Here is a 115,343-nt window from a genome sequence, read left to right on the forward strand (position 1 = left end):
CACGAAAACCAAGATCCAATATAGTCGCTTGCAAGATACAAGGCTGGGTTAGCAAGGCGTAACCCAGCTTTCAGTCGCGTTATAACGTGAGAGAAAGCTGGGACTTGTCCCAGCCTACGTTACTAGCCTCTAGTCCCTAGTCTCTCGACCCCACGCGTCACATCGCGCCTTCGTCGCGGTTGCTCCACCAGGGGAGGGAGACGCCGCCGTCGATGGTGAGGGTGCTGCCGGTCATGTATTCGGCGTCGGGGCTGAGCACGTAAGCGACGGCTTTGGCGATTTCTTCGGGCTGGCCGAGGCGTCCCCAGGGGAGTCCTTTCGCGCCTTGTTGGATCTGTTCTTCGCTGAAGAACTTGCGTTCGCCGGGGGTGTCGATCCAACCGGGATGCACGACATTGACATTGATTTTATACCGCGTGAGTTCGATCGCCGCCGTGCGAGCCATATGATCGATTGCGGCTTTGGCCATGTTGTAGGCCATCGCGGTGGGAATTGGGATGACTGCGTGCGGGGAACTGACGACGCAAATCGCCCCGCCACCGCCCTGCTTGACCATCTGCTGAGAGGCTGCCCGCACTCCGTAAAACGCGCCCCACATGGTCACGTCGATCGTGCGACGAAAGCCTTCCATGTCGGCTTTGATCATGCGTTCGCGGTCAGAATATACCGCGTTCGAGACGAAACGGTCTAATGAGCCGAACTCGGAAACCGTTTGGGCCACCATGTCTTCGACGGCCGCTTGATCGGAGACATCCGCTTGGAGCAGCAGGGCTTTCCGGCCGAGTCTTCGAACTTCCTCAGCGACGGCGTTTGCTCCCTCCGTGTCGGAGCGGTAGTTGATTGCAACGTTCGCCCCTCGCCGGGCCAATTCAATGGCAACGGCCCCACCGATTCCTTTGGACGCCCCGGTGATTAACGCGTTCTTGCCTTCCAACTGCATCTGCTGTTTCCTTCGTTCAGGCGATGGCCAAATTCTCCGCCCGATGATAAAGAGATTCCAGGCCCCCGAACAGGGACCGACCAACTCACGTTGACAGCATTTCCCGTTCCGCCTAGCTTTCGCATTGATTCCCGGTTCGGCATAAGCCTTCACGACCGCAAGAACGAGGAAATCGACCGATGCTGTTGCCAAAGTTCGTCAAAGCCGGTTTGAGTTTGAGTGTCGCTCTGTTGTGTTCCATGTCATTCGATGCGTTTGCGGAACCAGCGGAAACGTCGACCGCGGATGTGGAAGTGCGTGTTGAGGTTGCGCCTGAAACACGGCTGATGGGGTTCTTCTCGTACGAAATCCGTAAGGTGTCGTTGACTGGCGAGGAGTCAGTTAGCCGAAAAGCGACGGATAGCGGTTGGATCGCATTTACTGCCGATCCCGAAGACATGAAGAGCGGTCAGCACGTTCGCTTGGACCAACTGACGGGTCTGACCGTCCCGACTGGCCAGAGTATCCCTTTTGAAGTTCGACTGAAGCTCGAACCACGAAAACATAAGGGCATAGCCTTCAACGTCGAATTGAACGGCATGTCAGCGAACGGCACGTTAGTTGGTGTGGCCGTCGTCGATTCCCCGAATGAAGTCACTCTGAAGCTTCACGGCAACGAGGACGATGCCACCGTGATTAAACTGACCCGAGTCAGCGGACGGCAACCGACGCAGACCGGTAAACAATCCGTGGCCCGACCAGTGATTGAAGCCGTGTATCCCGCCAAGAAACCCAGTCCATCCAAGTCTGGGACTTTCGATCAAAATTCCACGCCGTTCTATCCCGAAGGTTAAGCGACTTCGGTGACGATGCTTCCGCTGCCAAATTCGAGATAAGTTTTGCGACCGTAGGATGACGGTCATTTATTGCAGGTAAGGATTCCCCGTATGTCGCTCCGTTTGGTTACGCCGCTCCGTCTGCACTCCGAGAAAGCGGCGGCGCGTTGGAAGACCGTTGTCATCACTCTCGGCTTGATCGCGTTTGCGGTGCAGTGGGTGCGAGTGGGTAGCAAGGAAGTCGGGGACTTCAAACTCCACTGGGAGTTCGGTCGACGATTGGTCGCGGGCGAATTTCTCTACGGCGACCACGGAACCGATTTGCCTTATTTGCCGTTTTGGGCATTGGCTCATGCGCCGCTTACAATTCTGCCGACCAGGGCCGCTCAGGTGGTGTTGGTACCGTTGTTTCTGCTCGCTTTTTGGGGATTGGCACGCACACTTGGCAAGTTCGCGGATCGTCATTGGCCGATGGACGAACAGCGATCGTTTTGGGTCATGACATTGGCCACGTTGATGGCGTCCAGATTTTTGATTCGAGACGTGCTGGAGTGTGGCATTAATCTCACGCTCGTCACACTCGCATGGTTGTCGTTCTATCTATGGACCAAGAAACGCGACGTGCTTGGTGGTGGATGTCTTGGGTTGGCGGTCGCATTGAAGATGACGCCGGCGTTGTTCATTGTGTGGTTCGCCTGGAAACGTCAGTGGAAGATCGTGGCTAGTTCGATCGGTGTAACAGCGGCGCTGATGCTTTCACCGGCATTGATCATGGGGTGGGACAATTTCGCGTTGGTGCATCAGGTGTGGTATCAAAATGCATCCCGTGGGTTAGCGAATACGGACCCGGCTCAAGGTGTGCTGGGCGAGGAACCGTTGCAGAACATGTCGCTTCAACCGGCATTGGGACGTTACCTGTTCGCGTTGCCGCCCGGTCATGATGCCCGCATCGATCACCCCGCGTACGTGGATTTTTTGAACCTGCCACCCCAACAAGCGGCATGGGCGATCAAGCTCATTATGTTGTCGTTGGCAGGTGGGGTGTTCTGGCAATTCCGACGAGCGGCGACCGACCGGAATGATCCGCGGTTGCTCTGGGAAGCGGCGGCGATCTCGGTGATGATTCTGTTGTATTCCCCGTTGACATGGGGACAACATTGCGTGGGTGTTCTGCCGATTCTGTATTTGCTATTGCGGGGGCAACTTGCGAACCGCTCGTTACCACGTATCAGTGGAGTGTTGTTGGCAGCGTATGTGTTCACCGTACTGATTCTTAACCGCACGTTTGTCGGCAAAATGGGGACATACCTGCTCGACAGCTATCATCTGCCGACGTTCTGTTTGCTCGGTCTGTTATTGACCGCCGTGGTCGGGCATGCTCGTGCGTATGTTGGCAACGATGAAACAGTCACCAGTGCGGACCGGCAGTTGGATATCGATAACCGACTATGCGGCGTGAATCCGTGATGTCCGGTGGTGATGTTGCATCAACTCACGAGACCGCCCGCTTCACAGCCTGGACCGAGTCGCGGGCGAACTGTCGTTGCTTGTACCTGGTATAAGGAAAGCCGATCTTCGTGAGAATATGCGACGGTCGCGAGTACGCCAAGATATCGTAGTAGACGTCGTTGGTGGCCGGATCCCAGTCGACTTGGAAGCGTTCTTCGCCGCATTCGACATGCTGAGGGAGCGTGCCATAGGCATAGCCGAAACGTTTGATCGGCGTTTCTTCCTCGACTAAATACACCACTCGCGTGGCATTGAGAATCCACATTCCCAGCGAGTGAGCTAACACGGCAACCGTGCGACCTGGTTCTGGTGGAAATTCCGTATGGTACAGCGACACCCACCCCAGTTCGAACTGTTTCCATCTCTGAAGTGCTTGACATCCCCGTTGGAAAGTCGCTAAGCCTTCGCCGATTTTGACTCGCGTATGATCGACGATGTAGCCCGCCGGCGGATCGTGATCACGAGTCGCACCGACCTGCGGATAATTCCACGTGGTCGGTGCTTGACTGGTGATGAACTGAGCAATATCGGCGTCGCTCGGCTTTCGCCATCGAAACATAAGACTAGTTCTTCGGGGTTTGCGAAAGTCGAATGGCGCGGACATCTTCTTGGGTGATTTCTCCCCGTGGTCGCTGACCGGTTCCCGATTGGTCGACATCGCCGAGTTCCCGTCGGGCGTTCTCTGCGTACTTCTGAAGCTTGGCGACAATTTCCGGATGTTCGTCTGCGACATTCCGCTTACACGCGACATCGGTGGTGACGTTGAACAACAGCGGTTTCGCCGGCTGTTTCTTCGTGAAATGCGGATGGCTTCGCCATGTTTCGAGTGGCAGAAACAACTTCCATGGGCCGGACCGTACCGCTTGCAGTTGCTCTTCTTGATAGTAGTAAAACGCTTCATACGGGGATTCCGCGTTGTCCTCGCCGGTAATCAGGTCCGTGATGTCATGGCCATCGATCTTTCGGTTTTGTGGTGGCGCGGTGCCGGCGAGAGTTGCGAACGTGGGGAGGAGATCCATCGTGGTGGCGAGTTCATCACAGACGGTGCCCGCTGGAACGACGCCGGGTTGCCACACGAGAGTCGGCACGCGGAAGGCGCCTTCACTTGTTGTGTAACCTCGGCCATGTAACGGTCGATTCGAACCGCGACTGATGTCCTCCAAATTGCGGTTGATCGGCGCTCCGTTGTCGGACGTCCAGATCACAAGTGTGTCTTCCGCGATACCCAGTTCGACGAGCCCGTCAAGCATTTGACCGATTGACCAGTCGAGTTCCTCGATCGCATCACCCCAAGGCCCATTGTTGCTCTTTCCACGAAATGCATCACTTGAAAACGGTGTGCTCGTGCTGCCGGGCATTGCTTGGGGAAAGTACAGAAAGAACGGTTGATATTTGTGTTCGGCGATCCATTCCATCGCGCGTTCGGTATAGCGTTTGGTGAGGCCATTGCGATCGCAGGGCGCTTCGATGACGGTCTCATTTTCCATCAACGGTAACGGCGGCCAACGGGAACCGTCTTTCTCCCACACGCGTTCGGTCATGTCGTCGGAGTAAGGCACACCAAAAAACCAATCGAACCCTTGTCGTGTGGGCAGAAATGGTGGTTGATCTCCGAGATGCCATTTCCCGACAATGGCCGTTGCGTATCCTTGCGGTTTGAGCACCTCGGCAATGGTGTTTTCGTCGGGGTTCAATCCGTAACGCGAGACTGGTCGCAGGACCCAACCGTCTCGTGGATTCGTATGCAAGCCGATCCGCTGCGAGTAGCAACCCGTCATCAGACTGGCCCGTGATGGTGTGCAAACACCGGCAGTCACACAGAAGTGTGTGAACTTTCGACCCTCCCGAGCCATGCGGTTCAGGTTTGGCGTGCGGTGAATCGTGGAACCGAACGGTTCGATATCGCCGTAACCGAGATTATCGCAAAACACCACAATAAAGTTTGGCGGTTTCGCATTCGCGGTGTGAGGACAACAAATTGCCAAGACGGTCAATGTCATCACTCCAAGCCACATCGGTCGACGGTGTGCTGGCGTGGACTCGCTCATAGGAATAGTTCCTGATTTTCACAAAGAGTATGGGCGGTGTTTTTTCTACTCTCGCCCTTGTCGATTGAGCGCGTCGAATTCGGTTTCGTGGCCGGCGTCGCCTTGTTGCTTCATCCAACGTTCGAGTTCGCGACGCAAGCGGTTTTGTTCGGTTTGATATTCCTTGGACCCAGCCAAGTTCTTCAGTTCATACGGATCCGCCGACAGATCGTAAAACTCGTATTCCGGCCGATCTTGATAAGCTTTGACATATTCCAACGCGAGTTTGTTGTTGTTTGCAGCTTGTGTTTTCCAGTCTTGAAAAACAGGGTGTCGAGCCGTCACCACGTTCTGGAACTCGGTTTCGTGATTGATGTTCCAAATCAGTTTGTAACGTTCGCTGCGGACCGAGCGAATGCCGTAGGCATCGGGACCGGCGATGATGCCTTTCGACGTTTGCACTCCATAAACGAATTCCCGATGTGTCTCGGTTTCGTCTTTGAGAACGGGTAGGAAACTTATGCCATCGAAGTCGTACTCCGAAGGATCGCCACCTGCGGCGGCAATGAAAGTCGGCGGGACATCGACATACTGCACCATCGCGGCCGACTCGGAATTCGGTTTCACAATGCCCGGCCAACGCACGATTCCCGCCGCTTGTAAGCCGGTGTCGTAACAAGTCCATTTGCAATGGGGGAAACTCGATCCTTGTTCGGTGAACACACTGACCAACGTATTCTCGGCCTTCTTGGTTTGATCGAGAAGTTTGAGCACTCGGCCAACTTGTTGATCGAATGCTGTGACCTCAGCATAGTATTTCGTCATTGCCTGACGAGTCACGCGGGTGTCGACGAGATACGGCGGGACGGTGAGTTTCGCAGCGTCGTATTGTCTTGCGTCGCCGTTCGACCATGGTTCATGGGGGTGATTCGATGTCACCACCAGACAGAACGGCTGCGAAGAGTCGCGGTTGATGAACTCTCGGATGGCAGGGAAATCGAGTTGCTTTCCTTTCCCGAGATATTCGAACGGAAACGATGCCTGCGGTTTGATGTGTCGTTTGCCGGCGAGGGCAACACGATAACCCAACGGCTTCAAAAAATGAGGCAAACTGCGAACACTATCATGCACGCGGCTGTGATTAGGATGAGCACCATTTCGCACCGGGAACAATCCGGTGTAAAGGGCGGACCGAGTTGGGGCACACATCGGAGCCGGAGAGAAACACCGCGTCAGTTTCATCCCTTGCGACGCCAACCGATCGAGGTTCGGCGTTTGCACATCGGAGTTGCCGAAGCAGCCGAGATCGGTGTAGGTCATGTCATCAGCCAACACGATGACAAAGTTCGGCCGAGCCTTGTGGTCGTCGCCACGAGCAGGGTTCAGGCCATCGAAGATCGACAGCACACCAAGCAACCAACAGAATGAGCGCATCGAAAATCCACCTTCAGTTCGCGGCAACGAAAAACCCGGAGCGTCTATCATGACGTTCCGGGTGTCGATTTTCAAAAGGCTCGGGGGAGCGTTTGTTATTCAGCCGTTTCGATGAGCTTGGTGGATGTGTTCTGCTCTTGTGAAAGGTCGGTCGCGATTGTCTGGTTGTTGATGTCGGTATTGAGTTTGCCATCCAGCGTGAATTTCAAGTCTGAAGACGTGATTCGACCGGTATCCAAGTCGAGGTAATATTTCGCATCGGAATCAGTGATTTCAAATTTCCCGGTGACTTTCGCGGGACCTTGCTTGATATCGATATCTCCTTCTAACTCCATTTCCATCGAAATCGTAGCAACTTGGTGACCGTCTTTTTCGGCGACTTCGTCGAGCGTGTAGGTTCGCTTACCTTTGAAGGTCCCAAGACCTTTCATGTTGAGGTCGTATGGAATGGTCCAAGAATCACCCACTTTGACGGCATCTTTGGGAAGCTCTGGAAGCGTATCGGATACGCTCGATTTGAACGCTTCGTCGGTGCCGCCTCCGGTGAACGCAGCAGCCGCGGGGCCTTGTAGGACTCCTTGCATGGCTTCGGCGTATCCCGAGACTTCCCCGACTTCACCCCGATCAGAGACGGTGAAAGTCACTTCGATACTGGCAAGACTACCGAATACCGGATTCAGCGTCTCGGACAATACCGAACCACCATCCTGCTCGATCGCTTCGGAATCGTACTTGTATTTCCCGGCAGGACCAAAATCGCCCTGAACTTTGATTCCCTTGTTCGTGGATTTCACTCGGTACTTGCCATCATCGGTTTGACCTTCGACTCCGCGAGTGGCGGTGATCGTCATGTCGATGGTGTTACTCAGCTCCTGGCCGGACACGGAAATGTCTTGTTTGGTCTTGTTGACCGTTTGATAGGTGTCAACTTTCCCAGGCGTAAACTTGTACCGAAGTTGCACCGGATCCGCTGCGTGAGCAAACTGCGTGGCCCCGAGAAAACAGGTGAGCAGTCCGCCGAGAATCAGTCGCTTCATAATGTGACTCGCTTTCCGAGATGCGATGGGAAGGGAATTGCCTTTTGAAGGGAGTTCGTTGAACATTTGTGATTATTGACGAATCTCGTCGAAATTTCACTGAAAATATTCGACTGCGTTCTGGAAGATTTTCGCTCCAGCACCAAACTCCTCGTCGGTTGCACGATTCGGTTGACGGGTCCAATTCGGATGTTGAGTCTTGTGAATGAATCGCTCCGGGTGGGGCATCAGTCCTAAGACTCGTCCGGTGGCATCACTCAGACCGGCGATGTTAGCCAGCGAACCGTTTGGATTCTGAGGGAACGGCAAAACCTCGGTCGCGGATCTCGAAATTTCTAAGTTTTTGATTGGCGGGTTGGTGTAGGTCAATGCGGTGTGTTGTTCCAACCAGCCAGTGTCGGAGTCGTTGCGGGTCACGAAGCGACCTTCCGCGTGGGCGATGGGGAGTTCAATGTCGTCGATGTTCCGCAAGAAAACATTCGACTTCGCTGCGACTTGCAGATGGACCCACAAGGCGGTGTAACGACCGTTTTCATTCCAGGTCAGAGTGGCGGGTGCGGTGGTGGATGGTGGCCACGTTTCGGTGCCCGTTGGGAGTATCCCGCTTTTGAGCAAGACTTGGAATCCGTTGCAAATTCCAAGCACCAAACGGTCTTCGGAGAGAAATCGACCTAACACATCCGACAATGGCGTTCGCAGTTTTCGGGAGAAAACGACGCCGGCTCCCACGTCATCACCGTAACTGAATCCGCCGGGCAGACACAGAATCTGGTAATCCATCAATGTTTCCGGTTGTTCCAAGACACGGAACAGATGGACCCGTTCGGCCTTTGCTCCCCACATTTCGAATGCGTAAGCCGTTTCCAAGTCGCAGTTAGTGCCAGGGGCGCGGAGAACACAAACGGTGGGAGTGGGCATGACAAATCGCAAGTTGACAGAGAAATCGGTTTCAGTTTCGACAATCGTGGACATCTACGAAACGACATCGTAGAAGGCGGCCCGACAGACTTCCAGCCTGACCCATCTCGCGAAAATTCCTGGTTCCGTCGGAGTGGCAATTTCGGCCAAGGAATGTTAGTTCTGTGAGCGATACACCTCTTAAACACACGCAAGACAAGGAAAACTCAATGCGAAAAGTATCTTGGCTTCTGGCTTTGGGATTGATGACATGTCTGGGCGGTCTCCTGACGAATTTGGAATCGGCCGAACCGAACGCTCCCGCGGACTCGTCGAATCTCGCACCGGTTGAGCCGAACATGCACGAGTTTATGGAGTACTACTTCGAACCAGCGTACAAAGCCTTGCACACCAGCATGGCCGAAGAACCCGAGAACAACACCGGCTGGAAGTCGATCAAAGCGAATTCGCTGGTCTTGGCCGAGGGGGGCAACTTGCTCCTCTTGCATAAACCATATAAGAGTGATGACGTCGAAAGTTGGCAGAAGTACTCGACAGCTGTTCGCAAGCACGGTGGGGAATTGTTCGCTGCTGCTCGCAAGAAAGACTTCGCCACCGCTCGCAAAGCGTACGAAGCGATGATCGGGCAGTGCAATCACTGTCACGATGGTTTCCACCACGGCAAGCCGATGTTGAAACCTTAACAGGTTGTCCGAATTGAACAAATGATGTCCCGCTGTGGCCAGACACGCGTCCCGACCGGGAAACCGAAGCCGCGCTCATGAACTCGTCTTCTGCGAAGATATCGATCGGTGAGGCCATCCCTCGAGCCGTCCGGCTGCGTTGCCCGCGTTGCGGCGTGGGAAAATTGTTCGCCGGTTGGTTTCGGATGAACACTGCGTGTCCCAACTGCAACTTACGGTATGAACGAGCGCCCGGGTACTTTCTCGGATCCACGTACGTCAATTACGCGTTCACCGCTTTAATCACCACGATTACCTTCGTCGCCCTGCGTTTTGGATGGGGCATTCCGGGCGGTCAGCTTCTCTGGCCGCTTCTGATCTTTTGCTTCGGTTTCCCTGTTCTGTTTTTCCGGCATGCCCGTGCGCTCTGGCTCGGCATGGACATCGTGTTCGATCCCAGTGATCCCGAGACACCAGACTCGTCGGACTCCCCGACACCTCTCACCGAAACCCACGAACGGTAACCGAACCAAACAAAGTTCGAGATACCGGCTCTCGCATCGTCATCGTCTTTTGACGTGTATTTCACGCGAATTCCGCATCAACGGCCCGACGTAAGTAGGGATCCGTAGTTGGTGCTTTAGCGGAAAGAGTGAATATAGGGATTTTTTCGTTTCTAGGGATTATTTGGTGGTCGACAGTTTACCCAACCGGTAGACTGCGAATTCTGAACTGCCGACCAAATCGAATTTCAATGTTCCTGGCAAGCAGACGAGATCAACAAATTTCCAATTTGTCATGACTCACAACGGACACGTCTCTTGTCGTCGTTCCCCACACCTCTCGCCAATCGGCGAGTGAATGTTTTGACTGAAGGAATCACCATGCTCACGTTCGACTGGCTCACGGACCTTCGCAATCACGCTCGTTTACCTTGGAACAAGCGGACACGTCACACACGACGACATTTAGCCCGACGCACCTCCGTTTTACCGGCAACAACGGAAACGCTCGAAGATCGAACCCTGCTCACACAGTTCGTAGTCACCACGCTCGACGATGAAGACGACTTCGGCATGGGAGCGGCCACCGATGTCGACGGTGCCGGCGGTGAAAATGATCTCTCGCTGCGTGAAGCCATCCGACTCGCCAACGAAACGGTCGGCGGTGCAGGTGGTGCCGGTGTTGGTGACGATCAGGGCGAGGCCGACGGTGATACCATCGTGTTTGCGCCTGGTCTGGCGGGTGGTACGATTGTCTTGTCGCTCGGTGTGATGGAAATCACCGACGACGTTACGATCGACGGTGAGATGAACAACATCACCATCGACGGTAATGACACGTCCGGCATCTTTGACGTCAATGTCGTTGCAGCCGGCACGGTAAACGATGTGGGAATCTCTAATCTCACGTTGACCGGTGGGAACGCGGCGACTGGCGGTGCCATTCTCATTCAAACCGGCGCGATAATTGAAAGTACAGTCACTGTCGATACGGTCACTTTCACCGACAACACCGCGACCGATTCCGGTGGCGCAATTGCCAACTCTAGCACGAACGCTGCAGCTAACACGCTGGTTGTTTTGGACAGTATGTTCATGGGTAACGTCGCCCAAGGCAATATGGCCGCTCATGGTGGTGGAGCCATCTTGTTGGACGGTTCGTTCGGCGGGACTGTCATTTCTGCCAGCACATTTGACTCGAACGTTGCAGTCGGGGGTGTCGCCGGTTCCGGTGGTGGGGCAATTCTGAACAACAATGTTGTCGGCGGAGTGACGATCACAAACTCCACGTTCACCAACAACCTCGCGGGCGATTCCAACGATGACGGCACGGTCGATCAGTTGGCCGATGGGGGGGCGATTCTCAACCAAGGTACGATGATTATCGATGACTCGATGGGTGGCGGCACGACCACCTTCACCGGGAACTCCGCGGGGCGAGCCGGTGGTGCGATCGAGAACAGCGGCAGTGCGGCCGTTCTCACACTAAATGATGTCGACTTCGGTGGCACGACGCCCGCCGATGGCAACAATGCCGACGTCAACGGGGGTGCAATTCACCAAAGCGGTGCGGCTTTTGTGACCATCGACGGCGGGACCTTCCAAAACAACACGGCCGGTGAAGAAGGTGGTGCCTTGTGGAATTCCGGCGCCGGCACGATGACGCTTAATGACACGCTGGCGGCCATTCTGATCGACAGCAACACCGCCAGCGGTGATGACGCTGATCAAGGTGGTGGCGGGATCTTTCAACAAGCCGGCACTGCGACACTCACGATCGCTCCAACCACGAATGGCATTACGATCTCCAACAACGCCGCCGATGGAACATCCGGGAGTGGTGGTGGGATCTTCGTCGACGACGGTGCGACTTTAGTCATCGATGGAACCGCGGCGGCAGTAATGATCACCGGCAACGTCGCCAACCGAGCCGGTGGTGGGATCGAAGACAACTCCGGTGCCACGACCACGACCTTGCTGACGAACGTCACAGTCGATGGCAACAGCGCCGGCGTCGACATTTCGGCTCCGGTCGGAACCACACCGGTCGCGAATCCCGGCAACGGCGGTGGCTTGCACATCACCGGCCCCGGAGACATTACCATTGACGGCGGATCGTTCAGTAATAACGTGGCCGCATCCGAGGGGGGTGGTCTCTGGAACGGCACCGGCACGATGACCATTCAGAACGGAACCGTCATTGATAGTAACACCGCCAGCGGCGCAGATGCCGACAACGGCGGTGGTGGGATCTTCAACGCCGGTGGCACGCTGAACATCGATGGCACGATGGCGGCCGTCGAGATCACCAACAACACCGCCGATGGTAATGCCGGGAGCGGGGGCGGGATTCTCAACGATGCGATGGGGATTGTCGATATCGACACCGCCACCATCAGTGGCAACACCGCGAACCGTGCCGGCGGCGGGATCGAAACCACTGGCGGTACGGACGTCACACTGACCAACGTCACACTGGGTGGCGCGACGGCCTCTGATGGGAACATGGCTCTCGGCATCGGTGGCGACGCTGCAACCAACGGAGCCGGCAACGGCGGTGGTTTGCACATCACCGGCGACGGCCTGGTGACTATTAGCGGAGGCACAATCCAAAACAACTCCGCCGCGGAAGGTGGTGGTTTGTGGAACTCCGCAACCGGTACACTCTCGCTCGATGACACCCTCAGTTCGATCCTGATCGATTCCAATACCGCCTTCGGCAACGCCGATCCCTCAGCCTCTTCGGCCGCCGATCTGCAAGGCGGCGGCGGGATCTTCAGTGACGGCGGCGACTTGATCCTCGACGGCAGTACGAACGGGATCACGATCTCCAACAATATGGCGACTGGAGCCGACTTCGGTTCCGGCGGTGGGATTCTGGCGATCGGCGGTAGCATGGCCACGATCGACATCACCAGCGTGACCATCAGCGACAACACCGCGACCCGTGCCGGTGGTGGGATCGAAATTGTCGAAGCGGACACGGTCACTCTGACTTCGATCATGTTGACCGGTAACTCGGCAACCGGGACTGGTGCCGGTCCGGGGAACGGAGGCGGTCTGCACACCACCGGTGACATCGCCAACCTGACGGTTGACGACTCCCTCGTGCAGGATAACGCGGCCGCTTCCGAAGGGGGCGGGTTGTGGTTCTCCGCCGGCACGGTAGCCACCATTCAAAACAACACTGGCATTACCGCCAATACCGCGAGCGGTGACGACGCGACCAACGGTGGGGGCGGGATCTTTAACGCCGGTGGAACATTGACCATCGACGGTTCGATGGCGACGGTGACGATCTCCAACAACTCCGCCGACGGAACCAGCGGCAGCGGTGGCGGGATCTTCAATGACGCGATGGGAACCCTCAGTATCAACGACGCGACCATCATGAGTAACGTCGCGAACCGTGCTGGTGGCGGGATCGAAGCGACGGCCGGCACGATGACAATGCTCACCAGCGTGACTCTCGATGGCAATAGTGCAGGCGTGGACATCATGTCAATGGTCGGCAGCACGCCCGTCGCCAACCCTGGCAACGGTGGCGGTTTGCACGTCACTGGTGATGGCGATGTCACCATCGACGGTGGAACCGTCTCCAATAACGTTGCCGCTTCCGAAGGCGGTGGCCTCTGGAACGGCACTGGCACGATGACCATCCAAAACGGAACTGTCATCGATAGCAACGTTGCGAGCGGTAACGACGCCGACAACGGTGGGGGTGGGATCTTCAACGCCGGCGGTACCGTGATCATCACCGGTGCCACCACGACGATCTCCAACAACGCCGCCGACGGAACCAGTGGCAGCGGCGGTGGGATCTTGAACGATGCCATGGGAACCATAACGATCACTGATGCGGAGATTAGCAGCAACGTCGCCAACCGCGCTGGTGGTGGGATCGAGAGCACTGCCGGAACGACGACGACTTTGACTGACGTCTCCCTGCTAAACAACAGTGCTGGTGTGGACATCATGGCTCCGGTCGGTACCACGCCCGTCGCCGCTCCCGGAAACGGTGGCGGTTTGCACGTGACCGGTGATGGAGATGTCAACATCGCTGGTGGCCTCGTGGATGGCAACGTCGCCGCTCTTGAAGGTGGCGGGTTGTGGAACGGTTCCGGCACCATGACCATTGACGGCACGTCGATTTCCAACAATCTCGCCAGTGGCGATGCCGCCGATGACGGCGGTGGTGGGATCTTCAACAACGGCGGTACGCTCGATATCGACAATGCGACGATCTCGTTCAACGAAGCCGATGGAACCTCCGGTAGTGGGGGTGGGATTCTCAGTCTCGGTGGAACTGTAACGGTCGACACAACGACTATCAGTTTGAACAGTGCCAACCGCGCCGGTGGTGGAATCGAACAAAGCGGCGGGACAGCGACCCTGACCGACGTTAACTTGATCAACAATGACGTCAATGGGTTGGGCTTAACCGCAACGACTCCAAATCCCGGTAACGGGGGCGGCTTGCACATCACTGGTGCGGCGACTGTCACAATTGACGGTGGCTCGGTCACCGGGAACGAAGCCGCCGCCGAAGGCGGTGGGCTGTGGAATTCCAGCACAGGAACTCTGATCATCCAAAACGGCACGATCATTGATGGCAACCTCGCCGAAGGTGCAGCCGACGGATCGACTGACCCGACACTCTTCCAAGGGGGAGGCGGGATCTTCAATGACGGCGGAACGCTGACGATCGATGGCACGATGACGGCCGTTGAAATCACCGGTAACGATGCGACCGGTGCCAATGGGAGTGGTGGTGGGATCATGAGCATTGGTGGCGAAGTCACCATCGATAATGCCCTGATTTCAGGCAACAACGCGAATCGCGCTGGTGGTGGGATTGAAATCATCGCGGGCGACGTTGCAATCTTTGACACCACAATCGAAATGAACGATGTCGCCGGAAACGCTGGCACACCAGCTCCCGGCAACGGTGGTGGTCTGCATGTCACCGCGGATGCACTCGTGGTGATCGATGGCGGTTCCATGGCCAACAATAATGCGGCCGCCGAGGGTGGCGGTCTGTGGAACTCTGCAACCGGAACAATGATCGTCCAAAACGGCACGATCATCGACGGCAACACCGCCAGCGGGAATGCTGATGCCTCGGGTGACACTTCGATCCTCCAAGGGGGCGGTGGTATTTTCAACAACGGTGGAACGTTGATCGTCAACGGCACCACCGCGACGGTGGAGATCACAAACAACATCGCGGACGGTGCGTCCGGGATGGGTCTAACGGCCGGTAGTGGTGGTGGGATTCTCTCGGTCGGTGGTTCGGTGACCATTGCGAACGCCACGATCGACGGCAACGAAGCCGTCCGAGCCGGTGGCGGAATCGAAGTCGTCTCGGGTCTGGTGAACATCTCCAATACCGGCTTGTCGAACAACGACGTCTCGGTCGCAGGTGGATCCATCGCCGTCGCCGCTCCCGGCAACGGTGGCGGTTTGCACGTCACCGCAGACGCGACCGTCAATGTGATCGGCGGGACAGTCACTGGGAACACCGCGGAATCCGAAGGTGGTGGTCTGTGGAACTCTGCAACCGGCACGCTGACCGTGGGTGGCAACGTCGTCACCGGTGCCGTCTCGACGATTCGCGAAGCAACCGGTGCCGATGCTGCAAGTATCACCGCGACCGTCGATCAATTCCGAACCGACTTGGGAACGCTGAATTCCAACACACCGGGGTCACAAAATCCCGGTCGACGGCAAATCAACTGGGACGCCGCCCCGGATGGTGTCTCAGCACCCAACTCCTTCCCGGGTGACTTCTTCAACGCGAACTTCTCCCCAAGAGCCCGCGGTGTCGAATTCACCACGCCGGGTACCGGGTTCCAACTCAGTGCGACCAACGCCAGTGGAACCGAGGTTGAGTTCGGCAATATCAACACCAACTACACGACCGACTTCTCCGCATTCTCTGCTGAGCGTCTGTTTACGCCGATTGGCAGTAATGTTGTCACGATCAACTTCTTCATTCCCGGAACCGACATTCCAGCCGCAGTAACTGGCTTCGGAGCGGTCTTCTCGGATGTCGATCTCGCTGATTCCACGATGATCGAGTATCTCGATGTCGATGGCAATGTGCTGGACACTCGAATGGTGTTGGCGACCGCAGGTGATGGAAGTCTATCGTTCACCGGCCTCACCTTCGATGCACCCGTCGTGGCTTCGGTCCGAATTACTTCGGGCAACGGAAACCTGGCGATGGGCAACGATGACATCACCCAGGGCGGCACCGAAGACTTGGTCGTCATGGACGATTTCATCTTCGGCGAACCGGTTCCGATCGCCGCAATGAGCATGGCGACGACCATCTCGAGTAACGTCGCCAGCGGTGACGACGCGACCAATGGTGGTGGCGGGATCTTCAACGATGGTGGTACGTTGACGATCACCGGAGGGACGATCTCCGGAAACATCGCCGATGGTGCAGCCGGCAGCGGTGGTGGGATCTTCTCTGTCGACGGCACGGTGACAATTTCGAATACCGAGATCAGCGGTAACGAAGCTGTCCGAGCCGGTGGCGGGATCGAAATCGTCACTGGGACGGTCACGCTGACCGACGTCACGCTGGACGGCAATGATGTTTCCGACGATGACTTGACCGGCAACGGATTGCTGTCGAATCCTGGCAACGGGGGCGGCTTGCATATTACCGGCGACGGTAACATGGGCATGACCACGCCAACGACAGTGACCATCTCCGGTGGTTCGGTCTCCGGCAACACCGCCGGGTCTGAAGGTGGCGGTCTGTGGAACAACATCGGGGCGACTCTGATCGTCCAGAACGGAACCATGATCGCTAACAACATCGCAAGTGGCGATGCTGCCGACGAGGGCGGTGGAGGGATCTTCAATAACGGCGGAACTTTGGATATCGATGACGCGACAATCCAGTTCAACGACGCTGATGGCACCGCCGGCAGTGGTGGTGGGATTCTCTCGACGGATGGTACCGTCACGATCGACAACACGATGATCACTTTCAACACGGCCAACCGTGCTGGGGGTGGGATCGAAGTCATCGCTGGAACCGTCACCCTGACCGGCGTTCAACTGATCAACAACGATCTTACTTCCGGGACACCGAATCCCGGTAGTGGGGGCGGCTTGCACGCAGCGTCCGCCAATGTGACGCTCCGCGAAAGCACGGTCTTCGGCAACGATGCTGCGGCCGATGGTGGTGGTTTGTGGATCGGCACCGGAACATTGACGGTCGAAACAACCACCGTCGAAAGCAACTCCGCCGATGACGAAGGCGGCGGGATCTACAACCAGAACGGAACGCTCATCGTCAACTGTAGCACGCTGAGTGGGAACACAGGGTTTACGTCCGGTGGGGCGATTCACAACGGGGGGGCCGCACTCGCTGCCACAACTACGATCGGCAACAGCACGATCTCCGGGAACGACACCGATGGCAGCGGCGGGGGTATCTTCAACAATGCCAACGGCACAGTGACGATCACCAACGCCACCATCGTGCTCAACATCGCCGACTTTGACGACAATGCGATGGGCACCGGCGGTGGTATCTTCACCGAGGCCACCGCAACGACAACGTTGAATAATACGATTGTCGCAGGCAACACAATCGGTAGCGGAGCGGATGACGATCTCGATGGGGCCGTCAACGCCGCTAGTGCCAATAACTTGATTGGGGATGCAGGGACTTCCGGCATCACGAACGGCAACAACAATAACATCGTCGGAATCACTGGCGGGTTGGCGACAGTGCTCGACACGACTCTGGCCAACAACGGCGGACCAACCTTCACGCACGCATTGGTGATGAATAGCCCCGCGGTCAATACCGGTAGCAATTCCTTCGTGAATTCCGCGACCGACCAACGCGGAATCGGCTTCCCACGAGTGCTGGGCGGAAGTGTCGACATCGGTGCATTGGAAAGCCTTTTCGGCGATCCCGGTGACCTGCTCGACGCATTCGATGAACCGTTTATTGATCCTCTTGCAATCAACGGCCCATACACGCGGGTGGTCGAAGGTGATTTCGATGGCGTGCAATTGGTGACCGGTGGTGACGGCAACGATGACTTGTTCTTCTGGGACCCAATCTCCGGCGAGAACCGAATCGTTCTTAGCGATGGCACAATCATCACGAATCCCATCACGCCAGCCGCCATCAACGGCAACGACTTCTCGCAACTCGTTTCCGGTGATTTCGATGGCGATCCGAATGACGATTTGTTCTTCTGGGATCCCGTCTCAGGCAAGAACCGGCTGGTTCACTTTGACGTTGACAACGTGACAACGCCGTTAACGATCACCGGTGTCATCGAAGACAACGTGGTTCCGCAGACCGCGATCAACGGTAACGATTTCTCAGAAGTTGTCGCCGGTGACTTGGACGACGGCGGCGCCGATGACTTGTTCTTCTGGAATCCGACGACCGGACGCAACCGCCTCGTGCATCTCACCCCAGTGACACCAGCGGCCGATACGGAAGTTGGCGAAGTTCAGACGAATGTGATCAACGTCACGGCGATTAACGGCAACGATTTCGAAGACGTCAAACTTGGGGACTTCGATAACAACGGCGTCATGGATTTGTTCTTCGTCAATCTCAATAGCGGGAGGAACCGACTGGTCACCTTCAGCGTGGTCACTTCCGGGGTGGAATCGGCTCAAGACATGGTCTTCACCAATGTCATCGCTCAAAACGCCCTTAACGGCAACGACTTCTCGCAAATCGTGATTGCCGATGTCGACGGCGATACCTTGATCGATGTCTTTGCACGCGATTTCACGAGTGGTCGGAACCGACTGTTTGTCAACGACGGAGATGGGTCCAGTTACACTCTGAACGATTCCCCGGTAGCCACCGGACTGATCAACGGCGACTTCCCGCAGTTGAGTCCTGTGACGATCGAAACCCCAAGCACTGCCATCACCGATGGCCTGTTCTTCTGGGATCCGATCACCGGCAAGAATCGCCTCGTCTTTACCGACTTCGTCGTCTAACACGAATGACGATTGAACATCGTGGTTTCTAGTTCATGGGGGTCGCATCGGGTAACTCCTTCGCGGCCACCATGAATGCAGAAAATCACAACTCAGTCTCTTCGAAACCTATTGATCGATTTTTCATTGACATGCGTGGAGAGTTTGCAAGACTTTTCACGCATTTTTTCGTGCGTGCTCACGGCATTTCTTGAGAACCTCGAATTCATTCGGCATCATCCGGTCGATTTCGGTATACTCAGCCTATACCGAGTGGGCGACGTTTGGTTCCGTGGGTCGAGTGAAATTGGAAAGATGCGCAATGGCATGAAACTTTCCTACTTTGTAGTCGATCGGGCAGGGCAATTGCGTCGCGGTAGTCGGCGATTGGTCGAAGCACTTTGGCACGGAGACTGCACCGCTGCCGAATTGGGAATACCGATCGGGGAAACGCTCCGATTGATCACGGTTTTGTCCGATCCCGATCTGTTGCCGATCGTGGTGTATTTCATACGACTCGACATCGAAGACGGGGCGATCACGGAAGATTCTCGCGTGAATGCGTTCGAAGCCATGACGTCGCATCGACGACGGCGATACGATCATTCCGCAGCGCAACGCCAGTTCATTGGTTGGCCTTCGGATTGGCAAACGCAGTTGGCGATTGCACTCGATGTACCAGCGAACATTCTGAACAAACTTGGTGTCGGCGGCCCGTTGCTCTTGGCAGATTTGTGGGGCGTGCCGTTGGAGAAGGTGCTCAGCTATTTTGAAGACGCAACCGACCGATGAACTCGGCAATTTCTCTCGTACGGGTTTGTGTTTGGCCGCCGGTCGTGCTTAGAATCAAAAGCCGCTGTTGTGTTGCGCTTTCCTCCTAAACTGTCATCTGCCGAATCTATTGGCTGTTCTTTTCCAATGAAATGACAACAGGTCAATTCGACTTGGCCGGTTTAGGGAACAATTTTTCGCTCGGTTTCGATAATCGGGCACCTTGAAAGGATGGTTTTCCACATGTCAGAATCTACGTCTCCTTCGGCCGGGCACTCACCGTCTCGTCGAACCTTCGTCAAGACGGCTGCCGCTGTGGGTGCTGTAGCGGCTTTCGACTCGGTCACTTTGCGTTCCGCTCACGCGGCAGGCTCGGATCAGATTAAAGTGGGTCTTGTCGGTTGTGGCGGACGCGGAACTGGCGCCGCCGTCCAAACACTTCGCGCGGACGGCTACACCAAGCTGGTCGCGATGGCAGACGTTTTCCAAGACCAATTGGACCGCAGCCTGAAAGCGATCAAGTCCACGAACGTCGCAGATCGCGTCGATGTGCCGAAGGAACAACAATTTGTCGGCTTCGATGCTTACAAGCAGTTGTTGGAAGCCGACGTCGACTTGGTGTGCCTAGCGACTCCGCCGCACTTCCGCCCTGCTCATTTCAAAGCCGGGATTGAAGCTGGCAAGCACATGTTCGTCGAGAAGCCCGTCGCCGTGGATGCCCCGGGCGTTCGCAGCGTGCTCGAAACCACAGAACTCGCGAAGAAGAAGAATCTGACCGTCCTTTCCGGGTTATGTTGGCGATACGACACCAACATGATTGAAATGGTCAAGATGCTTCAAGAAGGGGCTCTCGGAGACATCTCCAGCGTCGTTACCCAGCGGTTCAACGGTGGTGTTAAGAATACACCGCGACAAGAAGGCTGGACCGACATGGAGTACCAACTTCGCAACTGGTACTACTTCACGTGGCTCAGCAGCGACTTCATGGCCGAACAATTTGTGCATGAATTGGACAACGTCGCGTGGTTATTAGGGGATGAGTATCCCACAAAAATCTCCGCGACCGGCGGTCGGCAATCTCGCACCGGGAAAGAGTTCGGTCATATTTTCGATCACTTCGCTGTGACTTTCGAATACGGCGATGGAAAACGAGTTTACGCTCAAACTCGCCAAGCTCCCGGATGCAGCAACGAAAACAGCGTCATCGCGTTGGGCTCGAAAGGCGTTTGCGACGTTCGTGCTTACCGGATTACCGGCGAGAACAGTTTCCAAATGAAACCGAAACGTACCGTGATGCATCAACTCGAGCATGACGCCATGTACGCCGCTCTTCGTCGCGGGGAAATCCTCAACAACGGCGAATACATGGCGAAAAGTTCGCTGATGGGTATCGCCGGACGTATGGCTGCCTATACCGGCAAAACATTGACTTGGGAACAGTGTCTCAATTCCAAAGAGAAACTCGGCCCCGACACCTACGATTGGGACGCACCGCTGCCCGAGCCACCCGTGGCAATCCCCGGAGTAACACCGTTCATCTGACCGATCATCGGTTGATCGAGAGCAGTTTCATTTTGCGCGTACCGGCTTCCGGCTCACGGAGGTCGGTAATCAAAGAAGACTGTAAATCGGTCTGATCCATCGCCAATCTGCCGCCGCACTGTTCGCGGAGAGTTCACTTTTCAAGGTGAACTTTCACGAATCGTTCGGCGGCTGTTTTTATGCATGACGGCGTTTATCCAAGTCCCAGAGTGACTCCAACCGCCTGACCCCCTCCCGCTTCACGCTTTTGATCAGCGGTCATACACCTCGCGGGTGTTTGTTGCTCGTCGCCGCTCCGAAAAGTCACAGGTCATCGCCGCTAGCGTCGGGCATAAAGTACCGTCAGTGCCATCGTCGAAAGCGTGACACCGTTCCACGTTGCAGCTGCGTGTGCTGGTACGCAATCGACGTCTCGACAATGGCGAATCCACCATCGTTTTCCACGCCGTGTTTGTCCAATGACAGCAAGAAAGAATCGATCCCGTGCTGTTACGCACTCGACGAAATCACCTGAATGGGCGTGATCGCCAAACAACCGGCTTGGTCACATCGGTTCCAAATTGCCAAAGGCACACCGTGATTTATCAGCGAATTTCTGCGTTAAACGTAAGGCAGAATCACCATCACGGCTTTATCAGCGAAGTGGCACACCATCTGCATTAGCGGGATTCACGAAAACAACTCAGCATCCGCAAACATTTCGTGTCGGTCGATGTCGCAGCGACTTTGACGTCACCGGACGATCTTGTAACGGACGCTTTTATATACCCACTTCCGTGAATCAAACATGGCACATGATCACTCTCGCATAAATGCACGCGGCCAGGCAACCGACGGTATTCTCGACGCTATCGGCAATACGCCACTCGTTCAATTTCGTCGTTATCTTGACCGGAGCGATATCGAGCTTTTCGCGAAACTGGAATACGGCAATCCTGGTGGCAGCGCGAAGGACCGGCCTGCGCGACAGATGCTCGAAGCGGCAATCGAATGCGGTGAGGTCCGTGCGGGAACGACGATTGTGGAATCGTCTTCCGGCAATATGGGAATTGGTTTGGCTCAGGCGTGTCGTTATCACGGATTGCGATTGATCTGTGTCGTCGATCCCAACGCACAATCGCAGAATGTCGCAATCATGCGAGCACTCGGGGCCGAAATCGAACTAGTGACCGAGCCGGTCGAAGGCGATTTTCTGACTGCACGCTTAGCTCGTGTTTGGGAGTTGTTGGAAACAACACCGAACAGCTTTTGGCCGAACCAGTACGCGAACTCGCAGAACCCGATTTCCCACGAGTTGGGAACAATCCGCGAGATCGACGAAGCGCTCGATGGCGACATCGATTACCTCTTCGTCGCGACGAGTAGCACTGGGACGGCTCAGGGTTGTCGAAACTATCTACAGTCACGTGGCCGTAAGACACAGGTTGTCGCAGTGGATGCGGTTGGTAGCGTGTTGTTCGGTGGCAAACCCGGACGACGGAAGATTCCCGGGCTTGGTGCCGGACGTGAGCCGTCTTTGGCACGCAATCAAACTTTCGATCGCATTATTCGTGTGACCGATCTCGACTGCGTCGTCGGTTGTCGGCGAGCAGCTCAACGTGAAGCCGTCTTGGTCGGTGGGTCGGCCGGTGGTGTACTCGAGACGGTCCGATCGCTACAGGACCGGCTAGCCGGGTCGCGATGTGCAGCAATCTTGCACGACTCCGGAACCCGTTACCTCGACACGGTTTTCGATGATCAATGGGTCGCAACAGTCGTGGGCGCATCACCGCACGAAATTGAGGAACGGGTTACTTCGGTTGACTGCACCGTCGGGCCGGTTGAGGTTAATACACTCGCGAACGCTCGTTCCGAACCCGCGGGAAGACAACATTCGACGGTGGCATCGTGAATGGGCTGAACTCTGTCATGACGGTTGGCGTTGACGATTCGCGGCTTGATTCACTTCGTCGAGAATCTTACCGCATTGCCATTGTAGGATGCGGTCCGCGTGGACTGTATTGCCTCGATTCTCTCAGTCAAGAATTGGTGAGACGCCAAAGCGGTCGATACGGCACGCACTTTGTGGAAGAGCAGCGGTTTCGCGATGAGGGCGATCTACCGAACTCCGAAATGCCCAGACGGTTGGAGATTGTTATCTTCGAACCCAGCCCGCATCCTGGTGCTGGAGTTGTGTACGCGCTCGATCAGCCGCGACACTTGCGAATGAACTTCGCCACGCAGTTTATCGATGCCTGGATCGACGACCCTCATCGCTCACCCGAGCAACTCAACCTGACGAACTGGTTAGCGCTTCGCTATCCCGAATACGGTTCGCCCCAGGGGTATGCACCGCGGTCGATTGTGGGTGAATACCTTCATGATTGTTTTCAACATGTCTTGCGGAGAACCACTCAGTTTGCAGATGTCGTGCATCGTCAGGAACAAGTTACCGACATCACACGTGTTGGCCAAGGTTGGCGTGTACGCACCGCGAATGAGGTGATGGACGTCGACGAAGTCGTGCTGGCGATTGGGCATGAGGGCTGGCACTGTAGTCAATCCGCGATCAAACCTCTTGCAAATCAACAGTACATCGCAAGTGTTTTTCCTGTCCGGGAAAAACTTTCACCAGAACGTGTGCCGCGTGGCTGTTCCGTCGCTGTGCGAGGATTCGGACTAACTTGGATCGATGCCGCTTTGTCATTGACCGAAGGTCGAGGCGGTCGGTTTGAAGCGTCAGGGAATGGGTTCATTTATCACGCCTCTGGCGATGAACCACGGGTCCTCTGTCCGTTCTCGCGGACAGGCCGGCCGATGTTAGCAAAGCCAATCCGTTCACGACTGGATATTCCCCGGCAGGTCGACGAAATCTGGGAAACAGGTCGCAAATTACTCGGGACCTTGCCAAAACCAGTCTGCAAAACGAGATTTCACGCCGACATTTTGCGGCCAATCTTAAACGCAGCAGAACGGGTTCTTGATACGATGGAATCAGAAGGAAATGTGCAAGTTTGGTGGGATGATTGGCGAACGAATGCCTTCACACCGCGTCGTGCCCTCGATGAAATACAACGGTCTATCGCGGTCGCGCATGGCGAAAGTCCTCCCACGCCTGCATGGGCACTAGCGGAAGCTTGGCGTCACCTTTATCCCGCTCTTATCGAGCTGGTTAGTCACGGAGGACTGACAGAGGATGCATGGGAGGAGTTCCAGCCTGTTGCCACAGAGATGGAGCGAATTGCCTACGGACCGCCCGCTGAAAACTTAGCCCGGATTGTCGCTTTGATCGAGGCTGGCATTGTTGATCTGCAGTATGTCGCTTCCCCAAATGGCATGCAGAATCAGGATGACTTTGATGTCATCATTAACGCCGTCATTCCGGCTGCAAACGCCCCTGCTCCGAACGGACCCTTATCAAAACTTCTCGATAACAGTGAAATTCGGCCGCTGAATCGGTTTACTGGGATCGAGATTGATTCGGCCGGGTGTCCTCAGTCGAAGACGGGTGAAACACCGCCACGCCTAGCCATTTTTGGTCGCACTACCGAGGGGTGTGTCTTAGGCAATGACACCCTCAGCCGACGGATGCATCCACATATCGAAAACTGGGCCGCGAAAACGGTCGCAACGTTGACTTCAGACTTATGAATGACATCTTAGTTAGTTCAGAGAAAGACCAAGTTCGTAGCCTCCGCACAAACTGTCGCGGAGTTGTTCCATTAGATGCACGGCTCGAACCTTGGATGGAGGAAATCCTGATCGATAGTCGCCTTCACGATTGGGTCAAGGAATATGGATCGCCTTTAAATATCATTCATCCCCCCCCACTCGTTAGGAACATCGAGCAGCTGAACACCGTTGCTAGTGAACGGAACCTCGACTTTCGAGTCTACTTTGCACGGAAGGCTAACAAATGTCTTGCCTTTGTTGATGCAGCTAGTCGTTGTGGAGCGGGTATTGATGTCGCCAGTCTTCAAGAGTTGCAGCAAGTTACGGAAAGCGGAGTTCATGGCTCGGATGTGATTTGCACCGCAGCGATTAAAACCGAGGAACTGCTGGCGGAGTGTGTTCGCCAGCGAACGACAATTGCGATCGACAATTGCGATGAGTTCCGTCAACTGAGTCGTGTGATCGAAAACCATGAGAGCAACGTGTCGATTGCGCTTCGTGTTAGCGGATTTCAACACGGACAACACTCACTTCACTCTCGGTTCGGGATTGATGTTTCCGAGGTACTCGAGTTTCTTCAAAGTCACGAGGAGCAGTTCGCGGACGGTCGTGTGTCCCTCGATGGTCTTCATTTTCATCTTGATGGCTACTCAGCTGACGAACGTGTATCCGCAATTCAACAGTGTCTTCCGTTGATTGATCAGCTTCGATCACACGGTCACGAAATTCAGTTCCTCGACATCGGCGGCGGTGTCCCGATGTCTTATCTGAATGATGAGTTGCAGTGGACGAATTTTCATAATGCCCACCAGGAGGCATTGCTGGGTGAACGAATTCCGCTCACCTACCGTAACCATGGACTTGGCTTTTCGGTCATAGAGAATGAAGTCCATGGGCGGCGAAACACCTATCCGTTTTTTCAAAAGCTGATACAAAGTCGATGGCTCGCGAAAATCCTTGATGCTCCCTGCGAAGATTCCAGTGTTGCCAAGTCGATTGCCGACCGTTCATTGCAGCTTCGCTGTGAACCTGGCCGCAGTGTGCTTGATGGTTGTGGCATGACGATCGCCGAGGTCGTTTTTCGGAAACGACATACCGCTGGTGACTGGTTCATTGGTCTTGCGATGAACCGTACGCAGTGTCGAACAAGCAGTGATGACTTCTTGGTCGATCCGCTTCTCGTACCAGATCCGACCGCGGATCGGACTAACAGAATCGACGGATACTTAGTCGGTGCGTATTGCACAGAATCAGAACTTTTGTCTCTCCGCCGCTTGCAGTTCGAACAGGGAGTTGCAGTGGGTGATTTGGTGGTCTTCCCGAACACAGCGGGTTACTTCATGCACTTTCTCGAGAGTCGCTCGCATCAGTTCCCACTGGCAAAGAACATCGTGTTCAACAGCGACCACTCGATTCAGATGGATCGCATCGATCAGCAAGTCTGATTAAGACAGAACATGCATCTTAGGCACGACGACGGATATCGCGCTCTGTCCTTGCGCCCAATAGAAACTCGTGGCATTGGGTTGTCTTTGTCGATCGTTAATGCGCTCTCAAATTCTTTCGTGGGCGTGCTCTTAATAGGCTTCGAGTCCAAAGCCTAGTATCTGCGAGTAGCGGGTGATAGCCGGTGGCGATGGGTGCTCAGAAACCAACCTGGCCGTCATATACCCAGCGAGTCGTCCGAGCGAAAAAAGGATTCACTGCAAAATTGAGCTATATCGTACCTTTTCTTAAAGTCCTGCCCATAAACGGTCTAACGGGCACAATGATTGCACGTCGCTGCGAGACATCCACGGATTTCAGAGTTGGACAGGGTAAGCCGGCTCATTTTGTTCAAACGTAGCGAAGGATAGAGAACATGACACGACCCCTCACAACACTAGCATTAGCAATCGCTTTGCTGTGCCCCACAGCAAGTTTCGCACAGAAGGATGGAAAGTCGTCTCAGGAAAAAACTAAGAAGCAGAAATCTGAAACGAACAGCTCGAATCAACTGAAGACCATCGATGTTTCACTCGATGAGGGCAAGACAATCGCGATCCCGGCTGGGGGCGAGTTGCTTGAACTAACGGTGGCTGTACCCAAGGCAGTTCGGTCTGGTCAAAAGTATGTCTACCGTGCTCGGCTTAAGAATGTCTCTGAGAACGTCACGCTGACTAATGTTCGACTAGTTCAAGTGAATGGCAAATCAGTCGACGTAGAAAGCACCGAACCAAAAGACGTTAGTAGCTCCAATAATGATGGTGAGAACCGTGTCTGGAACATCGGCAAACTCGCTCCCGGTAAATCGAGCGAGCTGGCGGTCACTGCTGTGGCCACAAAAACCGGCTCTGTCGAACACTGCTTTGCAGTTCGCTATGAAGAGACGTTCTGCTTGGCCGTCAATGTGACTAATCCTAAAGTGAAAATCGCGAAGTCCGGACCTGAAACCGTCGGTGTCTGCGAGCTGTTCGAGTACCGTTACAAACTGACTAATACTGGTTCGGGGACCGCACGCGATTTCGTGATTACCGATGAGTTGCCCGAAGGCATTCTGACCGAGAGTGGTAAGAAATCTCTTGAATTCCGCGTTGAAGAATTAGAAGCTGGCAAATCGCAGACGTATGTGGCATCCGTCCATACGATGAAGGCTGGCGAATATAGTGGTCGCGCGACTGTTAAACAACGGAATGGTGAAACAAATCAGTCGGAAACAGTGACGACCAAGGTCATTGCTCCAGAACTTGATGTCGACGTTGCCGGGCCTCGAATGATTAAAGCCGGTGAAGGTGGCGAGTTCAATGTCACTGTTAAGAATACTTCTGATACTAAAGCACTCAACACCTATCTAACTATTGCTGCGAATGATGAAGCTAAGTTCACGAGCGCTGGAAATGGCGACGCACGTGAGGGTGGCAAGTCTTATCGTTATCGTCTTGGTGATCTTGATGCAGGTGCGGAAGAAACGGTAACTGTTACCCTCGATTCCGAATCAAAGGGTGAGATCACAGTGGATGCCAAGGCTGTCTCCTACTGTGCACAAGACAAGGAAATGGCTGTTGCCGAAGCGTCTAGCAAGTTGTCTAGCCGCGTGGTGAAGATTACGAGTCTTCGGTTGTCTATTGTCGATACAAGTGACGTTATCGCTGTCGGTAATCCTGTGACCTATCGCATTCGTGTTAAAAACCAAGGTGAGTATGCCGACGAGAATGTTCAAGTCAAACTCGAACTACCTGAAGGTTTGACCTACAAGTCTTCTGATGGTCCGACTAAGGTCAAATCGGAAGGCCAGAACTTGGCTCTTGGTGCCGTCAAAGAATTAGAAGCTGGCGATACTGCCGAGTGGATGATCACTGTCGATACCGAGGATAGTGGTGAGCACATTGTGAAAGCACAACTCGATAGTGAAGGGCTTGATAACTCTGTCAGTGCCGAAGAAGTAACGACGACATACGACGCTAGTCGAAAGAAGTCTGCTGAGTAACACGAGAGAACTTCGTGAACATGCCATCGTTCCATACTATGTGTCTCTGAAATAGAGAACCGAGTGGGACGATGGCTTTTCTCAATGAGTAATACCAAAGTCGTATCTGTGGATAATTCGCGTTTCATGTTCTGCTCAAAAGCTAACATGGTCCCAAGTTGAATAGTCGAATACAAAAGTTGCACGGAGTGTTTCCTGCACAAAGTCACACAATAGGAGGTTGATGCGATGTTCCGTAGTCTTTTAGCTGCTCTGTTTGTAGTTTCGCTCATCGGGTTCTCAGGATGCGGGGACTCCAAAGAAGATACGCGTCCGGCTGAAACGGAGAGTCAGCCGGATGATGCTTCGGCAAATAATGGGACAAACCCAGACGGTAGTGCGAAAGATAACGAAGATGCCAAGTCCAATGAAGAAACCAAAACCGTTGACGAGAATCCGGATGTGAAGCCGGCCGACTGATCCGAGTTGTTGACAGTCTTGTTGTAGTAATCGTTCTGCTGGCACTTGGCCATCCAACGCCGCTAACGGAGTTGGGTGGCTTTCCCATTTGATCGATGCTACACGCCGAACCCGATGATTCCCTGGGATGTTCCTGCCGCCCCTTGTGCCCTGAAATGGAGTCGTTCGGCCAGGTTCATGGGATCGGTGACCCGGTGGAGGCCGTTCCCTGCTCATCACTCTTCATCATTTACCGTCCTAGGCTCTTTCGTTATCCTGAGTTGAAGCGGCGGAGTTGGTTGCGGTCACTCGGCGGCAGATAGTTCTCGAAAGGGTTCGCCCTGATTTATTGCCGTGCGCGACGGCTTGTCGAATGCGGCCCTATTCAAGGATCGAAGAGTGGAACACCGAGTTGATGGCGAGCGACACCGAGTCACGACCGGGATTCGAGCACTCGATAGTATTCTGCACGGCGGTCTCACAGCGGATCGGCTGTACCTGATTGAAGGAACTCCCGGCACGGGAAAAACCACGTTGGGTCTGCAATTCTTGCTCGCTGGCCGCGACGCAGGTGAACGCGGCATCTATGTGACGCTTTCGGAAACCAAGCAAGAGTTGGTCGAGGTGGCTCGATCTCACGGTTGGTCGCTCGATGGCATCGAAATCCACGAGTTGCTTGACCACGATGACGAGATTGGACGTGTTCAGTACACGATGTTCGAGCCTGCGGAAGTCGAACTCGGGGACACCGTGGGAAGTATCCAAAAGCGAATCGAGGTGCTCAAGCCGAATCGCATCGTGTTCGATTCTCTATCGGAAATGCGGTTGCTTTCGCAAGGTGCGTTACGGTATCGACGGCAAATCCTGGCCATTAAACAGTTTCTGGTCGGACGCAAATGCACGACGCTGCTGTTGGATGATCAATCTGGGGGGGAAGACCAGCAACTCCAAAGCCTGGCCCATGGCGTCATCCGATTGGAACAGCGGTTGATGGACTACGGGAACGAGCGACGGTATCTGCGTGTCGTCAAGCATCGGGGATCCGACTTTGTCGGTGGAGCCCATGATGTCCTGCTTGCCCGTGGTGGGATTCAGGTGTTTCCGCGATCGTTTGCGTCACCAAAATCATCGACCTTGGAAGGACGAAAGATCGGTAGCGGTCTTCCAGAACTCGATACCCTGCTCGGAGGTGGTCTGATGGAAGGGGCGAGCACATTGTTGCTTGGCCCTGCCGGTGTGGGTAAATCGTCGATGGGGGTTCAGTTTGCGGTGGAAGCTGCCAAACGTGGTGAACGTGCGGTGCTATTCGAGTTCGAAGAAAGCGAGCAAATTCTTCTAACACGATCACACGGAATGGGTTTTCCGCTTCAGGAAATGATCGATGAAGGTCTGATCGAAATTCGTCATCTACGAGCCGGTGAGATCACACCGAACGAGTTCGCGACGCTTGTTCGAGAAGCCACCGCAGTGGATAGCCAGGGGCGACGCACGTCGGTGGTGCTGATAGACAGCCTCAATGGCTACCTAAATTCCATGCCCCACGAGAAATTCCTGCCCATCCAAATCCACGATATTCTGCATTATCTCGGCAGTCAGGGGATCGTGACGTTCTTGGTTGTCGCTCAGCATGGTATGATCGGGCGTTCGATGATTACACCCGTCGACACCAGTTATCTAGCCGATGCAGTCATCCTCTTCCGCTATTTCGAGGCCGATGGCGAGATTCATCGAGCGATTTCTGTGGTCAAAAATCGGACCGGCAACCATGAGCGAACAATTCGCGAGTTCGGTTTAAGCGATCGTGGTCTGATCATCGGCGAACCCCTGAAGAAGTTCCGTGGTGTATTGGCAGGGACGCCCGAATTCGTTGGCTCCCACGAAACGCTGATCAATCCGAAGGAGACGCCGACGGAATGAACTTCTTGTCCCCAGATGACCGCGGCATCCAATGCGTGACGATTCTTGCTCCGACACCGCACGACGCGCAAATCTGTGAGAAGATTCTTCGTGAAGCTCGCATCGACGCAATCTTTAGCTCTGATTTCGACCAGTTCTGTAAGACCATTCAGGACGGCGTCGGTGTGGGTCTCGTCCCGGAATCGCGGCTCGATGAGCCCAGCTTCCAAAGGCTACGCAAGGTGCTACAAGAGCAACCGGAGTGGTCGGATTTTCCCTTGCTCGTGTTGGTTTCCGATGTTGCATTGTCGGTTCAACGCGTGGAGCAACTGCTCTCCCTAGGCAATGTGACCCTTATTCCATGTCCGATTCGAATCGCGGTGTTCGTCAGTAAACTTCGAGCACGACTTCGAGATCGGCAACGCCAAGTGATCGTACGCGATTTACTCGCCGAACGTCAAAGAGCAACCGCGGCTGCCGAAGTGGACGCTCGTCGGTTGCGTCTCGCATTGCAGGCCGGCCAGATGGGGGTTTGGGAATGGAGTCTGAAAGAACTGTATTGGTCACCGCGATTCTTTGAATTGTTTGGATTCGACAAGTCCGTAAAGCCTGACCCAGAGCGTTGTTTCGACTGCGTACACCTCGACGATCGAGAAGAACTTGTTGACCTGTGGAATCGTACGTTGACGGACGGCGTTGATTTTGAAATCGAGTTCCGCATTCACCATCCGCAACTCGGTCTGCGATGGTTGTCAGCAACTGGTGAACCGCTACGTGGAAAGTCTGGACAGGTCGTTCGTCATGCGGGGATTCTGTGGGACGTCACGCAGCAGCGAGAGGCTGCAGCCACGTTGCAAATTGCCCGTGAGCAAGCCGAAGCCGCGAATCGTTCGAAGAGCGAATTTCTGGCCAATATGAGTCATGAGATTCGTACGCCAATGACGGCGATTCTCGGCTACGTTGAACTACTCGGTCAAGATCTCGACGAGGATGAAGAACGCGAATACATCGCCACCATCCGGCGAAACGGGTTGTACCTACTCGACATCATCAACGACATTTTAGATCTGTCGAAGATCGAGGCCGAGAAAATCGAACTGAAAATCGAACCGTTCTCTCCGATCAGTTTGATTGAAGATATTCGTAGTATCATGGAAGTGCGAGCGGCGGAGCGTGCGATCGAGTTCGAAGTCGACTATATCAGTGACGTGCCGGAGGCGATTGTCACCGACCCAAAACGTCTCAAACAGATCTTGGTGAACCTCGTCGGCAATGCCATCAAGTTCACCGAACGTGGTTCGGTCAAGCTTTCTGTCGGCTATGACGAACAGAATCATCGCATTCGATTTCAGGTCGTTGATACCGGCATCGGGATGACGGAAAAACAGATCGAGCGACTTTTCGAGCCATTCACGCAAATTGACTCATCTGTGTCACGAAAGTACGAAGGCACCGGGCTGGGGTTAGCAATCTCGCTACGATTAGCACAAATGATGGGTGGAGAGATAACCGTCGAAAGCGAAGAAGGAGTCGGGAGTTGCTTTACAGCAATTATCGACCCTGGCAACCTTGCAGATGCACAACTTCCATTAGAACTCAACGGTCACGCACGCGATCATCATTCCACAAAGACTTCCGAGGTTCGATTAACTTGCCGCGTCTTAGTTGTTGACGACCGTCGTGATATTCGTTTCCTGGCAACTCGCATCCTGAGGAAGGCCGGTGCGTTTGTTGTGGAGGCTTCCGATGGACAACAAGCGGTTGACCTCGTTCGTGGTATGCTACAAAACGATGACGCAGTCGATGTCATCTTGCTTGATATGCAAATGCCGAAGTTAGACGGCTATCAAACGGCCGGGCAACTTCGACGAGACGGATTCCAAGGGCCGATTATTGCGTTAACGGCGGACGCCATGCAGGGCGATATGGATCGCTGTATCGAATGTGGTTGTGATGACTATCTCAGCAAACCGATCGACAGTGAAATGCTAATCGAACGCATTCAACGGTTCACAGAGATACGCCGAGGCGCATAGAATGTTGCCGGTCGGCCGAGGACTCAATTCCTAGTCTCGTTTGACTTGGTAATAGAGATCCGGGTATGACGGACTATAGGACTAGTCCGTCTAAGCACTCCACGAAATGGAATCGTCATGCTACGTTTTCGCACGCTGACAGGTTGGGTCGTCATTGTGATAAGCTTTTTGACGAACTTTCCACCCTCACAGCGATTGCAAGCCGATGACTCGAGCCGAGAGCCCGCCGTCAATGGACTAGCATTTGCAGAAAAACCGCGTCCTCGATTACCGGCACGTGCAATGCGGCGTTTAGGAAGCAGTGCGTTTCGGACGCCGGGTTCTTTGCTTCGATTCTCACCCAACAGTGGGGTGCTAGCAATCGGGCAGAATAACGTCATTCGCCTGGTAGATTCTCGGTCGGGTGTCCTGCTCACAAGTTTTCAGACCGAACCACCGAACCGCGGGTTCGAGCGTCTCGATTCGATTGCATTTTCATCGGACGGTCGCACACTCATTGGCTGTGGAGAGAATACGTACTTGTGGGATATCGCGGAGCATAAACTTATCGAACGAATCAAACTGAAAGATAGACGGTACTCTCGGCCGAATATCGTCGACTTCGCTCTTTCCCCCAACGCACAATGGCGTGTGACATCCGAGTCTCAACAACGCCCGTTGAAGATCAAAGTCGCTCCAATAGATGCCACGGAAACGACGTATTCTGCGGAAATTCCGTATCCGACATCTGCGCTAGCAGTTTCTAACGACGGGAAACTCACGGCGGCTTCGACTCAATTCGGGGCAGCGTCATTGATCAATGTTTGGGAAGCTGCAGACATGAAGCGACGCTACCAATTGGAGCCACATCAGACTTCGCCAAGTGATCTTGTTTTTACTCAAGATGCTACGAAGCTTTATGGTGTCTGTGGTGGTGCGATTCGGCACTGGAAGTTGGAAGACGGAAGTGAACTACCGGCGTTGTATCGGCCGGCTCCAAGTTATAACAACACGGGAACCGTTCTCAAAAAACTAGCATTGTCTGATGATGGCCAGGTCCTAGTTGCCTACGGCGAACGGATTGCAATGGTGTTTGATCTGTCCTCAGGTGAAGAGCCTTTCACCCTACAGCCTGACGGTGATGTTGTTCGCGGGCTGGCTCTCTCCCCAGACGGCAAAATACTAGCGATGCAGGACATGCACAACCGCACGTGGTTATGGAGTTTGCCCGAAGGACGAGTGATTCATCGACCTCAACCGCCGATTGACCAAAGTTTCGTTTCTGGAGACAACAAGTATTTAGTCGCACCGCCAAGGATTTTGAACAAGCATCTCGACCCTCAGGTCAACTTTTGGAATATCTCGAACGGGAATATCGAGAAGCAATTTCGCGCGATGGGGCGTCAGAAAGCGAGTGTGTACGATCAAGCCATTTATCAAGGCAGTGGGCAACTCGTCTTTCATAACCGAGAACGATTACTCTACCGTGACTTAAACGAAGAGAATCAATTTCAAGCCATTCTCGATCTCAAAGAAGTTGGCCGTCCGAATATGCAGTTGGGTGATAATGGTCTCTTTGCTTATCAGCCGGCTCCGGATCGTATTCATGTGCAGCCATTCGATTTTTCAGAAACACATCAGAGCTCGATCGAAGCCCACAAAATTTCGCTGCCGATTGGCCATCAGTTTGTATGGGTCGATTTGTCTCAAGACGGCAAAACTCTTGCCGGTGTAATTCGCGGACCGAAGTCTTCACGAGTTTGGTTAGACCTTTGGGAAGCTGAAACCGGCAAAAAACTAAGACAACTGGGTTTAGATCAAATTTCCGTTCGTGGAATCGCCGTTTCACCAGGGCAAAAGTGGGTTTCTGCGGTTTTTGGCAACGAGATACAGGTTTGGAATATCGAGACCGGAGCCAGAAAATACGTCCTGCGACCGCCGGGCGGGGCAACGAATATGTTCTTCACATCGCATTGTCTTCAAGAAGATTGGGTGGCGGTGGTTGCCTCACAAAGGCATATTCATTTGTGGAATTTGCAGACCGGAGAATACAAAAAACTAGAGTTTTCACCGTCCACGCGTGCTATCTCCGCCTTGCAGATTTCACAAGATGGCAAACGACTAGCCGTCGCACGCTTTGATGTCGAAAACAGTGTGGTTGTCCGTGAACTTCCTAGCGGTAAGGTGATTGCCACCTATGATAAAGGAGATTTTCAAGTCACGAACATCCGGTTCCTACCGAATGCTGATCACCTCGTGTTGGGCGGTCGACAGCGCCGCCCCGCCGTCGGGATTAGTCCCAATGGCCAACTGATTTGGAACTATAAAGCGAATGAGACGACTGAGATTCTCCCGACACCTAGCTTAGAAAGTGCAAGAAGTTCGATTGCAGTTTCCTCGGACGGTCGCTTCATCGGCATGGAGGACCAGGACGGTGTCATTCACTTTGCGCAAGCCGCTCCGTTTCAGTATGTAGGCAAGGATTCACCGGCGATTCGAAGTCTCCGTGCCGCGCACGGGCACGTCTATCTTCATCAAGCGAAAATTCTCGCCTATCAATCGGGACCAGAGATTCGCCTGATCGATCTGCAAGCCGAACGCGAGTTATCACCACTAACGGTCGAGCATTTTCGCAGAATGTCGGCGGTTGAAGATGGAAAGTCTTTGCTAGTTGAAGGGGACGAGATTTTCCTCTGGGATGGCAGCCGACGCGAGGAGCGGTATCGACATCCCCAGACAAGACTGGAACCAGCCCGAGAGAATGACACGCCGGCTGAACGACTTTTGTTGAAAGCCAATGTACCGATCCGCGACATTCGCACTGGCGAACAGATTCAACAGTTTCCGATCCGTGATGTCACGCCGCATGCCGCTTTGATACTTTCGCCGGATAAACGATTGGTGTTTTCTCCCGAAAGTGGTGGCATCAGCGTGTTCGAAGCCGCTAGCGGGTTGCAATTCGATCAACTCTCAAGCCATGGACAGAAACCCCGACGAGTGATGCCGGTCGATCATCAAACCTTGATTACCGAGATGGAGGATCACACTGCTCTTGTGTGGAGTTTGATGCCGCCGGATGTTGCCTTGGAGGAGACGCCCAACTCCGCGAAGGAAAAGGCTTTAATTATCGAGCGTGAATGGAATGCGTTGCGTTCGGAATCGGGTGAACGCGTCTATCGTGCAGTTTGGAGATTAGTTTCGCTTGGCGATACCACCGTCGATTACTTCCGGGCTCAACTCGAGGCTGCGGACGACCATGAGGGAAACCGGGAAAAGATCGCGCAGCTGATTCAGCAGCTCGGCGATTCGTCAGCAGCGGAGAGAGCTAAGGCTTCGACCAAGTTGAAGGCTTTGGGATCTGTTGCTGCGAATCAAATGCGAACTGCCCTCGATAGTAACGTCTCATTGGCTGTGAAAGCCCGGCTTCGAATCCTACTCGCAGCCGCTACGAACGAGCGGAGCAGCGACTTGTTATCGACTCGGCAAGTCATGATCCTCGAATGGATTCAAACGCCAGCAGCTATCAAGCTCTTAAAGAAGCTAGCCGATGAACCCGGTGATAGTTGGCGAGCAATCGAGGCTCGTCAAGCATTGCAGCGACAACAATCTCGTGATTAAGTCGACTCGATTATTACATAGTCTTAGGGCTCTGTTATTGGGCACCTTGAAACTTGAATCGTTGCAGACTGGCTTTCGTTTCTTGTAAGACGCGAGTGTCGGGGTTTTGTTTCGCTATCTGTTCGAGTAAGTCGACCGCTTCGGTCGTCCCGATCGTTTCTAAGACTGCGACAAGTCGCACTAAACACAATGTATTGCCGTTGAGTCCCCAGAGGGAGTCCGGAATCAAGGCCAAAAGACGTTCCAGTCGGCGTGCGGTTTCGGGATCGGGGTTTCGTGCGAGTGCTCGTTGCATGACTGGCCCGGCTAAAGGACCCATCTGCTGAAGCGATCGCATCGCTTTCGCCCGGACCGTGTACCGCTCATGCCCTAGGGCTTGGATGAGTTGATTGACGCGGATAGAAAATTTGCTGGTAAATGAAGGGGCTTCTAATTTTGCCCTGATCCAATCAACGCCACGGTCTTCGGCTTCAACAAGCGTCGTCATGATGGTCGTACCGGCTGTTGCATCACGACTTCCGAGCATCTGCCAAGCGACCTCAGTATTTTCGATTTGCAATAGGTCCGGTTGCGACGGAATCTCCGGGCGATCAATGGTTTGAACGACTAATCCGTGTTCCAATAGGATGGCTGCTGTCAACTCACGGTCCCGAAAGCACAACGCATGCAATCCTCGCGACTGCGAATGCGCGGTAAACATCCGGTGGGCAACTTCGCCGGTCGCTATCTCGATCCAAACGATTTCCGGCTTCTCATCTCTTGTCGTTAGATAGATGAGTTGGCGACCGTCCGGTGTAAAGATCAATGAGCCCGGGCGATTACATTGTTCGACATTGCGAGGCATGCTATTCGACAGGTCATAGAGTGTGAGGCCGAGTTGGTCGCTCATGCTCGCTAGATATCGATCATCCGGCGAGAATCGAAGTTCCTGATAAAGGCTTCTCGGGGTCGACGAATGCGGGGCTAAGTTCTTCAGCTTTTGAGATGGTTCACCAGTGCTAAGGTCCCAAAACCGAATGCCATTCGATGGAAAACCAGTCGCTGTTAGAAAAGTCTTTTGAGACGAGAACGCGGTCGCAGTGATCGCACCGAGACCGACCGCATTGATTGACCTATGGTTCTTTCCTGTCGCAACTTCGACGAACTCAAGTTTCCCGAGTTTTGTACCAATGACGAGTTGATCAAAGTCCGGTGTGAAGCGGTAAGAGAAGCCGTCGGGGTGTTGAGGCGTATATGCAACAAGTTCATCTGCAGTCGCTGCTTCCCAAACGCGATAGCGACCATCTTGTCCGACGGCGGCGAACATCCAACCGTCAGCCGAGAATGCTAGGTGTTTGGTGCCATCAGCAGACAGTTTCGCAAGCGACTGACCGGTGGTAGTGTCCCATAGGGTGATCGTGGAGTCATTCCTGGCGACGAGCAATTGTCGGCCGTCTGGCGAGAATATCATTGTCGCCACGTTGTCCGCACGATCGGACAACAAAAGATTCGAATCGGCTGCGGTGCTCGTTTGAAACGCCCCGAGCCAACAACTGATCAACCCCAAGGAAATGATCGTCGAAAAGTTCAATTGGGGTTGCTCATCCGATACATTCGTTGAGTAGTCCATTAATACAGTCTACGGATTTTTCTTCAGTTCACAAAGCCATTTCGATCTTTCCGCCAATCATGGGTATCGACAAATTTTTTGCTTGACAGGCGGGTGGGCTTTAATTGTCGTTCGACTGCTTGACGTCCGGTAAAACGTCGGTGCCAAAGCGTACCTGTGCCCTTCAAAAAAACAGTTGAAGTCTCCCCCTGCGTTGCCGCGTATAATGTATTCATACCGTTCTGGTCTGAGCGACGTACTTCGAACATCAATTCGAAAATTCCAATTGAACAAGCAGTGTTAGCCACGGCGTCGACTTTTGGCAACGTGCCCTAAGTGGGATTCTGTCTTACGGTTCGCACACGCGTGATTGGCCACTCAAATGAATGTTTTTCTGAAACGGGGGGAAACATGTCAGCTCGAGAAGTCACCCTAGCATTGGGAGGTGGAGGCGCTCGCGGATTGGCGCACTTGGGAGCAATCGAGGAAATTCTCCGGGCTCGTTTTACGATCGACCACGTCGTCGGAATTAGCATCGGTAGTTTAGTGGGAGCTATGTTTGCTTTCGATCCGGAAATCGACGTTGTGCAGCGTCGTGCGTTGGATTATCTGCAATCGACTGAGTTCACACGAAAGCAACAGGAATTGTTTACGGCCCAACCCGCGACTACGGAAGCGTCCTCGGGCGGATTATTTGCATGGTATCACGGCCTGTTAAACTATCTTCAAACCCACCATAAGTTGTCTCGGGCAACCACGAGACGTGCTCTTTTGCCGGGGGGCTTTCTCGAAGAGGTGGTTACTCATTTGTTGCCTGATGCGGATATTTCCGATGCCCGGATTCGTCTGGGAGTTGCGGCGGCTGATCTCCAGACTGGAGCGCCGGTTGTTCTAAAGCGTGGTTCCGTTCGCCAAGCTGTTCGCGCGTCCGCTTCGTTGCCAGGAATATTTCCGCCAATCGAGATGGACGGTCGGTTGTTGTGTGATCTTGGTGTGGTTGCCGCCCTGCCCTCGCGTTTAGCGCGTGGACTGTCAGGTTCCCCGGTCATCGCCATTGATGTCGCCGGTGGACTTGCTGATTTAGATGAATGTCCGACGGCGTTGGATGTCTTAACTCGGATGATGGATATTGGGGAAGTTATGTTCCGCGAAGATCTCCGTGAAGACGCGGATCTCGTGATTGTGCCTGATGTTAGCGGCATTCATTGGGCGGATTTTTCGCAATCCGCGGAGCTAATCGAACGTGGCCGAATCGCCGCTCGTGACGCCCTGTCAGCAACCCATTTGAAAAGCCATTGGCTGCATCGAATGTGGGAATCGATCCGCGGAGGTTTGTCTCCCCAAAGTTCCGTCGATCGCGAACTTTCCCAAATCCCATAAGGTGCGGCCCGGCGAAGTGTTCGGTGAATTCGGAGAAATCAGATCCAGAAAATCAATTGACTGGGGTACAAGGCAGAGGAATCATTTAAGTAGGGTGGAAACAAATTTAATCCCATCTTCCAACTTGACGGGTCTAGCGTTCGCAGGGCCGCAAAAACTATTCACGGAGTTTCTTCCACTCAACTGCTGACTCAAGTTACCACGACCCGTCCTATCACTAGGTGACGCCATGGTGTTGCTGAATGATCATCAGGCGGACAATGAAAGTCGCCTTCCTACAAGTGGGCTTTGGGAACGAGGGTTGAATCGCGTCGGTTCCTGGTGGGGGAGTTCCAAGGAACAACCTTGGTTAGCTCATTACCCGGAAGGTGTGCCGCATCAGCTTGCTTATCCGCAGCAGCACCTGGGGTGGTTACTTCGACAAGCCGCCGAGCGGTTTCCGACTCGGGTTGCCTGTCACTATTATCATGAAACTCTGACATACCAAGAGTTGCTCTCCCAAGCCCAATGTCTCGCGAAGGTTTTTGTTCGAGAAGGACTCAAACCAGGTGATCGAGTCGGTGTTCTTTTGCCGAACTTGCCGGAGACAGTGATTGCTTTGTTCGCAACTTGGATGGCTGGCGGCGTTGTCGTTTCACTCAGTCCGTTAATGGTTGTCGATGAAGTCGATAGTCTTATTCAAGCCACGAACTGTCGCATTGTGGTAACCCTTGATGTGCTGTCACCATTAGTTTGTCATCAAGAACATCCACCGGAAGTTGCAGTCATTACCAGTCTGTCCGGGCGGCTTAGTCGTCTTGAACAACTTGGCTATGCGTGGGTTCGCTTTCAAAAAATCGGCTTCCGCTCGGTATGTCCAAGGACACGTGTCTTGCAGTTTGAAGACGCGACGAAAGGATCAGGGAGCGAGGTTGACGTCACACGAGGAACGACCGATGAACTTGCCTTCGTCTTGCCTACAGGCGGAACGACGGGACACCCCAAGGCAGTGATGCTGTCGCATCGGAACCTCGTTTCTCAGGCTTGGCAACTCGCACATTGGTCACGTGGGCATCACGGAGAAGAAACGATTCTTGCGGTGTTACCGTTCTTCCATAGTTATGGCTTGTCGACATCGGTGATGATGGGCTTGGCGCTTGGTGCGACACTTGTGATTCACCATCGGTTCCGTCCGTTGTCTGCTGTGCGGTTAATCGAGAAACATCGTCCGTCGATGTTCCTCGCAGTGCCCGCGATGTTGTCTGCAATCAATACTAAGGTCCTGAAATCGGGCTCCTATGATTTATCGTCTCTTCGTTCTGTGATTTCCGGTGGCGCAGCGTTATCACCAGCGATTGCGGAAGAGTTTCAAAGTCGTAGCGGTGCGGTAGTGGTAGAAGGCTATGGACTTTCTGAAGCTAGCCCAGTGACTCACGTCGGAGCTTTGGACGGAACTGCAATTCCAGGAACGATTGGTTTTCCGCTTCCCGATACCGATGCGCGGATTGTCAATTCTGTATCTGGTACCGAGATCATGCCAGCCGGCACGGTTGGGGAGCTTGTCGTTCGCGGTCCACAAGTGATGCTTGGTTATTGGAACGACCCGGAGGCAACGAGCAAGGTCATCCAAGATGGCTGGCTGCATACCGGCGACCTGGCAAGTTGCGACGAGAATGGTGTTTTCAAGATCGTCGACCGCATGAAAGACCTGATTATCACTTCCGGTTTCAATGTGTACCCCGGTGATGTCGAGTCGGTTCTGCGGGGGTATCCCGGTGTTCGCGATGCCGCTGTGGTTGGCGTGCCCGATAACGCACGCGGTGAGGTCGTCAAAGCCGTTCTTGTTGTGGAGTCGAGCCAAAAGTTCGATCGGCGTGAATTCGACGAGTTTACACAAAAGCACTTGGCTGCACACAAGCGGCCACGCGTTGTCGAAACTCGCGAACAGGATCTACCACGGAACTTCTTAGGCAAAGTCCTCAGGCGAGCGTTGCGGCCCGATCAAGCACCAGCTCACGCCAATGAACAGTCGGATGAGGTGACAACGGAGGATGTATAGACAGCGTTGCTGAACGTCTCGCAATGAAACCATCGGGCTGGGGAGACCTACCATGGGCTTATCAGGACAACAAAATCAATTGCCACCGTTAGCCATTGTAAGTGGCACTCGGACGCCATTCGTCAAAGCGTTTACGGAGTTCGCGGATATCCCTGCAGATGAACTTGGTCGCGTTGTTCTTGAAGACGCCTTGGCTCAGTGTGGCTTGAAGCCACAAGACGTGGACGAGGTGGTCTTTGGCAATGTTGCAGGGCCGGCGGAAACGGCCAACATTGCCCGAGTCATCGCGTTGCGAGCAGGTGTTCCTCATGATCGACCCGCGCACACGGTCAATCGAAACTGTGCTTCCGGGATGGAGTCGGTGTTTTCCGCCTGGCAAGTCATTCGCGAAGGTCGAGCCAATACTGTCGTCGCCGGCGGAACGGAAGCGATGTCTCAAGTACCGTTGCTTTGGAACCGTGAGATGCAGCAGTGGCTTCTATCACTTCGCAAAGCTTCGCTTGCCAAACGTCTTAAACTGATAACGCAGTTGCGTCCTCGGTTTTTCCGACCGATTGCTGGCTTGGAACTCGGACTGACTGATCCCGTATGCGGATTGAACATGGGGGAAACGGCCGAGGTGCTAGCGAAGGAATTCCAGGTTTCGCGGCAAGAGCAAGACAGCTTCGCGTTGGCAAGCCATCAACGGGCCACTGCGGCTTGGGAACGGTGTTTCTACAAGGGTGAAACAACACCCGTCATAAGACCTTCGGATCAGAAACGAGTCGAACGAGATGTAGGCCCACGTGCAACTCAGTCCAAGGAAGCGCTGGCGAAACTGAAGCCAATTTTCGATCGCGAGAACGGGACCGTTACCCCAGGCAATAGTTGTCCGATTACTGACGGGGCTGCTGCATTAGTATTGATGACACCCGATCGAGCAGATTCCCTCGGACTCGAACCTTTGGGTTACCTCCGAGGATATGCTGTGGCTGGTTGTGATCCTCGACGGATGGGACTAGGCCCGGTCTATGCGACTCATCGTTTGTTGCAGTCGACCGGATTAGAACTGCAAGATTTTGAGCTCTTCGAGATTAACGAGGCATTCGCTGCCCAAGTTTTGGCGTGTACACGTGCGTTATCTTCGAAGTCATTCGCTGAAAAAGAATTGGGACGGTCCACTGCTGTTGGTGAGATTGACCTCGATCGCTTGAATATCAATGGAGGGGCGATCGCATTGGGACATCCAGTCGGCACTAGTGGGACTCGTCTAATTTTGACGTTGCTCCGAGCGTTGAAAGATACCAGCCAGAATCGCGGACTCGCCACGCTCTGTGTTGGTGGTGGACAAGGCGCAGCCGTTTGGGTGGAACGCACTTTGGAGGATCAAGCATGAGTCAGTATCAACATCTTCGGGTCGATCGAGATCCACGCGACGTCGTCGTTGTATTGATCGACTGTGCGGGCCGATCGATGAATGTTTTTGATTCAAGTCTACTCGATGAAATCGAGAACGTCATTGAGACGATTGCTAGTGACCCATCGGTGCGTATGGTTGTATTTCGCAGTGGGAAGAAATCAGGATTCTTCGCCGGTGCCGATCTGCATCAGATTCAAAATATTCATACGCCCGAGCAGGCAGCGACAGTATTGCGGCGTGGGCAAGAACTTTTCAATCGTGTCGAATCGCTACAAGTGCCCACGCTCGCTGTGATTCATGGACCGTGCTTAGGGGGAGGACTTGAGTTTTCACTAGCTTGCAAGTATCGGGTGGCACGGGATGACTCGACGACAAAGATCGGTCTGCCGGAAACGCAGCTTGGCCTAATACCTGCCTGGGGCGGAACACAACGATTACCAAAAGTTGTCGGGCTAACAACAGCAATCAGCATGATTCTGCAAGGAAGTCGTCTAAGTGCTAGCAAGGCGAAACGTATCGGGCTCGTTGATGCGGTACTGAACAAGGAGCTGATGGAATCCGAGTTGGATAAATTTGTCGATCGTTGCTTGCAGAACTCCGTCGAGACCGAACGCTCTCAGAGTTGGGGGGGCTGGTTGCATGATCGGACGTGGCTGGGCAAAAAACTCGTATTTAAGATTGCCGAAAGAAAGATCGCCAACAAGTCTCGACACTACCCGGCTCTGCCGGCAGCGTTGCGAGCAATTCGAACTGGGCACGAACAAGGTATGACCGCAGGGTTAGCGGCTGAACGTGACGAATTCTCGCGTGTACTCTTCACGCCAGCATGTCGAAATCTACTCGACTTGTTCTTCCGACGTGAGCGAGCCCGAGAGCTTAGTACATGGGTTAGTGGGGATGTCCAATCCACTATGCCGATTGGCACGATCGGAGTGCTGGGAGCCGGGACGATGGGAGCCGGAATCGCTCAGCTTGCCGCCACACAAGGCTTCCAGGTTATCTTGAAAGAGATCGATGAGGTTGCATTGAGGGATGGTAGTCGGAGGATTGAACAACTAACACGGCAAGCCGTGCAGAAGGGAGCGCTTGACGCAACTGTAGCCGAAGCTGCGATTGCTAGTATCACTAAGACAACCCAGTCCGCACCTCTGCGTAATGCTGATCTAGTTATTGAAGCCGTTGTTGAACGCTTGGATGTGAAGCAAAAGGTCTTTCAAGAGCTTGAAGAGCATTTGCCAAGTGAAAGCCTTTTAGCCTCTAATACCTCGGCTTTATCAATCAGTGAGATTGCTGCTACCACAGAGCATCCGAACCGTGTTGCTGGACTTCACTTCTTTAATCCAGTTCACAAGATGCCGTTAGTTGAGATTGTACGAGGTTCACAGACCTCTGATTCGACTGTCGCGTGTTTATGTGATTGCGTTCGCAAGTTAGGTAAGACGCCGATTGTGGTCAACGAAGGACCAGGTTTCTTAGTCAATCGAACTCTATTTCCCTATCTTGATGAAGCTGTTCGGCTCGTTAGTGAAGGGGTCAGTGTAGAGACGATCGATCGGGAGGCCAAACGGTTTGGTCTTCCGATGGGGCCACTCGAACTGCTTGATACAATTGGGTTAGACATTGCCCTCGATGTGTCTAAGACGCTAGCCGCTCTTAGTCTCGAAGAAAGTCCAACGCCTCAATTTTTGCTGACAATGGTTGAGAGAGATCAGCTCGGGCAGAAAACGGGTCGTGGGTTCTATCACTACAAGAACGGGCGACGAAAGAATCCCGTCGATTTTGAAAGTCACACGACAGGCACGCCGAAGTTGTCGCCAGTCGAACTGGCAGACGAGACCCTGAGTGGTGTTCAGCAACGACTCGTGTTTTCTATGTTGAATGCCGCTGCTGATTGCCTGCACGATCACATTGTCAGCGAGCCGTGGATGGTTGATTTAGGCATGGTAATAGGGACCGGGTTCCCACCGTTTCGCGGCGGACCTATGACACTCATTGAACACTGGGGGCGTGAGAGTGTTATCGAGTCGATGCAAGAACTGAGCGAGGTCTGCGGCCCACGTTTTCGGCCGAGTGAGTTCTTTGACCAACCTGAAGTCAAGCGAGACAGTACAAACGATCAACCCGCACCGATTCCGCACGCCACATCAGAAATGTCGTAAGTCACGGGACGATGTGTATCAGAACATCTAAGAGGTCAATCAGCAATGACTACAATCAACCATCCCACACCCGACCGAAAACCCCAAGAAAATCAGACCACCTTTGCCGCGGAAGCCCTGAGAATGGGTGGCAAATCCGATGATGAAGTTCGTCGTATGGGGGCTGTCGATGCGGCCGATGATCAAGTCGAAGATCTGTTTGACGCTCGCTATCAAACGGTGAATAGTCCGATTCATCGGGCCGTCTGGGATTCGTCTCCAGACTGGAGTTTGTTTGGATCTGAGCAGTTTGTCAAAGCGGATCTGCAGTCCACCGCGCAGGTCATGGACGCGTCACTGGAGCTGGTGCGTCGTCATGTCGAAGCAAAGACATTGTTCGATGCCGACAACAAAATTAGTCGAGAGGTGATGGATGAACTCGGTCACGCTGGTTACTGGGGTTTGCTGATTGATCAAAAGTTCGGTGGAAGCGGGGCTTCTTTCACGCAGTTTGCGAAATTTCTGACGCGAATGGCATGTCTTGATCCGACGGTTGCGGGACTAGCATCGGTTCATGGATGTATCGGGGCTGTGGATCCCCTGTTGACTTTTGGTAACGACGAACAGCAACAACGCCTGTTGCCATCGCTGGCGAACGGAGAACGACTGTCTGCCTTCGCACTCACAGAACCTGGCGCTGGCTCCGACTTGACCGCTCTTCGAACGCGAGCGGTGCGAGACGGCGATCACTATATCATCAATGGAGAGAAACTTTTTATCACGAATGTGTTGCCCGGGCGAACGATTGGTATCGTGTGTATGATCGATCACGAACCTGCTGTGATCATCGCCGATTTGCCGAGTGAGGAGAACGAACATTTTCAGTTGAAACGCTATGGTTTGTATGCACTACATCATGCACATAACTACGGCATTCGGTTCCATAATTTTCGGGTCCCGGTGGCTAATCGCCTCTATGTTGCAGGAGGTGATGGTCTAACAATCGCCTATCACGGATTGAATCGTGGACGGGTAGCTCTCTGTGCAAATGCTGCGGGGACTATGCGGCTGATGTTAGCTGACATGCTGCCTTGGGCTCGTTTTCGGCGGACTTATGGGGAGCCGATCATCAATCGAGAACTTGTGCAACGGCGAGTGGGCGAACTAGCAGGTCTAATTGTCGCATGCGACGCACTAACCCAATGGTGTGCGGGGCTGCTTGATATCGGATATCGCGGCGAGATGGAGTGTGTCGTTGCGAAGGTGTTCGGCAGCGAGGCACAGAAACATGCCGCGATCGAATTGCACATGAAGACGCATGGCGGTCGCTCTTTCTTGAAAGGTCATCTCTTTGGTGACAATGTGCATGATTTCCTTGCTCCGTGTATCTACGAAGGCGAAGGCGAGATGCTAGGACTTGCATTCTTTAAGTCACTCGTCAAGCAACATGGTCGCACTTACTTCGAACCGATTGGGAAAGCGGCCCAGGCTGCTGGAATCCAACGTCCGAATCCAGCGAACCCCGCTCATGCCTGGGCAATGCGAAAACCGCTTTGGAACTACTCCAAATGGTGGTTGGGGCAACGTCTGCAATTTCGATCGCGACCCATGTTGCCATCGATCGATCAATCACTTCGGCCCCATGCTGAATTTGCAGCCGACTTTCTTCGAGATTCCGGCAATGAGATTTCAGCCACAATGCGAAAGCATCAGCTCAAGCTCGCCGACAGGCAATGTCGGATGGCGGAACTTTCGAATCGACTGCAAACTGCAGTTGTGATGCTCTGCACGAGTCTCTATGCCGGACGACATGACGACGACCGTATCCGGAAAGCCGGTGAAACGCAGGCTATGATTCTTGGCAACAAGCTTCGAGGTCAACGACCATCGGATTCGTTACTGCGGAAGTTAACGCAACTCGGTGCCGAACTGGCGGAGAACCCGTTACCAGGTACCGATCACATCCCCATCGGCGAGATCAAAATGTCTTACGACAACGACTGAAGTTCCGTAAGTCACCAGATTGGAGAGCAACAAAGACGTTGAGTTCGGGATTGCCTATCCCTGTGATGCCAGTGATATGCTGGGGTCACAGGGTGTTTTTGTTGCAACTTTCGACATGGACAGAGGTCAAGAGCACTGTTGCAACAACGACTGCTGATGCGTTAAACTGCGAAGGACTCTCGACTCTTTGGCGAACTCAATCCGTGAAACAGATTCTCTTTTTCGCTCTGGCAGCTCTCAGCATAATCAGCGGTTCGGGAACTGGTTCTGCATGGGCCGATTCCATAACGCCCGATGACCTGGCGTTTTTCGAGAACAAGATTCGGCCTGTGCTGGTTGAGCACTGTTACGAGTGTCACTCGGCGGACTCGGAGGAACTGGGGGGCAAGTTGCGTCTCGACCACCGCGAGGGCGTGCGAACCGGTGGTGAGTCGGGGCCCGCGTTGGTGGCGGGAGATGCCCAAGCCAGTCTGCTGGTGCATGCTTTGCGGTACGACGGCGTCGAGATGCCTCCGAATGCACCACTCCCGGAAGCAATCGTCAACGATTTTGTGAAATGGATCGATCGCGGGGCACCGGACCCCCGAGCGAAACCAGGAATGGTCAAGCCTGCTCAGACCAATGAGCATGAAACGGACAAGCCAAAACTCTGGTCGATCCAGCCCGTCCGACGGGAGACGCCGCCAGACGTCAAGCAAACGTCTTGGCCACGCAGTCCGATCGACCGGTTCGTGTTGGCGAAGATGGAATCGCAAGCGTTGAAGCCTACTGAGGATGCCGACGCTCGGACGCTTGCTCGTCGACTTTACTATGACTTGATCGGCCTGCCTCCGACGCTCGCGCAGTTGGAAGCCTTTTCAGCCGCACACCAACGGAATCCTGCCACGGCCGTAGCGAATCTCGTCGATGAGTTGCTCGCTAGTCGAGAGTTCGGCGTGCGTTGGGGGCGATATTGGCTCGATGTCGTTCGGTACGGCGAGTCAAACGGCAATGACGGTCTCGGTCGCAATCCTACGTTTCCTCATGCATGGCGATACCGCGATTATGTCATCGATGCATTCAACGCCGATACGCCGTACGATCGGTTTTTGACGGAACAAATTGCGGGCGATTTGCTCCCGAGTGACTCGCCGCAAGAAACCGATCGGAATCTTGTCGCCACGGGCATGTTGGCAATGGCCTCGAAGCCAGCGAAGGCGATGAATACCAGTTTCGAGATGGATGTGGTTGCCGACCAAATCGACATTGTGGGCCGCGGCATCATCGGGTTGAGTATTAGGTGTGCACGTTGTCACGACCATAAGTTCGATCCCATTCCCACTCGCGATTATTATGCGTTGGCGGGAATCTTTACCAGCTCGAACACAATGTGGGGAGTGGCGGCAAACGAAGGCTTAACCGCTCCCGTGACGGACCTGCATGTGTTGAAGGCGGCTCCGAAAGTCTTGCCGCCGAAAGACTTTGTCGAAACCGTTTTGGTGTTGGAATCGAACACTGGCAAACCCAAACCGATTCCGAAGTCGAAATGGGCTCCCGGTACACCACTTGCAATGGGAGTCCGGGACGGAAAGCCGGCCGATTGTAAAATCAATATCAAAGGGGACGCTAAAAAGTTGGGCGAAGCCGTGCCACGCGGCTTTCTGACTGCGTTCGAACTCGAGCAGGCTTTCGAAGTCGATCAGAAGCAAAGTGGGCGACTCCAATTGGCTGAATGGTTGACCGACCGCAGTCATCCGCTCACGGCCCGTGTGATGGTCAATCGTATTTGGTTGCACCTGTTCGGTGCCGGGATCGTTCGCACGCCAGATGACTTCGGTGTTTACGGCGAACGTCCGACGCATCCCGAGTTGCTCGACTATCTGGCCAGTCAATTTATGGACGACGGTTGGTCGATTAAACGACTGATTCGGTCGATCGTGCTGAGTCGTAGCTATCAACTGAGTAGTTGCGACGAGGTCGAATCGATTGCAGCGGACCCGACAAACCTTTGGCTCACGCGACATCAACGACGTCGTCTGGATGCGGAATCACTGCGGGACAGCATGTTGGCTGTCAGTGGGCAACTCAATCTTCAGCCCAGCGACGGTTCGATCATTCGGCATCGTGACATTCTCGTGAATCTCGCTGGCAGTCTGCACGAACCAAGTCAACATCGCAGTGTTTATCTGTGTTATCTACGAAGTTCTCCCCCACCGGAGTTAGCCGCATTCGATCTCCCGGACTTCACCGGTGTCTTGGGACAACGGGTGATAAGCACCGTGCCAGGTCAAGCGTTGCATCTGTATAACAATCCCTTCGTGCTGGAACAGTCGCAGCATTTCGCTCGACTCGTCATGGATTACACCGCTTCCGATCTGGGACGCGTGCAGTTCGCTTGGAATCAAGCTCTCATGCGGGAACCCAGTGCTGACGAATTGCAAGAAGCTCTTGATCTCATCGAGAGTCTTAAAGCGTCTGTCAACGCAGAAGAAATAGCGTGGGCTAGCCTCTGTCAGGCGTTGTTGATCACAAACGAATTTCGCTATGTCGATTGAAAGCACATTATGAGTTACTCGCGACGCACAATGCTGCAAACCACGTCTTGTGGATTTGGGTATCTCGCATTGCAGGCATTATGCGGCCAACGAACCGCGGTTGCGGCTCCCGCAGGGCTGGCAACAAAGACGCCAGCACATAAGGCGACCGCGAAACGTGTGATTTTCCTGTGCATGAGCGGAGGCCCGGCTCAACTCGATACCTTCGATTACAAACCGCAAGTTGGTAAGAAGCCGCATCCGGGTTCGGTATTCAAGTTCCGACAACACGGGGAGAGCGGGTTATGGGTTTCCGAATTGCTCCCTGAGACCACAAAGCACGCCGATCGGTTGTGTGTCATCAATGGTATGTACGCCGACACTGGCATCCATGCCCAATCAGCATTGCAACTTCACACCGGCGAACGACTCCGCGAACGACCCAGCATGGGGGCGTGGATCACTTATGGACTGGGCACGGAAAACCAAAATCTTCCGGGCTTTATTAGTCTGAACACCTCGAAAAGTTCCGTCTATTCCAGTGCGTTTCTACCCTCGATTTACAATGGCACACCAATCGGCGTGAACGGCGAAGATATGTCTTCGGCGACTATTGCCAACGTTAGCGGCGGTCATCTTCCGTTGTCCGCCAAACGTCAACAGTTAGACTTTGTGCAACGAATGAATCGGCGTCACCTCGCCGACCGTCCTGGCGATGACAAACTCGATAGCGTGATTCAATCGATGGAACTTGGGTTTCGGATGCAAACGGAAGCTCCGGAACTACTAGACATCAGCAATGAGACCAAAGAGACGCTTGAACGCTACCGGATCGGTCATCGCAAGGAGTCTGTTGGCACCTGTCGTGTGTCGGGGTTTGGTCGACAATGCTTGCTCGCGCGGCGGTTCGCGGAGGCCGGGGTTCGATTTGTGGAAGTCAATCACGGAAGTTGGGATCAGCATAAGAATCACCGACGTGATTTGAGGGCGAACTGTGAAACCACCGACGCTCCGATCGCTGCGCTTCTCGAAGATCTCGAACTCCGCGGGCTACTCGACGAAACGCTTGTTGTGTGGGGTGGAGAGTTCGGTCGGCCTGGACTGACTCCCGGAAATGGCAAAGACGAAACCGGACACAACGCCCGCGGGTTCACGTTCTGGATGGCCGGTGGTGGGGTGAAAGCCGGTTATGTGCACGGCAAAACGAACGACACCGGTTCGCAAGCAGTCGCGGGCAAAGTGCATTTCCGCGACCTGCATGCCACGATTCTGCATTTACTGGGTCTGCCTGCGAACGACCTGACATACTGGTACGCCGGTCGCAATCATCGGCTCACCGGTCCAGAAGGTGGGAAGGTCGTCAAGGAAATCCTCAGTTAGGGGTCGTTCGCTACAACCAACTCGCGAATTGTGCGCTTTTTGCAGTTGCCTGTTGTCGATCGTGCTAGATTTCCAGACTCATTTTCGCTGACAATATCGGAAGACGACAGCAAAACGGGTGGATAGGCGTTGGCAGAGGAACGTCATGATTGACGCTGAATCGGCTGCCGCGCTTGGTTCGTATGGCGTGATGGGATAAAACTGCCGCTGCCATGCGAAGTCGAATCACTAGGCGACGTTTGCAAAGCTCTCTCCGATTGGACTTCCAGGAATTCTTGAGATTGGTGCGATGACAGAGACGGCTGAGATTTTTCGGGGGTGTATTCCGGCGTTGATGACCCCGTGTCATGCCGATGGAACCATTCACTACGATGCACTTGTCCGCACGGCTCGACAGCTCATCGAGGCCGGGATGACTGCGGTTGTCTATTGTGGCTCGATGGGCGATTGGCCGCTGCTGACCGATGAACAGCGTATGGAAGGCGTTCGTCGGTTGACGGATGCCAAGATTCCGGTCGTGGTAGGGACGGGCGCTCAGAACACCCGTCTGGCGGCCATGCATGCAGCCCACGCGAAGGAAGTTGGAGCTGCGGGGCTGATGGTGATTCCACGTGTGCTCTCGCGAGGCACATCGCCAGCCGCTCAACACAATCACTTCTCGGAAGTTCTCAAAGCCGGTGGGGATTTGCCGAGTGTCATTTACAACAGCCCCTATTACGGTTTCGAAACAAAAGCCGACCTCTTCTTTGCGCTGCGTCGCGAGCATCGAAACCTGGTCGGATTCAAGGAATTCGGTGGGGCCGACTCGCTGAGTTATGCCGCCGAAAACATCACAAGTGGCGATCCCGAGATCGTGCTAATGGCCGGAGTGGACACGCAGGTGTTCCATGGATTTGTAAACTGTGGTGCTGTCGGTGCGATTACCGGTGTCGGAAATGCTCTGCCGAAGGAAGTCCTCCGGCTGATCAAATTGTGCGAGCAGGCAGCGAACGGCGATGCGGAAGCCCGGCGACTCGCATGGGAACTCGATCAAGCCATGAAGGTTCTCTCGACATACGACGAAGGTCCGGATCTTGTTCTCTATTACAAGCATCTCATGGTGCTCGAAGGGCATGCCGAGTACGAACATCATATCAATGCCTCGGATTGTCTGTCTTCGTCGCAGCGTCAGTTCATTCACTCGCAATGGCGGTTGTTCCGAAGCTGGTGGGAATCGTGGTCTGGATCGAATCGATGACTCCGTCTCCAAGGTAGAGACTCCAACGAGAGAACGAGATCCTCAGAGGTAGCGATATGCCGCATCGTGTTGCGGGCGACAATGCTGTGGTGGTTGGCGGCGGCGTTATTGGGATTGCGTGTGCCCACTATCTTTCTGAAGCCGGACTGCAAGTGACCGTCGTCGATCATGGCAAAATCGGCGGTGCTTGCTCCCACGCGAATTGCGGTTTTATCTGCCCGAGTCATGTGCTGCCTCTGACTGAGCCAGGTGCGATCAAAGTCGCTCTGAAATCTCTTTTCAATCGCAATGCTCCTTTTCGGATCAAGCCCCAGTTCAGTCCGTCGTTTTGGAATTGGATGTGGCAATTTTCACGACGTTGTCACCATCGGCAGATGTTGGAAGCCGGGAAACATTTGAAGACGATTCTCGATGCATCGATGACTGAGTACCGTCAGTTGATTGCGACAGAATCGTTTGACTGCGACTGGCAAGAACGGGGATTGTTGTACGTGCTGCAAACGAAACGTGGAATGGACGAGTTTGCCAAAACAGACAATTTGCTCAGCGAAGAATTTGGTGTGCAGGCGAAGCGTCTAAAGGCGGATGAACTGAAGACTTTCGAACCGGCCCTTCGAGACGGCTTGGCTGGTGCGTTTCACTACGAGGAAGACACGTCACTTAGACCCGACCTACTAATGGCGCAATGGTCACAACGACTGCGGGACCGGGGAGTGCAGTTTCTCGAAGACTGTAAAATTCAGAATCTCGGTCAAAGTCGAGGGAAGCTCACGCATCTGTCGACATCCACAGGCGAGTTGACAGCGGATACGTTCATCTTTGCGACCGGTGCATGGAGCAGTCGCCTTTCGAAGGAACTTGGCTGCACAATCCCGATTCAACCGGGCAAGGGTTATTCGGTGACATCGGAACGACCGAACCCGTCTCCGAACTATCCCATGCTGTTTCCTGAGCACAAAGTCGGCGTGACACCGTTCTCGGATTGTTATCGGATCGGCTCGATGATGGAGTTCGTCGGCTATGATACCACGATACCGCAGCGGCGAATTTCACAACTGCAGACCTCCGCAGCGACATACTTGACCGCTCCGGCGACGGAGAACGTGCTGGAAACTTGGTATGGCTTTCGGCCGATGACGTGGGACAGCCTGCCGGTAATCGGTCGTACGCCGAAGTTGGAGAATGTGTATCTCGCGACCGGGCATAACATGCTCGGGATGAGTTTGGCCACGGCGACCGGGCGAATGATTTCCGAAATGGTCACCGGACAAAAGCCGTTCATCGATGCCCAACCGTTCTCGCTCGCCCGGTTTCACTGACAATTGTTTTCCGTAGTGTCTAATGACTAGACAGACTGATCGCGAAGACCATGTCATCCGTGTGATGAAACGTACCGGGGCGGATATGTCCACTCGATACAAAGAAACGTCGGAAGGCGGGTTGGCGGTCAATTTGAGCGAATGCTAGAAAACAATTGCAACGCGATTGGAAATACTCACGACTGTCGACAACCTCAAGTTCCGAGGAAAACGAGAGTCTCTGGCGGTTCGGCACATTCGCGTCATGAATCACGACCACTCTGGCCGATACATTGATTGCAAGCCGAACGACTGGCTTTTGCCAAACCATTCCAATCATCCCGACTTTTCTGGCGATTCGGTGAAACCTTTCCAGGTTTAACCGCGGAGAGTCATCCGGCTGATTCTTGGTTGTCGTTTCGGTTCTACATGTTTGAGTCGAGGAACTGCGGAGTTCTTTCGTTGCAGGGATGCAAACGACTCAGGCGTGAGCAATTTCATATGATACCGACGCGGTTTCTGTCTCACCGATGTGAGTCGTTGGAGAAACGTCTCTTATCGAATGCGGATACGTTGCACCGTGATTCGGATCTTCAGGCGCCGGGCCTTAAGGAGGGGGACATGCGAATCATGCTGCGCCGAGCCGGTGCCGCCGGGTTGGTGGGACTTTCGCTATTGACGGGGTGCCAATCGGCTCCGCGTTGTGCGACGGAAGTCACCGAAAATTGTGCAAGTGGTCCGTGCGTCAGTGAAAATGGCGTATGTGGTGACCAAGCTTGTGGTGTCGTGACAGCAGACGGAAACGCTCGCGTCGGCGAATGCACCGGATGTGAACAGTGCGATGGCACATACGCCGACGGTAGTATCGGGCCGTGCAAATGGTCGAATGATTGGTACGAAGAACGTGCCCATCTGCCGGTCGGTACGCGTCAAGTCTACAAAAAGGGCAAGATGTGGCCTCCCTATCCGCGACCAGTGGGTCCGGAGCAACCGATTTGCCACCGCTACCATGCAGCCCATTACTGGCCGCACCCATATAACTGCCAAGACCGTGATTCGGTGCGGTCCTTCATCAACAGTCACGTAGCGAACGGATGGGAGCAGCACACCACGCTGTATCACTATCACTTCGATGAAGAAACAGCCGAGCTGAACCACGCTGGTCGGATGCACTTGCAGTACATCATCGATGAAGTGCCCGATGGCTACAAAGCTACGTTTGTGCAAACCGGGCCAACGGTCGATATCAGTCAAGCACGGTTGGCATCGGTGGTGGCCGAAGTCGAGAGAATGACCGGACCGGGCTACCCGATGCCTGTCGAACTTCGACGCGGCGGTCCCGTCAGCACACCAGCCCAGCAAGTCGATACCCAGTATCGTGGATGGATGCAAAGTCTTCCACAACCGAGACTGAACTATGTTCCGCTGCAGACCCAGCAGCAATAATTAATCGGTCCTGGTTCCTTTCGCAGTTTCTCGGAACAAACGGAAAGAACTCGGGCCACCAAATCTCCCCGCTGCCCACGGGACGGACCCAGTCTTGATCATTTCGAGACTGGGTCCGTTCTGATTCCTGCACTGCCCGTGTGTGTCACCGGCGACTTGCTACCTTCGAGGTTTACTTGGCCGAAACCATCGGCAAGTCACTTGTCTGTGTCACCCGCGATCGCGATTTTGATTTGGCCGACCGTCCAGCTTGGAAATGAGAGTTGCCGATGATTGCTTCGGAAATCAATCCTGCACGAACGGACCGACTGCGGACCGCATCTCCAGACTTGTCGGAAAATGTCGAACAGACGATTGTACCGCCAAGTTGTCCGAAGTCGTTGGAAGAAGCCGGCCTGAAGCTCGGGCAACTCAGCGACTTGGTGATGAAACACCTCTATTTGCAAGGTCATTCGCTAGGGGCGGAGTTGGCTCGCCAGGTACGAATGCCGTTTGCACTCGTCGAGGAAGCCCTGCGGTTTCTGAAAGACGAACGTTGTTTAGAGGTCGTTTCCGGCGACCTGATTGGACCGGCATCGTACCGATTCAATCTCACTCAGCACGGTCGACAACGGGCTCAAGAGGCATTTGAAGATTGTCGGTATGTCGGTCCGGCACCGGTGCCGTTGTCGGCTTATGTGACTCAATGTCAGCGGCAAACGGTGGCGGAAGTCGAATGCCATCCCGAGGAGTTGCGACAAGCGTTCGGTGAGACGATTCTACCCGACGAGTTGCTACACGAAATCGGTCCCGCGGTCTGCACCGGAAAATCGATGTTTGTGCACGGCGCTCCCGGGAATGGAAAAACGTTGATCGCCGGCGGTTTGGGGCGGTTCTTGAACGATCACGGCGGGGAAATCTATGTCCCCTACGCGATCGAGGTCGATGGCAGTATCATCACCGTGTTCGACCCAACGATCCACCGCGCGACGGACAATGCCGACAGCCGCTTCATAGATGCCTCTCAGGCAGCCGCGGACTTGATGTCCTCGTCAACCGGACGAACAGCGCCGGATTTCCGTTGGCGGCGGGTGCGTCGACCGGTCGTCATCACCGGTGGCGAGTTGACCCTCGACATGCTCGATCTGCGATACAACCGCGAAAGCAACTTCTACACCGCTCCCCTCCATGTGAAAGCGAACGGTGGAATCTTTTTGATCGACGATTTCGGTCGCCAAATTGTCGGACCGCAAGAACTGCTGAACCGATGGATTCTCCCCTTGGAAGACCGAGTGGATTATCTCACTCTGACGACCGGCAAGAAACTCGCGGTGCCGTTCGAATCGTTGATCGTTTTCTGTACCAACCTCGCCCCTCGTGAGTTGGTCGACGACGCCTTTCTTCGGCGGATTCGTCATAAAATCGAGATCGGTCCACCCACCCGCGAGGTGTACACCGAAATCTTTAAACATTGCTGCGAAAGCCAGCAGATTTCCTTCGAACCGTCGGTCGTGGATTACCTTTACACTAAGTTTTACGATTCGGGAAGGTCTCCGCGTTCGAGCGATCCTCGGGATTTGCTGGAGATCATCCACTCAATTTGCCGATTTCAACGTAAAGAGATTCAACTCAACGACCAATTGATGGCAGAAGCCACCAAACGGTTCTTCTGCAACGTGTGAAATTTAGGCAACGGAGCGCCGCCATGATCCGCATTCGACTGACGCATGCCCTGCTCGGAGTCGTCTGCCTATCGGCGGGTTCCGGCTGTGTGTCTGCCCCGGAAATGTTCGGGGGGAAACCAAAGACAACAGCCGAACGGGAATTGCTAGCGGAACTGGAATCGTCCGAGAAGCTCTCCGATCCGGCGACACTGCATCTCAAATATGCACGGTGGCGCGAATCCGTGGGAGACTCGGCCGACGCGCGAAAATCCTATGAATTCGCGCTCGAAAACAATGCCAAGTCGGTGGATGCAATTCTCGGCTTGGCCCGACTCGATCAATTGGCAAACCGTATCAGCGATGCTGAAACGAACTTCCGTCGTGCCTACAGCTTGCGTCCGGACAGCCCGCAAACTCAGAATGCCTTGGGGCAATTCCTGGTGTCTCAGCAACAATGGCAAGAAGGGCTGCCGTTGCTGAAGTCCGCGATGGAAACTGACTTAGAGAACAAATCCTACCGCTATCGCTATGGCTTGGCGTTGGTGCAGAGTGGAGACATCGACGAAGGTTTCCCCCACCTTGCGAAATCGGTCGGGACCGCGGAAGCCCATTACAATGTTGGATATATTCTCCATGAGCAAGGACGTTCCGACTTGGCAGTTGGTCGGTTCCGGCAGGCACTCGCGTTGAAGCCAACCTTGAAACCGGCGGCGAATATGCTGGCGGAACTGACCGGCGATCAACGTTATTTGGCTGGTCAGAACGGGACGCCCACCTCGTCTCGCTTGGTGCAAACCGGGCACATGACCGAGAGTCGGCAAACGGGTCAGCAGATTTACAATGAAGCGCTCTGGCGGACGTCGCAACCTACGATGCAGCCTCAGGTTGTGCCCGCACATCATCACCAGATGGACACTCAATTCCAGCGGTCGAGTTCACCAGTGATCGACCAGGGCGTGCAAACTGCGGTTGCACCGGCCGCATGGCGACCGCGTTCCAATCCGCAGTCACCGACCGATAAAGACCCGGCCGGTATGACTCCGTTGCAACTCGAGCAGTGGCGAAATCAGCAAGTGGTCAAATAGAAAAAGATGGACAGCAAATTCGCTGTCCATCTTTTTTTTGACGATGATTCACCAGCGTTTCTAGATCGGATGACGGTCCGTGGTGTAGAACGTGAAAAGTCTTCTGTTTACGACTGTTACGTGACGGAACCCGTTACGACGAAACGGCTTATATTCTAGGCAAACGGCAACGGTTCCGGTTGCAGCACAAACGGGAATACGCGAATCGGTTTGCCAGCTGGCAAATCGTTTCGGTAAAGCAGCTGAGCTGCTCGGTCAGCTGCAAATTGCAATCCCGTGAAGCGAAGTCCGCAGAACAAATCGTCTTCACTTTCTGCAGCCACATCGGCAAACACTTCGCCAGCTGAGGCAGCATGTCGGCGAACGCCATGAATGCTGTCTTCGCGGACTTTCACCCCCGCTGCGGCAAGTTTGACCAGTCCTTTGAGGAACCGCCCGACCATGGTGTCCGGACCCGACGCACGCCACAGTCGATCCCATTCGTCATGGGCTTCCCAATAGAAACCACAGTTGAAGTAGTCGAGCGACAACAAATAGCTGCGATTATCGGCCCACACATTGGGATCAAGCGGCTTTGTCGTGCGATTTTTCTTGCCGTAGCTATGTCCGCGCGGATCGCGAAAAGGGTGGGGAAGATCCGTCCCGGGAATGAAAGCGTATGCCGGCAAATCCGCACCGGGCAGCAGGCGAACCCCTGCCGTTGCAACTTGGCTCATCCGTCTCTCTCTATACGATTGCTATGATCTGCTACGCCTTGGAATCCTGACGCAGCAAAAATCGTGAATCCAAGCGAGGACGTCCTTGCCCTAGCATCCAACAAGTCAGGCGGTCTGATCGGAATCTCGGTGTCCCATCGATAGTGTTCAGAATTCTGAACCTGTGACGGCCACAAATGCGATATGGGCGTAGCCCTTGCAGCGCTGTTCCGTGGTTGTTCCTCAACGAGCTGGTGACAAATCAACTGGCGTTGATCTTTCAGTCTGTCAAGGGCTACGAAATCTCAGACGCAGGTCGAATAATACTCGGGTTTCCCCTTCTGAAAAGAGGAATTCGCAAGGTTTTCCCTGGAAATTCCCAGAGAACCACCAATTGGGCGGCAATGTCGGATCGAAACCTGTACAAAATTCATCATAAAATTTCGTGCGAATTTGTCGAGACGGGTAGAGAGGAAACGGAATGCCAGTCATGTTAAGATGTTTCGATGAATTGATGGTTTTTGCCTCACGGTTGACAACGCATGTTTCAGATCGTTGTCAACACCTTATGCGCACAAGGAGAGAGACCTCATGCCCGCACGCTCAGTCTTGCTGATGTTCTGTGGCCTTATCTTAGGTTCGTCGACGTGGGCCACCGCGCAGTCGGATTGGAGTTTGCAGCAGATTCCCAATCTTCCAGATGGCGAAAACGCCGTGCGACTGTTCAACGGGGAGTCGCTCGCTGGTTGGGAAGGACAGACGGAAAAGTACTGGTCTGTCGAAGATGGCGTCATTGTCGGTCGCAATACGAAGGAGAACGCTCCCAAGGCCAGCACTTATCTGGTGACCGAGAAAAAGTACCGCAACTTCCGTTTGATCTTCGAAGCGAAACTCGTCACGAGTGAAATGCACTCGGGAATCTCTTTGTGGGGCGAGACCGTCGAGAAAGAGTCTGCCCCGTTCAGCTATCGCGGGCACCTCGTGATGTTCCCGTCGAACTACGGTTTCTACGATTTATATCGTCGCAACAGCATTTATCGCGACAACGGCACCGCCAAGAAGGCTGGGAAGCAACACGATTGGAACCGCATGGAGATCCTTGCCATTGGCAACCGGATTCGTCATGTGGTCAATGGAAAACTCGTTGCAGACTGGACCGATCCCAAACCCGAACTCTGTGGCACCGGCCCGATCGGTTTACAACTTCACTCCAACAAAGTTCCGCAGGAAGTCCACTTCCGCGGGCTCGTACTGACGGAAAATCCTCAAGAGGAGTTGGTGACGGTCACAGAGATGCCGACAACCGCTGCGTCTTCCGGGTCATTGGATGCCGAGAAACTGGCGAAACTTCCTCGACAACTGCAGAAATTCGTGGATGACGGCACGTTCTCTGGCATCGTGACGTTGGTCGCGAAGGATGGAAAAGTTGCACAGCTGTCCGCGATTGGTCAGGCAGACCTCGAAGCCGAACGCCCGATGACTCGTAACACAATGTTTGCGATCGCCTCGATGACGAAACCCATCACAGCGACTGCTTTGATGATTCTCGTGGACGAAGACAAAGTTTCGCTCGACGAACCGGTTTCGCATTTTATTCCTGAGTTCTCCAAATCGACGGTGAACAACGACGAAGAACTGTCGCGGGAAATCACCGTTCGTGATGTGCTCACACATACGTCCGGGTTGGTGGGGAGTCAGGGAGTGAAAGAATCTTTGGAAGCCACCGCCAAGGAATTGGCCGCCCGTCCGTTCGGTTTTCAACCGGGGACGAAATGGCAGTACAGCCCTGGAATGAATGTGGTGGGGCGGATCATCGAAGTTGCTTCCGGGAAGTCTTACGAAGAATTTCTGCAAGACCGAATCTTTCGACCATTGGCAATGACCAATACCACATTCCACCCCACCGAGAAGCAAAAGAAACGCTTGGCGACAATGTATGGCCCAGGCAAAAACGGTGAAGGCCTACAACCGACCAAGAATTGGATCGTCGAAGATTCCAACTCCGCACCGGCAAACCCGTCCGGCGGGTTGTTCTCGACCGCGACCGATATGGCGAAGTTCTATCAGATGATTTTGAACGGCGGGAAACTCGATGGCGTCCGCATCGTTTCTGAAGATGCCGTCAAACAAATGCAGACCTTACAGACCGGCGAACTGAAAACCGGTTTCACTCCCGGCTGTGGGTGGGGATTGGGTTGGTGTATCGTCCGTGAACCGCAAGACGTGACCGGTTCGCTATCCGCGGGAAGTTTCGGACATGGCGGTGCATTCGGTACGCAAGGTTGGATCGATCCTAGCCGCAACATGATCTTCGTGCTGATGGTGCAACGGACCCAACTACCCAACAGCGACGGCTCCGAATTACGCAAAGTCTTCCAAGATCTTGCAGTCGATGCCATCGAATAATTGCGTCCATTGCCACGTCTGGGTGACGCCTGGGCGTGGCTTTCTTCTTCCTCTTTTCTCGCACAGTCGCATGGACAAAAAAACCAAGAAAAAAGTCGGCTTGCTTCGCGATCGCGTTCAAACTCTCAAACGCCAACTTTCGGGAGCGAAAAAGCAAAACGACGATCCAGCCGAAGTTACCCGATTGGAAAAAGAACTGGCATCAGTCGAACAGGAAATCCAGGGCCTGCTCGAGGCCAAATAGTTTTTTGACGACAATCAACACTCTTGAACAGTAGTCAATCAGCCGATATTCTCGGAATAGGTACGATTCCGTACCGAGATTCAACTTTTTCTGAATTCGTCATTTTTGTTCCGGGTTTCCCATCTTTCGGAGGACGTCATGCGACGGACTAGTCGGCAGCGTGGTTTCACGCTTATTGAACTACTTGTCGTTATCGCAATCATTGCGATTCTCATCGCTTTGCTGCTGCCCGCTGTGCAACAAGCCCGCGAGGCCGCCCGCCGTACTCAGTGTAAGAACAATTTGAAGCAACTCGGGATTGCACTCCACAACTATCACGATGTGGCAGGTTATTTCCCCTCTGGTCACTCTGGTCAAACGGTTTGGATGGACTCCTGCCCTGAGGGAACATGCGGGCAATGGGGATGGGGATCGCTGATCCTGCCATTCCTCGAACTGGGGAATACTCACGAAGGGATTCTCGTGGGTGCTCAGACGATGCCAGCTTCCGCTTCGAATGCCACGATGTTGGCAGTGATGCAAACTCCGATTCCCGGTTTCCGTTGCCCGTCCGATACCGGGCCTGATCTCAATGACGATCAAAAGATTCCTTCCACCGGTGGTGGAGGTGCAGACTGCACAGGATCGAGTTGCGTGCCAGTCGCGTTGTCGAATTATGTCGGTTCCAATGACACCTACGATCTCGATCGCGATAACTGGAACGGCTTTATGGGCCGAGTCCCACGTTTGGGGCCTGCAAACAACCCCTCCGGTGTGCAAACCGCGATGGCAACACGCGACTTCACCGACGGACTGAGCAATACCTTTGCCATCGGCGAGCGTGCTTGGCAATTAGGTGGTGTTCGCCTACAAGCCGGTGTGGTCTTCGGAACCAATGGCGATACAGGCAATCATAATAACCAAGGGCAAGTTTATGTGATGGGCTCCGGTCGGTGGGGGCTCAACGACACGTGCAACGAGTGCGATCGTGGTTTCAGTAGCAATCACCCTGGCGGAGCACACTTCCTTCTGGCAGATGGTGCCGTCAAATTCATCAGTGAAAACATTGACCACAATGCCGATAGTGCCGTCAACAGCACCTATGAAAATCTCATCGGTCGAGGCGACGGGAATGTCATCGGCGAGTATTAGGTAACGGTCACTTCAGAGTCCAATACTTGCGATGGCGTGGGATCTCGGATTTCACGCCATTCGCGTTTTTATCCCGCATCGTTATTCCTATTTTGTCGAAGGAGATTCTCGAAGATGTTTCGAAACCTGCTCAGCTTATGTTCGTTAGTTGTGATGGGTTTGGTCGGTTGCTCCAGTGCTCCCGATGACCAACCCGAAACCGGCCCGGTGACGGGTGTGGTATTGCTGGACGACAAGCCATTGCCCAACGCACGGGTTCTATTCTCACCCACGTCTGGCGGTCAAAGTTCGGAAGGCACGACCGACGAGAACGGCAAATTTGAACTCCGTTATAAGCGGGATATCATGGGGGCAAAAGTCGGCGAACATCTCGTCAAGATTTCGACCTATGAAGAGCCGCAAGTTGGTGACGATGGTCGTCCAACTGGCGGCCACCCGGAGTTGGTGCCTCAGGAGTACAACGAGACATCCTCACTTAAGCGAACCGTTGAATCTGAAGGGAATGAGTTTGAATTCAAGCTCCAAGGTGGCGGTTGATTGCGAAATTGACTGACTAACTTACAACACCGTTTAGCCGCGATCGGAGTGTGTTTGATGCATCGTCGTCATCTTGTCTTCCAACATTTGGATGAAGCCATCGCCGATGCGCGGCATCTTTCCCAAGGTTATGAACAAACCGGCGGGTGGAACCTGGAGCAGAACCTCAGCCACCTCAACAAATCCATGCGGATGGCGATGGAGGGGTTGGATTGGGGTCTGCCCAAGTTGATTCGACCGGTGATGCGTTGGGTATTCTTGGGACGCATGAAGCGGTTGGGAAGTCGGGCGATCAAAGTCAAAGCGACCGCACCGCCCCAACTGCAACCCGACGAGGAACTCAACCTTCAGACCCAACTTACGGAGTTTGAACGCTTGGCGAATATGATGGAATCGCCTGAGACCGAACTCATCGCCCTGAATCCGGTCTTCGGAAAACTTGATCGATCGCAATGGCAGACCATGCAACGCTGGCACGCCGCCCATCACCTGAGTTTTCTTGTGCCAACGAGTTGATGGATGTGGTTAAGAATCCTGCATCATGATTCGTTACACTGATAGCAACCCATTCAGTGTCGACGAATTTGCAGGACTCCCACATGAACCGCTGCAGGATTCCCCACATCACCTTCTTGATTGTTTCGGTCCTTGTGAGTCGGGGCGTCTCTGCCGCGAACGACGAACACTCGCCGCAAGTCATCAACACTTCATTGCAGCTTGTCGTTCAAGACGTCCCGGATTTGTATCAGTGGACCGACACCGCGAACGTGTATGTCCTGCGATCAGGCGAAGCCGCTCTTCTGTTCAATTTTGGTGATGGCAGTGTCGTCGGCCGCTTGCCGGAGATTGGTGTCAAACAGATTGAGCGGATTCTGCTCACCGATCATCATCGCGAAAACTGTCAGGGATTGACCACGACAGAAACCAGTTCCGCCGAAATTGCCGCATCGCAGTTGGAGCAGGAAATCCTGGAAAACCCGACCGAGTTTCGCAAGTGGTTCCCATCGCTTGGCGACAAGTACAGCGTTTACGGGGCCAGCTACGCACGACCGCCCGCCAAGCCGGTGACGATTTCGCGTGTGCTCAAAGCCGACGAAACCATCTCATGGCGAGGTTATGAAATTCAATGTGTCGAAACACCCGGAACATCGCCAGGTGGAATGAGTTTTGTATTCAAGCATGGCGGCCAAAAATTTGCGGTGACCGGTAGCGTCATGCACAACTCGGCGAAGATGACCAACTGGTTTGATTCGGAATGGGACTATGGTTTCGCGAAGGGAGTCGACGCACTCATCGGTTCGGTCGAACGTTTGATCAAGGAAGACATCGACATCGCACTGCCAACGCAAGGCCCAGTCGTCCGGCATGCCGACGATCAGTTCGCTACGTATCTGAAGAAGCTGCAGAGTTTTCGAGCGCAGTATGTGCGTGGCTATCCGGTATTCGACAAAGACATCGCTAAACGGGATCCCATCTCGCAGCTCACGCCCGTCCCGCACATCAACCGCGTGACACCGCACCTTTACAAGCTCAGCCACCTGCATCCGGGACGCAACTTCGCGATCATCGTGTCCGACAACGGTCGTGGACTTGTGCTCGATTGCGGCTTGTTCCCTAAGCAAGTGCTCGAAGAAATCGTGGTCGGCATGCGCGAGCACATGGGACTCAAGCAGATCGACGCCTTCTGGATTTCCCATATGCACGGCGATCACTTTCTGCTCGGTCCCACGATGAAGGAACAATACGGAGCCGAAGCTTGGACGCTCGACCGCATTGTGGACCGCTGCGAGAACCCGCGTCGGTACGACTATGCGGCTCTCGTGTCTGCATACGGGGACGGCTTCGATGGCATGAAAATCGAAAAAGCCTTCCGTGACGGGGAAACCGTGGAGTGGGAAGGCTACACGATTCATGTCGATTGGATGCCAGGGCAGACCGAGTTTGGGTGCTGTCTATGGCTCGACATCGACGGCAAACGCATCGCCTTCACCGGCGATAACCTTTTCGGCAGTCCCACGGACGAAAACCAAAACGGGCACGAAGCTGTCGTCTGCCGGAATAGCTGCATTTTCGAAGAGGGTTACATTCTCGGCAGCAAGTATTTGCTCGATCTCAAACCCGACATCGTCATGGGCAGCCACTCCTACGTGATGCCCAAGCCCCGGAAGTTTCTCGAACGCTACCACGCTTGGTCGAAGGACATGGCCGCAACTTACCGAGCACTCCTCCCCGAGAAAGATTACGAATACCTGTTCGACCCGTATTGGGTGTCTGCGTATCCGTATCGCGTTGACTTATCTGCAGAGTCCTCGCAGGAGGTCACCGTCACCATCCGTAATTTTCGCGACACGCCGCAACGACACCGTGTGAAGCTCGTGCTACCCGACGGTGTAACCGCATCGCCCTCCATTCTCGAAGGCGAAGTCCCCGCGGAGAGTCGTCGTAAATACCAAGTGAAACTGACGGCAAAAAACTCAACCGAAGCTCGTGGACTGCAAATCGTCCCATTCGACATTACATTGGACGACAAACACTACGGACAACTTTTTGATTTCCTGATTCGACTTCCCGAGTAGTTAAACCGCCTCGGTTCGCTTCGTTTACAGCAGTGCAGTCAAACGTAAACGGATCTAGGTATTCAGAACCCGTCGCAAAGTCTTCATCGTTTCCGCTTGGCGACGTTCGACAAATGCTTTCGCTTTGGCCGCTTTCGCTCGTGCGGTTTGCGGATCGGTCGCCATTTTCAGAACCGTGTCCACGATTCGCTCTCGGTCGGCGGCGGAGTCATGATCGAACAACCAATCGCCCAGACCGATATCTTCCCACATATATCCCTTGCTGGTTTGCTCGTCGAATCGACAGACGATCGCAGGGACACCGTGACCGATGCACATGATCGGCGAATGCATCTCGTTCCCGAACAAGCCGGCACTACGAACATACACACTGACGGCCTCACCCGTCAGCCAATAATCGGGTCGCCAGACGACGCGATCGAGAATGTCCTTGGGCAATTTGTCGTATAGCATATCCTTACCAACGGCCATTTGCGTGCGATCTTCCGGGCAGATGAGCACCTTGAGATCGGTCTGCTTCACAACTTCCACGATGGCCTCTCGCAGCGGTGCGTGGTCGTGTTCTTTCATCGCTTCGTTGCGAGCGTGTTTGACCGGGTCGAAGGCAAGCCCTTTCTTGATCGTCCAATACGGCGTGTACCGCAACCGCGGAATGCAGCACAGAAACTTCCCTGTTTCCAACTGGTTTGCCCGTAGGAACTCGTCCGCCTTTTCGGGGTCCCGCAGGTCACAGGCGAATGCACCATCGGGACCGAATTCCATCACCGGCGATTTCGCTCCAAGCGATTTCGCGAGTTCGAGGGACTTGGCGTCGCGAAAGTAAACGAACCGGGCATTCGATAGCACATCGATCGACCGTGCGATGGCATCCTCGGTTCGAGCGGAGGTGGCAGAAGATTTCTTGCGTGGAAACGTGATGCCATAGATGCCGTACGGTTTGCCGGTTTCCTCTCGCCAGCGAATCAAATCCCGCTCGGCGACGATCGACGCACCGCTGCCATGCAGCAGAAAATCGCATTCCTCGAAAGCGTGTTTCAAGGCATCGCTGCGGGGTTTCGCGATTGTGAGATCGGGAAACTCTTTCATCAATAACTCGTCGACGCCGTTATCGACGTTCGACGGCCACAACGTGACTTTCGCTTCCGGGAGGTGCGTCCTCAAAATTCGCAATACGCCCGGAGTATGCGCGATGTCGCCAATGTTGACCGTCTGCCAAGATGACCGCAGCAGAATTCGCGGCCGCCTGTTTGGTCCCGCAGCGATTGCCGAGGAAACCGACATGGCGACCGCTCCGCCGACGGTCTGTTGCAAGAAAGTTCGACGATGCATCAATGACATCTCGCTTAACCCGTAGGATGTTGAGGCGATTCGGCAAACGTCACGGTTGCTCGCTGATGCGTTTGCCGGTTTCAATCAAATTCGGATCGATCACTGTATGGCGGACGCGTTGGCGTTTCCAGGTATAAGTCATGTGGACTTTGCCGTCCTGGGTTTGGATCATCGCGGGGTAAGAGAGTTCCCCCTTGTCGACTTTCTCAACAGTTGCAACCTCATGCCAATTGCGGCCGTCGTCACTGATGACAAGGTTCAAGATCGCCCGTGAACCCCAGCCATCTTTTCGCTCTCCGCCAGTGTGATTGTATAGCAGGAGATGTCGACCATCTGCCAGCGTGAGGGCTTCGATGCCGCTGTTCGGGTTGGGCAGTCCCGCGTCGGCAAGTTCGGTCCAAGTACGACCCTGATCATTGGAGAACGCCTGGAAAATCCGGGAATGCTTCGAACGCAACAAGGCTTGAATCTTGCCAGACGAATGACTCAACAACGTCGGTTGAATGACTTGGAACGGCTGTTCCTCCGGTTCGAAGCGTTTCCATGACTGACCCAACTCCGGGTGCGTTAAGTCGGTCAGAATCTCAAAGTGCATTCGCCAATCGTGATCGTGTTCGGTTGACGATGGACACAGAAGCGAGCCGTCGGCAAGCAACATCGGTTTGCTGCGAACGGGACCGTCGATTCCCTCCGGCAAGCGGCGGCGATCACGGAAGGTGCGACCACGATCGAAGCTCACCATAAACTCGCCCCACCATTCGCGTGGGTTCGGGCCGACTTTGAAGAACAACAACGTGGGGGCATCACCATCCGGTTGGTACAACACCGGGTTCCAGCATGGATAACGAAGTCCTTCGTGCTGCACCCCATCGGCAACGAGAGTCGGGCCAGACCAGCGGTTGCCGTCGTAGTAACTCGTCCAAATGCCGACGTCCTTGCGACCTTCCTTCGAACCTCCGAACCAAGCCGCCACAAGTCCGCGACTGGTTTCGCAGATCGTCGACGCGTGACATTCCGGGAAGCTGGCTTTTGTGTAGATGAACTCTTCGCTGACGAAACCGGGATACTTCGGCTCGGCGTGGTCTTTGGCGGCTTTGGCTTGAAGCTCTTCAGCGGGGAACGTTTTGCAATCGTCGTGAGCGGCGTAGTACAGACGACCGTTCTCCGCCCCTACGAGCAAGTCCGGCTTGCCATCTTTGTCAAAGTCACATGCGGCTGGGCTGGATGTGTGCCCAGCGACATTCCGATTCGCAAGATTGCCAATGCGTTTCAGTACCACGTTCCCCTCACGTGTCTCGCAGTTGCGATACCACAGTGCATTCTCGGAATTCACAATGACATCCTGACGGCCGTCACCATCCCAATCGACGACGTCCAACTTCACGCGTCCGGAACCACCACACGACTTCGGGTTAAGTTGCAGCGGTTGGTTGTTCTCATCCACGAAGATGCGTTCGGCTTCACCAGCCTTCCGGCGAAGTGTAAGAAAACCTTCTTGATCGAGCATCACGAGATCCATTGCACCGTCTTCGTCAAAATCGACCGCGACGGGTGTCGTCCGCCATTGTGTTAGTGTGTCGCTGGCGAGTGTCTTCCACCAGTACCATTTCGGCGGTGCCTCGTTCTGCTCAGATGCCAATGCGGTGTCGACGAGTTTGCCACCGTCGTTCCGCAAGATGCCGACACGCGACAGAATCGAGTTGTAGATGATGTCCGGATCTTGATCGCCGTCCCAGTCGGCGACTGTCAACGTCGTGTAACCCCACTTCGCTTCGGCCGGTCCTTGAATGGAACCGTTCGGCCCGGCCAACACGCGAAACGGTTGGCCTTTTGCATCGTTCGCTTCGTTATGGACATTCAACAGCGATGGTGCGGACCACTTTGGTAGCCCGTTGTCTCCGGTGCCGAGATTCTCGAACAGACCGATGTACCCAGCGGTGTTACCACAAAGGATGTCTTCATCGCCGTCGCCATCCCAGTCATACGCATACGGGGTTGCCAACGCGCCGAACTTCAACGTGTCGGCTTCCTGCTGAAAGTACTGCGGGGCGAGAAACACCGGTTCGCGGTTTTGCAGTCGACCGGTGTTCTCCACAAAGGCCACGCGGCCGTCCTCGTCGCCGACGATCAAATCGAAATCACCGTCGCCGTCCCAATCGACCGCCGTCGGCGTGATCATTTGCAGATCCATCACGAGCGGTTCGCCCGCAGCGTTTGTCAAGCGACTTCCAGCCGCGTATTCGGGTTCCGTTCGTGAGCCAATGTTCTCGAAGTATGTGAAGCCATCAAGGAACTCGCCACACAACAAATCGAGATCACCGTCGCCGTCGAAGTCGGCAAAGTTGGGTGACGGCCAACCGTAGACATCGATTTCCCCGCCGGCAGCGGTCAGTTTCTCGGGTGACTCGGAGTACTTGGGTTTCTCAACGGAACCGTCGTTGCGAACAAGATAGACGTAACCGTGTAGCGGTCCGTTACGCCAGCGGCCGTGATTGTCGTAGGCGTTGTCCCAACCGAAATCGGTCCAGTCGCCCACGCCGACGATGATGTCTTGATCGTTGTCACCGTCGAAGTCTACATATCGCCACATATTCGCGCGGACGTTGTGGTCGTGAATGTTGGTTTTGGGATAGACCCGCTTGCCGTTGTCGAAATCGAACTTGCCGGTATTCTCGTCGCGTGGAAATTCCCAGCAGGTCCGTAGGATTCGTGGTTGGCCGTCGACGTAACTGACTTGCATGTTGTGGCTGGTCTTGCCAACACGCACGCCAGGACGAAACACAGGCATTTTCTCGCCCGGTTTTTGGCCGGGGTTCTCAAAGAAGTAAACGCCATTCGAAGGTTTGTCCGGGCAAGACACCAGCAAGTCCATGTCGCCATCGTTGTCGTAATCCAACGGCAACGGCCATGCCCATAATCCCACACCCAGATCAACCACGAGACCGGGGTTGTTGTAGTGCAATTCTTTTAGGTTCCACTGATCCTGAGCGACGGAAAAATCACTCGACGTCAGGAATATCGCGATCAGAATGGTAATCGTAGTTGGGCTTTGTCTTCGCATGGCGCATCTCAATCGAGGGGCAAGAATCGGATGGGGCAGCTAGTTACTTTTTTTCGAGCTCGGTTCAGGAAATCTCGCGTGCATTTCGGCTAGTTTCTGTTTCAACATCTGAGCGAGTTGCCTGGCTTTGAGGTTGTTCGCCGAACTGAGATTCGTCTGTTCGGCGGGATCGTTTTGCAGATCGTATAACTCGGTGGAATTGTCTTCGTAGAACTGAAGCAGTTTGTGCTTCCCGAATCGCAAGGCGGAATACGGTCGCGTGCGACTTGTGATAAAGTCATCCACGCCAATCTCGTCGGGTGCTTTGGCGAAACCGCGTTCCGGATGATAGTACGGGAAATGCCAGACCAACGCGCGTTCGGGAAGGGTTTTCTGTTGCGTCAGGATTGGCAACAGGCTGATGCCATCGCTCATGGCTACACCCGTTCCCGCGACATCAGCGAATGTGGCGTGCAGGTCGTAACCGACGGCCGGTTGATCGGTTGTGGAACCGCTGGGAATGTGATTGGGCCAACACGCGAGCAGCGGCACACGAATCCCCCCCTCGTACAAGTTCCACTTCGATCCACGGAACGGACCGTTCGCTGTGTACTCCGGATGACCGCCGTTGTCGCTTGTGAAGACAATGAGCGTGTTGTCGGCGGCACCAGACTCGTCAATCGCGTTCAAAATCTGCCCGACATAATGATCGAGTGTTTCCACGAACGCCGCATAACGCAAGCGACGGTCACGGGCGGGGGAATTGGCGGGGATGAGATTGTCATACTTTTCGATCAACCACCGACATGGCGATTTGACCGGTGTGTGAACATAGAATTGAGAGACCATCGCGAAGTACGGCTGATCCTGTGGTTTCCGAAGGTAATCGCAAACGCTTTGGACCATGGAATCCTTCGGGAACTGACCGGCCTGCGTGAGTGGTTTCGGTGTGTTTCTGCCCCAGGAATACGGGTGACCGCCGAAGTCTTCAACGGCGAATTGAAAATCCTGTTGCCTCGGGCCATGCGTCGGACTCCAACCCAAATACCGCTCATGATGCGCGTTCAAATGCCATTTGCCAAAGAACGCGGTTGTGTAATCGGCTGCGTTCAAGGTCTCCGCGATCGTCGTCTCACGCAGTGGCAAATTCAGTGTGAACGGCGGAGCCATCAGCGGGGTATCGGCGTCGAGTTTTTGCCGCCCCGGTTCGTTCTTAGTGACGAATTCGAACCCGAGCCGCGCGGTTGTTTTGCCGGTCAGTAGACTCGCGCGAGACGCCGAGCAAATCGGGGCAGACGCATATGCGTTCGTGAACTTCATCCCCTGCACTGCCAACCGGTTCAAATGCGGAGTCGCATGCCAAGGGTGCCCGTAACATTCTAAATCGGCCCAGGCCAAATCATCCGCCAGAATCAACACAACGTTCGGTTTTTTCGCAGTGTCCGCGGATACGTTTTGGGGCGTGGTCACTCCCACGAGAACAACGATCAAGATGCTGCGACACAAACTCGACATAGGACGACTTACGCCTCGCTCATTCCGGATAGCGTTAGTTGACGACTGTTGCGAATGTGGGTTAGCATCGCGTCCTGTGCGGCGTGGCTATCGCGTGACTGTAACGCATGGAAAATGGCTGTATGGTCTTCGATCGTTGTCTGGATCACATCACACGAATACGCGTGACGTTGGATACCAATGATCGCCGTCAGTACGTGGTAGTCGCTGACGATTTTCAGCATGCGGTTATTTTCGGTGGCCCGCAAGATGGTCAAGTGAAATTCGAGGTCCGCTTCATCGAATTCCCGAGCTTGTCGGTCATCAAGCGGCGTCGGCGATGATTCATCCAGCAAGACGGAAATTCGGTCCAGCGACTTTTGCAGCAACTTCAATTGATGGAGACCAATCAGTTGTGCCGCCTTCGCAGCCGCATACGGTTCGATCGCCTCACGCATCTCGAAAACTTCAATCGTATCCGTTCGCGACAATCGCTTGACGACGGCACCGGCTTGCGGAATCAAATCAACAAGCCCTTCACTCGCCAAACGGCCGATTGCTTCACGAACGGGAGTGGCACTCATGCCGATCTGGTCGCCGAGCGGTCCGTAGCGAACTCGCGTTCCCGATGGCAACTCACGACGAATCAACTTATTGCGGAGAAACTCGTAGGCAATATCGGATTGATTGCGATTCATTCTGTTGAGTGTAGGGAAAATCTATAGACTTTCAAGCCGGTGGAACTTTGCGTTCTCCGCGTTTTTGACAACCCGATTGCGGCTGACCGGGGTTAATCGGTGGAAATAGCCGAGCGTTTTTCTTTTTTGTTCGACTTCAAGGATTGTGACTCGATGCATCGCACTGCACTTTTCTCAGGCGTATCGCTTCTTCTCGTTGCCGCATCACACGCGATGGCCGACAACTGGCCACATTGGCGGGGTGACAATGGCAACGGAGTTGCGTTGAACGCCACGCCGCCGACCGAGTTCAGTGACACCAAGAACGTAAAATGGAAGGTTCCCATTCCCGGTCAAGGTTCGGGTTCGCCGGTTGTCTGGGAAGACAAAGTCTTCGTGGTGTCCGGTGTGCCGGCTGAAGACGCTGAACAATCTCAACGGTCGGCAACGTCGCGGAATCGTCAACGGCGTTTTGGCGGTGGTGGTGCTGAACTACAGAAATTGAGATTCATGGTGTTCTGTTTCGATCGCGCTACGGGTGAGAAACTTTGGGAACAAGTCGCCACGGAAGCCAAGCCGCATCAGGCGACGCATTCGACGAACAACTTTGCCTCCGCCTCGCCCTGCACTGACGGCGAACACGTATACGCTCACTTCGGGTCGCGTGGTCTGTTCTGTTACACGATGGAGGGCAAATTCGTGTGGAAGCGGGAAGACCTAGGTCGCATGGAAACCCGCAATAGTTTCGGCGAAGGAAGTTCTCCCACAATCGCCGGCGAGAAGATCATCGTGCCTTGGGATCACGAAGGCCAATCCGCGATCTTCGCGCTCGACAAACGCACCGGCGAAACGATCTGGAAGACCAATCGCGACGAACCCACCTGCTGGGCAACTCCCTTGATTGTTCCGGTCGACGGCAAACAGCAAATCATCATGAACGGCCAAACGATGGCCCGCGCATACGACTTGGAAACCGGCGAAGAACTGTGGAGTTGTGGCGGACAAACCGAACGGCCCGCGGCATCGGCTGTCTCTGCGAAGGGCGTGGTGTACGTGACGAGCGGTTTTCGCGGATCGTTCTTGGGCGCGTTTCGACCGACCGGCAGCGGCGACATTGAAGACACCGACAACGTCCTTTGGACACTCGATCGCGACACGCCCGACATCGCATCGCCGTTGTTGTCGTCAGGACGACTTTACTTTCACAAAGGCAAATCAGGGATTCTCACCTGTATCGACGCAGCGACCGGCAAACCCCATTACGGCGCGACTCGCATTCCCGGTTTGAACAGCATTTACGCCTCGCCAATCGCAGCGGGCGGGCATGTGTATTTGACCGATCGCAGCGGCACGATCGTAGTGATCAAGGACTCTCCAAAATTGGAAATCGTTGCGACGAATTCGATGGGAGAAACCGTCGATGCTACGCCTGCTCCGGTCGATAACGAACTCTTCATTCGTGGCGAAAAGCACTTGTTCTGTATCGCGGGGTCATAGACACAAGGACCTGACCATGAAAAACTTCGCAGCGTGCGTTCTGCTTGCGATGGTCTTTTATCCAGCCGATTTGTCGGCACAGCCTTCGTCGAACAAATCGGGAATTGCCAGTCGTTACCCACACGATCGTGGGATTGCTGACGACGCGGCTGTGGTGTTTGTCGAAACGTTCGAAGCAGCCGACATCGAGACGATTGGCAAGCGATGGGACACGGTCCGCGACAGCGACGTGATGTCACTAACGGCCGACGTTCCCCCTGGCAGCGGCGGGAAGCAATCTCTGCTGATCTCGCAGTTAGCCGAGAAGGGAACCGGGGCCGATCTGTATCGCCGATTGGGCGACGGTTACGACAAACTCTACACGCGAATGTACGTGAAGTTCGCCGACGACTGCGAACCCGTGCATCATTTCGGCACCTGCGTCGGTGGCAACAACCCGGCGACGCGTTGGCCGTCCGTTCGTGCGGGGCAGCCGACTCGGGGCGACAAATCATTCTGGGTCGGCATCGAACCGTTCGGCAAAAAATGGCAATGGGACTACTACACGTATTGGTGCGAAATGCAGGGCAGTCCGCCACGGGGCCAAACGTGGGGCAATTCGTTCATCCATAACGAATCGCTGAAAGTGCGGCGTGGCGAGTGGACATGCATCGAAGTCATGGTCCAGATGAACCACGTCGGTGACACCGACGGCGAACTCGCGTTGTGGATCGACGGACGCGAAGTCAGTCACCTCGGCAAAGGCTTTCCTCGTGGCCTCTGGACATTCGACAAATTCCTGCCCGGTCGAGAAGGCGGCGGAGTCCGCTGGAATCCCGACACAAACAAGCGAGAGTACTTTGAAACCGCGGCGGGTGGCGATCCGTTTGAAGGCTTTCGGTTTCGAACGGTCAAAGACTTGAACGTCAACTTTTTGTGGTTGTACCTCTACATCACACAAGGCACACGCGGTCACGCCAACCGAGTGTGGTTCGACGATGTCGTGGTCGCCACGAAATACATCGGCCCGCTGCAAACGGAACGCATTTCAACAAAGTGAGCACCTGCAGAGGTGTCGCATGGAAGCGTGTGGGCGACAATGACCGGCCGCCCCGAGTTTCTTCCTCGGTCATGGAACGCGACAGCGGAATAACGCATCCTCGCGGTCACGCTTGCGCTGGCAAAACTTCGTATTCGGTCTGCACCAATCCGCCCCTGAAGGTCTTTGTGACAACGTGCCTTAGACGAACGTCACGGTCGAGTGAACCAAACAACCGAATGCCATCACCAAGCAACACGGGAATCGTGGTGATGATCAGCCGCTGAATCAAACCGGCTTTCAGGAAGCTTTGCACCGTCACTCCGCCGTCAACATATAGATGCTTCGCGCCGCGTGATTCAAGTGCATTGACGACGTCCTCCACAGATCCGGACAGTTGTGACACGCGTGAGGCCAGCTCGTCAGGAATTGTCAGCGGTCGGCTGGTCAGGACCACCACCGGTTTCTCGTACGGCCAGGGAATCCCAAACGACCGCACTTTCTCATAGGAATTTCGGCCCATCACAATCGTATCAATCGATGCGATGAAGTCGTGGTATCCATGATCTTCCGAACTGCCCTCCGTCTCGGGGTTGTCTAGCCAATCGATACCGCCGTCACGTCGGGCAATGAAACCATCGAGACTGGTTGCAATAAACACCGAAGCTCTCATTCGATCTCCACAGTTTCACTATGGCCGGCACCGATACGCGACTCGACCCAACTTGTGGCCAATTGCCCGATCACAAGCGATTGCGGTATGCTAGGCCTCGTCTCAACTTCACTGGAATGAACCAAACATATGTTATCTATCACACGATTCGATGTCGCTTTGCTAGGTTGGTGCATTTTCGCCGGCGTTCTGGGTTCGTCATTCGCGATGAGCCAGGAAACGCGGTCGTTGATCGATGCATCGAAACCACAAGGCGGTTGGACCTTCGACAACGGCAAAGAGTTCCCGGGAGCCGTCGGAAAGTTGGAACTAGTCACCGAAGCTGACCAACCCACGCTACGGTTGCATGGAGACTTTTCGAACGGCGGCGCTTATGTGCAAGCGGCGAAGAAGCTGCCCGAAATTTCCGTCGACATGGTGGACTTTGAAATCAAAGTTCCCGCCGGTGTATCGAAGGTCACTACACGCCTGATCGACGGCACCGGGCAATGTCATCAACTCGATATCCGACTCAGCGACAAAGGCGGTTGGCAATCCTATTCGTTTCCCGTCGCTCGATACTTCGCGGCGTTGGAAGCGGGTACGCCGATGGATATCGTCACGCGATACGAGAAATGGAGTGGGGCCAACGATGGCACTTGGCATCAGCCGCTGAAGCTGATTGTCTTTCTGGCTGGCAAAGATGTGTTGCGTGAGGGAAGTATTTCGCTCAGGAATATTCGCATGACGCCGACACCGCCGAAGACGGAAATTCAAACCTTAATGCGGCTGGATGACTATGGCGATGACCACACCGGCAGCTGGGGCTACAACAATGGCAACGAATTCCAAGGTGCTCGCGGCGGACTGGAACCCATTACTGACACGGGCCAATCGGGGTTAGCGCTCACCGCGGACTTTTCCGCAGGGGGGCGTTATGTCGGGTTGCGACGGAAGCTTGGTGTCGATGGCGTTCGACGCACGCAAATGGTTCGCTTTCGTGTTCGCACGACCGATGTGACGGAGTTCTCTGTGCGGTTTGTCGACGAAACGGGCCAGTGTCATCAACGAGGCGGCTTGAAACTCAACACCGACGGCAAGTGGCAGACCATCGAGCTGGATCCACTCAAGATTGCCGGCGGCGAACACTGGGCCGGCGCGAATGACGGCCAATGGCACGGTGCGTTAAGCTTCCTCGAATTGATGCTCAATACCCGTTCGTCTGCGAGCAAGTCGATGAAACTCGAATTGACCGACTTGCATGTGGAAGCGATTGTCGAAGCCGATGTTGCTAGTACGGCTTGGACCGAGTCGTTCGAAACCAAAGATGCAACTCAGCGTTGGCAAATCGAGGGCGATGTACAAACCGCAATGGAAGACGACAATAGTGTGCTACAACTCAGCCGCACGCTCGACGGAATTCGCAATGCGACCGCCGCGACCGGCCCGAGCATTCCTGTGCAGCGTGGTCATTGGCAGGTCAACTATCGAGACCAAGCCGATCTGCATTCACCGGACGATTCCTATCATGCTAGCGTGACGTTGGCGGTTCTGAACGCAGGCGGCGACGTTATCGCACGTTTGCCGATCGCCACGCGAGGCGGCAAGTCCGATTGGCAAGACGTGGCCAAAATCGTCGAACTCCCGCCCGCTGCCGCGACTGCTCGGCTGCATGTCGACTTTCAGAAAACTTATGGCGAGTACCGTATTGACGATCTTTCGATTCGACGGCTCGAAGTTCAGCCGCCCGAACCAATCGTCCAAGACATCCGCATCGCTTCCCAGGCCACGGGGAACCTGTTTCTGCCCGAAGACCCAGTGCAGTTTCAGTTGACTGTGAACACGTCTCGAGCGCTTTCGCCGGATGATCGCGTCGCACGGTGTGTCGTGAAAGACTATCGGGGCGAGGTCGTGCTGAGTGATTTGGCAGTCTCACTTGCTCCCGCATCATCGGGTTCGTCGTCGCAGTTTGTCGGAACGCTCGATGTGCCGACCGATCGGTTGAACATCGGTCAGTTTTATGAGCTTCATGTGGCGGTGCCGCAAAGTTTTGGTTCGGAGGCCACCGAACTCTCGGGGTTTGCTCGGTTGCCCATTGCGGAATCGAAGCAATTTGCACCCGAGAAGATTCCGTTCACGATACGCAATTGGGACAGCCGCATCCCCGATTATTTCTATCTCGCCGATCGTCTGGGACTTCGGCAAATCGGCATTTGGGGTGGTTGGTCGCCCAAGCCGCCCTATAAGCCACACGCGCCCGGCATCGAGATTTGCAAGAAGCTGGGCGCAAAATGGATTACCGGAACACCGGCCAGTGATGTCGAACGCAACGGCTTCAAAACCGTGAGCGAAGAGTCACTCCGCCAAGGCATGACGAACTTTCTAGAAGCCTACGCCGACCGCGGACTTCTGATGATCGCCCAAGGCAACGAACCGCATGGAACCGGGCAAGTCGTGCTTGATAATGTTCGAGCCTACAAAGCAAATTACGAAGCGGTAAAGGCTTTCGATCCCAAGATTGAAGTCGTCGGGACGTCGGTAGAGCCGAACGAGGAATACTTCCAAGCGGGCTACCAGAATTATCTCGACTCCTATGACTTCCACGTCTACGAACACTACATGACCGTCCGTCGCACGATGCAAGAGTATCGCAAACTGATGGAAAAATACGACGCCGTTAAACCGATTCACTCGACTGAACTCGGGCTTAACAGTGCGGGTCAATCGCGACTGTCGGTGGCGATTGAGTTGGTCAAGAAATGCACTGTGTTCTTCGCCGAAGGCGGAAAGACCGTCAGTTGGTTTACGATTCAATATCCCGATCCTAAAGGTACCTCGCGTGGGCAGTTCGGGAACTCGCATTGTGTGTTCGACTGCAAGTTCAACAACTACAATCCGCGGCTCGATGCCGTCACTCACTACCACATGATCAACGCCATGTTGGACAAGCAGTTTGTCAGCGAAGATCAGCGTACCGACGGCACGCAGGTGTTTCTGTTCCGCAACGATCGCGGCAAATCGTTGTATGTCGTCTGGAACGATACCGATTCCGTGAACGCGTTGCTCTCGGTCGGCAACGCAAATGCCGTGCAGCGTATCCGTATTGACGGAAAGCAATTGACGTTGCCCACATCAGATGGTCACGTTTCAGTCGAGGTCGACAACAAACCGTTACTTCTGCTGTTCACGGAGACTCCCTGAGACAACTCGTCGTGTTCTGGTCCACCTCGGCGAACCCTATGGCGAACCTGCTTGTGTACGCCGGGATTCAACCATGCAATGCGTTTCACCGTCATGAAGGGCGGCTGCTAGCGAACAGAAAGATTCCACTGTACGGTTCATTTTTTCGAGTTGGCTCAGGATGTCTGGTTTCGAGCTAACGCCGGGATATGATGAGTCACCCAAAAGCATTCAATCAGGAATTCTGAGTCATGTGGAAACCAAGCCATCTCTTGCAGGTTGTTGCCGCATTCGTGGCGTGCTCAAATGCCGTTGCATTCTGTGAGCAACCTGCTCGCGAAGTCCAAGTCATTCGCGATCAGCCTTACAAGTCGGGGGATGATCTCAGTGACTATGAACGGGAACGTTGCAAACTCGATTGGTATTTGCCGGTTGGTGTGAAAGACTTTCCCACGCTCATCTGGTTTCATGGAGGCGGCCTGCAGAACGGGCACAAAGCAGATGATATCGCGGTGACGGTCTGCGAACGTTTCGCGTCCGAGGGTGTTGCGGTGGCATCGGTGAATTACCGATTGTCTCCGAAGGTCAAGTATCCCGCTTACACACAAGACGCCGCGGCCGCGGTCGCGTTCGTACGGAAAACGGTTGAAGATCACGGCGGCTCTGCCGAATCGGTCTATGTCTCCGGGCATTCCGCTGGCGGTTATTTGACGTCTATGATTGGCATGCACCCAGACCTGCTCGCTGAACACGGACTCAAACGCACCGACATCGCGGGGTATTTCCCTGTGGCCGGTCAGATGATCACACATTCCACTGTGCGTGGCGAACGTGGGATTTCTCGGAATCAGCCGTTCATCGACGAAGCCGCCCCGGCCTTTTACGCAACTGCTGACACCGCACCGTTCCTCTGCTTCGCCGGAGACAACGACCTGCCCGCTCGCAGTGAAGAGAATCGTTACTTCGTGGCTGCCATGAAAGCCGCCGGACACAAGTCGATTCGATTTATCGAAGTCCCCAACCGCAACCACGGGACGGTCGCCAGTCGCATGGGCGAAATGGACGACCAAGTTGCTCGAGAAATCCTACGGTTCATCAGAAAGTGACCGATTTTGAAGGTTCATATCAATTCCATCCCACTCCAAAACGAGTCTTTCATGCGGCGACATTTTTCTAACCCTCATACAGCTTGGCTTTATGGACTCATCACGACTTGGTTTCTGAGCACTGTTCCGCTGCACGCCGCCGAATTGGAACGTCCAAACATATTGCTCATCCTGGCAGACGATCTGGGGTATGAGGCCCTCGGTTGTTATGGCGGTCGTGAATTCAAAACGCCCAATCTCGATCGTCTTGCTTCCCAAGGAATGCGATTCAGTCGGGCATATACAAGTCCGGTTTGCACACCATCGCGGATGAGTCTCTACACCGGCAACTATGTCTCACGCCACAAGTACTTCAACGTGTTGCCTGTGCATCAAGGCACGAAGGAGGCTGTCGATTTTCGGAATCGATGGCAAACGTACCCGCAGTTGTTACGGAAAGCTGGCTATCAGACTTCGGTCACAGGCAAGTGGCAACTTGGTGCCTTGGAGTTTCATCCTGAGCACTGCCGGGATGCCGGCTTCGATTCTTGGTGTGTGTGGCAGATTTGGCGCGACGGTGCCAAAACAACGCGGTATTGGAATCCTACGTTCAACCACGATGGGAAAGTTCGTGCCGACATCTCCGAACGCTACGGCCCGGATGTTCTAGCGGATTATGTCATTCATCAAATGCGATCGGCCGTTGAAGCAAAGCGTCCGTTTTATATCCACCACAACATGTTGCTACCGCATTGGCCAATACTACAAACGCCGAACGATAAAGCCGCCGGGAAACCGGCCTCGCTTTCGAATATGATTGCCTACATGGACAAACTGTGCGGTCAAATTTTAGACGAGATCGACGAACTCGGGATTGCCGAGAACACCGTAGTCATTTTCATGGGAGACAACGGAACCGACTCGAAGACTCCACGGAAGACGAATGCCGGTGTCGTCAAAGGAGGCAAGTTCGATCTCAACGATGCTGGAACTCATATCCCGTTGATCGTCAAACACTCCGGCCAAATTGCCGCTGCTCAGGTGGCGGACAATCTCGTCGACATGACAGACCTCTTTCCAACGATTTGTGAACTCGCAGGAGTCAAAATTCCCGGCAATGTGCCGCTAGATGGGATGTCGTTTCGAAGTCGTCTTTATGGCGGCCAGGCTCCAACGCGTCCGTGGGTCACCGGCGGAATTCGTAATCAGGTCAGCATCTTCGATGGCGACTGGCGTGTGACGACTGGATCGAACCGCATTCTCGATGCCCGCGAACTTCCTCGTGAAGTTGTCGTCGACAAAGTGCCACCGGAGTATGCCAAGCGTGTCGAACAACTTCGGGCAGTGCCGGCATCCATTGGTATGGCAAAATGAAAGTCGGCCAGACACATGGCATCTGCAAGGACATGTTGACCGCAGGTGCCTGTCGTCTGCCCGCGATACTTGCGTGTGACTCATTAGCTACTGGCACGGGTGAGCAAAGTCGGAGGCACACCATAAACGCGTTTGAATGCCCGCGAAAAACGGAAGGCGTCACCAAAGTTCATTTTTTCCGCAACTTCTTTGACCATCAAACCTTCATTCATCAGAAGGCCGGCCGCGTAGTTCATCTTTCGACGCAGCAAATATTGATATGCCCCTTGGTCGGAAAACCGTTTGAATAACCGCGAAAGATGGACGGGGGTCAATTCACACTCCTTGGCAATGTCGCGAGCGGACTGCAGTCGCAAGAAGTTCTCGTCGATCCACTTTCGAACTCTTTCGTAGGTAAAATAGGCCTGGGGCATCGACTGTTCCTGCGTGAATCGCAATTCTTGAATCTTCAGGAATAGGAGCTGGATAATCGAGCGACAAACCGGTCGGACCAACGGCCCGCCATTGTGGCCATTGCGGAGCAATAATTCGAAGACTTCGACCAACTCGTGAGCCCGCCCGACCGTCAGGGCACAATAACCGTTCGATGCAGAAGTCAGGCCAGTTTCGCCGAGGAATTTCGGAGCCAATTTGCCAACAATGTCGACGTAATATTTCCTCATGACATGCTCGGCATGACTGCGGATCGTATGAGGCGTGTTCGGCCCATAAGCGAAAACGGAACCGGGTTTCAACGGGTAATCGAGCCCGCCGAGTCTCAGCGTCCCTTCCCCCTCCGTCACAAATTCAACCGCCACATAGGGAAAATCGTCACGGTCAACAATGTACTCGGGCCGCGTTTTTTCGACACCACCGCAGACGACTTCCAAAGGCGAATCCAGACTTGGATTGAGATTCAAAAAGAAGCGTCGTGCGTCGGTAACCTGCTTGGAAACAAACTCCGGAAGCGCTCGCATGGAATCTCGGTGTGACATAGATTGATGTTAATAATTGACATGCAAATGTAAAGTCCTGCTATTGTATGTCGGTGACAAATCTGGAAGATGTCGGTATCGCGAAGGTTGCCCTCTTGTGTTGCGAACGTGGAAGGAAGCGGCCCCTCCACGGGAACTCTGCGATACGACTGTTACCGCTCTCTCATTGCGGCCGACAGAACCCCATGCCAAAACCGCGGATTGTAAAGGAAGAAATACTGTGACGAATCAGCAGCAATGCGTGACTCTAGGTCTGGCTCCGAGTTTTGGGTTCGGAGACCGGATTGGCTTGGCGACCCCTGGGCATGTGGAAGCGATGAAGCGGTCCGGAAACGGGATCGTACCGATCCTTCCACAACAGTCCATTCGCGAAATGACTCGCACGCAGCGCACAGCCCGAGAAGTCATGGACGATGCGTTGAACGGAGCGAAACTGGCCGGTTGGGAGGGGAAAATCGGTGCAGACGCAGACCATCTCAAGACGCCAGACGATGTCGATCTGACTGCGGAAGTTGGGTTCACATTTTTTACGATTGATCCATCGGATGATGTCGATCAACATGCCGACGACTATACAGAATCGGACCTGCGTGACAAATTCGAGGCGAACCGCGACTCCGCTGCGTGGTATGACTCTTATGTCGGGAAATCGGTGAAACTGCCGACCGGTTCGAACATCGAACTGCCCGAAGAAGCGTGTATGCGAGCTGCGGTCAAGTATGGACGGGCCATCCAAAGAGCTTTGAAACTTGGCGACTATATTCGTCAGGTTCATGAGACTAAAGCTGCCGACTATGAAATCGAACTTTCCGTCGATGAAACCGATCAACCGACAACGCTAGCCGAACACTACATCATCGCGGATCAATGCCTCAAGAACGGCATGAAACTCGTGAGTTTGGCACCGCGATTCGTCGGCGAGTTGGAAAAAGGGGTCGACTATAAAGGCGATCTGACGGAGCTTGAAAAATCACTCTTCGATCACGCCGCAATAGCGGAACTGTTAGGGCCATACAAGCTTAGTCTGCACTCTGGTTCCGATAAAATTTCGATGTATGCCGCGCTCGCCCGGGCAACTCAGGGGCGTTTCCATGTCAAGACGGCAGGGACAAGTTACCTCGAAGCTTTGCGTGTCGTCGCGCGTCACGATGAAGCGTTGTTTCGTCGGATCGTTAAGTTTGCCCGCGAGCGATACGACGTTGACAAAGCGACCTACCATGTCTCAGCGACCAACGATGCGGTCGACTTTAATGATGACTTAGACTCATCGCAGCTTGAGAAACTATATCTCGAGCGTTGGGCCGACGTTCCGCAAGGTGTCGGATTTACGGAGCCAGGCCGTCAGATACTCCATTGTACTTTCGGCTCCACATTGACTGATCCCGAACTCGGGCCTGCCGTCAAGTCCGTTGTGAAAGCCCATCCCGACACTTACAAAGACGTATTAGCGGACCACTTCTGCAGACACCTGGAAGCATTGTCTGCTGGTATGTAAGAGTCTGTCGGTCTGTAAGACTGGTGAACTTCATTGTTCAATTCCAAGGCGCTCGTTATGAAACAGATGCGAACTTACGTCGCGATTCTTGCGGTGGTGGTTTCACTGCCCTGCACGGCTGATTGTTTGGCTCAGTCGAGGCCAAACGTTCTATATATCATGTCGGACGATCACGCCGCCCATGCGATCTCCGCATATGGAGGGCGTCTGGCGGAAATCGCGCCAACGCCGAATATCGATCGCCTTGCCCGTGAAGGCGCATTGCTGACGAATGCGTTCTGCACAAACTCGATTTGCTCACCGTCTCGCGCTTGTGTCCTGACCGGACAGTATAACCATGTGAACGGTTCATTCGATCTCAGCGGATCCGTAGCTCCCGGAAAACAGATGCTCGCCATTCAGATGAAGAAAGCGGGATACGAAACCGCGATGATCGGCAAATGGCATCTGAAAGTCGAGCCAGCCGACTTTGACTATTATTGTGTCTTGCCAGGTCAAGGTCAGTATCACAACCCGGAGTTTCGCGTTCGCGGCAACAAACCGTGGGGGAAGAATGTCATCAAGTTTGATGGAATGCATGTGACTGATGCAATCACAGACCTGACACTCAAATGGTTAGAAGATGGATGGGACCAAGAGAAGCCATTCTTTCTAATGCATCACTATAAAGCGCCACACGACTATTTCGACAATGCTCCACGTTATGAGTCTTACCTTGCAGATGTCGACATTCCAGCCCCATCATCACTGTGGGATCGTGGTGACAAATTTGGATCGATCGCGACGCGTGGCGACGACGGCGAACTGAATCCCCATATTGGAACATCGATTGGCTCTCGCAATCCGCGTCGGTCCTATCTTCGCGATCTTCCGGAGATGTACCCTGCCGAATTTCCGAAGGACTACGATCCGAAAGACTACTCAGACAAGGAGAATCAACGACTCGCTTACAATGCATATTTGCGAAAGCTTTTGCGTTGTGTGAAGGGGATTGATGACAACCTCGGCCGACTGTTCGCTCATCTGGAATCGACGGGACAGCTCGATAACACTTTGATTATCTACACCGGCGACCAAGGCTTTATGCTTGGTGAGCACGACTATCAAGATAAACGCTGGATGTATGAAGAGTCGCAGCGGATGCCGTTTCTCGTTCGATACCCTAAAGCGATCCGGGCTGGTTTGAAACTAGACGCTATTGTCGAGAACGTTGACTATGCCCCGACGATGCTTGAGTTTGCAGGGGCCGAAATTCCAGATTCCGTGCAAGGTCGTTCCTTCAAAGCGTTGTTAGAAACTGGTCAGGAGCCAAATGACTGGAAGAAAGAAGCGTACTATCGCTATTGGATGCATATGGCTCACCACGACAACCCTGCCCATCTCGGGATTCGTACGAAGACGCATAAACTTATCTATTATTACGGCTGCAATTACGATGGCGGCTATCGGACACCGCCCGGTTGGGAACTTTATGATCTAGTCAATGATCCTCACGAGACCCGAAATCTCTATGATGACCCGTCGCAATCCGCGTTGGTCAATGAACTAAAGACTCGATTGACGAAGCTACGTGCTCGCGTGGGTGACGATGGTTCGCACTACCCGGCTTGTGAAAAGGTCGTTCAGGAATTCTGGGACTACGACAAATCGGACCGAGCCAAGGCACGACAAATCTCCCACGAATACAAAGAACGTCGGCTCAAGGAGCTTCAGTCAAACGAACGAAATGTTCGAACCTGGGTAGGGGCCGACAACTAAATTGGGTTACGGTTTCTTATGTCCCAAGGAAAGCCGGAAAAGCCTGTGTTTTCCGGCTTCTAAGAGGCAGAGGTCGCTACGATACGAAGGAAACTGCTCTAGTCTCTGGCTCGTGTTGTTCTCTGTGCTTGGCGGAATCCGACTTGCAATGACTGTCGATTCATGCACGAGTGCGAAAAATGTAGTCCCACATTCCGGTGTAGAAACCATAGTTCCCGCCAAGTTTCGAGTGGTGAGCGTGGTGAAACTCCGTGTCACCGACTAGCCAAGAGAGCAAGCGATTTCGAATCGTCACGCCTGAGTGTCCCATAGTTCCATACAGCCAATTGATGAAAAGGAAGATCATCAAAGCGTGGAAGCTGAACGGGCGAATGGTCAGAAAGAAGATGAGGCTGACTGCAAACCCGAGCGCTTCGAAAGGGCTCATTAGGTACAAACTGATGCCGTTGACATCGACATGTTGATGGTGCCGACTATGAAATCTGCGGTACAGCCAATTGACATGCATCAGCCGATGCAAGACATACATCGAAAAGTCAAAGTAAAGAAAAATTAGAAAGAGATCAAAGATCGTCGACAAAAGGTCCTTCGCGACAAGTTGTATCACGCCGGCTTTCCAAAGCCACCATCCTGGAGTTCCCACCGCTATGTTAATCGCGACGATGAGTATCGATAACAGATAGTCGGCGTGTGAGACGTGAGCCTTCTTCACGTTCAATGTATGGCTGGAATACGATTGCACGAGATGAACGATCAACCATGATCCCAGGTACATCGCGATATTAGCGAACGTCAAAACTAACAGAAATTCCGGGAAACTGAGGCTCTCAAAGTCGTTGAGCATGCAAGGATTCTTAGGACGACGATGGTAGAAATCTCAGTCGAATACCAAAGATCAAGCGACTAGACCGTTTGTCAGTCTTCTCCATCCACAGCGGCATGAGAAAGCCTGCGGTTTCTGACGTTCTCAAGGCAAGACCCTTCGCCTTTAGAAGTCTGTTGTTTACGTTTTCCGCAGGCGAGTGCCTGGCCGCTGTTACAGGCCTGCGAGTGGACTTTCAGCGTCGCCGAATTGTTGGGTGGAAACTCCCATGCGATTCATCAGACTGAGATACAAACTACAGAGCTTTCGGTTGTCGTCTCCCTGATCGTGATAGTCGAGCACGCGACCGGTTTGCAGGGTGCCGCCTAGTCCACCGACTGTGAATAGTGGAACTTTACTAGAGTCGTGACGGCTGCCCGACCACATATTGTTCAAGAACAGCAAACACGAATGATCGAGTACGGTGCCGTCACCTTCCGGCATCGATTCTAACCGCTGGGCGAGATACGCAACTTGGCTACAGTAATAGCGAGACACTTTCTCCCAATCGTCGGATCGGTCGTCGTGTGATCCCGAGTGGTGAGCCTTGCGAACATTGAGGAACGGATAAAACAGTCCAGAGATGTCGCGACACATCAGTAACGTCGCGACCCGAGTTTTATCAGTCTGGAAGGCCATCGCGATGATGTCGCACATGAGCTTCATGTGTTCGCGGATATCTTCAGGCAGGCCGTTGTCGGGGCGTTTCATCGTGACAAGTGGTTGGCCGGACTGCTTGGAACGCTCGACGGCTTTGTTTTGATGACTTCGCAAACGCTCGATCCGTTTTTCGACTTCACGCACGCTCGTTAGGTATTCATCAAGTTTCGCGCGGTCGGCAAAGCTGGCGCGGTTACTTAGGCTGCGTGCCTGCTCTTGGATGCGATCGAGCACGCTTTGATTGCGTTTGAGTCCGCGGTTTTCGACAAGACTATCAAACGCCAACGCCGGATAGACCTCCATTGGAACCGGCGATGTTGCGTTTTGCCATGAGATGTGCGAACTGTAGGCCATCGAAAAGTTGGTCTCGTGATAACCCGTCACAGGTTGTTCGCAACCGAGTACCAAACTGGATTGAACCGTTTCGTGACCGATGTGATTGGCGAGAAACTGATCGACACTGATTTCGCCGCGAAGTTCTGCGCCTTTTTGCAGGGATGCGCCGGAAAGAATGTTGCCGGTCTGTCCCGGGTGAATTCCGACGCCGGTTGCGTTTTTGTTGAACAGGCCGGAAATTACGTTAAGTTTCTCTTTGAACGGCTCTAATGGTGTGAGCGTTTTGCCCAACTCCATTTCGGTTCCGTCACCTTTGGCCCACCAATGTTCGCCGTTGATGCCGCAGGCCATGAATAAGGCCGCAAACCGTTTTGGGAACGGGTTGGCATCGGTGTGAGATGTTTCCGTCGCTCCCCAAACGGGTACGGATTCTAGCCAAGGCAATGCCATGGCGACTCCGGCTCCTTTGAGGACGGTGCGGCGAGAAAGTGCGGCAGGTCGATGCGATTGCTGGTTCATTTTAGTTGCCCTCAAGGAAGTATTTCCGGCCGCGTTTGGTTCGAAACTGCGGACTTGTGACGATGGATTCAATCACGCTGCTAACACGATATTCGTTCGACTGAAGACGTTGTTTCATGTCCGAGATTAACGGCTCATCGGTCAGTAAAAGTTGTCGTCCTAAGCCGTAAGCCAGGAGTTTGCGGCAGAAGTTGTCGATGAGATCGGCTTGGCGATGTTCGGCGATGTAACTGCGAACGCCGTCGAGCCCGGTGCCTTGGAATCCTCCTGGGAATTCCGCCGCAGTTTCGACGGGACGGCCGCCGAGATCGTTCTGGCGTCGTTCACCGATTGGGCCGAACCCTTCAAATGCCAAGCCAATCGTATCGAAACGCTGATGACAGCCGGCACAACTTTCGTGATCGCGATGCCGAGCTAACACGTCTCGCAGCGAAAGTTCGCCGAGTTTTGTCTCGTCTTCCGGAAGCTCGGGAACATTGGGCGGTGGTGGAGGAACCATCTCGCCGAGCAAGCGACGCACTACCCAGTAGCCGCGTTTGACCGGGCTCGTTCGCAGCCCTGGGGAGTTCTTCGTCAGAAACACCGACATGCCCAGCATTCCGCCGCGACCGAATACATCCGCATGATCGACACGCTGCCATTCCCCTCCGGCGAAGTTCACGGCACCCGTCATGTCATAGTGTTTCGCCAGGACCGGATTGACAAAAGTATGGCGGGCATTCGTGAGTTCAAGTAGCGAACGATCGTTCCGCAGCAAGTCCTTGAAGAAGTGAATCGGCTCTTCGAACATGGCTTGCCGAAGTTCATCGGTAAACTGCGGGAAGCGTTCTCGGTCGACACTGTTGTGCTCTTCGAATCGGCGGACATCGAGCCAGTTCGTCATGAACTCGGTTGCCAGTCCCTCGATGCGGTCGTCTTGCAACATGCGTTGCACTTGCTGACGGAGTGCGTCGTCTTCGTTCAGATTTTCTGTCAACGACCGCAGTTTTTCATCCGGCGGTGAGGACCATAAGAAAAAGCTCAGACGGTTTGCCAATTCAAAATTTGTCAGTTCTCGATGTCCATCGCCGATACTGATGAGATCGGTGCGGTAAAGAAAGTGGGGCGACATCAAGACGGAGACGATGCTATCACGCATCGCATTGACGTGGTCTAGCCCGTCTGTCGTTCGAAGTGCATTGTAAAAGGTGAGGACTTCTTGTTGCTCCGTCGGTGTCAGTTTTCTTCGCCATGCGCGAGACGCAAATTCCAGAAGGGCGTCGCGGTGTTTCGGTTCTGCGGTAACTCGAGCCGTCTCGACCCAACGGATTTGACGGCTGATATTCGTGAAATAATCGGCGATCGCTTTTCGGGCGACTGGATCACCCCCGCGTTTTCCCGCTTTCGCCAGATACAACTTCGAGAGTGCTTCGATCATCTCCGCCGACGCAGCCTGTTTGTTTTCCGCACGGGCGAAATCGAACTCTGGGTCACGCATGAAGCGGGAATCGGTACGTTCGAACCATAGAAAACCCAGGTACTGTCGCGTCGGGGCGGAAGTAATGAAGTCGAGTTCCTGCCAAAGCCGATCGAGTTCTGCCCGCTGGTGATCGTCTAAAATCAGCTCGCACAATGGGGTATCGTCGCGGAAGTATCCCATCATGCTATGAAAACCGGCACTCAGCAGACGCCCTTTCTCTTGTTTCTCCTTGGGGACCCCGAGATAGTCGCGACCGCGTTCCGAAATGTAAAAAGCATCGGGAAATACAGAGCAAAACTTCGCGACACTTTCGACGAATTGCTTTCGTTCCTGTTCATCCGCGGGCAACTCGAATTCCTTCGGGGTTCCCTTTGGTCGCTCGCGGTCGGGTGGTGTGAGTCGTTCGACATCGAAGTTTCGCCGATTGGCGGCGTACTGTTCATTCTTCCAAAGAACCAATGATTGCGACCCCTTGTGGACGTCGGCAATTTGGAGGTTCTTGAAAGTCTTCGCGAGTTTGGGACGCACATCCTGCACGTACTTCCGCATCGACTCACACTGTCGACGAGCCATGTCTTCCGTCGCGTCGACCGGGATGCTGTGGAATTGATCCTGCAGCACCTGAAGCGGTCCAAACGCGGGTTTCTCGTGAAGAATGTTCCAAACCGTGTGAGTGTACTGCGTGCTCAACCGAGATTGTTTCGCAACGCTTGCAAGTTGGCCCTCGTTGGGATTCGAGGCGTTTTGCCAACATACGAAGAAGTAGTCAGCGAGATCGGTTGGCTGGTTGGCGTAGAAATCGACAATCCGATTGACACAGTACTTATCACGGTCGGTTTCGGTAACGACCGGGTGCGGAGCGAAGCGAACATCTGTGGGAGTCAGCACCAGATGGTCCGCGACCATACGGGCCGCTTCGAGGTATTTCGCCATGAGGGCCGGTGACATCGTCAACGATTCCCCGGAATTGTCGAACCCGGCTTCGTTCGCCGGGTCGACCGGGAACGTTTGAGTCGGCCGGATATCGACACCCGTTAGATCGCGGATCGTGTAATTGTATTCCGCGTTGTTGAGTCGACGGACGAGCACCGAACCGGGATCACCCGCATTGCGTTGGGATTCGTGTTCACGCACATCGCGAATCCATTCCGTGACGGATTTCCGCTGCGCGGTTGTCGGTTGCGGAGAGAACTCCGCAGGCGGCATCTCGTTCGCATCGAGACGATGCAGGATTTCTTTCCACGTCTGGTGCGATTCGGTGACATCACCCAGCGATGCAAAACCCGTTAAATCGAGTTTCGCTTCCGGATCGACGGCTCCGTGACAGTCCAAACAAAACGATTCCAGAAACGGTTTGATCGTTTGACGGAATTTGTCATCGAGAAGCTTCGACCGATTGTTCGTCTCTTCTGCGGAAAGGTTTGCACCGACGCCAAGCGTCACAATCAGCGAGATCAACCAACACGTTCGAGGGGTCAGACTCATCGAGGTTCCGAGGTTGGCATAACGGCGGGAGGAAGGCTCTGAAATCGTATCATATCGAACAATGCTGTTCCATGTCGAATTGACCAGGTTCCCGTTTCGTGCGGTCTGAGCATCTGTCGAGACTCATCGAACACCACGAAATACCGGATGCCCGATTTGAACGGGAATGACGACCGATTGATGGACTACGACGTCCGTGAGGCAGAAGCTGCTCTCATGATGGCGAAGATGACCACTACTTTTTGACAATCCTTGCGACACGTGTTGAGACCAGGTCGCGGGGATGTGGAGAAACGGCACGATGCGGAAGTGTTGTCAGCACGACGCAAATCGTGTCGGTACTCGGATCGGCCCAACAAATTGTTCCGGTCGAGCCGGTATGACCGAATGTTCTCGGGCTGAGATCCGGTGTATTGCCAATGCGGCCGAGATCAAAACCAAGGCCTCGCGAACGCAATTGATGCCGGTTCTGGTTAGACGTCATCAATCGAATTGTCGCAGGTTTGAGGATGGTTCCCGTCGGATGGAGAAACTCGTGCAGGAAACGTGCGACGTTCTCAGCCGATCCATGGGCGGCTCCCCAGGGGGCTCCTAGTTTTCGCCAATACGAACTATTCCAGTCCCAGGATTTCGTTGAGGGGTCACCCGCGCCGGATTCAGGGGCGGCACGGTCGACTTGGTTCATCACCACATCGGAAAGTTGGAAATCACCAAGTCCCATGGCGGACCGCGTGAGTTTCAAGGGGTGGTAGATTCGCTCGTGTGTCAGCTCTGCAATGGACTTCCCGCTGATTCTGCGAGCCACTTCCGTCGCTAGCAGAATCGCCATGCTCGAGTAACGGTATTTCGTACCCGGCTTGAACAGAAGCGGCGTCTTCGTGGCTGCAGAGACAAACGCCGACAGGGGGGCATGGGCCGCTCGTAGTTTTGCGTTCTCAGGAAGTTGGTCCGGCAAACCAGATACATGGGTCATCAACTGACGAATGGTAATTTTCTCACGACCGTCCCCGCGAAACTCGGGAAGATATTTCTGTGCCGGGTCATCGAGTTGAAATCGTCCTTCATCGAACAATGTCATCACGGCCGCGATCGCGATTGTTTTCGAAATCGATGCCAATAAAAACATCGCATTTTCGTGCTCAGCTTTCCCGTAGACATGCGAGAAAACTTGAGCTCCCTGCCGGACATACAAGGCACTTGATTCTACTTCACCATTCGCGGCGGCCTGCGTGAGAATATCACCGGCACTCTGCAGAGATTCCTGGTCCCATGCTGCACTGAGTCGTGAACTCAGCAGTAACGCAAGTCCACTTTGCAGGAACGTTCGTCGTTTGAGTGTTGCTAGATTCATAAGTCGCCAAGCTGGATGGAATTGCAACAGGGATTATACAAGGATGTCATCGACCACATGGCCATGCACATCGGTGAGACGGAAGTCACGACCCTGGAAGCGGTAGGTTAGTCGCTCATGATCGATGCCCAGGCAATGCAGAATCGTCGCATGAAAGTCGTGGACGTGCACGGGATTTTCTTCGATGTTGTAACAGTAATCGTCCGTCCGTCCGTAACTGATACCAGGCTTGATACCGCCGCCTGCCATCCAAATCGAAAAACATCGCGGGTGATGATCGCGACCAAATGTTTTCGGGTTCCCTTGCGAGTAGACCGTTCGGCCGAATTCTCCGCCCCAAATCACGAGTGTCTTGTCTAGCAAGCCGCGTTGCTTGAGATCGGTGATCAAGGCCGCCGAACCTTGGTCTGTCTGTTTGGCGAGTACCGGAAGATGAGTTGGTACATTGCTATGGTGGTCCCAACCACGGTGAAACACTTGAATAAACCGGACGCCGCGTTCGGCCAACCGACGAGCCAGGAGACAGTTAGCCGCATGCGTTCCCGGTTGCTTCGCCTCTTCGCCGTAGAGTTTGAACGTGCTTTCTGGTTCGTTGGAAGTATCGGCAAGTTCCGGCACAGACGTTTGCATGCGGTAAGCCATCTCGTACTGTGCAATCCGCGTTAGAATTTCGGGGTCTCCGATTTCTTGCTCGCGAAGCTGGTTCAATTTCGCGAGGCGATCGAGCATTGCGCGGCGGGCAGGATCGCTGTTTCCCGCAGGATCGGTAAGGTACAACACCGGGTCACCTTGGCTGCGAAACTTCACGCCTTGATACTTCGACGGCAGAAACCCGCTCCCCCATAACCGATCGTACAACGGTTGAGCTTGGTGAAAGGTGTTCTTGCTTAGCAACACGACGAACGCCGGCAAATTCTCTGTCTCACTCCCTAAGCCATAACTAAGCCATGCCCCAATACTTGGGCGACCCGGTTGCTGATGACCCGATTGAAAGAACGTGATTGCCGGGTCGTGGTTGATCGCTTCGGTGTGCATCGACTTAATCACGCAGATGTCGTCTGCCACGCCAGCCATCTTTGGCAACAGTTCACTGATCCAAGTTCCCGACTCACCGCACTGCTGAAATTTCCACGGGGATTGGATAATCGGAAAACTCTTTTGACCGGCCGTCATACCGGTCAATCGTTGTGCCTGCCGGATGCTTGCAGGCAGTTCGGTCATATGGAGTTTTGCGAGCGACGGTTTGTAGTCGAACAGATCCATCTGCGAGGGAGCCCCTGATTGCAGCAGATAGATCACCCGTTCGGCTTTGGGCGCGAAATGTGGAATCCCCGGCATACCGCCGAACCGGTCCCCCGGTGTTTCCTTCGCGAACAACTTCGGATTCAACAAAGAACCCAACGCCACAGAACCGATGCCTGTGCTGAGTCGCCCGAAGAACTGTCGTCGGTTTTCCAACAGCTGAAAATCTTGAATCGGAGAGTTCATCGGTTACCCCTTGGTGATGGCTTCGTTCATGTTCATCAGCAGCCGGGCGATACTGGCGTATGCGGCCAGTTCGTGGATGCTGTCTTTGGTCGAGTACGATGACTCACCGACTTCCAGAACGCGACGTGCAGCGACGGGGTCGTGCTGGAATCGTTTGAGTTCGGCTTCGAGTGTGTCGCTGAGAATTCGCAGTTCATCTGCGGTTGGTTGATGCGATGTCACTAGCCGAAAACCGTAACGCAATCGATCGTCCACTGTCTCGCCACCATGCTCGATCATGCGTTCTCCCAAATGCCGAGCGGCTTCGACGAACTGCGGACCATTGAGAAGTAACAACGCCTGCAACGGCGTGTTGGTTCGGGATCGTTGTAAGGTGCAGAATTCACGTTCCGGAGCATCGAAAAGTTTCATCATCGGCGAGGGAGCCGTGCGTTTCCAGAAGGTGTAAAGTCCACGTCGGTAGAGGTCTTCTCCGCTTCCCTGGGGGTAGGCTTGTGAGTAGCCAGGGCGGTTATTCAACTCCAACCACAATCCGCTCGGCTGATACGGATAGACACTCTTGCCACCGATACGGTCCACTAACAGATCGCTCGCGAATAGTGCGGCATCGCGAATTTCTTCGGCGTCTAAACGCACACGTGGCCCACGAGCCAATAGTCGATTTTCGGGATCGGTTCGATACGCATCGCGACCGACCCGAGACGATTGTCGATAGGTCGCAGAGTTTACGATCAGTCGTTGCATGTATTTGATGTCCCAGCCGCTGCGGATGAACTCCAAGGCGAGCCAATCCAGCAACTCAGGATGGCTTGGCAACTCCCCTTGAATGCCGAAGTCTTCGGAAGTTTTCACCAACCCCGAACCGAACATGCGTTGCCAATATCGATTCACAGCAACGCGGGCCGTTAGAGGGTGTTCGGGGGCGAACAACCATTTGGCGAACCCCAATCGATTCGCCAGAGCATCTTTTGGCAACGGAGGTAGAACGGCCGGAACGCCGAATGCCACTTCTTCGGTTGGTTCGTTGTACTGACCGCGATTGAGAATATGCGTCGCACGTGGTTTAGGCAGATCACGCATAATCATCGTGGCCGGGAAGCCCGCGGCCTTTTGTTTCTCCAAGACGGTGATGCGATCTTGCAAGGCCTGTCGAGGATTGTGATGGGCCAGGAAGTATGTTCTTAACGTTTGCGTTTCGCTCTCTGTTCGAGTTGTTGTGGGCGTTGCTGCAAGTCGCCGAATCTCCGCGGGAACGTCGTCAAACTCGATTCGTTTTGGTGAGTCGGAAGTGGTCGACAACCGCGGTCGACCGATGCCATGGGTCGCGAAACCGGCTTCGTGACGGAGTCGAAATTCCAACCGCGTCCCTGTGGAAAACCCAAACGGTTTATCGGCGATGAACACCGCTGTTGCGTTTTCCTTGCGCGTCGGTCCGTCGACCGCCCAACCGTTATTGCCGGCAATCGTCCCGTCAATAGCCTTGTCGATTTCGTAACTTTTCTGCGAGTAATCCGCGATCGCTTTCTGAAATTTGATTGGCTGTCGTTTTGTCGGATCTTCTGTGGAAACCGCTGTCAGTTCAAATTCACTCAGCACGAAATTCGAATTGGAATGCCGACCTGGACCACCGCCGGGGAGAGATTCGTGCGTCAAAGCTTCGAGGCGAATTGCTGTGATGTTCTGCGTGGAAGTTGTCGCGACAATTGTGTAAACATCTTTCGAGGGATTCGCACCGCCTGCGAGAATGGAGTTGTCATCGAGGATTTTCAGTGTGGTGCCGCCGCTCGATTTGGCTTCGATCGGTTCCAGGACATGCCACCCGTCACGAGATTCCGCTGCTAACTCCTTCGCCCAGTTCTCAAGGTGTCTGTCGACATCAATGGGCGTTTCCAACTGCGATTTCAATTCCGCGAGTTGCTTGTCCAACTCTTCCTGTTGATCTGTAGCCAACGGAGAGGGAATTTGCTCACGCGGATTAAACCCACGCATGCCTCGTTCGGGAACCTGATTGAAGTAGGCATAGAGTTGGTAAAACTCTTTTTGCGAAATCGGATCGTACTTGTGGTCGTGACAGCGGGCACATCCAATCGTCAGTCCTAACCACACTTGTCCGGTTGTCACCAAGCGGTCCATCACGTATTCCGTGCGGTATTCCTCGTCGATGATACCGCCTTCGATCGTGATGCCATGGTTTCGATTGAACCCCGTCGCAAGTCGCTGTTGCGGCGTCGCGTTGGGTAGCAAGTCTCCGGCAAGTTGTTCGATGGAAAACTCGTCGAACGGTTTGTTCTTGTTGTAAGCGTCGATCACCCAGTCACGCCAGACCCATTGCTCGCGTTCGGTGTCGTATTGATAGCCGTTGCTGTCGGCATACCGTGCCAAATCGAGCCAATGTCGTGCCATGTGTTCGCCGTAGGCGGGCCGGTCGAGATAACTCTCGACCATGCGTTCATACGCATCAGAAGACGAGTCTTCGACGAACGCATCGATTTCCTCCAAACTTGGCGGCAACCCCGTTAAATCGAACGCCACACGACGAATGAGCGTCTCACGACTCGCTTCCGGTGCGGGTTGCAGTTGTTTGTCTTCCAGGTGTGCAAGAACGAAATGATCGATCTCATTTTTGGGCCAGTTTGTGTTTTGAACGTCGGGTAGTTTTGGCTGTTTCGGTGGATTGAACGCCCAGTGCGACGCGTACTTCGCTCCCTGGCTGATCCACGTTTTCAGGGTTTGAATTTCCGCCGGAGTCAGAGCTTTTGACTTTCCGCCCGGCGGCATTCGCTCGTCGTCGTTGTCGCTAGTGATTCGTCGAATCAATTCACTGGCAGCGATGTCTCCTGGTACAATCGCGTGTTCCCCAGAGAGGGCTGCATTGGTGGCGGACTCGCGTTGATCCAACCGCAATTCCGCTTCACGTGTGGCCGAGTCGGGGCCGTGACATGTGAAACAACGATTGGATAAAATCGGTCGCACATCCCGGTTGAATTCCACATCGGCAGCATCCGCAGAACGGGCACCGACGAGAACCAGCACGATGGACCATCGCCGGATGACAGAGGCAGTCATTCGAAGTCTCTTTCGCAAAATCTCGCTCATATGAATTTAACTTAGTATGAAAACACAACCCGCAATGCGAAAGGGCGACGAGGAATTGCCGCAGCAACCGTCCATGTGTTCCCCATGCGATTCGTGAGTGATTCCAGAACGACGACTTTGCCGGTAACATCAAACGGTTGTTAAGAACATACGCCACTTAAACGCAGGGTCGCACGATGAGAAACCACACGTGTTTGTTTCTGTTGAGTTCAATCTTCCTCGGAACAAGTCTGGCGATTGCCCAAACGCCGACTCATCAGAATGTTGCGTACGATGATGATCATAAGTCGCAATGTCTCGACGTGTACTTGGTGAAATCGAACCAACCGACACCGGCCGTTGTTTACATTCATGGAGGCGGTTGGCGAGCTGGTTCGAAGAATCGCATTCCCGGTTGGTTGCAAGGTTTCGTTTCGCGGAATGAGGCCTCGGTGATTTCGGTGGAATACCGGTTTACCGATGTGAAAACGCATCCTGCTCAGGTCAATGATTGTCTCCGTGCGATTCAATTTGTTCGCAGCAAGGCGGGTGAGTGGAACATTGATCCTCAGCGGATCGCTGTGACGGGAGGGTCCGCTGGCGGGCATTTGTCGGCCTACGTGGCTCTCCACGACGATGTTGCCGACACGGATTCCGACGATCCGGTCGAAAAGTTTTCGTCCCGTGTGAGTTGTGCCGTCAGTTTTGCCGGCCCGACTGACTGGAAACTGTTGAGCAGCATTGATCATCGTCACCCCGCGTATCGGCAACTCATTGGTTATCAGCCCGGTACTCCCGCAGACAAACTCAGTGCCCGTCTGGTGGCAGACGTTTCCCCAATCACGTTCGCATCGAAAGATGACCCGCCGTTGATGCAGGTGCATGGCGATCGCGATGATATTGTTCCGCCTGAACATGCCATCAATCTGAACGAAAAACTTAAGACTGTGGGTGTCACGACGGAACTGGTGATCGTGCCCGGTGGCAACCATGGGGTCGCTGGCGCAGACAATAACATCACGGAACGACCAACCGCATTCGTGCGAAAGCACCTCATGATCCCATAACCAACCAGCCGGTTATAGCCAGGTCCTTGCACAACCAGATTCCGCGTGAAATCCATCTTCCGTGCAGTCGATACCGGTCTGCGCGGAGGTCTTTCCGAGATGTTTTTACGTCGATCTGGTGGTTTCTGCGAATGGCTGGTCTTTGCCGGGATTATTCACGATAATTCGGTCCGCCCTACACAAAACCGTGCTATCCCAAAGAACGCAAGGGTTGCTCGGAAGCTCGGCAACCCGATTCAGATGCTGGAATTCTCGACATCATGACTACGCCCAAGCGCGAGAAGACTCTGAACTACCTGGTGGATTTGTTGGACCTCGTTGTTCGAGAGCAGGTCGGTGAATCGCTGGCAGACTCGATGCAAAAGATCAGGCGGTTGTCGATCGAGCGTCGCGTCGGTCTGCCGGATGCAGAAACTCGACTGGTCGAAACTCTGACGGAACTGGAACCCGACGAGTTCCGTGCGGTGATCCGCTGGCTGAGCATGTTTTTCGATTTAGCCAACGCCGCGGAAGACCAGGTTCGAATTGATGTCTTAGGCGAACGCGATGAGCAATCGCGAACGCTCGGTGTGCCGCGGGAGGAATCCATTGCGGCAGCCATCATTGATCTACACGAACATGGACTGTCAGCTTTGGAAGTCCAACGCTGGTTGGATCGCCTGGAAATTCATCCGGTATTTACAGCTCACCCATCGGAAGCCAAACGTCGAACGACTCGCCAGTTACTTCGCGACATCCGCAAAACACTACCGGCGATCGAAACGAACCCGGGCGTCGATATTGAAGAAAAACTCGCAGCCGATCTCACGGTCCTTTGGCAAAGCGACCTTGTCCGTCCTGAACGACCACCCGTGATGAGCGAAGTCAGTCGGGGACTGCATTTCGCGTCGACTTTATGGGTCGTTGTGCCGCGAATCTTCCGGGAGTTGCGTGAAGCCCTCCGCAAGTCGTACCCCAATCATCAATTCAACATTCCCCGATTTCTCAGCTTCGGAACCTGGATTGGCGGCGACCGCGACGGGCACCCGTTCGTGACGGCCGAGATCACTCAGCAAACCTTTGCGCGATTACGCCGAGCGGCTCTTGAGCGACATCTGGAATTGTGTCGCGAACTCAAAAACCAGATCGTGATGTCGGATCATCAAATCGCATCAGAGAACGTGCTTCGGGAGCGAATCGCGTCCTGCTGCGAGAACTTCCCCGGGCTCACCGAAGCGATCTCAAAGATTTCTCACTTGGAAACCTATCGTCAGTTTTTGGGAACGATCGAATTCCGAATTCTGCGAACACTGGAATCCATCGATGCCGATGCCCCGGTCCTCGGAAGTTATCAATCGATCGACGAGTTTCGGGACGACTTGCAGGAGATCTACACCAGCGTGACGCGAAATCACGGACAACGGATCTCGCATCAATTCCTACAGCCTTGGATCGATGTGGCCCAGACATTCGGGTTCCATTTTGCGGCATTGGATGTCCGGCAGAATTCGCTGGTCCACCGCAAATGTCTGGAAGAAGTCGTCGCCTTGCAAACCGACGGGAACGACGAGTCGGAACTCGCAGATGTAATCCGCAACACATCGCCAAGTCGGATCGACCTTGAGAAATTGGGGGAAGAAGCTCGGGAAGTCTTCCAGACATTTATGTTGCTCGTCGATGCCGTAAAAACCTGGGGACCGGAAGCTGTCGGTGTTTACATCATCAGTATGACTCACTCGGCTCAAGATGTTCTCAATGTGTTATGGCTGTGGAGATCGGCCTGGGTGCAAGTTCACGGCGATGAAACAAATCTGGCCGGCTTGCCGATTGTGCCGCTGTTCGAAACCATTGAAGACCTGCGAAGTTCAGCTGCCATTCTTGACGCGTTGCTCACCGACCAGCAATATCGGGACTACCTCCCTGCCACCGGCCAGCAAAATCAAGTGGTGATGGTGGGCTATTCCGACAGTACCAAAGACGGTGGATATTTGACCGCTTGTTGGGAACTTTATCGCGCTCAGGAGCAGCTTGCGAATTCCGCTCGACAACACCACATCGAGTTGACAATTTTCCACGGTCGTGGCGGGGCTCTCGGTCGTGGTGGCGGTCCGGCAGCCCGGGCGATTCGTTCGCTTCCGCCCAAGTCTGTCGGTGGACGCATTCGCGTGACCGAACAAGGCGAAGTGCTTTCCGAACGCTATGACGACCCTGTCATTGCACATCGGCATGTGGAACAACTTCTGAATGCCACGTTGCTCGTCAGTGCCGGTCCCGAATTGGAAACCGACGGAACCTGGGTGGAGATCATGGAACATCTCTCCACAAAGTCGTTCGCAAAATATCGGGAGTTGATCGAGCATTCAGGGTTCCTCGATTACTTCGATCGTGCAACTCCCATTAGCGAAATCGAAACGTTGCCGATCGGTTCTCGTCCCTCGCGACGAGGCCAACGCCGAACACTAAGCGACCTGCGAGCGATTCCTTGGACGTTTGCGTGGACCCAATCACGCCATTTGTTACCGGCTTGGTTCGGCATGGGAACGGCAATTCGCGACTACGTCGACCGAAATGACTCTTCCTGGTCAAGCTTGCAAACCATGTACGAGCAATGGCCGATGTTTCGGGCTCTGATCGACAACGCGGAACTTGCCCTCTCCAAGGCCGATATGCAGATTGCCCAAGAGTATGCATCGTTGGCGTCTGAAGACAGCGGGCGGGAAATTTGGGAGTTGATCTCGACCGAGTTTCAACTCACGCGTGGGGCCGTATTGATGATCAAGGATAATTCCGAACTCCTTGACGATGTGACATGGCTCAAGAACGCTGTCCGCAATCGAAACCCATATGTCGATCCGCTGAACCTGGCTCAGATCATCTTGCTCAAGCGAATTCGCCATAAACCTGACGACGATGAACTGACAAATCTCGTCCGCCTCGCCATCCAGGGAATTGCATCCGGTCTTCGCAATACGGGTTGATTGTCGTCTTCGGCCGATCGTCCGGCTCTTCCCAGATTCGATCGATCTGCTGCAAAAAACTGCAAAAATCGGCAATCTCGGTGCCCGCATTTGTTCGTGAGGTTCCATCTCCTTTGGAGTCGCTTTTCATGCTGCGCGATGTGTGTTATGTCACACATGTGCAGGTGCCTGTGAAGGGCGAGACTCCAAACACACGATCATCGGTCGAACGACTGACAGCACGGGATATTACGAATGTCTTGGATGTATTGGTTGGCAGGTCTATATGAACGATTGATTCTGGGAAACCAGGCCCTTCAACGGTCCAGACAGCTGCAAACGAATCGTCGACGCGGTACCCCTGCGATACAGGCCGTCGAAATTCTGGAAACGCGAACGCTTTTGTCGGTCGATCCGGTCGCGATATCGAGCGGCGAGACCGTCATGGGAACGATCAGCACCAACGGCGAACAAGACAGTTACACCATCGACGCCGCAACCGGTGAGGACTTGCTACTCACGATCGGCGAGGCGAATGGCTTCCAGTTGGAGGTGACGTTATTTGCTCCCGACGGGATGGCGTTGCAAAGTGCAACGGAGAACTTTGGGTTCCGTCTTGATCAGAAGAACGTGCCTCAATCGGGGACATACACGTATGTGGTGCGGGAGGTCGATGGTAATGGTACTGGCAATTATTCGCTGACGGCAGTTGTCGTCGATGAAACGATTGACGACGATAACGTGGCGATCGCAAGTGGCACAACGGTCAATTCATCGATCGCGACTGGCGACATTGATACCTACACCATCGATGCGACTGCGGGTGAGGATCTACTGCTCACGATCGGTGAGGCCGAAGGCTTTCAGTTGGAAGTCTCGTTGTATGCTCCCGATGGCACAGAGCTACAAAGCATCACAGAGAACACCGGCTTCCGACTGGATCAACGCGATGTGTCTCAGACCGGCACATACACGTATGTCGTCCGGGAAGTGAACGGCGATGATACCGGCGATTATTCGTTAACCGTGGTCCTGGTCGATGAGACCGTCGATGCAGACAACATCGCCTTGATGAGTGGTGCCACCGTCAATGCATCGATCGCTCGTGGCGACATTGATACCTACACGATCGACGCCACCGTCGGTGAGGACTTGTTGTTTACGATCGGCGAAGCCAACGGCTTCCAATTAGATGTGACGTTGTATGCTCCGGACGGTACGGAATTACAAAGCGTGACGGAGAACTTTGGGTTTCGTCTCGATCAGAAGAACCTGCCTCAATCGGGGACTTACACGTATGTGGTGCGGGAAGTCGATGGTGATGACACTGGCAATTATTCGCTGACGGCGGTAGTCGTCGATGAAACGATTGACGCCGATAACGTGGCGATCGCAAGTGGTACGACGGTCAATTCCTCGATCGCGACCGGCGATATCGATACCTACACCATTGATGCGACTGCAGGTGAGGATTTACTGCTCACGATCGGTGAGGCCGAAGGCTTTCAATTGGAAGTCTCGTTGTATGCACCTGATGGCACAGAGCTACAAAGCATCACAGAGAACACTGGCTTCCGACTGGATCAACGCGATGTGTCTCAGACCGGCACATACACGTATGTCGTCCGGGAAGTGAACGGCGATGATACCGGCGATTATTCGTTAACCGTGGTCCTGGTCGATGAGACCGTCGATGCAGACAACATCGCCTTGATGAGTGGTGCCACCGTCAATGCATCGATCGCTCGTGGCGACATTGATACCTACACGATCGACGCCACCGTCGGTGAGGACTTGTTGTTTACGATCGGCGAAGCCAACGGCTTCCAATTAGATGTGACGTTGTATGCTCCGGACGGTACGGAATTACAAAGCGTGACGGAGAACTTTGGGTTTCGTCTCGATCAGAAGAACCTGCCTCAATCGGGGACTTACACGTATGTGGTGCGGGAAGTCGGTGGTGATGACACTGGCAATTATTCGCTGACGGCGGTTGTCGTCGACGAAACCGTTGATGCCGACAATCGTTCGTTGAACGGAGGTTTGACGGTCAATGACAGCATCGGCACCGGCGATATCGATACATTCACGATCGATGCAACGGCGGGTGGGGACTTGCTGTTCTCGATTGACGAAGCAGACGGTTATCAATTGGAGGTCACCCTTTACTCGCCAGACGGTTCGGAACTTCAACGGGTGACTCAGAATTCGGAGTTTCGGCTCGATCAACGGAATCTCCCGCTCACGGGCACTTACACGTATGTCGTTCGCGAGGTGGATGGTGACGACACGGGGGACTACACGTTAACTGCGGTCGCGGTCGATAGCACTCCAGAGCTGGACACCGTCGAACTGACCAGCGGTTTGACCGTCAACGGCACAATCGCTCGCACCGATATCGACACGTTTACGATCGAGGCAAACGCTGGTGACGATTTATTTCTGGCGGCCAACGGATCTTTTGGCGGTGGTTTCAAACTCGAAGTCAGTGTGTATGCCCCAGACGGCACATTGCTGCAGACGGCGGTTCCCCCGATCAATACCAGTGGGATTCGGTTGGATCAGTACGACCTTGCTCAGACGGGCACCTACACCTATGTCTTCCGAGACCTGGAAACGGATGCGATCGGAAGTTACTCGCTGACTGCCATCGTCTTCGACGACACAATCGATTTCGATAATACGGCTCTCAACGGTGGCGAAACGATTAGTGGCACGATCGCCGAGGGAGACATAGATACATTCACGATCAACGCTTCGGCCGGTGACGATTTGCTGCTTACGAAGTTTGCGGAGGGAAGTGCGAGTCAGTTCCGCTTGGACATTACACTCTACGCCCCCGATGGATCCCATCTACAAACCGCTATCGGCGTCGACAATCGCAACGGTTTCGTACTGAACCAACGGAATCTGCCGCAGACGGGGGTTTACACATATGTTGTTCGCGAACGCGACGGCAAGTTGAGCTCCGACTACACACTGCGTGTCGATAAGGCGGTTAACTCGAATGATGCCACGGTCTCGGTGGATAATGTCACGCAAGATGAAGCGACCGGGGCCATGCGGTTCACGGTATCGCTTAGTCAAGCGGTCGGCGTCGATGTCTCAGTTGACTATTTCACGACGACCAACACCGCGAGTTCGAGCGACTTTACAGCGGTTGCCGGCACCGTCACGATTCCTGCCGGTTCCACATCTGCAACGTTCCTCGTTAGTGTCTCCGACGACATGACCGAGGAGAACGACGAACGGTTCTTCGTCAATTTGGAGAATGTCCAATCGGGGGCGTTCGATGTGGCCGTGGGAGACGGTCAAGGTGTGGGCACGATTCTGGATGACGATGCACCATCGCTGTCGGTCAATGATGTGCAGCTGGAAGAAGATGACGGGCCGATCGTCTTCACAATTTCATTGAATCAACCGTTGGCGGTGGACTTGGAAGTCGACTTTACGGTGACCGATCAGGGGCCAACGGGTGGGGCTGTGCCGGACAGTTTGGTGCCGATTCCACAAGCCGATACCGGCGATGTGGTCGCATCTGGTAAGGCCTTCATTCCCGCGGGAAACACTTCGACTCAGGTGACGGCTCCGTTGGCATTGGACAATCTCATTGCATTTCAACGGGAGTTTCGTGTCACGCTAGGGACTCCCATTGCGAACAACGTCAGTGTCGGTCTGACGAAAGGTGTCGGCGTGGCGACGGTCATCAACGTCGAAACGGCATTGCTTTCGATTGACGATATTACCCAGGACGAAAATGCGGGAACGATGACGTTCACCGTAACACAGACGTTGCCGGCCGATGTCGATGTCTTCTTCGATATCACACCACAGAATGATAGCACCGACGACGCCGATTTTTCGGCGACACCAACACGCTTGAGTATTCCCGCAGGCAACACCACTGCAACTTTCACGGTGGATGTCGTCGCGGACAATGTCGTGGAACTCGATGAGCGATTCGTGATCGATCTTACCAATCTCGACCCCAGCGGGCGAGCGGTGACTTTGGGTGACAGTCAGGGTGTTGGAACAATTCGCAATGACGATGCGGCGGCGATCTCCGTCAACAATCTGACGCAGAACGAAAACGACGGCCCGATGACGTTCCTGCTTACGCTGGATACCGCCGTCGATGTGCCGACAACCGTTCAATTCGCCACTGTCTCCGACACGGCTGATACTAGCGATTTCACCGGTCGGTCGGGGAGCGTTACCATTCCTGCTGGAAGTCTATCTGTGCCCGTGACAGTCCAAATTGCCGCCGACAACACAGTCGAACTCGATGAACGGTTCTTCGTGAATCTCAGTGGCCCGAACGCGAGCGGTCGCAGTGTGAGTCTGGGGTTGGCACAGGGAACCGGCAATCTCAACAACGACGACGCCGCGGTATTGACCATCAACGACCCGGTGCAAACGGAAGATGCGGGAACCCTCGAGTTCACCGTTTCCCTGAGTCGTCCTATCGACGTGCCCATTCGCTTCGACTTCGCGACGCTCACCGACTCGGCTGATGCAAATGACTTCACGCCGCAATCGGGAACCGTCTCGATCCCGGCTGGCAATCAGACGGCGACAATCTCCGTCCCGCTAACAATGGACAACACGACCGACGAGGGAGCCGAACAGTTTTTTGTGGAACTCTCGAACCTCGTCAATGTCGGTCGCGATGTGACCTTCGGCGATTCGCGGGGAACGGGCACAATCATCGGGGACAACGGTGAAGGTGTGATGGCACGAGTCTCGATCAATGACGTGACTCAAGACGAAGACGCCGGCACCTTGAACTTTACGGTGTCGCTAGATGCTCCCATCTCGGAACCTGTGAATATCGATTTCACAACCGCCACAGACACCGCCGACGAGACCGACTTTGCGATCCAGACCGGTACGGTTACCATCCCCGCCAACAGCACCTCGGCGATTGTTTCCGTGAACGTCAATGCCGACTCGGTGGTGGAACGCGACGAGCAATTCTTCCTCAATCTTTCGAACATACAGCCGAGAACACTTGGGGTTTTGTTCGCTGATAACCAAGCCGTGGGCACCATCACGAACGACGACACCGCCCGCCTCAACATCGATTCGGTTAGTGGGTTTGAAGGTAGTGACGGGACCCGCCCGTTCGTCTTCACGGTGACTTCGGATCTTGCAGTGGATCGGTCGTTCACGGTCGATTTCTCGACGATCAACCGTCCTGAAACCGCCGGCGACCCGGCGTCGGGCACCGATTTGGTCTTTCGGACTGGCACTCTGACATTCGCGGGGACGGCAGGGGAAACGCAGACAATAACGATCGACGTCAACGGCGACACTCAGCCCGAACAGGACGAAGCGTTCTTCGTCGTACTTTCGAATATTCAGGCTGGTGGTCGAGATGTGGTGACCGTCGCCGGAAGTGGGCGAGGCGATATTTTCAATGACGACTTAGCCGCGTCAGACGCTGCGATTATCGATCAAGGTATCAACAACGCAGCCATCAACGGAAGTTATCAGAAAATCGTAAGCGGTAGTTTCGATGGCATTGAGATCATGGCTAATGATTTGTTCTTCTGGGATCCGATCTCGGGAGCCAATCGGATCGTGTACGGTCATGGGCCGATTTGGAACAACCCGATTGATCCGGGGGCACTGAATGGCAATGACTTCAATCACGTGGTCGTCGGAAACTTCAATGAAGGGCGACAAACGGAACTGTTCTTCTGGAATCCGCGAACCGGTCGGAATCGTCTCGTTCACTTGAGCAATGGGATTGTCGATGGGGCGATTGAAACGAATGTCATTCCGCCGCCGGCCATCAATGGCAATGACTTCACCACCGTGGTTGCAGGCAACTTCAACGGCGACGGTACGACGGACTTGTTCTTCTGGAATCCAGTAACCGGTCGAAACCGAGTGGCCCACTTCGAGACGATCGCGGTAGGGTTGAATAGCGATGTCGCAAATCTCCAGACGAACGTCATCGATCCCACGATTATCAATGGAAGTTTCCAGACGGTGCATGTCGGACAGTTCCGCGCAGGTGGTCTGGACGAGTTGTTGTTCATCAACCTGCAGAGCGGTGCCAATCGTCTCGTTGTTTTGGAAACGATAACGCCAGGGCTGACCACCGGCTTTGATAGTTTCCAAACCAATATGCTTCCGCCGAGTGCGTTCAATGGTTCGGCTTACCATCGGATTGTGATCGGGGATCTGAACGGTGACGGATTAGACGATGTATTCGCTTGGAACATGCGGAGCGGAGCCAATCGAGTCGCACTGACCAACCTCACGCCGGGCAATTCGCCGAATGTTGTCAGCAGTGTAATTGCTCCGTCGACAATCAACGGGGAATTCGAGCACATTGTGCGGCTCACGGAAGACGTTTTTAGTTCGCCCGATACCGACGAGTTCTTCTTCTGGAATCCTCGAACCGGCCGCAACCGCGTTGGTTACTTGTAAGGCACTCTGAGTTTCAAAGACGCTACGATCCAACATTGGTCTCCGATTCGGGATTAAAGCGACCAGAAAACCCCTTGACACGAATATAGTTTACATGTAATATATTGATGTCGTGAGTTTAATTGGAGTGAGACGAAACGAATGTCAACGAATCGACTGCAAGATGAACTTAAGAAAAAACGGCCGTTTGAGTCGCCGGAGCAGGAAGCGATCCTCAATATCTTGCGGACAAACGACCAATTCCAGAATCGGTTCGGGCGTTTGTTTCGCGAGTTTGGCTTGACTCCTTCGCAGTACAACGTGCTTCGCATTCTGCGTGGGGAAGGCAAACCGTTGCCCTGCCTGGAGATTGGCGAGCGAATGATCCAAGTCGTTCCTGCTATGACAGGGTTGATCGATCGCTTGGAAAAACAGGAGTTAGTAACGCGGGAGCGTTGTACGGAAGATCGCCGCGTTGTTTACATCGCCATTACGCCGAAAGCTCTCGATTTACTCAGTGAAATGGACGAGCCAGTGATGAGTTTGCATCAGCAATTGATCGGGCATTTGAAACGCACGGAACTCAAAGAGTTGAGTCGTTTGCTAGAGAAGGCTCGATTGAGTCTGACGACCGAGGACTAATGTCAGTTTTTTTGCCAAAAACATGACATATCAATAGATTGTGTAGAAGTTTTTAACGTAAGGAGAAGTGATGAGTTTTCAGGACAAAGTCGTTTTGGTCACCGGTGGAACATCTGGGATCGGTCGCGAGACTGTGCTTCAGTTTGCGAAAGCGGGGGCGAAAGTTGTGCTTGCCGGTCGTCGGACGGACGCAGGAGAGGCGGTCGTTCACGAAGTCAAAGCGGCTGGCGGGGAAGCGAAATTCGTGCAAACTGATGTGACGAACGAATCGCAAGTGAAACATCTTGTCGATGAGACCGTCCGCCATTTCGGCCGCTTGGATATTGCGTTCAACAATGCCGGGGTCGAGCAGTCCGCTCCCGTGACGGATTTCACGGAGGACGATTATCGGAAGGTGTTCGACATCAATGTGCTCGGCGTGTTTCTGAGCCAGAAGTATGAGATTCCCGCGATGCTTCAGTCTGGCGGTGGGGTGATTATCAATACTTCGAGCATTGCAGGACATGTCGGGATGCCCGGTGCCTCAATTTACATTGCTTCGAAGCATGCAGTCGAAGGCATTACAAAGACGACCGCGTTGGAATTCGTGCAGCAGGGTATCCGCGTCAATGCGGTCGCCCCTGGGGGAATTGCAACCGACATGATCGACCGATTCGCAGGTGAGGAAGGAACCGACGGCCGAAAGCAATTCGCGGCCCAACATCCGATGGGACGACTGGGTCAACCTGAGGAAATTGCGGCTGCAGTGCTGTATCTCGCCTCCGATGCCGCGTCGTATACCACCGGTGTTTCGTTACCCGTGGATGGCGGTTTTCTCGCTAAGTAACACGGCGACCATCGTTATACGTATTCAAATCAAGGTTCTGTCATGATCGCTATTCGCAAAGCCGACGAGCGTGGTCATGCCGATTACGGCTGGCTCGATACCTATCATACGTTTTCGTTTAGTTCCTATCGCGACGCGAAACACATGGGGTTTCGGTCACTTCGCGTCATGAATGAAGATGTTGTTCAGCCCGGTCAGGGGTTTGGGACGCATCCTCATCAGAATATGGAGATTGTGACCTATGTGTTAGAGGGAGCGTTAGAGCACAAAGATTCGATGGGCAATGGCGAAGTCTTGCGTCCCGGCGAGTTTCAGCGGATGTCCGCGGGAACGGGCATCACGCATAGCGAGTTCAATCCCTCGAACACTGAACCTGTCCACCTCTACCAGATTTGGTTGTTTCCCGAACGCAAGGGAATCGAACCCAGCTACGAACAGAAATATTTCGAGGAAGAGGAACGGCGGAATCGGTTGCGGTTGGTGGCTTCGGCTGACGCGACTGAGGGATCACTCCGAATCCATCAAGATGCGAAGATTTACCTCTCGAGTCTCGATGAAGGAACAGAAGTTACACACGACCTATCCACGGGACGCCACGCATGGCTTCAAGTGTTGCGTGGCCGCGTGTCGCTGAACGGTCAAACGTTAAACACGAGTGACGGCGCTGCCGTCAGCGATGAGAATCGGCTGACGATTGTCGCCAAACAGTCGGCCGAGATCTTGCTGTTCGATTTGAACTAGACCGTATCACGGTCTTCTGTGTCCGTGGGGTCGTGAAAAATGCTTTGGTTTCTAACCTCCACGAGACAGAACCCGTACGAACAAATTTGTACTTCTTCAAAGCTTGGCCGCACGTCTTTTCGAATTTTTGCCATCCAAAGGTTTTTCTGATGAGTCACGATAACGCTTTGTTTCAACCGTTCCGTATGCACGATCTGACACTCCGCAATCGGATTGTCTTAGCTCCTATGACACGTTCACGGGCGGGGGTTGAACGTCTGCCCAATGGATTGATGGCCGAGTACTATCGGCAACGGAGCGGTGCCGGACTCATATTGACCGAAGCGACCACAATCTCCGAACAGGCCAACGGCTGGAACCAATCGCCGGGCATCTATACTGATGAAATGGCCGAGGGGTGGAAACAAACAACTGACGCCGTTCACAAAGCCGGCAGCCGAATTTTTCTCCAGCTTTGGCATTGTGGTCGCGCTTCGCATAGTGATTTTCATAATGGAGATCCTGCGGTTGCACCATCTGCCATCAAGATTGATGGTGATGCCATCCATACGCCGCAAGGCAAGAAGCCATACGAGACGCCCCGAGCGTTGGAAACATCCGAAATCCCACAGATCGTGGAAGACTACCGCAAGGCAGCCGAGCGTGCTCGAGACGCGGGTTTTGATGGGGTCGAGATCCATAGTGCCAATGGCTACTTGATCGACACGTTCCTTCAGTCGAAAACCAATCATCGTGATGATCAGTATGGTGGAAGCGTGGAAAATCGCTTTCGATTCCTCAAAGAGATTGTGGAAAGCGTGACGACGGTTTGGTCTCCCAATCGGGTTGGCGTTCGACTGTCGCCCAATGGTGTTTTCAACGATATGGGGTCACCCGACTACCGGGAACAGTTTACGTTCGTCGCGAAGCAACTCGATCAATACCAACTGGCATATCTGCATGTCATGGATGGGTTGGCCTTCGGATTCCATGAACTCGGCGAGCCGATGACGTTGAACGAGTTTCGCAAGGTTTTCTCGGGACCACTGATGGGGAACTGTGGTTACGATCAAGCATCCGCTGAAGCGGCCATTGGCGGCGGCGATGCGGACCTCATTTCCTTCGGTCGTCCGTTTATCAGTAACCCGGATTTGGTCGCGCGATTCCAGAACGGTTGGCCGTTGGCTGAACTGGCTGATATGTCCGATTGGTACTCGCCAACCGGCCAGAAAGGCTACACCGACTATCCGGCATACACGGCGGAACAAACCGTTTAACGCTGTTCGGTGCACGCCCTTGTCTTCCGGCATTGGCTTTGAGATTGCGATTCGGCGAGCGAGTTGCAAGAATACATTGCATCAATTCCGGTTGATGCAATGTGTTCTTGCCGCGCTTCCTCAACGTGCGACCTTCCTCAGAGGAGAGCCGAATTGTACCGCCAGGCGTTCATTGTATTGATGTGGCATTTCGTGAGTTCCGTGTCCTTCGCGGCTCCACTCACGTATGAAGCAGACGTACGGCCCATTCTCAAAGCTCATTGTTTTCAATGTCATGGTGAAGCGGGTGAGCGTGAAGGCAGTCTTGACCTAAGGCTCAAGCGGTTGATGCTCAGCGGCGGCGATTCCGGACCGGCGATTGTACCGGGGAAGGTGGATCAAAGTCTGATCGTCGAGCGGATCGAAGCCGGGGAGATGCCGCCCGAGAATAAACATCCTCTCGAAGACAAAGACCTACAGACCCTGAAACAGTGGATCGCCCAAGGGGCCAACACCGCCCGCCCGGAACCGGAGAACATTGACGACGGACCATTACTGACCGAAGAAGAACGAAATTGGTGGGCCTTTCAACCGGTAAAACGGCCGGGTGTACCGGCGTTGGTGGACACATCAAACATCGAAACACCGATCGATGCGTTCTTGCTTTCACGACTTCAGTCGACGATCAAAGATGGCGAGCAAACGACGCCGTTCCAATTCGCCACGCGTGCTCGCAAAGAGGTCTTGGTCCGCCGAGTTTATTTCGATTTGCTTGGTCTTCCACCGACACCGGCTGAAGTCGACGCATATGTGAATGATCATCATCCCAATGCGTGGCTGCGATTGGTTGATCGGCTGTTGTCGTCTCCACATTACGGCGAACGTTGGGGGCGACATTGGCTCGATGTGGCGGGCTATGCAGATTCCGAAGGCTACACCGACGAAGACCGCGTGCGGCCATTTGCCTATCACTACCGCGACTATGTCATTCGCGCATACAACGCGAACAAGCCGTTCGATCAGTTTCTCATCGAGCAGTTAGCTGGTGATGAATTGGTGTCCTCCGAAACTGAAATGACACCCCACAAAGTCGAAAAGCTGACGGCCACCGGATTCCTACGGATGGCCCCTGACGGCACGGCTTCGGGGGGAATCGATCAGAACCTGGCCCGCAATCAAGTCATGGCGGACACGCTGCAAATCGTGGGCAGTTCCATTTTGGGACTGACGGTGCACTGTGCTCAGTGTCACGACCACCGGTATGACCCGATTCCCCAAGTCGATTACTATCGCTTGCGGGCGGTCTTTGAACCGGCACTCGGGTGGAAGAACTGGAAAGTCCCTGCGGCCCGGCAGATTTCTCTCTACACAGATGCAGAACGGGAACTGCGGACGCAAATCGAAACCGAAGCGAAACAGGTGGACGCTGAGCGTCAGAAGCGGGTGCAACATTACATCAGTCGGACCTTGGAACAAGAACTCTTGTTGATTCCCAAAGAAACCCGCGATCAATTGCGAGAAGCCTTCAACACGCCGGTGGCCAAACGCACGGAAGAGCAAAAGAACTTGCTCGGAGCGTCTCCCAGTATTGCCAACATTCGTGAAGGTTCGCTGTATCTTTACGAACGTCGACGATCGGCCCGCATTGACGACATCAATACGAAACGAGCCGAACGTGAAACCGAACTCATTCAACAGACGCAAACACGTGAGCTTGCCAGACTCCCGGACGACATTCGAGCCGACATCAAGACCGCATTGGAAGTGACTCCCGAGGAACGTTCGCCAGCTCAGTTGGAATTGCTTAACGACCATCCCAATGTCGTCGTCACGACGGAAAATCTTGCGACGCTGAATCCCGAAGCGGGTGCGGAGTTGTCTCTGTATACCGAAGCCGCCGAGGAAATTCGCAGCACGAACATCAAACAAGACTTGCAAAAATATAGTGATCAGGCGGCAGAGATTCGGTCCAAGATACCCGCAGAAGATTTTTTGCGGGCGCTTACGGAAACGCCGGGAACAGTGCCACCGACGTTTGTGTTTCATCGTGGCGACCACGAGCAGCCACGCGAACAGGTGGAACCATCCGGCTTGACGGTCCTCGGCGGGAACATGCACGTTTCGGATGGTCCCAATCTGCCCACATCGGCTCGACGGTTGAACTATGCGAAATACCTGACGAGCGGCCAACACCCGTTAGTGGCGCGGGTGATCGTCAATCGGATTTGGATGCATCACTTCGGCCAGGGACTTGTCAACACGCCCAGCGATTTTGGATTTCTCGGCGAGCGGCCAACGCATCCTGAACTGCTCGATTGGCTAGCGGCGGAGTTTGTCGAATCTGGTTGGGACGTCAAACGTCTGCATCGGTTGATTATCTCATCCTTCGCTTACCAACAATCCGCAGTGGGTGATCCCCGCTTAGTCCAAGCCGATCCGGACAACCGTCTGTACGGTCGCTGGACCGTTCGACGGTTGGAATCGGAAGCCCTGCGAGATGCGATGTTGTCGGTCAGCGGCCGGTTCAATTCCGAACTCTTTGGCGAACCCGTGCCCGTGATGGAAGACGAAGTTGGGCAGATTGTCATCGGTCGTGAAAACCTCGATGGTGAACGCAAACCGGGTACGAAAGTATCACTCGATGGAGACGAATATCGTCGAAGCGTGTATGTGCAAGTTCGGCGGAGTCGCACGTTGGCCAGTTTGGAGACGTTCGACGCCCCCACGATGACGCCTAATTGCGAACAACGGGCGGACTCGAATGTCGCCCCGCAATCGCTGTGGTTCATGAATAGTCAATTTGTGATCGATGCCGCTAACGACTTCGCCGCTCGATTGCAGACCGAATCGCCCGGCGATCTGAAAGCTCAAGTTGCAAAAGGCTGGCAGTTGGCCTTCGGTTCGACGCCAAGTGAAACCGACGTGGCGGCAGCCAGCGAGTTTGTCACGCTGCAACAGAAAACCTATCGCGAAAGCACAGATAACGTATCCGCTGAACAAGCTGCCCGGCAGGCGCTCGCTTCCTACTGCCAAGCGTTGTTCAGCTCGAGCAAATTTCTTTACGTGGATTGAGTGATTCGTTCAATGATTGATTCCGAACTCTCGCGTCGCGTCTTCTGTCAAGCTGGTGTGATGAGTCTAGCTCCGCTCGCGGTGGCGAGTTTGCTTCGCGACGAACGTGCGTCTGCGGCTCCAGTGCAACCCAACTTGACGAATCCGGAGTACACATTGGCGGCCCGAAAGCCACCAAAAGAACCGCAAGCCAAAGCGATGATCTCGCTGTTCATGCAGGGTGGGCCAAGCCAAATCGATTTGCTCGATCCAAAACCTACGCTCACGCGGATGGACGGTCAGAACTTCCCGGGCAAGATCAAATACGACGACGTAGGAGCGGCGAGTTCTAAAATCCTCGGCAGTCCGTGGAAGTTCGCCAAGCATGGCGAGTGCGGAACTGAGATTTCCGAACTCCTCCCGCACACGGCGAACATCGCGGATGACATCCTTGTGGTGCGGTCGATGCATACGGGCGTGAACAATCATGGCCAATCGATACACGCGTTGAACTCCGGTCGCATTCAACGTGGCCGCCCGTCGCTGGGGAGTTGGCTCACCTATGGCTTGGGGGCGGAAACGCAAAATCTCCCCGCTTTCGTCGCGATGTCCGACCCGCAAGGGCTGCCTGTGGAAGGCGTGCTGAATTGGTCCAACGGTTGGTTGCCTTCGTTGTTTCAAGGGACCGTCATTCGCCCGAAGGAACCGCGAATTCTCAATCTTCAACCACCCCCAGAATTACGGGGACAAGTGCAGGAAAACTATCTCGCCTATTTGCAGAAACTGAACCAGCAGCAGTCGGACTTGCACCCGAGTAACTCCGACTTGGCCGCCCGGATTGCCAACTACGAACGAGCGGCCCGCATGCAAACCGCGGCTCGGGAAGCACTCGATATCAGTCAAGAAACGAAAGCCACTCAGCAGATGTACGGCATCGGCGAGAAGGAAACGGACGAATACGGCCAGCGTTGCTTGATTGCGCGACGGTTAATCGAGCGGGGCGTTCGCTTCGTGCAAGTCTTCACAAAGAACCAGTATTGGGACCATCACGGTTCAATCATCACGTCCCTCCCTGCCGCTTGCCGCAAGACGGATCGCGGCGCCGCCGCACTCGTTGCCGATCTGAAACAGCGCGGACTCCTGGATTCCACAGTCGTACATTGGGGCGGTGAAATGGGGCGGTTACCCGTGATTCAAAACGACGCCGGCCGTGCGAAAGTCGGGCGAGACCACAATACCTACGGGTTCAGCATGTGGCTGGCCGGCGGCGGATTTCGCGCAGGCGGAACCTATGGCGAGACCGACGAGTTTGGTCACCACGCCGTGACGGATATCGTCAACCACTACGACTACCACGCAACCCTGCTCCACCTATTCGGTCTTGAAGCAGATAGCCTTACCTATAAGCGGAACGCACGGGAAGAATCGCTGCTTGATGGGCAAGCCGGCCAAATTGTTCCGGGCCTCTTAAATGCATAACACGTTCTCAGCTCGACTACATAGCCCCCAATTGAATCCGTTCGAAATCGATTCCCTATGAACGACCTCCGACAATGGCGGCTGACGCCAATTCTCCTGCTGAGTTTGCCGATTCTCTGCGTGACTGTTTCAGCGAATGCAGCCGAGTCGTCATCGAAGTGGAAGGCTGCCGCTGGGGCTGTGGTGATTACTCCCGATCGACCGTTATGGATGGCAGGTTACGCAGCCCGTGACAAACCTTCCGAAGGCACTGCTCAGGACTTGTTCGCGAAGGCGTTGATCTTCGAGGACGGCGAAGGCGATCGGGCCACGATTGTTACCTTAGACTTGATCGGCGTGCCCCAGGGATTCCGCGCGGATGTGGTTGAAGCGTGCCGCGAGAAGTTTCAGTTGTCGCCTGAAGCGATCCTTCTCAATGCTTCACACACGCACTGTGGTCCGGAATTGCGAGTGTTCAAGATCCGACATTACGGTGGCGACGCGGCGCGGGAAGCAATGGCAATCGAGTACACACGCGGGTTGGTTGAAAAGGTCGTTCAACTGATTGGGCAGACATTAGACAAATTGGAACCTGCGACGTTGGAAGTCACTCATGGTCGCGCCGGATTTGCCATGAATCGACGGTTGCCGACCAAGAATGGTGTAATCAACAGCCCCTATCCAGATGGCCCCGTCGATCATGAAGTGCCCGTTCTCAAGGTGCTCGGCGAGGACGGCCAACTTCGGGCCGTGCTTTTCGGATATGCCTGCCACAATACCACGCTTTCCTTTTACCAGTTCTGTGGTGACTACGCCGGCTACGCTCAGGAGTATTTGGAAGCGGCGCACCCGGACGTAACATGCTTATTCATGATGGGTTGCGGCGGCGATCAAAATCCGTATCCGCGGCGTACTCTCGATTTAGCGAAACAGCACGGGCGTGCCCTGGCGAATGCCGTTGAGACGGCGTTGGAAGTCCGTCAACCGCGTCCTGTGAACGGGCCGTTGCGGTTCGCCTTGGATGACGTGGAGTTGCAGTTCGAAAAACCAACTCAGGAAAGCCTGCAAGAACAAGCAGGATCTGGCAACAAGTACCAGCGGCGACACGGCGAGCGGTTGCTGGCAGAGCTCAAAGAAAATGGTGAAATTCAAACCGAGTACGCCTTCCCCGTGCAGGCCATTCAGTTTGGAACGGAT

70 protein-coding genes (1 of these 70 running past the window's edge) are annotated in these 115,343 nt (G+C 54.2%); 50 read left to right on the plus strand and 20 right to left on the minus strand.

Features of this window, described 5'->3' with window-relative positions:
- Positions 1-157: 157 nt before the first annotated feature.
- Positions 158-940 carry an SDR family NAD(P)-dependent oxidoreductase gene (locus AC5DDB_RS24355; protein ID WP_491742360.1) on the minus strand — a complete coding sequence of 261 codons (783 nt, stop codon included), beginning with the start codon at positions 938-940 and terminating at the stop codon, positions 158-160.
- Positions 941-1,119: 179 nt separating this feature from the next.
- On the opposite strand from AC5DDB_RS24355, the gene AC5DDB_RS24360 reads away from it, so the two are divergent.
- Together AC5DDB_RS24360 and AC5DDB_RS24365 are read left to right on the plus strand one after the other, a co-directional pair.
- On the plus strand, positions 1,120-1,773 hold the full coding sequence (locus AC5DDB_RS24360) for a hypothetical protein (RefSeq protein ID WP_491742361.1): 654 nt from the start codon (positions 1,120-1,122) through the stop codon (positions 1,771-1,773).
- 93 nt (positions 1,774-1,866) lie between these two features.
- Positions 1,867-3,222: a glycosyltransferase family 87 protein gene (locus tag AC5DDB_RS24365; protein ID WP_491742362.1), complete on the plus strand. Its 1,356-nt coding sequence runs from the start codon at positions 1,867-1,869 to the stop codon at positions 3,220-3,222.
- A gap of 25 nt (positions 3,223-3,247) precedes the next feature.
- Here AC5DDB_RS24365 and AC5DDB_RS24370 read toward each other — a convergent pair whose 3' ends face one another.
- From AC5DDB_RS24370 to AC5DDB_RS24390, 5 genes are all read right to left on the minus strand, one after another.
- Entirely contained in the window at positions 3,248-3,823 is a 576-nt protein-coding gene (locus tag AC5DDB_RS24370) for a DUF1990 domain-containing protein (protein WP_491742363.1), read from the minus strand.
- 4 nt (positions 3,824-3,827) lie between these two features.
- Positions 3,828-5,264 (minus strand): sulfatase family protein, encoded by a 1,437-nt coding sequence (locus AC5DDB_RS24375; RefSeq protein WP_491742485.1) that lies wholly within the window; start codon positions 5,262-5,264, stop codon positions 3,828-3,830.
- 93 nt (positions 5,265-5,357) lie between these two features.
- Positions 5,358-6,725, minus strand: a complete 1,368-nt coding sequence (locus AC5DDB_RS24380) for a sulfatase family protein (protein WP_491742364.1) — start codon at positions 6,723-6,725, stop codon at positions 5,358-5,360.
- Between the two features lie 95 nt (positions 6,726-6,820).
- The gene (locus AC5DDB_RS24385) at positions 6,821-7,762 is read right to left on the minus strand and encodes a DUF6263 family protein (protein ID WP_491742365.1); all 942 of its coding nucleotides are present in this window, start codon (positions 7,760-7,762) and stop codon (positions 6,821-6,823) included.
- A 96-nt stretch (positions 7,763-7,858) separates the two neighbouring features.
- Positions 7,859-8,680, minus strand: coding sequence for a phosphoribosylformylglycinamidine synthase subunit PurQ (locus tag AC5DDB_RS24390; protein ID WP_491742366.1), 822 nt, complete (start codon positions 8,678-8,680; stop codon positions 7,859-7,861).
- Between the two features lie 209 nt (positions 8,681-8,889).
- Between AC5DDB_RS24390 and AC5DDB_RS24395 the strand changes: the two genes are divergently transcribed.
- The 13 genes from AC5DDB_RS24395 to AC5DDB_RS24455 all read left to right on the plus strand — a co-directional run bounded on the left by AC5DDB_RS24395 (position 8,890) and on the right by AC5DDB_RS24455 (position 36,224).
- Positions 8,890-9,363 carry a hypothetical protein gene (locus AC5DDB_RS24395; RefSeq protein WP_491742367.1) on the plus strand — a complete coding sequence of 158 codons (474 nt, stop codon included), beginning with the start codon at positions 8,890-8,892 and terminating at the stop codon, positions 9,361-9,363.
- Positions 9,364-9,440: 77 nt separating this feature from the next.
- On the plus strand, positions 9,441-9,866 hold the full coding sequence (locus AC5DDB_RS24400; RefSeq protein WP_491742368.1) for a DUF983 domain-containing protein: 426 nt from the start codon (positions 9,441-9,443) through the stop codon (positions 9,864-9,866).
- Between the two features lie 360 nt (positions 9,867-10,226).
- Positions 10,227-18,848, plus strand: a complete 8,622-nt coding sequence (locus tag AC5DDB_RS24405; protein WP_491742369.1) for a beta strand repeat-containing protein — start codon at positions 10,227-10,229, stop codon at positions 18,846-18,848.
- A gap of 306 nt (positions 18,849-19,154) precedes the next feature.
- Positions 19,155-19,619 carry a hypothetical protein gene (locus tag AC5DDB_RS24410; protein ID WP_491742370.1) on the plus strand — a complete coding sequence of 155 codons (465 nt, stop codon included), beginning with the start codon at positions 19,155-19,157 and terminating at the stop codon, positions 19,617-19,619.
- Between the two features lie 222 nt (positions 19,620-19,841).
- On the plus strand, positions 19,842-21,140 hold the full coding sequence (locus AC5DDB_RS24415) for a Gfo/Idh/MocA family protein (RefSeq protein ID WP_491742371.1): 1,299 nt from the start codon (positions 19,842-19,844) through the stop codon (positions 21,138-21,140).
- A 787-nt stretch (positions 21,141-21,927) separates the two neighbouring features.
- Positions 21,928-23,031 (plus strand): 2,3-diaminopropionate biosynthesis protein SbnA, encoded by a 1,104-nt coding sequence (gene sbnA, locus AC5DDB_RS24420; protein ID WP_491742372.1) that lies wholly within the window; start codon positions 21,928-21,930, stop codon positions 23,029-23,031.
- 17 nt (positions 23,032-23,048) lie between these two features.
- On the plus strand, positions 23,049-24,770 hold the full coding sequence (locus tag AC5DDB_RS24425) for an FAD/NAD(P)-binding protein (RefSeq protein WP_491742373.1): 1,722 nt from the start codon (positions 23,049-23,051) through the stop codon (positions 24,768-24,770).
- A complete protein-coding gene (locus AC5DDB_RS24430) occupies positions 24,767-26,236 on the plus strand; it encodes a Y4yA family PLP-dependent enzyme (RefSeq protein ID WP_491742374.1) in 1,470 nt (489 codons plus the stop codon). The genes AC5DDB_RS24425 and AC5DDB_RS24430 overlap by 4 nt, the downstream gene beginning before the upstream one ends.
- 455 nt (positions 26,237-26,691) lie before the next feature.
- Positions 26,692-28,257: a COG1361 family protein gene (locus AC5DDB_RS24435; RefSeq protein WP_491742375.1), complete on the plus strand. Its 1,566-nt coding sequence runs from the start codon at positions 26,692-26,694 to the stop codon at positions 28,255-28,257.
- Positions 28,258-28,485: 228 nt separating this feature from the next.
- Positions 28,486-28,716, plus strand: coding sequence for a hypothetical protein (locus AC5DDB_RS24440; RefSeq protein WP_491742376.1), 231 nt, complete (start codon positions 28,486-28,488; stop codon positions 28,714-28,716).
- Positions 28,717-29,094: 378 nt separating this feature from the next.
- Entirely contained in the window at positions 29,095-30,612 is a 1,518-nt protein-coding gene (locus tag AC5DDB_RS24445) for an ATPase domain-containing protein (protein WP_491742377.1), read from the plus strand.
- Positions 30,609-32,627, plus strand: coding sequence for a hybrid sensor histidine kinase/response regulator (locus AC5DDB_RS24450; protein WP_491742378.1), 2,019 nt, complete (start codon positions 30,609-30,611; stop codon positions 32,625-32,627). Before AC5DDB_RS24445 ends, AC5DDB_RS24450 begins: the two co-directional genes overlap by 4 nt.
- Before the next feature lie 117 nt (positions 32,628-32,744).
- Positions 32,745-36,224: a WD40 repeat domain-containing protein gene (locus AC5DDB_RS24455; protein WP_491742379.1), complete on the plus strand. Its 3,480-nt coding sequence runs from the start codon at positions 32,745-32,747 to the stop codon at positions 36,222-36,224.
- A 34-nt stretch (positions 36,225-36,258) separates the two neighbouring features.
- Here the strand turns inward: AC5DDB_RS24455 and AC5DDB_RS24460 are convergent, their stop codons facing one another.
- Entirely contained in the window at positions 36,259-37,833 is a 1,575-nt protein-coding gene (locus tag AC5DDB_RS24460) for a hypothetical protein (RefSeq protein ID WP_491742380.1), read from the minus strand.
- Between the two features lie 390 nt (positions 37,834-38,223).
- Here AC5DDB_RS24460 and AC5DDB_RS24465 point away from each other — a divergent pair, with 390 nt between their 5' ends.
- The 12 genes from AC5DDB_RS24465 (at position 38,224) to AC5DDB_RS24520 (ending at position 57,373) form a co-directional block, all read left to right on the plus strand.
- The gene (locus AC5DDB_RS24465) at positions 38,224-39,192 is read left to right on the plus strand and encodes a patatin-like phospholipase family protein (RefSeq protein WP_491742381.1); all 969 of its coding nucleotides are present in this window, start codon (positions 38,224-38,226) and stop codon (positions 39,190-39,192) included.
- 229 nt (positions 39,193-39,421) lie between these two features.
- Entirely contained in the window at positions 39,422-41,230 is a 1,809-nt protein-coding gene (locus tag AC5DDB_RS24470; protein WP_491742382.1) for an AMP-binding protein, read from the plus strand.
- Between the two features lie 52 nt (positions 41,231-41,282).
- Complete coding sequence (locus AC5DDB_RS24475) at positions 41,283-42,605, plus strand: thiolase family protein (protein WP_491742383.1); 1,323 nt, start codon at positions 41,283-41,285, stop codon at positions 42,603-42,605.
- Entirely contained in the window at positions 42,602-44,788 is a 2,187-nt protein-coding gene (locus AC5DDB_RS24480) for a 3-hydroxyacyl-CoA dehydrogenase NAD-binding domain-containing protein (RefSeq protein ID WP_491742384.1), read from the plus strand. Before AC5DDB_RS24475 ends, AC5DDB_RS24480 begins: the two co-directional genes overlap by 4 nt.
- Before the next feature lie 45 nt (positions 44,789-44,833).
- Complete coding sequence (locus tag AC5DDB_RS24485; protein WP_491742385.1) at positions 44,834-46,771, plus strand: acyl-CoA dehydrogenase family protein; 1,938 nt, start codon at positions 44,834-44,836, stop codon at positions 46,769-46,771.
- A gap of 203 nt (positions 46,772-46,974) precedes the next feature.
- Positions 46,975-49,305, plus strand: a complete 2,331-nt coding sequence (locus AC5DDB_RS24490; RefSeq protein ID WP_491742386.1) for a PSD1 and planctomycete cytochrome C domain-containing protein — start codon at positions 46,975-46,977, stop codon at positions 49,303-49,305.
- Positions 49,306-49,314: 9 nt separating this feature from the next.
- Positions 49,315-50,664 (plus strand): DUF1501 domain-containing protein, encoded by a 1,350-nt coding sequence (locus tag AC5DDB_RS24495; protein ID WP_491742387.1) that lies wholly within the window; start codon positions 49,315-49,317, stop codon positions 50,662-50,664.
- A 289-nt stretch (positions 50,665-50,953) separates the two neighbouring features.
- Positions 50,954-51,901 (plus strand): dihydrodipicolinate synthase family protein, encoded by a 948-nt coding sequence (locus tag AC5DDB_RS24500; RefSeq protein ID WP_491742388.1) that lies wholly within the window; start codon positions 50,954-50,956, stop codon positions 51,899-51,901.
- A 56-nt stretch (positions 51,902-51,957) separates the two neighbouring features.
- On the plus strand, positions 51,958-53,220 hold the full coding sequence (locus AC5DDB_RS24505; RefSeq protein ID WP_491742389.1) for an NAD(P)/FAD-dependent oxidoreductase: 1,263 nt from the start codon (positions 51,958-51,960) through the stop codon (positions 53,218-53,220).
- Between the two features lie 600 nt (positions 53,221-53,820).
- Positions 53,821-54,645, plus strand: coding sequence for a hypothetical protein (locus tag AC5DDB_RS24510; protein WP_491742390.1), 825 nt, complete (start codon positions 53,821-53,823; stop codon positions 54,643-54,645).
- A gap of 269 nt (positions 54,646-54,914) precedes the next feature.
- On the plus strand, positions 54,915-56,306 hold the full coding sequence (locus AC5DDB_RS24515; RefSeq protein WP_491742391.1) for a DUF8689 domain-containing protein: 1,392 nt from the start codon (positions 54,915-54,917) through the stop codon (positions 56,304-56,306).
- Between the two features lie 23 nt (positions 56,307-56,329).
- On the plus strand, positions 56,330-57,373 hold the full coding sequence (locus AC5DDB_RS24520) for a tetratricopeptide repeat protein (RefSeq protein WP_491742392.1): 1,044 nt from the start codon (positions 56,330-56,332) through the stop codon (positions 57,371-57,373).
- Between the two features lie 155 nt (positions 57,374-57,528).
- On the opposite strand, the gene AC5DDB_RS24525 is transcribed toward AC5DDB_RS24520, so the two are convergent.
- The gene (locus tag AC5DDB_RS24525) at positions 57,529-58,089 is read right to left on the minus strand and encodes a DUF309 domain-containing protein (RefSeq protein WP_491742393.1); all 561 of its coding nucleotides are present in this window, start codon (positions 58,087-58,089) and stop codon (positions 57,529-57,531) included.
- A gap of 570 nt (positions 58,090-58,659) precedes the next feature.
- Between AC5DDB_RS24525 and AC5DDB_RS24530 the strand changes: the two genes are divergently transcribed.
- From AC5DDB_RS24530 to AC5DDB_RS24555, 6 genes are all read left to right on the plus strand, one after another.
- Positions 58,660-60,474 carry a serine hydrolase gene (locus AC5DDB_RS24530; RefSeq protein ID WP_491742394.1) on the plus strand — a complete coding sequence of 605 codons (1,815 nt, stop codon included), beginning with the start codon at positions 58,660-58,662 and terminating at the stop codon, positions 60,472-60,474.
- 70 nt (positions 60,475-60,544) lie between these two features.
- Positions 60,545-60,718, plus strand: a complete 174-nt coding sequence (locus AC5DDB_RS24535) for a hypothetical protein (RefSeq protein ID WP_491742395.1) — start codon at positions 60,545-60,547, stop codon at positions 60,716-60,718.
- Positions 60,719-60,856: 138 nt separating this feature from the next.
- On the plus strand, positions 60,857-61,849 hold the full coding sequence (locus AC5DDB_RS24540; RefSeq protein ID WP_491742396.1) for a DUF1559 domain-containing protein: 993 nt from the start codon (positions 60,857-60,859) through the stop codon (positions 61,847-61,849).
- A gap of 114 nt (positions 61,850-61,963) precedes the next feature.
- A complete protein-coding gene (locus AC5DDB_RS24545) occupies positions 61,964-62,386 on the plus strand; it encodes a transthyretin-like family protein (protein WP_491742397.1) in 423 nt (140 codons plus the stop codon).
- A gap of 57 nt (positions 62,387-62,443) precedes the next feature.
- Positions 62,444-62,902: a DUF1569 domain-containing protein gene (locus AC5DDB_RS24550; RefSeq protein WP_491742398.1), complete on the plus strand. Its 459-nt coding sequence runs from the start codon at positions 62,444-62,446 to the stop codon at positions 62,900-62,902.
- An 83-nt stretch (positions 62,903-62,985) separates the two neighbouring features.
- Positions 62,986-64,962, plus strand: coding sequence for an MBL fold metallo-hydrolase (locus tag AC5DDB_RS24555; RefSeq protein WP_491742399.1), 1,977 nt, complete (start codon positions 62,986-62,988; stop codon positions 64,960-64,962).
- A 54-nt stretch (positions 64,963-65,016) separates the two neighbouring features.
- Here the strand turns inward: AC5DDB_RS24555 and AC5DDB_RS24560 are convergent, their stop codons facing one another.
- Genes AC5DDB_RS24560 through AC5DDB_RS24575 form a run of 4 tightly spaced genes read right to left on the minus strand, consistent with a single transcriptional unit; the run spans position 65,017 to position 71,523 of the window.
- On the minus strand, positions 65,017-66,291 hold the full coding sequence (locus tag AC5DDB_RS24560) for a polysaccharide pyruvyl transferase family protein (protein WP_491742400.1): 1,275 nt from the start codon (positions 66,289-66,291) through the stop codon (positions 65,017-65,019).
- 49 nt (positions 66,292-66,340) lie between these two features.
- Complete coding sequence (locus AC5DDB_RS24565; protein WP_491742401.1) at positions 66,341-69,352, minus strand: exo-alpha-sialidase; 3,012 nt, start codon at positions 69,350-69,352, stop codon at positions 66,341-66,343.
- Positions 69,353-69,391: 39 nt separating this feature from the next.
- A complete protein-coding gene (locus AC5DDB_RS24570; RefSeq protein ID WP_491742402.1) occupies positions 69,392-70,846 on the minus strand; it encodes a sulfatase in 1,455 nt (484 codons plus the stop codon).
- Between the two features lie 8 nt (positions 70,847-70,854).
- A complete protein-coding gene (locus AC5DDB_RS24575; protein ID WP_491742403.1) occupies positions 70,855-71,523 on the minus strand; it encodes a GntR family transcriptional regulator in 669 nt (222 codons plus the stop codon).
- 153 nt (positions 71,524-71,676) lie between these two features.
- On the opposite strand from AC5DDB_RS24575, the gene AC5DDB_RS24580 reads away from it, so the two are divergent.
- Entirely contained in the window at positions 71,677-72,999 is a 1,323-nt protein-coding gene (locus AC5DDB_RS24580) for an outer membrane protein assembly factor BamB family protein (protein WP_491742404.1), read from the plus strand.
- A gap of 16 nt (positions 73,000-73,015) precedes the next feature.
- Entirely contained in the window at positions 73,016-74,038 is a 1,023-nt protein-coding gene (locus AC5DDB_RS24585; RefSeq protein ID WP_491742405.1) for a hypothetical protein, read from the plus strand.
- 106 nt (positions 74,039-74,144) lie between these two features.
- Here AC5DDB_RS24585 and AC5DDB_RS24590 read toward each other — a convergent pair whose 3' ends face one another.
- Positions 74,145-74,690: a dihydrofolate reductase family protein gene (locus tag AC5DDB_RS24590; protein ID WP_491742406.1), complete on the minus strand. Its 546-nt coding sequence runs from the start codon at positions 74,688-74,690 to the stop codon at positions 74,145-74,147.
- 129 nt (positions 74,691-74,819) lie between these two features.
- On the opposite strand from AC5DDB_RS24590, the gene AC5DDB_RS24595 reads away from it, so the two are divergent.
- From AC5DDB_RS24595 to AC5DDB_RS24605, 3 genes are all read left to right on the plus strand, one after another.
- Positions 74,820-77,870, plus strand: a complete 3,051-nt coding sequence (locus tag AC5DDB_RS24595) for a hypothetical protein (RefSeq protein ID WP_491742407.1) — start codon at positions 74,820-74,822, stop codon at positions 77,868-77,870.
- Between the two features lie 230 nt (positions 77,871-78,100).
- Positions 78,101-78,955 carry an alpha/beta hydrolase gene (locus tag AC5DDB_RS24600; RefSeq protein ID WP_491742408.1) on the plus strand — a complete coding sequence of 285 codons (855 nt, stop codon included), beginning with the start codon at positions 78,101-78,103 and terminating at the stop codon, positions 78,953-78,955.
- A gap of 51 nt (positions 78,956-79,006) precedes the next feature.
- Complete coding sequence (locus tag AC5DDB_RS24605) at positions 79,007-80,308, plus strand: sulfatase-like hydrolase/transferase (protein WP_491742409.1); 1,302 nt, start codon at positions 79,007-79,009, stop codon at positions 80,306-80,308.
- A gap of 83 nt (positions 80,309-80,391) precedes the next feature.
- Here AC5DDB_RS24605 and AC5DDB_RS24610 read toward each other — a convergent pair whose 3' ends face one another.
- Complete coding sequence (locus AC5DDB_RS24610; RefSeq protein ID WP_491742410.1) at positions 80,392-81,264, minus strand: helix-turn-helix domain-containing protein; 873 nt, start codon at positions 81,262-81,264, stop codon at positions 80,392-80,394.
- 238 nt (positions 81,265-81,502) lie between these two features.
- Here AC5DDB_RS24610 and AC5DDB_RS24615 point away from each other — a divergent pair, with 238 nt between their 5' ends.
- Together AC5DDB_RS24615 and AC5DDB_RS24620 are read left to right on the plus strand one after the other, a co-directional pair.
- A complete protein-coding gene (locus AC5DDB_RS24615) occupies positions 81,503-82,777 on the plus strand; it encodes a tagaturonate epimerase family protein (RefSeq protein ID WP_491742411.1) in 1,275 nt (424 codons plus the stop codon).
- A gap of 66 nt (positions 82,778-82,843) precedes the next feature.
- Positions 82,844-84,535, plus strand: coding sequence for a sulfatase family protein (locus AC5DDB_RS24620; protein WP_491742486.1), 1,692 nt, complete (start codon positions 82,844-82,846; stop codon positions 84,533-84,535).
- A gap of 160 nt (positions 84,536-84,695) precedes the next feature.
- Here AC5DDB_RS24620 and AC5DDB_RS24625 read toward each other — a convergent pair whose 3' ends face one another.
- The 6 genes from AC5DDB_RS24625 to AC5DDB_RS24650 form a co-directional block, all read right to left on the minus strand.
- Positions 84,696-85,379 carry a sterol desaturase family protein gene (locus AC5DDB_RS24625; protein WP_491742412.1) on the minus strand — a complete coding sequence of 228 codons (684 nt, stop codon included), beginning with the start codon at positions 85,377-85,379 and terminating at the stop codon, positions 84,696-84,698.
- Between the two features lie 192 nt (positions 85,380-85,571).
- The gene (locus AC5DDB_RS24630) at positions 85,572-86,912 is read right to left on the minus strand and encodes a DUF1552 domain-containing protein (RefSeq protein WP_491742413.1); all 1,341 of its coding nucleotides are present in this window, start codon (positions 86,910-86,912) and stop codon (positions 85,572-85,574) included.
- Between the two features lies 1 nt (position 86,913).
- Positions 86,914-89,856 (minus strand): DUF1592 domain-containing protein, encoded by a 2,943-nt coding sequence (locus tag AC5DDB_RS24635; protein WP_491742414.1) that lies wholly within the window; start codon positions 89,854-89,856, stop codon positions 86,914-86,916.
- Between the two features lie 235 nt (positions 89,857-90,091).
- A complete protein-coding gene (locus AC5DDB_RS24640; RefSeq protein WP_491742415.1) occupies positions 90,092-91,207 on the minus strand; it encodes a serine hydrolase domain-containing protein in 1,116 nt (371 codons plus the stop codon).
- A 33-nt stretch (positions 91,208-91,240) separates the two neighbouring features.
- A complete protein-coding gene (locus tag AC5DDB_RS24645; RefSeq protein ID WP_491742416.1) occupies positions 91,241-92,695 on the minus strand; it encodes a DUF1501 domain-containing protein in 1,455 nt (484 codons plus the stop codon).
- A gap of 3 nt (positions 92,696-92,698) precedes the next feature.
- Positions 92,699-95,761 (minus strand): PSD1 and planctomycete cytochrome C domain-containing protein, encoded by a 3,063-nt coding sequence (locus AC5DDB_RS24650; RefSeq protein ID WP_491742417.1) that lies wholly within the window; start codon positions 95,759-95,761, stop codon positions 92,699-92,701.
- A 206-nt stretch (positions 95,762-95,967) separates the two neighbouring features.
- Between AC5DDB_RS24650 and AC5DDB_RS24655 the strand changes: the two genes are divergently transcribed.
- The 10 genes from AC5DDB_RS24655 to AC5DDB_RS24700 all read left to right on the plus strand — a co-directional run.
- Entirely contained in the window at positions 95,968-96,837 is an 870-nt protein-coding gene (locus AC5DDB_RS24655) for an alpha/beta hydrolase fold domain-containing protein (RefSeq protein WP_491742418.1), read from the plus strand.
- Between the two features lie 260 nt (positions 96,838-97,097).
- Positions 97,098-99,794 carry a phosphoenolpyruvate carboxylase gene (gene ppc / locus AC5DDB_RS24660; RefSeq protein WP_491742419.1) on the plus strand — a complete coding sequence of 899 codons (2,697 nt, stop codon included), beginning with the start codon at positions 97,098-97,100 and terminating at the stop codon, positions 99,792-99,794.
- 234 nt (positions 99,795-100,028) lie between these two features.
- Positions 100,029-106,214: a beta strand repeat-containing protein gene (locus tag AC5DDB_RS24665; RefSeq protein WP_491742420.1), complete on the plus strand. Its 6,186-nt coding sequence runs from the start codon at positions 100,029-100,031 to the stop codon at positions 106,212-106,214.
- 141 nt (positions 106,215-106,355) lie between these two features.
- Entirely contained in the window at positions 106,356-106,835 is a 480-nt protein-coding gene (locus AC5DDB_RS24670) for a MarR family winged helix-turn-helix transcriptional regulator (RefSeq protein ID WP_491742421.1), read from the plus strand.
- Between the two features lie 70 nt (positions 106,836-106,905).
- Positions 106,906-107,661, plus strand: coding sequence for an SDR family NAD(P)-dependent oxidoreductase (locus AC5DDB_RS24675; protein ID WP_491742422.1), 756 nt, complete (start codon positions 106,906-106,908; stop codon positions 107,659-107,661).
- A 42-nt stretch (positions 107,662-107,703) separates the two neighbouring features.
- Positions 107,704-108,402 carry a pirin family protein gene (locus AC5DDB_RS24680; protein ID WP_491742423.1) on the plus strand — a complete coding sequence of 233 codons (699 nt, stop codon included), beginning with the start codon at positions 107,704-107,706 and terminating at the stop codon, positions 108,400-108,402.
- A 149-nt stretch (positions 108,403-108,551) separates the two neighbouring features.
- Positions 108,552-109,658: an alkene reductase gene (locus AC5DDB_RS24685; RefSeq protein WP_491742424.1), complete on the plus strand. Its 1,107-nt coding sequence runs from the start codon at positions 108,552-108,554 to the stop codon at positions 109,656-109,658.
- A 192-nt stretch (positions 109,659-109,850) separates the two neighbouring features.
- Positions 109,851-112,709 (plus strand): PSD1 and planctomycete cytochrome C domain-containing protein, encoded by a 2,859-nt coding sequence (locus AC5DDB_RS24690; RefSeq protein WP_491742425.1) that lies wholly within the window; start codon positions 109,851-109,853, stop codon positions 112,707-112,709.
- Between the two features lie 12 nt (positions 112,710-112,721).
- Positions 112,722-114,167 carry a DUF1501 domain-containing protein gene (locus tag AC5DDB_RS24695; RefSeq protein ID WP_491742426.1) on the plus strand — a complete coding sequence of 482 codons (1,446 nt, stop codon included), beginning with the start codon at positions 112,722-112,724 and terminating at the stop codon, positions 114,165-114,167.
- A gap of 57 nt (positions 114,168-114,224) precedes the next feature.
- Positions 114,225-115,343, plus strand: the 5' portion of a protein-coding gene (locus tag AC5DDB_RS24700; protein WP_491742427.1) for a neutral/alkaline non-lysosomal ceramidase N-terminal domain-containing protein. The gene runs 294 nt beyond the window's last position; 1,119 of the gene's 1,413 nt are visible here — the first part of the coding sequence; its start codon is at positions 114,225-114,227; the stop codon falls past the right edge of the window.

This window comes from Thalassoroseus sp. (genome assembly GCF_984380535.1).

Coding starts and splice junctions, on each gene's coding strand:
- AC5DDB_RS24670 (WP_491742421.1), top strand. CDS start 106,356: ATGTCAACGAATCGACTGCAAGATGAACTTAAGAAAAAACGGCCGTTT.
- AC5DDB_RS24505 (WP_491742389.1), top strand. CDS start 51,958: ATGCCGCATCGTGTTGCGGGCGACAATGCTGTGGTGGTTGGCGGCGGC.
- AC5DDB_RS24380 (WP_491742364.1), bottom strand. CDS start 6,725: ATGCGCTCATTCTGTTGGTTGCTTGGTGTGCTGTCGATCTTCGATGGC.
- AC5DDB_RS24620 (WP_491742486.1), top strand. CDS start 82,844: ATGCGAACTTACGTCGCGATTCTTGCGGTGGTGGTTTCACTGCCCTGC.
- AC5DDB_RS24680 (WP_491742423.1), top strand. CDS start 107,704: ATGATCGCTATTCGCAAAGCCGACGAGCGTGGTCATGCCGATTACGGC.
- AC5DDB_RS24410 (WP_491742370.1), top strand. CDS start 19,155: ATGAAACTTTCCTACTTTGTAGTCGATCGGGCAGGGCAATTGCGTCGC.
- AC5DDB_RS24520 (WP_491742392.1), top strand. CDS start 56,330: ATGATCCGCATTCGACTGACGCATGCCCTGCTCGGAGTCGTCTGCCTA.
- AC5DDB_RS24630 (WP_491742413.1), bottom strand. CDS start 86,912: ATGAACCAGCAATCGCATCGACCTGCCGCACTTTCTCGCCGCACCGTC.
- AC5DDB_RS24475 (WP_491742383.1), top strand. CDS start 41,283: ATGGGCTTATCAGGACAACAAAATCAATTGCCACCGTTAGCCATTGTA.
- AC5DDB_RS24645 (WP_491742416.1), bottom strand. CDS start 92,695: ATGAACTCTCCGATTCAAGATTTTCAGCTGTTGGAAAACCGACGACAG.
- AC5DDB_RS24385 (WP_491742365.1), bottom strand. CDS start 7,762: ATGAAGCGACTGATTCTCGGCGGACTGCTCACCTGTTTTCTCGGGGCC.
- AC5DDB_RS24365 (WP_491742362.1), top strand. CDS start 1,867: ATGTCGCTCCGTTTGGTTACGCCGCTCCGTCTGCACTCCGAGAAAGCG.
- AC5DDB_RS24600 (WP_491742408.1), top strand. CDS start 78,101: ATGTGGAAACCAAGCCATCTCTTGCAGGTTGTTGCCGCATTCGTGGCG.
- AC5DDB_RS24440 (WP_491742376.1), top strand. CDS start 28,486: ATGTTCCGTAGTCTTTTAGCTGCTCTGTTTGTAGTTTCGCTCATCGGG.
- AC5DDB_RS24640 (WP_491742415.1), bottom strand. CDS start 91,207: ATGAATCTAGCAACACTCAAACGACGAACGTTCCTGCAAAGTGGACTT.
- AC5DDB_RS24550 (WP_491742398.1), top strand. CDS start 62,444: ATGCATCGTCGTCATCTTGTCTTCCAACATTTGGATGAAGCCATCGCC.
- AC5DDB_RS24465 (WP_491742381.1), top strand. CDS start 38,224: ATGTCAGCTCGAGAAGTCACCCTAGCATTGGGAGGTGGAGGCGCTCGC.
- AC5DDB_RS24580 (WP_491742404.1), top strand. CDS start 71,677: ATGCATCGCACTGCACTTTTCTCAGGCGTATCGCTTCTTCTCGTTGCC.
- AC5DDB_RS24555 (WP_491742399.1), top strand. CDS start 62,986: ATGAACCGCTGCAGGATTCCCCACATCACCTTCTTGATTGTTTCGGTC.
- AC5DDB_RS24590 (WP_491742406.1), bottom strand. CDS start 74,690: ATGAGAGCTTCGGTGTTTATTGCAACCAGTCTCGATGGTTTCATTGCC.
- AC5DDB_RS24545 (WP_491742397.1), top strand. CDS start 61,964: ATGTTTCGAAACCTGCTCAGCTTATGTTCGTTAGTTGTGATGGGTTTG.
- AC5DDB_RS24485 (WP_491742385.1), top strand. CDS start 44,834: ATGACTACAATCAACCATCCCACACCCGACCGAAAACCCCAAGAAAAT.
- AC5DDB_RS24460 (WP_491742380.1), bottom strand. CDS start 37,833: ATGGACTACTCAACGAATGTATCGGATGAGCAACCCCAATTGAACTTT.
- AC5DDB_RS24675 (WP_491742422.1), top strand. CDS start 106,906: ATGAGTTTTCAGGACAAAGTCGTTTTGGTCACCGGTGGAACATCTGGG.
- AC5DDB_RS24685 (WP_491742424.1), top strand. CDS start 108,552: ATGAGTCACGATAACGCTTTGTTTCAACCGTTCCGTATGCACGATCTG.
- AC5DDB_RS24415 (WP_491742371.1), top strand. CDS start 19,842: ATGTCAGAATCTACGTCTCCTTCGGCCGGGCACTCACCGTCTCGTCGA.
- AC5DDB_RS24480 (WP_491742384.1), top strand. CDS start 42,602: ATGAGTCAGTATCAACATCTTCGGGTCGATCGAGATCCACGCGACGTC.
- AC5DDB_RS24625 (WP_491742412.1), bottom strand. CDS start 85,379: ATGCTCAACGACTTTGAGAGCCTCAGTTTCCCGGAATTTCTGTTAGTT.
- AC5DDB_RS24425 (WP_491742373.1), top strand. CDS start 23,049: ATGACGGTTGGCGTTGACGATTCGCGGCTTGATTCACTTCGTCGAGAA.
- AC5DDB_RS24530 (WP_491742394.1), top strand. CDS start 58,660: ATGCCCGCACGCTCAGTCTTGCTGATGTTCTGTGGCCTTATCTTAGGT.
- AC5DDB_RS24370 (WP_491742363.1), bottom strand. CDS start 3,823: ATGTTTCGATGGCGAAAGCCGAGCGACGCCGATATTGCTCAGTTCATC.
- AC5DDB_RS24650 (WP_491742417.1), bottom strand. CDS start 95,761: ATGACTGCCTCTGTCATCCGGCGATGGTCCATCGTGCTGGTTCTCGTC.
- AC5DDB_RS24610 (WP_491742410.1), bottom strand. CDS start 81,264: ATGCGAGCGCTTCCGGAGTTTGTTTCCAAGCAGGTTACCGACGCACGA.
- AC5DDB_RS24535 (WP_491742395.1), top strand. CDS start 60,545: ATGGACAAAAAAACCAAGAAAAAAGTCGGCTTGCTTCGCGATCGCGTT.
- AC5DDB_RS24595 (WP_491742407.1), top strand. CDS start 74,820: ATGTTATCTATCACACGATTCGATGTCGCTTTGCTAGGTTGGTGCATT.
- AC5DDB_RS24635 (WP_491742414.1), bottom strand. CDS start 89,856: ATGAGTCTGACCCCTCGAACGTGTTGGTTGATCTCGCTGATTGTGACG.
- AC5DDB_RS24390 (WP_491742366.1), bottom strand. CDS start 8,680: ATGCCCACTCCCACCGTTTGTGTTCTCCGCGCCCCTGGCACTAACTGC.
- AC5DDB_RS24510 (WP_491742390.1), top strand. CDS start 53,821: ATGCGAATCATGCTGCGCCGAGCCGGTGCCGCCGGGTTGGTGGGACTT.
- ppc (WP_491742419.1), top strand. CDS start 97,098: ATGACTACGCCCAAGCGCGAGAAGACTCTGAACTACCTGGTGGATTTG.
- AC5DDB_RS24405 (WP_491742369.1), top strand. CDS start 10,227: ATGCTCACGTTCGACTGGCTCACGGACCTTCGCAATCACGCTCGTTTA.
- AC5DDB_RS24360 (WP_491742361.1), top strand. CDS start 1,120: ATGCTGTTGCCAAAGTTCGTCAAAGCCGGTTTGAGTTTGAGTGTCGCT.
- AC5DDB_RS24450 (WP_491742378.1), top strand. CDS start 30,609: ATGAACTTCTTGTCCCCAGATGACCGCGGCATCCAATGCGTGACGATT.
- AC5DDB_RS24665 (WP_491742420.1), top strand. CDS start 100,029: ATGTCTTGGATGTATTGGTTGGCAGGTCTATATGAACGATTGATTCTG.
- AC5DDB_RS24400 (WP_491742368.1), top strand. CDS start 9,441: ATGAACTCGTCTTCTGCGAAGATATCGATCGGTGAGGCCATCCCTCGA.
- AC5DDB_RS24500 (WP_491742388.1), top strand. CDS start 50,954: ATGACAGAGACGGCTGAGATTTTTCGGGGGTGTATTCCGGCGTTGATG.
- AC5DDB_RS24565 (WP_491742401.1), bottom strand. CDS start 69,352: ATGCGAAGACAAAGCCCAACTACGATTACCATTCTGATCGCGATATTC.
- AC5DDB_RS24655 (WP_491742418.1), top strand. CDS start 95,968: ATGAGAAACCACACGTGTTTGTTTCTGTTGAGTTCAATCTTCCTCGGA.
- AC5DDB_RS24575 (WP_491742403.1), bottom strand. CDS start 71,523: ATGAATCGCAATCAATCCGATATTGCCTACGAGTTTCTCCGCAATAAG.
- AC5DDB_RS24495 (WP_491742387.1), top strand. CDS start 49,315: ATGAGTTACTCGCGACGCACAATGCTGCAAACCACGTCTTGTGGATTT.
- AC5DDB_RS24585 (WP_491742405.1), top strand. CDS start 73,016: ATGAAAAACTTCGCAGCGTGCGTTCTGCTTGCGATGGTCTTTTATCCA.
- AC5DDB_RS24560 (WP_491742400.1), bottom strand. CDS start 66,291: ATGCATCGTCGAACTTTCTTGCAACAGACCGTCGGCGGAGCGGTCGCC.
- AC5DDB_RS24570 (WP_491742402.1), bottom strand. CDS start 70,846: ATGTCGAGTTTGTGTCGCAGCATCTTGATCGTTGTTCTCGTGGGAGTG.
- AC5DDB_RS24515 (WP_491742391.1), top strand. CDS start 54,915: ATGATTGCTTCGGAAATCAATCCTGCACGAACGGACCGACTGCGGACC.
- AC5DDB_RS24605 (WP_491742409.1), top strand. CDS start 79,007: ATGCGGCGACATTTTTCTAACCCTCATACAGCTTGGCTTTATGGACTC.
- sbnA (WP_491742372.1), top strand. CDS start 21,928: ATGGCACATGATCACTCTCGCATAAATGCACGCGGCCAGGCAACCGAC.
- AC5DDB_RS24395 (WP_491742367.1), top strand. CDS start 8,890: ATGCGAAAAGTATCTTGGCTTCTGGCTTTGGGATTGATGACATGTCTG.
- AC5DDB_RS24375 (WP_491742485.1), bottom strand. CDS start 5,264: ATGACATTGACCGTCTTGGCAATTTGTTGTCCTCACACCGCGAATGCG.
- AC5DDB_RS24470 (WP_491742382.1), top strand. CDS start 39,422: ATGGTGTTGCTGAATGATCATCAGGCGGACAATGAAAGTCGCCTTCCT.
- AC5DDB_RS24455 (WP_491742379.1), top strand. CDS start 32,745: ATGCTACGTTTTCGCACGCTGACAGGTTGGGTCGTCATTGTGATAAGC.
- AC5DDB_RS24695 (WP_491742426.1), top strand. CDS start 112,722: ATGATTGATTCCGAACTCTCGCGTCGCGTCTTCTGTCAAGCTGGTGTG.
- AC5DDB_RS24540 (WP_491742396.1), top strand. CDS start 60,857: ATGCGACGGACTAGTCGGCAGCGTGGTTTCACGCTTATTGAACTACTT.
- AC5DDB_RS24355 (WP_491742360.1), bottom strand. CDS start 940: ATGCAGTTGGAAGGCAAGAACGCGTTAATCACCGGGGCGTCCAAAGGA.
- AC5DDB_RS24430 (WP_491742374.1), top strand. CDS start 24,767: ATGAATGACATCTTAGTTAGTTCAGAGAAAGACCAAGTTCGTAGCCTC.
- AC5DDB_RS24525 (WP_491742393.1), bottom strand. CDS start 58,089: ATGAGCCAAGTTGCAACGGCAGGGGTTCGCCTGCTGCCCGGTGCGGAT.